The organism is Saccharibacillus endophyticus, assembly GCF_013185185.1.
Lineage (GTDB): Bacteria > Bacillota > Bacilli > Paenibacillales > Paenibacillaceae > Saccharibacillus > Saccharibacillus endophyticus.
Genome location: NZ_JAAZWE010000002.1, coordinates 1,095,760 through 1,211,102, shown reverse-complemented (window position 1 = coordinate 1,211,102; position 115,343 = coordinate 1,095,760). Strand labels below are relative to the sequence as shown.

The 115,343-nt window shown below is 56.4% G+C and carries 90 protein-coding genes and 1 riboswitch (2 of these 91 only partly in view); of the genes, 59 read left to right on the top strand and 31 right to left on the bottom strand.

Translation table 11 applies throughout. The annotated features are described in order from the left end of the window. Positions 1-176: the final stretch of a GNAT family N-acetyltransferase gene (locus HRQ63_RS11155; RefSeq protein ID WP_172243267.1), read on the top strand. The gene continues 382 nt to the left of window position 1, outside the view; the window shows 176 of its 558 coding nt (coding positions 383-558); its start codon lies off the left edge, out of view; its stop codon occupies positions 174-176. A 58-nt stretch (positions 177-234) separates the two neighbouring features. Here the strand turns inward: HRQ63_RS11155 and HRQ63_RS11150 are convergent, their stop codons facing one another. Then, entirely contained in the window at positions 235-915 is a 681-nt protein-coding gene (locus HRQ63_RS11150) for a stalk domain-containing protein (protein ID WP_229714133.1), read from the bottom strand. Between the two features lie 365 nt (positions 916-1,280). Between HRQ63_RS11150 and HRQ63_RS11145 the strand changes: the two genes are divergently transcribed. The 3 genes from HRQ63_RS11145 to HRQ63_RS11135 all read left to right on the top strand — a co-directional run bounded on the left by HRQ63_RS11145 (position 1,281) and on the right by HRQ63_RS11135 (position 3,002). After that, positions 1,281-1,775 carry a hypothetical protein gene (locus tag HRQ63_RS11145; RefSeq protein WP_172243261.1) on the top strand — a complete coding sequence of 165 codons (495 nt, stop codon included), beginning with the start codon at positions 1,281-1,283 and terminating at the stop codon, positions 1,773-1,775. Positions 1,776-1,845: 70 nt separating this feature from the next. After that, complete coding sequence (locus tag HRQ63_RS11140) at positions 1,846-2,430, top strand: SLOG family protein (protein WP_172243258.1); 585 nt, start codon at positions 1,846-1,848, stop codon at positions 2,428-2,430. Positions 2,431-2,474: 44 nt separating this feature from the next. Next, entirely contained in the window at positions 2,475-3,002 is a 528-nt protein-coding gene (locus HRQ63_RS11135) for a hypothetical protein (RefSeq protein ID WP_172243255.1), read from the top strand. 134 nt (positions 3,003-3,136) lie between these two features. Here HRQ63_RS11135 and HRQ63_RS11130 read toward each other — a convergent pair whose 3' ends face one another. The 3 genes from HRQ63_RS11130 to HRQ63_RS11120 form a co-directional block, all read right to left on the bottom strand. Next, positions 3,137-3,631 (bottom strand): hypothetical protein, encoded by a 495-nt coding sequence (locus tag HRQ63_RS11130; protein WP_172243252.1) that lies wholly within the window; start codon positions 3,629-3,631, stop codon positions 3,137-3,139. A gap of 497 nt (positions 3,632-4,128) precedes the next feature. Further along, positions 4,129-4,908 (bottom strand): Cof-type HAD-IIB family hydrolase, encoded by a 780-nt coding sequence (locus HRQ63_RS11125; RefSeq protein WP_172243249.1) that lies wholly within the window; start codon positions 4,906-4,908, stop codon positions 4,129-4,131. A 38-nt stretch (positions 4,909-4,946) separates the two neighbouring features. Beyond that, positions 4,947-5,723: a Cof-type HAD-IIB family hydrolase gene (locus HRQ63_RS11120; protein ID WP_172243246.1), complete on the bottom strand. Its 777-nt coding sequence runs from the start codon at positions 5,721-5,723 to the stop codon at positions 4,947-4,949. A 331-nt stretch (positions 5,724-6,054) separates the two neighbouring features. Here HRQ63_RS11120 and HRQ63_RS11115 point away from each other — a divergent pair, with 331 nt between their 5' ends. The 10 genes from HRQ63_RS11115 (at position 6,055) to HRQ63_RS11070 (ending at position 15,101) form a co-directional block, all read left to right on the top strand. Then, on the top strand, positions 6,055-7,461 hold the full coding sequence (locus HRQ63_RS11115) for an NAD-dependent malic enzyme (RefSeq protein ID WP_172243243.1): 1,407 nt from the start codon (positions 6,055-6,057) through the stop codon (positions 7,459-7,461). A gap of 145 nt (positions 7,462-7,606) precedes the next feature. Further along, complete coding sequence (locus tag HRQ63_RS11110; RefSeq protein ID WP_172243240.1) at positions 7,607-8,341, top strand: copper homeostasis protein CutC; 735 nt, start codon at positions 7,607-7,609, stop codon at positions 8,339-8,341. Next, on the top strand, positions 8,338-9,285 hold the full coding sequence (locus HRQ63_RS11105; RefSeq protein WP_172243237.1) for a response regulator transcription factor: 948 nt from the start codon (positions 8,338-8,340) through the stop codon (positions 9,283-9,285). The genes HRQ63_RS11110 and HRQ63_RS11105 overlap by 4 nt, the downstream gene beginning before the upstream one ends. A gap of 201 nt (positions 9,286-9,486) precedes the next feature. Then, positions 9,487-10,338, top strand: a complete 852-nt coding sequence (locus HRQ63_RS11100; RefSeq protein WP_172243234.1) for an ABC transporter ATP-binding protein — start codon at positions 9,487-9,489, stop codon at positions 10,336-10,338. Further along, positions 10,335-11,033 carry an ABC transporter permease gene (locus HRQ63_RS11095; RefSeq protein WP_172243231.1) on the top strand — a complete coding sequence of 233 codons (699 nt, stop codon included), beginning with the start codon at positions 10,335-10,337 and terminating at the stop codon, positions 11,031-11,033. The genes HRQ63_RS11100 and HRQ63_RS11095 overlap by 4 nt, the downstream gene beginning before the upstream one ends. 47 nt (positions 11,034-11,080) lie before the next feature. Then, entirely contained in the window at positions 11,081-11,293 is a 213-nt protein-coding gene (locus HRQ63_RS11090) for a DUF6440 family protein (protein WP_172243228.1), read from the top strand. A 352-nt stretch (positions 11,294-11,645) separates the two neighbouring features. Further along, positions 11,646-12,446 (top strand): ABC transporter permease, encoded by an 801-nt coding sequence (locus HRQ63_RS11085; protein ID WP_172243225.1) that lies wholly within the window; start codon positions 11,646-11,648, stop codon positions 12,444-12,446. Beyond that, positions 12,443-13,273, top strand: coding sequence for an ABC transporter permease (locus HRQ63_RS11080; protein ID WP_172243222.1), 831 nt, complete (start codon positions 12,443-12,445; stop codon positions 13,271-13,273). The genes HRQ63_RS11085 and HRQ63_RS11080 overlap by 4 nt, the downstream gene beginning before the upstream one ends. A gap of 13 nt (positions 13,274-13,286) precedes the next feature. Continuing rightward, positions 13,287-14,339 carry an ABC transporter ATP-binding protein gene (locus HRQ63_RS11075; protein WP_172243219.1) on the top strand — a complete coding sequence of 351 codons (1,053 nt, stop codon included), beginning with the start codon at positions 13,287-13,289 and terminating at the stop codon, positions 14,337-14,339. 99 nt (positions 14,340-14,438) lie between these two features. Then, positions 14,439-15,101, top strand: a complete 663-nt coding sequence (locus HRQ63_RS11070) for a DUF998 domain-containing protein (RefSeq protein WP_172243199.1) — start codon at positions 14,439-14,441, stop codon at positions 15,099-15,101. A 110-nt stretch (positions 15,102-15,211) separates the two neighbouring features. On the opposite strand, the gene HRQ63_RS11065 is transcribed toward HRQ63_RS11070, so the two are convergent. The 7 genes from HRQ63_RS11065 to HRQ63_RS11035 form a co-directional block, all read right to left on the bottom strand. Further along, complete coding sequence (locus HRQ63_RS11065; RefSeq protein ID WP_172243197.1) at positions 15,212-15,673, bottom strand: HD domain-containing protein; 462 nt, start codon at positions 15,671-15,673, stop codon at positions 15,212-15,214. A 27-nt stretch (positions 15,674-15,700) separates the two neighbouring features. Next, positions 15,701-16,033: a PadR family transcriptional regulator gene (locus tag HRQ63_RS11060; protein ID WP_172243194.1), complete on the bottom strand. Its 333-nt coding sequence runs from the start codon at positions 16,031-16,033 to the stop codon at positions 15,701-15,703. A 171-nt stretch (positions 16,034-16,204) separates the two neighbouring features. Beyond that, positions 16,205-17,731, bottom strand: coding sequence for a glycine betaine uptake BCCT transporter (locus tag HRQ63_RS11055; RefSeq protein ID WP_172243191.1), 1,527 nt, complete (start codon positions 17,729-17,731; stop codon positions 16,205-16,207). Between the two features lie 344 nt (positions 17,732-18,075). Next, positions 18,076-18,906 (bottom strand): aldo/keto reductase, encoded by an 831-nt coding sequence (locus HRQ63_RS11050; protein ID WP_172243188.1) that lies wholly within the window; start codon positions 18,904-18,906, stop codon positions 18,076-18,078. A gap of 273 nt (positions 18,907-19,179) precedes the next feature. Then, on the bottom strand, positions 19,180-20,535 hold the full coding sequence (locus tag HRQ63_RS11045) for an MFS transporter (protein ID WP_172243185.1): 1,356 nt from the start codon (positions 20,533-20,535) through the stop codon (positions 19,180-19,182). A 124-nt stretch (positions 20,536-20,659) separates the two neighbouring features. Next, positions 20,660-21,604 carry an aldo/keto reductase gene (locus HRQ63_RS11040; RefSeq protein WP_172243182.1) on the bottom strand — a complete coding sequence of 315 codons (945 nt, stop codon included), beginning with the start codon at positions 21,602-21,604 and terminating at the stop codon, positions 20,660-20,662. 46 nt (positions 21,605-21,650) lie between these two features. Continuing rightward, complete coding sequence (locus HRQ63_RS11035) at positions 21,651-22,655, bottom strand: Gfo/Idh/MocA family protein (RefSeq protein WP_172243179.1); 1,005 nt, start codon at positions 22,653-22,655, stop codon at positions 21,651-21,653. A 126-nt stretch (positions 22,656-22,781) separates the two neighbouring features. On the opposite strand from HRQ63_RS11035, the gene HRQ63_RS11030 reads away from it, so the two are divergent. After that, on the top strand, positions 22,782-23,612 hold the full coding sequence (locus HRQ63_RS11030; RefSeq protein ID WP_172243176.1) for an AraC family transcriptional regulator: 831 nt from the start codon (positions 22,782-22,784) through the stop codon (positions 23,610-23,612). A 217-nt stretch (positions 23,613-23,829) separates the two neighbouring features. Continuing rightward, positions 23,830-24,057, top strand: a complete 228-nt coding sequence (locus HRQ63_RS11025) for a hypothetical protein (protein ID WP_172243173.1) — start codon at positions 23,830-23,832, stop codon at positions 24,055-24,057. A 129-nt stretch (positions 24,058-24,186) separates the two neighbouring features. On the opposite strand, the gene HRQ63_RS11020 is transcribed toward HRQ63_RS11025, so the two are convergent. Then, a complete protein-coding gene (locus tag HRQ63_RS11020) occupies positions 24,187-24,498 on the bottom strand; it encodes a hypothetical protein (protein WP_172243170.1) in 312 nt (103 codons plus the stop codon). Between the two features lie 163 nt (positions 24,499-24,661). Between HRQ63_RS11020 and HRQ63_RS11015 the strand changes: the two genes are divergently transcribed. Further along, positions 24,662-26,392 carry an alpha/beta hydrolase gene (locus HRQ63_RS11015; RefSeq protein WP_172243167.1) on the top strand — a complete coding sequence of 577 codons (1,731 nt, stop codon included), beginning with the start codon at positions 24,662-24,664 and terminating at the stop codon, positions 26,390-26,392. Between the two features lie 103 nt (positions 26,393-26,495). Here HRQ63_RS11015 and HRQ63_RS11010 read toward each other — a convergent pair whose 3' ends face one another. After that, on the bottom strand, positions 26,496-27,491 hold the full coding sequence (locus HRQ63_RS11010) for an FUSC family protein (RefSeq protein ID WP_172243165.1): 996 nt from the start codon (positions 27,489-27,491) through the stop codon (positions 26,496-26,498). A 572-nt stretch (positions 27,492-28,063) separates the two neighbouring features. On the opposite strand from HRQ63_RS11010, the gene HRQ63_RS11005 reads away from it, so the two are divergent. Further along, on the top strand, positions 28,064-28,723 hold the full coding sequence (locus tag HRQ63_RS11005) for an HAD family hydrolase (RefSeq protein WP_172243514.1): 660 nt from the start codon (positions 28,064-28,066) through the stop codon (positions 28,721-28,723). 134 nt (positions 28,724-28,857) lie between these two features. Here the strand turns inward: HRQ63_RS11005 and HRQ63_RS11000 are convergent, their stop codons facing one another. Continuing rightward, complete coding sequence (locus HRQ63_RS11000; protein WP_172243162.1) at positions 28,858-29,634, bottom strand: hypothetical protein; 777 nt, start codon at positions 29,632-29,634, stop codon at positions 28,858-28,860. Between the two features lie 65 nt (positions 29,635-29,699). Next, complete coding sequence (locus HRQ63_RS10995) at positions 29,700-31,199, bottom strand: methyl-accepting chemotaxis protein (RefSeq protein WP_229714132.1); 1,500 nt, start codon at positions 31,197-31,199, stop codon at positions 29,700-29,702. Positions 31,200-31,431: 232 nt separating this feature from the next. Here HRQ63_RS10995 and cypC point away from each other — a divergent pair, with 232 nt between their 5' ends. The 11 genes from cypC to HRQ63_RS10940 all read left to right on the top strand — a co-directional run bounded on the left by cypC (position 31,432) and on the right by HRQ63_RS10940 (position 51,952). Beyond that, positions 31,432-32,709: a CYP152 family fatty-acid peroxygenase CypC gene (cypC, locus tag HRQ63_RS10990; RefSeq protein WP_172243157.1), complete on the top strand. Its 1,278-nt coding sequence runs from the start codon at positions 31,432-31,434 to the stop codon at positions 32,707-32,709. A 237-nt stretch (positions 32,710-32,946) separates the two neighbouring features. Further along, positions 32,947-34,860 (top strand): DUF2961 domain-containing protein, encoded by a 1,914-nt coding sequence (locus tag HRQ63_RS10985; protein WP_216673886.1) that lies wholly within the window; start codon positions 32,947-32,949, stop codon positions 34,858-34,860. 69 nt (positions 34,861-34,929) lie between these two features. Continuing rightward, positions 34,930-36,414, top strand: coding sequence for a glycoside hydrolase family 140 protein (locus HRQ63_RS10980; protein ID WP_229714131.1), 1,485 nt, complete (start codon positions 34,930-34,932; stop codon positions 36,412-36,414). A 2-nt stretch (positions 36,415-36,416) separates the two neighbouring features. Beyond that, positions 36,417-38,036: a response regulator gene (locus HRQ63_RS10975; RefSeq protein WP_172243154.1), complete on the top strand. Its 1,620-nt coding sequence runs from the start codon at positions 36,417-36,419 to the stop codon at positions 38,034-38,036. Then, positions 38,033-39,877, top strand: a complete 1,845-nt coding sequence (locus HRQ63_RS10970; RefSeq protein WP_172243151.1) for a cache domain-containing sensor histidine kinase — start codon at positions 38,033-38,035, stop codon at positions 39,875-39,877. Before HRQ63_RS10975 ends, HRQ63_RS10970 begins: the two co-directional genes overlap by 4 nt. A gap of 302 nt (positions 39,878-40,179) precedes the next feature. Further along, positions 40,180-41,121 carry an ABC transporter permease gene (locus HRQ63_RS10965; RefSeq protein WP_172243148.1) on the top strand — a complete coding sequence of 314 codons (942 nt, stop codon included), beginning with the start codon at positions 40,180-40,182 and terminating at the stop codon, positions 41,119-41,121. A 21-nt stretch (positions 41,122-41,142) separates the two neighbouring features. Beyond that, positions 41,143-42,063 carry a carbohydrate ABC transporter permease gene (locus tag HRQ63_RS10960; protein ID WP_172243145.1) on the top strand — a complete coding sequence of 307 codons (921 nt, stop codon included), beginning with the start codon at positions 41,143-41,145 and terminating at the stop codon, positions 42,061-42,063. Positions 42,064-42,209: 146 nt separating this feature from the next. Further along, positions 42,210-43,952: an extracellular solute-binding protein gene (locus HRQ63_RS10955; protein ID WP_172243143.1), complete on the top strand. Its 1,743-nt coding sequence runs from the start codon at positions 42,210-42,212 to the stop codon at positions 43,950-43,952. A 95-nt stretch (positions 43,953-44,047) separates the two neighbouring features. Further along, a complete protein-coding gene (locus HRQ63_RS10950; protein ID WP_172243140.1) occupies positions 44,048-47,128 on the top strand; it encodes a glycoside hydrolase family 2 protein in 3,081 nt (1,026 codons plus the stop codon). A 2-nt stretch (positions 47,129-47,130) separates the two neighbouring features. Beyond that, the gene (locus tag HRQ63_RS10945; protein ID WP_172243137.1) at positions 47,131-50,157 is read left to right on the top strand and encodes an alpha-L-rhamnosidase; all 3,027 of its coding nucleotides are present in this window, start codon (positions 47,131-47,133) and stop codon (positions 50,155-50,157) included. Positions 50,158-50,161: 4 nt separating this feature from the next. Continuing rightward, a complete protein-coding gene (locus HRQ63_RS10940) occupies positions 50,162-51,952 on the top strand; it encodes an L-fucose isomerase (RefSeq protein WP_172243135.1) in 1,791 nt (596 codons plus the stop codon). A 381-nt stretch (positions 51,953-52,333) separates the two neighbouring features. Here HRQ63_RS10940 and HRQ63_RS10935 read toward each other — a convergent pair whose 3' ends face one another. After that, positions 52,334-53,539, bottom strand: coding sequence for a MalY/PatB family protein (locus HRQ63_RS10935; protein WP_172243133.1), 1,206 nt, complete (start codon positions 53,537-53,539; stop codon positions 52,334-52,336). A gap of 277 nt (positions 53,540-53,816) precedes the next feature. Here HRQ63_RS10935 and HRQ63_RS10930 point away from each other — a divergent pair, with 277 nt between their 5' ends. After that, positions 53,817-55,961 carry a 5'-nucleotidase C-terminal domain-containing protein gene (locus HRQ63_RS10930; protein ID WP_172243130.1) on the top strand — a complete coding sequence of 715 codons (2,145 nt, stop codon included), beginning with the start codon at positions 53,817-53,819 and terminating at the stop codon, positions 55,959-55,961. 229 nt (positions 55,962-56,190) lie between these two features. Then, positions 56,191-57,240: an S-layer homology domain-containing protein gene (locus HRQ63_RS10925; RefSeq protein ID WP_172243127.1), complete on the top strand. Its 1,050-nt coding sequence runs from the start codon at positions 56,191-56,193 to the stop codon at positions 57,238-57,240. A 171-nt stretch (positions 57,241-57,411) separates the two neighbouring features. Here HRQ63_RS10925 and HRQ63_RS10920 read toward each other — a convergent pair whose 3' ends face one another. Further along, complete coding sequence (locus tag HRQ63_RS10920) at positions 57,412-58,041, bottom strand: DsbA family protein (protein ID WP_172243124.1); 630 nt, start codon at positions 58,039-58,041, stop codon at positions 57,412-57,414. A 266-nt stretch (positions 58,042-58,307) separates the two neighbouring features. Here HRQ63_RS10920 and HRQ63_RS10915 point away from each other — a divergent pair, with 266 nt between their 5' ends. After that, positions 58,308-60,680 carry a glycoside hydrolase family 3 N-terminal domain-containing protein gene (locus tag HRQ63_RS10915; protein WP_172243121.1) on the top strand — a complete coding sequence of 791 codons (2,373 nt, stop codon included), beginning with the start codon at positions 58,308-58,310 and terminating at the stop codon, positions 60,678-60,680. A 94-nt stretch (positions 60,681-60,774) separates the two neighbouring features. Here the strand turns inward: HRQ63_RS10915 and HRQ63_RS10910 are convergent, their stop codons facing one another. After that, positions 60,775-61,575, bottom strand: coding sequence for an SDR family oxidoreductase (locus HRQ63_RS10910; RefSeq protein ID WP_172243118.1), 801 nt, complete (start codon positions 61,573-61,575; stop codon positions 60,775-60,777). Between the two features lie 341 nt (positions 61,576-61,916). Between HRQ63_RS10910 and HRQ63_RS10905 the strand changes: the two genes are divergently transcribed. The 3 genes from HRQ63_RS10905 (at position 61,917) to HRQ63_RS10895 (ending at position 66,070) form a co-directional block, all read left to right on the top strand. Continuing rightward, complete coding sequence (locus HRQ63_RS10905) at positions 61,917-63,713, top strand: ABC transporter ATP-binding protein (RefSeq protein ID WP_172243115.1); 1,797 nt, start codon at positions 61,917-61,919, stop codon at positions 63,711-63,713. Next, complete coding sequence (locus tag HRQ63_RS10900) at positions 63,706-65,559, top strand: ABC transporter ATP-binding protein (RefSeq protein WP_172243112.1); 1,854 nt, start codon at positions 63,706-63,708, stop codon at positions 65,557-65,559. The genes HRQ63_RS10905 and HRQ63_RS10900 overlap by 8 nt, the downstream gene beginning before the upstream one ends. A 250-nt stretch (positions 65,560-65,809) precedes the next feature. Further along, a complete protein-coding gene (locus tag HRQ63_RS10895; RefSeq protein WP_172243109.1) occupies positions 65,810-66,070 on the top strand; it encodes a hypothetical protein in 261 nt (86 codons plus the stop codon). 82 nt (positions 66,071-66,152) lie between these two features. Here HRQ63_RS10895 and HRQ63_RS25890 read toward each other — a convergent pair whose 3' ends face one another. From HRQ63_RS25890 to HRQ63_RS10875, 4 genes are read right to left on the bottom strand one after another with little or no spacing between them, the layout of a single operon-like run. Further along, a complete protein-coding gene (locus HRQ63_RS25890) occupies positions 66,153-67,373 on the bottom strand; it encodes a GNAT family N-acetyltransferase (protein WP_229714130.1) in 1,221 nt (406 codons plus the stop codon). Then, a complete protein-coding gene (locus tag HRQ63_RS10885; protein ID WP_172243106.1) occupies positions 67,370-67,840 on the bottom strand; it encodes a pyridoxamine 5'-phosphate oxidase family protein in 471 nt (156 codons plus the stop codon). The genes HRQ63_RS25890 and HRQ63_RS10885 overlap by 4 nt, the downstream gene beginning before the upstream one ends. Positions 67,841-67,873: 33 nt before the next feature. Continuing rightward, positions 67,874-68,347: a translation initiation factor IF-3 gene (gene infC / locus HRQ63_RS10880; RefSeq protein WP_172243103.1), complete on the bottom strand. Its 474-nt coding sequence runs from the start codon at positions 68,345-68,347 to the stop codon at positions 67,874-67,876. 50 nt (positions 68,348-68,397) lie between these two features. Continuing rightward, positions 68,398-69,453: a LacI family DNA-binding transcriptional regulator gene (locus HRQ63_RS10875; protein WP_172243101.1), complete on the bottom strand. Its 1,056-nt coding sequence runs from the start codon at positions 69,451-69,453 to the stop codon at positions 68,398-68,400. A gap of 555 nt (positions 69,454-70,008) precedes the next feature. On the opposite strand from HRQ63_RS10875, the gene HRQ63_RS10870 reads away from it, so the two are divergent. The 12 genes from HRQ63_RS10870 to HRQ63_RS10815 all read left to right on the top strand — a co-directional run bounded on the left by HRQ63_RS10870 (position 70,009) and on the right by HRQ63_RS10815 (position 87,366). Next, the gene (locus HRQ63_RS10870; RefSeq protein ID WP_229714154.1) at positions 70,009-70,860 is read left to right on the top strand and encodes an ABC transporter permease; all 852 of its coding nucleotides are present in this window, start codon (positions 70,009-70,011) and stop codon (positions 70,858-70,860) included. 24 nt (positions 70,861-70,884) lie between these two features. Beyond that, positions 70,885-71,766, top strand: coding sequence for a carbohydrate ABC transporter permease (locus tag HRQ63_RS10865; protein ID WP_172243097.1), 882 nt, complete (start codon positions 70,885-70,887; stop codon positions 71,764-71,766). A gap of 40 nt (positions 71,767-71,806) precedes the next feature. Next, positions 71,807-73,408: an extracellular solute-binding protein gene (locus HRQ63_RS10860; protein ID WP_172243095.1), complete on the top strand. Its 1,602-nt coding sequence runs from the start codon at positions 71,807-71,809 to the stop codon at positions 73,406-73,408. A 59-nt stretch (positions 73,409-73,467) separates the two neighbouring features. Further along, a complete protein-coding gene (locus HRQ63_RS10855) occupies positions 73,468-75,069 on the top strand; it encodes a glycoside hydrolase family 32 protein (protein WP_371873206.1) in 1,602 nt (533 codons plus the stop codon). Between the two features lie 3 nt (positions 75,070-75,072). Next, the gene (locus HRQ63_RS10850) at positions 75,073-76,008 is read left to right on the top strand and encodes an ROK family protein (protein ID WP_172243093.1); all 936 of its coding nucleotides are present in this window, start codon (positions 75,073-75,075) and stop codon (positions 76,006-76,008) included. 137 nt (positions 76,009-76,145) lie between these two features. Further along, entirely contained in the window at positions 76,146-79,382 is a 3,237-nt protein-coding gene (locus HRQ63_RS10845; RefSeq protein WP_172243091.1) for a GH32 C-terminal domain-containing protein, read from the top strand. 288 nt (positions 79,383-79,670) lie between these two features. Then, entirely contained in the window at positions 79,671-81,056 is a 1,386-nt protein-coding gene (locus tag HRQ63_RS10840; RefSeq protein WP_172243089.1) for a zinc ribbon domain-containing protein, read from the top strand. Positions 81,057-81,068: 12 nt separating this feature from the next. After that, the gene (locus HRQ63_RS10835) at positions 81,069-82,259 is read left to right on the top strand and encodes a S1C family serine protease (protein WP_172243087.1); all 1,191 of its coding nucleotides are present in this window, start codon (positions 81,069-81,071) and stop codon (positions 82,257-82,259) included. Between the two features lie 321 nt (positions 82,260-82,580). Then, positions 82,581-83,480: a phosphogluconate dehydrogenase (NAD(+)-dependent, decarboxylating) gene (gene gnd / locus HRQ63_RS10830; protein ID WP_172243084.1), complete on the top strand. Its 900-nt coding sequence runs from the start codon at positions 82,581-82,583 to the stop codon at positions 83,478-83,480. 103 nt (positions 83,481-83,583) lie between these two features. Continuing rightward, positions 83,584-84,255 (top strand): GntR family transcriptional regulator, encoded by a 672-nt coding sequence (locus tag HRQ63_RS10825; RefSeq protein WP_172243499.1) that lies wholly within the window; start codon positions 83,584-83,586, stop codon positions 84,253-84,255. 76 nt (positions 84,256-84,331) lie between these two features. Beyond that, positions 84,332-85,879, top strand: coding sequence for a gluconokinase (gntK, locus tag HRQ63_RS10820; RefSeq protein WP_172243081.1), 1,548 nt, complete (start codon positions 84,332-84,334; stop codon positions 85,877-85,879). 373 nt (positions 85,880-86,252) lie between these two features. Continuing rightward, a riboswitch (SAM riboswitch) is annotated at positions 86,253-86,390 on the bottom strand. Between the two features lie 187 nt (positions 86,391-86,577). Beyond that, positions 86,578-87,366, top strand: a complete 789-nt coding sequence (locus tag HRQ63_RS10815) for a carbon-nitrogen family hydrolase (protein ID WP_172243078.1) — start codon at positions 86,578-86,580, stop codon at positions 87,364-87,366. 118 nt (positions 87,367-87,484) lie between these two features. On the opposite strand, the gene HRQ63_RS10810 is transcribed toward HRQ63_RS10815, so the two are convergent. From HRQ63_RS10810 to HRQ63_RS10800, 3 genes are all read right to left on the bottom strand, one after another. Then, positions 87,485-88,033 (bottom strand): S-layer homology domain-containing protein, encoded by a 549-nt coding sequence (locus tag HRQ63_RS10810; protein ID WP_342355253.1) that lies wholly within the window; start codon positions 88,031-88,033, stop codon positions 87,485-87,487. Between the two features lie 410 nt (positions 88,034-88,443). Beyond that, entirely contained in the window at positions 88,444-89,280 is an 837-nt protein-coding gene (locus HRQ63_RS10805) for a 1,4-dihydroxy-6-naphtoate synthase (RefSeq protein ID WP_172243072.1), read from the bottom strand. Beyond that, on the bottom strand, positions 89,277-89,978 hold the full coding sequence (locus HRQ63_RS10800; protein ID WP_172243069.1) for a futalosine hydrolase: 702 nt from the start codon (positions 89,976-89,978) through the stop codon (positions 89,277-89,279). Before HRQ63_RS10800 ends, HRQ63_RS10805 begins: the two co-directional genes overlap by 4 nt. A 377-nt stretch (positions 89,979-90,355) precedes the next feature. On the opposite strand from HRQ63_RS10800, the gene HRQ63_RS10795 reads away from it, so the two are divergent. The 3 genes from HRQ63_RS10795 to HRQ63_RS10785 all read left to right on the top strand — a co-directional run bounded on the left by HRQ63_RS10795 (position 90,356) and on the right by HRQ63_RS10785 (position 94,947). Continuing rightward, complete coding sequence (locus tag HRQ63_RS10795) at positions 90,356-90,883, top strand: mismatch-specific DNA-glycosylase (protein ID WP_172243066.1); 528 nt, start codon at positions 90,356-90,358, stop codon at positions 90,881-90,883. Positions 90,884-91,139: 256 nt separating this feature from the next. Next, on the top strand, positions 91,140-93,638 hold the full coding sequence (locus tag HRQ63_RS10790) for an EAL domain-containing protein (protein WP_172243063.1): 2,499 nt from the start codon (positions 91,140-91,142) through the stop codon (positions 93,636-93,638). 418 nt (positions 93,639-94,056) lie between these two features. Next, positions 94,057-94,947 (top strand): aldo/keto reductase, encoded by an 891-nt coding sequence (locus HRQ63_RS10785; RefSeq protein ID WP_172243060.1) that lies wholly within the window; start codon positions 94,057-94,059, stop codon positions 94,945-94,947. A gap of 121 nt (positions 94,948-95,068) precedes the next feature. Here HRQ63_RS10785 and HRQ63_RS10780 read toward each other — a convergent pair whose 3' ends face one another. Further along, positions 95,069-95,374 carry a hypothetical protein gene (locus HRQ63_RS10780; protein ID WP_172243057.1) on the bottom strand — a complete coding sequence of 102 codons (306 nt, stop codon included), beginning with the start codon at positions 95,372-95,374 and terminating at the stop codon, positions 95,069-95,071. Positions 95,375-95,883: 509 nt separating this feature from the next. Between HRQ63_RS10780 and HRQ63_RS10775 the strand changes: the two genes are divergently transcribed. Together HRQ63_RS10775 and HRQ63_RS10770 are read left to right on the top strand one after the other, a co-directional pair. Next, positions 95,884-97,041 (top strand): polysaccharide deacetylase family protein, encoded by a 1,158-nt coding sequence (locus tag HRQ63_RS10775; RefSeq protein WP_229714128.1) that lies wholly within the window; start codon positions 95,884-95,886, stop codon positions 97,039-97,041. Between the two features lie 353 nt (positions 97,042-97,394). Next, positions 97,395-98,666: a methyl-accepting chemotaxis protein gene (locus tag HRQ63_RS10770; protein ID WP_172243054.1), complete on the top strand. Its 1,272-nt coding sequence runs from the start codon at positions 97,395-97,397 to the stop codon at positions 98,664-98,666. A gap of 311 nt (positions 98,667-98,977) precedes the next feature. On the opposite strand, the gene HRQ63_RS10765 is transcribed toward HRQ63_RS10770, so the two are convergent. Continuing rightward, a complete protein-coding gene (locus tag HRQ63_RS10765) occupies positions 98,978-99,898 on the bottom strand; it encodes an AEC family transporter (protein WP_172243051.1) in 921 nt (306 codons plus the stop codon). 291 nt (positions 99,899-100,189) lie between these two features. Here HRQ63_RS10765 and HRQ63_RS10760 point away from each other — a divergent pair, with 291 nt between their 5' ends. From HRQ63_RS10760 to HRQ63_RS10750, 3 genes are all read left to right on the top strand, one after another. Next, complete coding sequence (locus HRQ63_RS10760) at positions 100,190-100,660, top strand: hypothetical protein (RefSeq protein ID WP_188525542.1); 471 nt, start codon at positions 100,190-100,192, stop codon at positions 100,658-100,660. Positions 100,661-100,965: 305 nt separating this feature from the next. After that, on the top strand, positions 100,966-101,757 hold the full coding sequence (locus HRQ63_RS10755) for a DUF4261 domain-containing protein (protein WP_172243048.1): 792 nt from the start codon (positions 100,966-100,968) through the stop codon (positions 101,755-101,757). Between the two features lie 740 nt (positions 101,758-102,497). After that, positions 102,498-103,172: an SGNH/GDSL hydrolase family protein gene (locus HRQ63_RS10750; RefSeq protein WP_172243045.1), complete on the top strand. Its 675-nt coding sequence runs from the start codon at positions 102,498-102,500 to the stop codon at positions 103,170-103,172. A gap of 112 nt (positions 103,173-103,284) precedes the next feature. On the opposite strand, the gene HRQ63_RS10745 is transcribed toward HRQ63_RS10750, so the two are convergent. From HRQ63_RS10745 to HRQ63_RS10730, 4 genes are all read right to left on the bottom strand, one after another. Beyond that, positions 103,285-104,397 (bottom strand): MFS transporter, encoded by a 1,113-nt coding sequence (locus HRQ63_RS10745; protein WP_172243042.1) that lies wholly within the window; start codon positions 104,395-104,397, stop codon positions 103,285-103,287. 97 nt (positions 104,398-104,494) lie between these two features. Next, positions 104,495-105,049: a TetR/AcrR family transcriptional regulator gene (locus HRQ63_RS10740; protein ID WP_172243039.1), complete on the bottom strand. Its 555-nt coding sequence runs from the start codon at positions 105,047-105,049 to the stop codon at positions 104,495-104,497. 337 nt (positions 105,050-105,386) lie between these two features. Then, complete coding sequence (locus HRQ63_RS10735) at positions 105,387-107,153, bottom strand: carboxylesterase family protein (protein WP_172243037.1); 1,767 nt, start codon at positions 107,151-107,153, stop codon at positions 105,387-105,389. Positions 107,154-107,414: 261 nt separating this feature from the next. Continuing rightward, positions 107,415-108,440 carry a PocR ligand-binding domain-containing protein gene (locus HRQ63_RS10730; protein WP_172243034.1) on the bottom strand — a complete coding sequence of 342 codons (1,026 nt, stop codon included), beginning with the start codon at positions 108,438-108,440 and terminating at the stop codon, positions 107,415-107,417. Between the two features lie 249 nt (positions 108,441-108,689). Between HRQ63_RS10730 and HRQ63_RS10725 the strand changes: the two genes are divergently transcribed. From HRQ63_RS10725 to HRQ63_RS10710, 4 genes are all read left to right on the top strand, one after another. After that, on the top strand, positions 108,690-109,826 hold the full coding sequence (locus HRQ63_RS10725) for a glycerol dehydrogenase (protein ID WP_172243031.1): 1,137 nt from the start codon (positions 108,690-108,692) through the stop codon (positions 109,824-109,826). An 87-nt stretch (positions 109,827-109,913) separates the two neighbouring features. Then, positions 109,914-111,668, top strand: coding sequence for a dihydroxyacetone kinase subunit DhaK (gene dhaK / locus HRQ63_RS10720; RefSeq protein ID WP_172243028.1), 1,755 nt, complete (start codon positions 109,914-109,916; stop codon positions 111,666-111,668). A gap of 289 nt (positions 111,669-111,957) precedes the next feature. Then, positions 111,958-114,087 (top strand): alpha/beta hydrolase family protein, encoded by a 2,130-nt coding sequence (locus HRQ63_RS10715; RefSeq protein WP_172243025.1) that lies wholly within the window; start codon positions 111,958-111,960, stop codon positions 114,085-114,087. A gap of 238 nt (positions 114,088-114,325) precedes the next feature. Next, positions 114,326-115,343: the 5' portion of a sensor domain-containing diguanylate cyclase gene (locus tag HRQ63_RS10710; protein WP_229714127.1), read on the top strand. Its footprint extends 806 nt past the window's final position; the window shows 1,018 of its 1,824 coding nt (coding positions 1-1,018); its start codon is at positions 114,326-114,328; the stop codon falls past the right edge of the window.

Below are 115,343 nucleotides of genomic sequence, written 5' to 3'. Positions count from 1 at the left end.
TCGAGAAGGTGAATCTGTCGGTGCTGGCTGCCAACGAATCCGCGATTCGACTGTATGCCAAACATGGATTCGAAAAAGAAGGCGTATTGAAAAACGATCGGAAGCATGCGGACGGCCGCTACTACGATACGGTGTTGATGGGGCGATTTCATGCAAAAACAGCTTCGCTCTCCTGATCGGGAAAGCGAAGCTGTTTCTTTTTATGCGCCGCGGTTAACCGACCGAAGTCGATTATTATTTGCCGCTCCATACGATATCCACGACGTTTAATCCTTTGTTGCTGCCCGTGCCCGGTTTGGCATCGACCGTAACGGCGAACGATCCGCCCGCGTCTATGATAGAGATGGCCGATGCGCTGACTTCCTCGGATTTGCTGGTAGCGCCTTTTTTCGCGAAGTATTCTTTGTACTGGTTGCCGAGCGACAGCAGATCCTGCTTCGTCGTATACTTGAACGTCGCCGACGGCGTGCCCGTTCCGCCTGCTACGCCTTCAACCAGATCGTAGACTTTGGCGTCGGACGGAAGCGGGAAATCTGACGGGATCGTGGTCGGACGTTGAACGGAAGACGAACCTGTCGAAGGCGTCGCAGGCGTCGTCGTGTTTCCGCCGGTCGAACCCGAAGAGGTACCGCCGCCGATCACCACGCGGCTATTTTTTGCATCATAGGTTACGGAGGTGTTCAGCGCTTCGCCGATCGAACGTACAGGCAGGTAAGTGGTGCCTTTGTACGTGATCGGAGCGAGCGTTTTGCCGTTGCCGTCTTTCGGCGTATAGGCGCTGCCGTTCACGACGATGCCGAGACCGTTATTCAAGGAGGCGCGGATTTCCTGAAGATTGGCACCCGCATAGACGCCGGCCGAAGCCGTTAGAGTAAGTACCGCACCGAGTGCGACAGCAGTCAATTTTTTCTTCATCGTAAAATTCATCCTTCCGAAAATGTAATGACCGACCGGGTAAGCATGAACAAGCCTTATAACCTGTCGAAGTATGTAAGGTCGGCAGTAACCATTAACCCCCATCTGTTCCTGTTAAACGGTTTATGAAGTAATTGGGACGTTTGGCGTCCATATGGGATGCATAGGCCCGAAACGGGTAAAAAAAGCTTGGGCGCGCCGTACCCGGCAAGCAAAGTGTCAAGGGAAAGAAGACCAGCTTCGAACGCGAAGAACCGGACGGGGAGAGGGAAACGGAGATACGAAATCTTCGGGATTAAGCTTGGCGAGATCGGGCACAGCGCGACATGAAGCGAGCGGGTTAATATGGAAAAGGGGGAGCACATATGGAACTTTATTTTTCGGATAACTTTTTTAACGCGGGACAGACCGAGATTTTGAATCCATCCGGCGAAGCGGCGGGAAGGCTGGATCTGAGAAGCATGATCGGTTCGGCGCTGGACGTGTACGGACCCGGCGGCGAACTGCTGTATACGGGACGATTTCAAATGATGCTGCGCCGTTGGCGGGTGCTGGATGCGGGGGAGCGGGATATCGGCCTTCTGCGTCCGCGATTTACTTTGTTCACGAAAAAATTCGAATACGACGCGGGCGAGCGCGGCGTGTACGAGATCGAATCGCCGAACTTTTCCAAAGAATACGTGATCACCGAAAACGGGACCGAAGTCGCGCAGTTCGCCCGTACGAGCGGTTGGATTCGCAGCGGCGCTTATCGGCTTTCCAATCGCTCGCTGCTGTCCGATTACGAGATGGTCGCGGTCGTCATGGGCGTCAACGCGATCCGTAAGCGTCAGAGATCTTCAGCGAATTCCGGAGGGTGAGCGCGGACTCCTAATCGATCCGCCGCATATGGTACACTGAAAGGAAAGACGTCAGGGAGGCTGTACGAACGTGAAAAATTTGCTGGTCACCGGCTATCGCGCGAACGAGCTCGGAATCTTTAACCAAAAGCACCCCGGTATCCCGTTTATTCGCGAAGCGATCAAACGCCGGTTGATTCCGCTGATCGAGGAGGGGCTGGAGTGGGTGCTGACCCCCGGCCAATACGGCGTCGATCTGTGGGCGTGCGAAGCGGTGATCGAACTCAAACAAGATTATCCGCAGCTCAAGCTGTCGGTTCTTGCGGCTTTCGCGGGAATGGACGAGAAGTGGAGCGACGAGAAAAAAGAATATTGGCAGAACTTGCAGAAGCATATCGATTACTACCGACTGGTCAGCAAGGAGCCTTACAGCGGGCCGTGGCAGTTCAAAGCCCGGGACGGACTGCTGCTGCGCAAAAGCGACGGGATGCTGCTGGTCTACGACGACGAGGCATCGCCGGGCAGTCCGCGGTATTTCCGGGAAGCGGCGCTTCAGATGCGCGAGGAAGAAGGATATCCGCTGATCCAGATCACGCCGGAGGATATCCAATCGGTCGCCGAAGACATGCAGGCCGATCTGGCCGACGCGCATAGCGACGGAGGCGATTGGACTTAGATTCGAAAAACGGTGTCAGCATCGAACCGAAGGGGGAGGCAGGCATGGAACTTTATTTTTGCGGACAAAAAAGGCCGTTCGGCAAAGGCGTCATTCGTCAGATCGGCGGAAACCGGAAAGGCTCGATCGATTACAAAGGAGAAGGCGAAAACGGTCTGTACGTGCTGGACGGCGACGATTACGTGCTGTACCGCGGCTGTTTGGAACGGTCATCGCAGAAATGGGTAGTCCGGGATGAACGGGAAGAAGTCGTCGGGCGTCTGAGCCGGGAGAAAAACGGTCTTGAAACGTATTACGGATACGATGCGGGCCTGCGCGGCTATTATCGGATCGAGTCCGACGTCGGCGGATACCGCATTGAAGGAACGAACAAGGAAGCGGCGTTCGTCGATACGAAAAAGCATCGGTTGAAAGGCCATGAATACTGGCTGCAAACCGAGGATCAGATGGAAGGCAGCGTGAGCGAATACGAATGGGTGGCCGTGATTCAGGGCATCGAAGTGCTCCGCGGTCAGCGTTCTTTTTGGTCGCAAACGATCACCAACGCAATCAGCGGAATCGTTCCTTTATGATCGTATGGGAAGAGAAAGACAAAGATGCCGAAAAACCGCTTGAAGACACGTTTGAACGTGCTTCAAGCGGTTTTTTTCGCGCTTTCGGGGCGATTCGTTCGACAAGCGCGATCGCCGAGAGAACTTGCCCGATTTTACTTGCGGTTAAACGTAAAGCCTTCTTCCGTCAAGTACTCTTCCGTCTCCTCGCGCGTCTCGAACGCCATCTCCAGGCTGAATCCCGAATAGATAAAGAACGTCTCGTCCTCGAACTTGAGAATCAGTTCCTGCCCGTCGCCGTTTGTCCAGATCTCGTCCCCGGCCGACTGCGCCGAAGCGGCCGAAACAGGTTTCGACGGAGCGGCTCCGCCGACTGGCGACAGCGAACGGATCGAAGCGTCCACGATCTCGCGCAATTCGGATTCCGTAAAGTCGCGCACGTTCACGAAGCCTTTGTCGTCCGTATCGTAATCCCCGACCAGCCCCGCAAACACGAAGCCGTTGCCGTTCGGATGAAAGCGGTAGCCGACGATTTTTTTCTCGTGCGCGCTGCCTTCAAAATGATAATTGACCCGACCCATCGACACGTCGTTGCGCGTAAGCTCCGGAAAAGATTCCAAAATCGCGATTTTTTGTTCAAAAGTAAGCATAGATAAGGTGAACCTCCAAAGGTTTGATGAATGAATATCCGCCGAGCCGTTATAGGCCCCGTCCGTAATTCTTTTGTTAGTATAGCATGTTGTACTCTTCTACCGCTCAAAAAACACGATTCGATTGAACCATTCAAGGGCGGAGAGAGAAATTCGTTCAATACGCTGTCTCACTCGGAAAACCGGATTGGAATTTTAGAGGGTAGTTTTCCGAGTTCAAAGGCGTATTGAACTGAATTTCTCTCTCCGGCTTGAACTTAACTGTTTTAAAAATCTTTTCCCCTATACAAAAAAGGCGGCAAATACGCCGCCTTTTGCTTTGAGGTTTATGAGTCGGTAAACGGCAAGGGCAGAGGGGGAATTTCAGTGCAGGAGTGAAACGTTCGCCTTTGCAATCGGGAAGCTTCCATTTAAACCTCATCCTGCTTCCCGATTGCAACACGCGACCGAAACGAAATTCCCCCGGCGCCCCTAAGCCATTACCAACGAATAGGATCTTAAAGCAGTCCGGCCAATTTGAGGCCGTGCGCGATCCCGTCATCCTCGTTCGTCTTCGTGACCCACTTGGCGACCGCTTTGACTTCAGGCAGCCCGTTGCCCATCGCGACGCTGTTGGGAATGCCGCTCAGCATTTCCATGTCGTTCAGCGCATCGCCGAACGCATATTGGCGCTCGGGCGGAATGCCGAGCTTTTCCGTGATTTTGCGGATGCCTTCGAGCTTGCTTCCGCCCGCCGGCAGCACGTCCGCGGAGATCGGGCTCCAACGGATAAACGACAGGGCAGGGAAGACCGCGTCGTACAGCTTTTGATCTTCTTCGTTACAGAACAGCGAAGCCTGATATACAAAGCCCGTTTTATAAAAATCCGGGTCCGGCGTCGCCAGCGAAATGTAGTTGAACAGCATCCCGAAGCCCTGCGCGACGAATTCGTCGTTCGGCACGGTCGCTTTCATCTCTTCGTCGTCGATCAGAATGACCGGATGATTATGCTTCATGGCGATCTCCGTCATTTGCTTCAGCGAATCTTTATTGATCGGATTGGTGTAGATGACCTGCCCGTTCAGCACGACATACTGTCCGCTGTAACTCACATACGTATCGATGCCCAGCTCTTCGCGGATTTCTTTGAACATGAATTGCGGGCGTCCGGTCGCGATCGCGACGATATGCCCTTGCTTTTTCAATTCGGCGATCGCGTCCTTGGCCGATTGCGGCACGTTTTTTTGTTCGTCGACCAACGTGCCGTCAATATCGAAAAAGATAATGCTTTGCTCCATGGTTGTACCCCCGTTTCTTTTTGTCGTCGTGCTTGAATTTACAGCAATCCCGCCAGCTTCAGCCCGTGCGCGATGCCGTCTTCGTTGTTCGAAGTGGTGACCCACTTGGCGGCGTCTTTCGCTTCCTGCAGGCCGCTGCCCATCGCGACGCTGTTGGGAATGCCTTTTAACATCTGAAGATCGTTCAGCGCATCGCCGAACGCATATTGACGCTCCGGCGGAATGCCGAGTTTTTCCGTGATTTTGCCGATGCCTTTGAACTTGCTGCCTCCCGAAGGAAGAACGTCGACGGAAAAAGGATGCCAGCGGACGAAATCGAATGCGCTGACCAACGATTCGTACGGCTGTTCTTCGCCTTCCGCGCAGAACAGCAGCGATTGATAGATGAAACGGTCTTTGTAATACGTCGGATCGTGCGAAGGCAAAATGCCGACGTTCAGCGTGCCGATGCTTTCGTTCACGCGTTCGCTGTCCGGAACGTTGGCGCGCATGTCTTCATGATCCATGTAGACGATGGCGTGTTCGTTTTGCAAAGCGATGTCCGTCAGGTTCTGAAGCGCCTGGGCGTTCAGCGGGTTCGTGAACAAGACTTCGCCTTCGAGCACCACGTACGAGCCGTTATAGCTCACGTAGGTGTCGATGTCCAGTTCCTTGCGGATATGATCGAAAAAGAAAGGAGCGCGGCCCGTCGCGATCGCGACGATATGACCTTGCTCTTTCAATGCTGCGATTGCTTCGCGGGTCGATTCGTTAACTTGCTTTTCGTCGTTCAGGAGCGTGCCGTCAAGATCGAAAAAGATAATGCTTCTCTCCATGTGCGTTTCCCTCCGGATGCGTATGTCGCGACAAGTATTTCAATATGCCGCGCGTTCGCTATTTTTTCTGTATCCCTATTTATCTATTCGGATGCTCTCTCTGTCTCTCCCAGTATAACATGAGGAAGGCAAGTGAAACTTTCGTTAACAAACTTTACGCAATCCTTTATCGAATCGCGCACGACGAAGCGGAAGAAATTCGCGGGCAAAAGGTCCGGCAAGCGGAGACAAGATAGTTATGCTATAATAATGTCGATTTCCATGTAAGCGTTATCAGTTAGCGGGCGAGGTCTTGCGCTTCTCCCCATCCCGTATCCGCAGGAGGTAGACGATGGCTCTTGGAACAAGCATGATCATACGTTTGCAAATGGACAAAAGAGAAGTCACGTTCGGCGAAGTGGCGGGCGCGATCGGCGACGGCGGAGGCGACGTGGTGGCGATCGACGTGATCCACGCCAGCCCCGACCATACGATCCGCGATTTGACGGTCAACCTGCCCGAAAAAATGCGCGAATCGGTGCTCGAAGCGGTCGAAGCGCTGCCGGGCGTTACGATCGTCAACGTATCGGACCGGACGTTCCTGGCGCATTTGGGCGGCAAAATCGAGATCCAATCGAAGTCTCCGGTCAAAAACCGCGAGGATCTGTCCCACGTCTACACGCCGGGCGTAGCCAAAGTGTGCCGTGCGATCCATGAAGATCCGCAGAAAGCTTTTACCCTGACGATCAAACGAAACACGGTTGCCGTCGTATCCGACGGAACCGCCGTGCTGGGTCTCGGCGATATCGGCCCGCGGGCGGCGATGCCGGTCATGGAGGGCAAAGCGATGCTGTTCAAGCAGTTCGCGGGCGTCGACGCTTTCCCGATCTGTCTCGACACGAAGGACACCGAAGAAATCATCCGTACCGTCAAATTGATCGCTCCGGCATTCGGCGGCATCAATCTGGAAGACATCGGTTCGCCGCGCTGCTTCGAGATCGAGCGCAGGCTGACGGAAGAACTGGATATCCCCGTTTTCCACGACGATCAGCACGGAACGGCGGTCGTCGTGTTGGCGGGTTTGCTGAACGCGCTCAGCATCGTCGGCAAAAAGCTGGAAGACGCCAAAATCGTGCTGCTCGGCGTCGGCGCGGCCGGTTCGGCGTGCATCAAAATGATGCTGTCGGCCGGCGCCCGCAACGTGATTGCGGTCGACCACTGCGGCGCGCTGCATAAAGCCGATAAATACGATAATCCGATGTGGGAATGGATCGCGGACAACTGCAATCCGCACGGAGAGACCGGACAGCTGGAACAGGTCATCGCGGGAGCCGACGTCTTCATCGGCGTATCCCGTCCTAACCTGTTGACGCTTGATCATATCAAGTCGATGGCTGCCGATCCGATCGTGTTCGCGATGGCCAACCCCGATCCCGAGATCGATCCCGAATTGGCGGAGCCGCATGTACGCGTGCTCGCGACAGGCCGCAGCGATTTCCCGAACCAGATCAACAATGTCCTGTGCTTCCCGGGCATGTTCCGCGGCGCTCTCGACTGCCGCGCCAGCGTGATCAACGAAGCGATGAAAGTCGCCGCCGCCCAAGCCATCGCATCCGTCGTCGAAGACGACGAGCTGAACGAGCAGTACATCATCCCGAGCGTATTCAACGACAAAGTCGTCGACCGCATCCGCGACGCCGTCGTCAAAGCCGCGATGAAAACCGGCGTAGCACGAAGAGTACCTCCGGAATTCCGTTAAGCGCAAGCCGGGGATGCATCGAAAGACGTTTCGAAATCCAGACTGCCGGAAACGTCCGGCAGTCTTTTTGAGGTACAATGAACCCGATGAAGAAATACAGACCACACGAGAATCGGATTCCGATCATTGAAAAGGAGGAATTTCCATGCTGCTTGAAGTGATTGCCTGCACGCCGGAAGAAGCCGCGGCAGCGGAAAGGGGAGGCGCGGACCGGATCGAGTGGATCGCCGATCCGCAGGTCGGCGGCGTGACGCCGGACCTGTCTTTGGCGGCGGAGATGCGCCGCGCCGTTCAAGTGCCGATCCGCGTCATGGTCAGGCCGCGGGGAGGCGGGTTCGTCTACGCCGAAGACGAACTGGAGCTGATGCGGCGGGATATTCGCCGCATCGCCGCCGCAGGCGGACTGGACGTCGTGACCGGCGCGTTGACGCCGGAGGGGACGGTGGATCAGTCCGCGCTGGAGGGACTGATGGACGCGGGGCCCGGCCTCGCGTTCACGTTTCATCGCGCGTTCGACGAGGCGGAAGACCTCGGAGAAGCGCTGAAAGCCTTGTCCGTCTACCCGCAGGTGACGGATATTCTGACTTCGGGCGGAGCGCCGAGCGCGCCCGAAGGAGCCGAACGGCTCGCGGAGCTGCTGCGCGGCTCGAAGGCGGGCAAGCCGCCCGAGATTTTGGCGGGCGCGGGCCTGACGGCGGAGAATTTGCCTTCTTTTCTCAAGGCAACCGGCGCGGCGCGGATACATATCGGTTCCGCGGCCCGCTTCGACGGCAAAGCCTCGGCACTCATCGATCCCCGGCGGATTCGCGCGATCCGAACGATTTTGGAGCGTCATGTTACGGGTATGCGCACCTGCGGAAAAGGCGAGATTTCCCGATGACCCATGTGAATATGGATTTTGGAGGCGGGGAAGAAGAAGGGCTGCCGAGCTTCTCTTTGGAGCTTCGAACCGCCCAAGCCTCGGCGGTCTACAGCGACATGGACATGCAGGCATTGTTGGTGCAGGGGCTTCATCGGCGACAAATTCCGGTTTTCGACTTCGAAGACGGCCTGTACGAACGTCTGACGGTAGAAGACAATATCGCTTTTTACCGCAAATGGTTCGGGTTCGAAGTCACCGTGCCCGAGCTTTTGGTTTTGTTCGAGCTGCAAGGCTGCGCGGAGCGTCCGCTGCGCAAATGTTCCGAATCCGAGCTTCGCCGCGTCCATTACGCGAAAGCTTATATCCGCAGCTCCGGCTTGATAGTGTTCCGCGAGCCGGTGCAAGGCGTGGACGTGCTGACGATCCGGGTGTTTTTGCGCATGCTCGGCAGGATCAAAGAACGTCCGGCAGCCGCTTTGGTCCTTCTCTCGAATCTGGAGCACGCGCTGCTGCTCGGTGACTTATCGTACAAGCTTCAGCCGAGCGGTTTGCGGCCGATCGAGACGGACGAAGAGGAGGCGGCGCTGTCCGACGCAGGCAAAACGGACGTCCCGGCGAGTGCGAGATTATTCCGGATTCCGGCTAAAGTGGACGACAAAATGATTTTGTTCGATCCGCCGGAGATCGACTACATCGAGAGCCAGGACGGCAAAGCGGCGATCATCGTAGACGGGGAGACGTATATGATGGACTGCACGCTGGCGGAAATCGAGAAGAAGTTGGAGCTGTACGGGTTTTACCGCTGCCACCGTTCGTATATCGTGAATCTTCAAAAGGTGCGGGAGATCATTACCTGGTCCAAAAATGCCTATTCGCTCCGAATCGATAACAAGCAGCAGTCCACGATCCCGCTTTCGCGTTCCAAAATTCAGGATATCCAGGAGCGGTTCAGTCTGGAGTAAGCCTCGGCAGTCGTTCGAAGCGCAGGCGTCGTTTCGGTCGAAAACGGTACGATTCCGCTTTTCGCGGCTGCAATCTGTATGCTTTTCGGCCGTTCTCCGGTACATTTCGTCTTCTCCAAGGTACGTCTGACCGCGATATGACTGCGTTTCCGGCATTTTCCCTTTACGATGGAGGCAGTTCAGCGAAAGGGAGGATTCACCATGGAACAAGCGATCGAAGTCAAAGGGCTGAGCAAAGTGTTCGGCGAAAGCACCGCGATTAAAGGCATCGGATTCGGCGTGAAAAAAGGAGAGATTTTCGGACTGCTCGGTCCGAGCGGATCGGGAAAAACAACCACGATCAAGATCTTGACGGGGGAGCTTGAAGCGAGCGGCGGACAAGTGCAAGTGCTGGGCAAGCATCCCGCGGAATTCGGAAGTTCGGATTTTAAATCGCGGATCGGTCTGTTGTCGGACAACAGCGCGTTGTATGAGCGCTTGACCGTATACGATAATCTGAAACTGTTTTGCCGTCTGTACGATGTCCCCCTTCAGCGGATCGACGAGATTTTGCAGGAGGTCAACTTGGGGGAAGCTCGCAAACAAACCGTGTCCAAATTGTCCAAAGGCATGAAGCAGCGCGTGCTGCTGGCGAAGGCGTTGATTCACAAGCCCGACCTGGTATTTTTGGATGAGCCGACGTCGGCGCTCGACCCGCAAAACGCGGCGCATATTCATCTGGGTCTGCAAAAGCTTAACGACGCGGGCACGACCATTTTTCTGACGACCCACAATATGGAGGAAGCGGCTTTGCTGTGCGACCGGGTAGCCTTTTTGCATCTCGGCGAATTTCAGGAATTGGACAGTCCCGAGGCGCTGCGCTACAAGTACTCGACGCATGCTTTTCACGTGGAGACGTTCTCGGGCGAACGGCTGGCGATCGATAACGGACCGGCAAGCGCGGATCGGATTCGGGAGCTTGTGGCCGCCGGGGAAGTCAAAGCGATGCACACGGACAATCCGACATTGGGGCAAATCTTTTTGAAAGTCACGGGAAAGGAGCTGGAACAATGAGCGTTCGACGCATAAGCGCCATTTTCGAAAAAGACCTGAAGGATCTGTTGAAAAATCCGATGCTGCTCATTCCGATCTTGATTCCGATCATTATCGCCGTGACGTTCGACCGCGTGACCCGGCAGGCCGAGTTTCCGTTGACGGCTGCTTACATGATTATCGGAGGGATGTTTGCCGTCGTCACTTCGGGCACGATTCTGTCCATGATGTCGGAGGAGAACGAGAAGAAGACGCTGCGCGGGTTGATCCAATCGCCCGCGTCGCTGCTCGATATCGTGGTCGGCAAAAGCATGGTGACCGGAATCGCGACGCTGGTTTCGTTGGTCGTTTCGATTCTGATTATAGGCATCGACGCTTTTTTGAACGTGAAAATGCTGGCGGCGTTGGCGTTATTGTTCGTGTTTTTCCTGCTGCTCGGCGTCTCGATGGCGTTGTTTTCGAAATCGACCGCGGCCACGACGGGGCTGCTGATGCCGTTCTCGTTCCTGTTCGGTTTCACGCCGATGATCGGAGCGTTGAATATCGTCCCGGAAAACGGAATCGCGGGACGAGCATTGGAGCAATTCCCGGTGATGCAGGCGCTTGAGCTGCATCAGGGCGGTTCATGGACGTCGCTCGCGGTTATGGCCTTATGGACGGCAGCCGCCGCGTGCATCGCTTTCCTATGCTTCCGCAAAGCGATGAAGGATCATTGAGCGGCTCGGAAAACGAGTATCCGATTACGGAAAGGAGGAACTTGCGCATGCTGTTTCGCAAACAAAAAGAAAACCGGTTTTACGAGAAATCGACCGATTACCTGCCGGAACTCGGAACGACCAAAATCACTATTTTGGTGGATAGAGAGACCGGGGTGAATTACGTGTATACCTGGAGCGTGCCGAATTCGAGCGGAGGCCTCACGCCGCTGCTCGACCGGAACGGGAACGTCGTCGTGGACGAAATCGGGGAAGCTTGAACCGCCTGAAGGCCGGAAGCGGGCGCACGCGCGGGTGCTTGCTTACGGAATGCCGTCCGCTCGAATCATTCCCCGCGCAAGCGAACGGCGTTTAAGCCGCGGAAGCCGGATCGCGGTTTCCGTCGGTTTTTTCGCGTGCGGAAAAACATCATCCCCACGCGGGAAAATGCTTCTCTCCTTCCGCCGGACTTTGCCTAACACTGTCTCCGCGCCGCCGTTCGTTTTTCCTTTTCCCTGAAAAATAACGCTTGCATTCCCTGATCTCTTCTTGATATAGTAGTGACCTTCTCTTTTTTTCACCTTGTCTGAAGTGGACGTTTACCGTCAACGCAAAGCTTATCGGAGGTGTACGATGATTTCTTTCAGGAGCAATACCCGGCTTTACCAGACGTTGGCCGCCAAGGCTTACGCGCGCAACATCCAGTACAGAGGCTCGCATCTGCTGCATAATTTCGCGAGCGCCGCTTTCGGTTATCTGTACGCCTGCATCTGGATCGGACTCGGCCGCGACCACTCGCTCGGCGATTACGGGACGATCGGAATGCTGCACTATATCACCTTCACTCAGACCTCCCTATGGGTCGCGAGCTTCACAACCATGGGACTCGGGATTCCGCAGTCGGTCCGCACCGGACAGATTGCGCTCGATTTGATGCGTCCGGTGCACCTGTTCGCGCATCTGATGGCGAAAGAATGGGGGCAGATCGCGTATCAGTTCCTGTACAAGTCGATCCCCATCTACATCGTCATGCAGCTTGCGCTCGGCCTGACCCCGATCGACGGCGGACGCACGCTGCCCTTGGCGCTAACGGCTCTCGCGGGCGCGGCGTACATGGCGATCTGCATGAATTACATGATGGGGATCAGCGCGTTATGGACGACGGAATCTTCCTGGCTGTATTGGGGCAATCAGGCGCTGATGAATCTGCTTGCCGGGTTCTTTATTCCGCTCGAATGGCTGCCCGGCTGGCTGCAAACCGTGGCGTGGGCGTCTCCGTACCCGTTCATGCTGTATGCGCCGACGCAGTTTTATTTGGGAAAAGGCGATCCCGTGCTGCTGCTCGGAACGCTGGCGTGGTGCGCCGCGTTGACTTTGCTGTGCATGCTGTCCACCAAAGCGCTGCGGCATAAGGTGGAGGTGCAGGGCGGATGAATGAGCGAAGGGCAACAGATCGACAGGCCTCGCTGCGGAATTACATAAAGTTGTATCTCATCCTGATTCGCACCAGCGTTCGGAGCCGGATGCAGTATCGGTTTAATTTTGCGTTCGGAACGGTATTGGCCGCGATTATTCAACTGTCCGAGTTTCTGATGATCGCGATCGTGCTGGCGAAGTTCGGCGCGGTGCGCGGTTGGACGATGCACGAGGTCGGATATTTATTTGCCGTGATGACGCTCGCCAAGACGCTGTACCGCACGTTCGGCAATGAAGTGCACAATCTGGAACGTTATCTGGTGGAAGGCGAGTTGGACCAACTGCTGACCAAGCCGCTTCCGGTGCTGCTGTCCTTGCTGCCGCGCGGATTTCGGATCATGTTCGGCGAAGTGATCCAGGGCGGTGCGATTTTGGCATGGTCGCTGGGGCAGATGCTGCATAGCGGACAGATCTCGTGGTGGGCGATTCCGCAGACGATTTTTGCCATCGTGACCGGCGGAGTGGTGCTGTTCGCGATCGGAATGGCGACGGCGACGTGCGGATTTTGGACGACGCGAATCTCTATGCTGCAAAATATGACCGAAGACGCGGCGCAGACGGCGGCGCGTTACCCGCTAACGTTGTATCCGGGTTGGATGTCGGGATTGCTGCTCACGGCGATCCCTGTCGGGCTGGTCGGATACTTGCCTGCGCTGTACATTTTGCGGGGCGAGCTGGGACTGTGGGTGTTTCCGGTGCTTGCCGCTGCTTCGTGTCTGGTCGTCCTGCTGGCGCTGCGTTTTTGGAAATTCGGGATCAGCAAATATCAGAGCACGGGAAGCTGAGAGGAGGACGAGCATGGAAACGATAAGTAGCAGGGCTGTGCCGACCGTTCAAGCTGAACGCGAAGCGGCAATCGAAGCGGTCGGACTGTGCAAAAGCTTTAAAACGCCAGTCGTGGCACAGGGGCGGTTCTCGGGGATTCGTTCGTTGTTCTCGCGGGAGTATACGACCAAGGAAGCGGTGCGGGATATCGGGTTTACGGTGGAAAAAGGAGACTTCGTCGGTTACATCGGTCCCAACGGGGCGGGGAAATCGACGACGATAAAAATGTTGACCGGCATCCTGCATCCTTCTTCCGGAAGTGTAAGGTTGGCCGGCATTGATCCGCATCGTGACCGGTTGCGCTGCGCTTCGAGACTCGGCGTGGTATTCGGCCAGCGCAGTCAGTTGTGGTGGGATCTTCCGGTGAAAGACTCGTACGATATTTTGGCGCATATGTACGGGGTGTGCGATGCGGATAAAGCCAAGCGGCTCGGCGAATTCGCGGAGCTGCTGGATTTGGATGAGTTCTGGGACACGCCCGTGCGCAAGCTGTCGCTCGGTCAGCGGATGCGCGCGGATATCGCGGCAGCGATGCTGCATGATCCCGAGCTGCTGTTTCTGGACGAGCCGACGATCGGGTTGGACGTGAATGCCAAGCGCAATATCCGGGGCTTTTTAAAAGTATTGAACGAGGAATTCGGCAAAACGATCCTGCTCACCACTCATGACATGGACGATATCGAGCAGCTTTGCCGCCGCGTAATGGTGATCGGCGGCGGTCGGCTGACCTATGACGGCACAGTGGAAGGATTGCGCCGGGAGATCGGGCTGCCGACGGAGATCAAGGTGACGTACCGGGCTGGATATGTGCTGCCAAGGCAAGGCGACGACCTGATCATCGCGGCCGACAGCAGCTTCGCGATGCGCATCGTGTCCCGAACCGAGTCTACGTTGACCGTCGAGGTCAATCGGCAGGACGTTCGGACGATGGACGTACTGCGTGAACTGGGGCAGCGGGGCGAGATCGAGGACGTGGAGATGCGGGAGCCGGACTTCGAAGAAATCATTCGGCGGGTGTACGGATGACGGATGCTTTATAATGAATGAGATCGCTGTGATCGGCATTCGAGGATGTCGGTATGCTTGATCGCAGCGCCGTATTCGAAGTTGACGGAGGAACCCGATATGTCAGTGGAACTACAGCTGGAAAAGAAAGTTGCTCGCAGGGTCGCGTTCGGTTCGATATCCTTCATGCTCGGCGCCGTGATCTATGTGCTGACGGAAGCGATCTCGGCCTATGCCTGGCAGGAGCCGACTTACCGCTACGCCTATAATTACATCAGCGACCTGGGCGTTGCCGGACCGCTGACGATCGACGGGCGGGAGGTGTTGTCGCCGCTGGCCTGGGTCATGAATGCCGGATTTATGGCGCATGGGCTGTTATTCGCGTTGGGGTACTGGCTCCTGCTCCCGCTGCTCGAAGGAAAAGCAAAGTTCCTCGCGCTTGCGGCGGCCGTGATCCACGGCATCGGAAACGTCATGATCGGCTATTTTCCCGGCGTCTCTTATGACGGCCTAAGTCCGCACCTGATCGGCGCGGGTCTGGCGATCATCGGCGGGAATCTGGCGGTGATGCTGGGAGGCGCGTCGATTCGGCGGTCGCATCCCGGCTTAGGTCGGAGCGGTGTCGGGTTGGGAGCATTCGGACTTTTGGCGCTAGGAATCATGGTCTCGGGCATATTCGGTCATCCCGCCGTGTTCGAACGGCTCTCGGTTTACTCGATGACGGCATGGGACCTGATTTTCGGCTTTACTATGCTGCCGGCTTTCAGGCCGGGACGAAAATAAAGCATGCGAAGAACCTTCGACTCCGCTTTTGTGGCGGGGCGAAGGTTCTTTTCGTTTCGGTATCCCGAAAACCGAGGCTCTGTTCCGAGTCTTCCTTATGGATCGAGGGATTAGGCATCGGGCGTCTGACCGTCCGCTTCTTGCGCCTCGTCATGGGAAAGCAGCGTATCCAAAGCCCGACTGTATTTCAGCAGGCGTTTTTGATCTTTTTCCGACGGTTTTTTGATGCGGGTCAGATCCATATTGTCTTGCAGATCGAGAATTTTGACCCGCGCGGCGAGCCGATTTTCCTTGATCCGTAAAATGAACTCGTGATAAGTCTCCTCTTCGCGACGGGATAGCCGGTCGATCGCTTCCACGATTTCGTCGGAAAAGCCTTCTTTGCGCAGATCGTCCAAAGTCAGGTCGGTATCCTCGATCGTGTCGTGCAGCACGGCGGCGATCTGTTCCTCCTCGGTGAGCGCTTTGAGCATCAGGCGAAGCGGGTGGAAGACATAGGGACGGCCGCCTTTATCGGTCTGGCCTTCATGGTATTGAGCGGCAAGAGCGATTGCGCGAGCTAGCGTAGACATCGAAATTCCTCCTTTTGCCTTCTAAAATTAAGCTTGTTCAAGCGGCAGCAGTTCTGCGACGTTCCGGTAGAGTTCCGAAATGCGAAGAGCTTCTTCCCGCAAAATGACCTTTCCGGATTCGGTGGCGAGGTAAAATTTCTTGCGTTCGATCTCGGCAGTTTGAATAATCAGGCCGTCGCCTTCCAGCTTCGCCAGACTTTGATAAAGGGTGCCGGCTCCCAGCGCAATCCGGCCGGACGTCAGAGATTGCACATGCTGCATAATACCGTAGCCGTGGCGTTCCTCCCTGAGCGAAAACAAAATATAGAACATCGTTTCGCTCATCGGGAGAAATCGTTTACGGACTTTGTCGAGGTCCATGCGTGCTCCTTTCTCGTATATCGCGTCGTGATGTAGTGAATGTGTTCAATATACCTCGCATCTCCGCGTCTTGCAACGCGAAACGAGCAGATCTCTGCAGGCCGACCCTATCGCTGCGCATGAAAAAGCGAGCTTGCCGAAATTCGACAGGCTCGCTCAGTGGCATGGGAATCAAACTTGAGTTTCCGCTTTTTTCGGCGGCTTGCGTTTGCTCGGTCCCATTTCGTGCGAATCTTTGTTCAAGACTTTGATCAGGCTGACCGCCATCGCGATGATGACGAAAGAGAACGGGAAGGCCGAAATAATCATCATATTTTGCAAAGCTTGAAGACCGCCCGAATACAGCAGAACCAATGCCATAGCCGTAAGCATGATACCCCAAGTCGCTTTAAGGACGTTATTCGGATTTTGAGCGCCGCCTGTCGTCATCATGCCGAGCACGAACGTGCCGGAATCGGCCGAAGTGACGAAGAAAATCGCGATCAAGCCGATCGCAAGAATCGAAATCGCCATGCCCCAAGGATAGGTTGCAAGCATACCGAACAATGTTTCTTGGGGAACGAGTTGGGACAGCATGGCTTTGCCGCTGCGTTCAAGCGAGATCGCCGATCCGCCGAACACCGAGAACCAGATAAATCCGATCAGCGAAGGGGCCAGCAGTACATAAGCGACGAATTCGCGGATGGTGCGGCCTTTCGAGACTCGGGCAATGAAAATCCCGACGAACGGCGACCACGAGATCCACCAAGCCCAATAAAAGATCGTCCAAGTATTGATCCATTCCCGGTTCTCCGGATTAAGAGGCGCGATACGGAAGCTCATGGTGATGAAGTTCTGCAAATAGCGTCCCAAGGAGTCGGTGAACAGATTAAGCGTGAACAACGAAGCGCCGAACGCGAATACCACTACGCACAATGCCGCCGCCAAAATCATGTTCACGTTGCTGAGAATCCGGATGCCCTTATCCAACCCGCTCAGCGCGGACGCCATGAACATAACCGTCACGACCAGAATGATGATGAACTGGGTGAGGATGTTTGACGGAATGCCGAACAGGTAAGAAAGTCCGCCGTTGATTTGAACCGCGCCGAAGCCGAGCGAAGTCGCGACCCCGATGACGGTGGCCAGCACGGCTACGACGTCGATCGTTTTGCCGATCGGACCTTGCGTATGCCGTCCGAGTACAGGCGTCAGCGTCGAACTGATTAGCGCAGGCTGTCCTTTGCGGAACATGAAATAAGCCAGGGACATCGCGACCAGACCGTATACGGCCCATGCGTGAACGCCCCAATGGAAAAAGGTGAACTGCATCGCTTCGCGCACGGATGTTTCCGTGCCGACTTCCCCGGTAGGTGAACTGACCGCATAATGATTGAGCGGTTCGTAGGCGCCGTAGAACACGAGACCGATACCGACGCCCGCGCTGAACAGCATCGCCAGCCACGTAGGGCGCGAATAGTCGGGCGTATCGTCCTGTTTGCCCAGCTTGATCCGGCCGAGCGGGCTGACGAGCAGATAGATGCAGACGCCGACGAAGGCGGTCACCGCAATCAGGTAATACCAGCCGAAAGTATCCGTCATCACGGATTGAACATAGTTTGTACCTTGTTCGAGCGCATCGGGAGCGATAACGCCGATCGCGACGAGCACGACGAGAATTGCCGCCGATATGTAAAACACGCTGGTTGCTTGCTTCATTTTTTCACTTCCGTTTCGAAGGAGTTTGCACATTTGTCGAATTTGGTTGACTGCTTATTACATACACCGAACTTTGCGTAACGACGCAACGCAATCTTGCCCCGAATCATCGAAACCGTTATCAGTTCAAGAACGGCAAGCGATCGAGAGAGCAAAAAAATAATAAGAAGCGTCGCTTCGGATGCGGATTCCACCCAAGCGGCGGATCTGCCGCACGAAGCGCCGCCCGTCGAACGAAACGTGCCGGGAGGACTGAATCGAGCAGCGCTCCGAAAATGAAAAATCCGCTTTCCGGCATCGGAAAGCGGATAAAGTAAAGGAAAATCGGACGTATGCGAACAGGATCAGAAATTGAAGTTGTCCGGGTCCGGGCCGGTACGCTCGTTTTTGTTCAAAGCTTCGAGCGCGGTCACGTCTTCCGGCGTCAAAGTGAAGTCGAACAGGTCGGCGTTTTCGACGATGCGGCTTTCTTTGACGGAGCGGGTCAGCACGACCACGCCTTTGTCCAACACCCAGCGAAGCAGGATCTGCGCCGGGGATTTGCCGTATTTGTCGCCGAGGCCCGTCACGACTTCGTTATCGAACAGCAGGCCGCGCGCAAGCGGCGACCAGGCTTCGACCTGAATGCCTTTTTTCGCGCAGTAGTCCAGCAGCTCGTTTTGGGTCAGCAGCGGATGGAATTCCACCTGATTGACCGCCGGCACGACTTCCGCGTCCTCGAGCAGGTCGTCGAGGTGGTGCGGCTGGAAGTTGCTGACGCCGATCGCGCGGATGCGGCCGTCTTTGTACAGCTTTTCCATCGCGCGCCAAGTGTCTTTGTATTTGCCTTTGACCGGCCAGTGGATCAGGTAGAGGTCGAGCACGTCGAGCCCCAGCTTTTCCATCGTCGCGTCGAAAGCGGCCAGCGTTTCTTCGTAGCCTTGATCGCCGTTCCATACTTTCGAGGTGATGAACAGACCGTCGCGGTTCGCGCCCGATTCGCGGATCGCTTCGCCCACGCTTTTTTCGTTTTTATAAGCGGCGGCCGTATCGATTCCGATATAACCGGCTTTGATCGCCGCGTTCACGGAATTTTTCGCTTCGTCGCCGTCTTCTACCTGCCATACGCCAAGACCGAACCAAGGCATCTCCACGCCGTTGTTCAACTTTACTTTCGCGTTCAAACTCGTCGTCATCGAAAAATCCTCCTTGTCGTCCACAAATTGGGCAAACGTCCCGACACCGCATTGCTGCCTTATATCGGGGTATTGCCATACAGTTACTAATTATAACAAAGTTCTTTCGCATAACAAACCCATCTATAACATACCCTTCGTGTCCGCGTTCAATCCGTTTTGAAAAAAGAACCGCAAAAAATTCGAGCCCGACCGCATGCACGGGCGGGCTCGAATTCGTTTTGGCGCAAAAGACGGCATTCGCGATCGGCGGCGAAACGGCGATCGTAACGATCAAGCTTCCGCCTGCTCGATCGGCTTCGCATAAGGCACGCGCAGCAGCACGACCAGCCCGATCGCGGCCATCACGACGAGGGACAGCAGCGCCGCGCGGCTGGCCAGCGTTCCGTATCCCGCCAGCGCCCAAGTCACGCTGCCGTACACGAGCGGACCGAGCACGGACGACAGTTTGCCGGAGAACGCGAAAAGTCCGAAGAACTGCCCCCTTTTTTCCGGCGGCGAGAGTTCGACGATCATGGTGCGCGAAGTGACCCACAGCGAGCCCATCGCCACGCCGTACAGACATGCCGCAGCCCAGAACACGGCAGCGGAGAATGCGGCGGCAGCCAGAACGAGCGCGGCAATGAGCACGATCGCGACGAGGCCGGACGAGACTTTCCCCCCGACTCTGCGCGTAATATGGCCGAAGACGAACGAGCCGATGATCGCGAACACCGTTGCCACCAGATACAGCAGAATGAATTGTCCGGCGCTGAAGCCCATGACGGCGGTCGCATAGACGCTCATCATGGCAATCGCGGTCGCGACGGCGTCATTGAAGAAGAAATAAGCGATCATGAACGTGAACACGGCCCGATGCTTCTTCGCTTCTTTGAACGTGTCGTAAATATCCCGGTAACCGCTGAAAAAGGATTTTCGCGTTCCGCTTGCGGGAGCGACGGGAGGCGTATGCTTTTCTTTGTACAACAGAATGATCGGCAGCGAGAAAAGCAGGAACAACGCGGCGGTCAGGATAAAGGCAAGCGGATAATCGCTGCTGCCCACGATGCCGTAGACGACCAGACCCATCAACGTACCGATATAACCGACCGCGACGCCGAATCCTGACACGAGAGGGACTTGAGGACCGGTCGCGATATCGGGCAGCATATTGTCGTAGAACAGCTGACTGGAATTATAGAAGAACTTGGCCGCGGTAAAAAAGATCAGCACCGTCACGATCGAAAGCGGCAGGCCGAGCAAGGATGAGGGGCTGTTCGTGTACGCGGCCAAGCCCATCAGGAACGTAAAGACAATGGCGGCCAGCGCAAAAGGAACGAGGAAAGCCTTTTTGCGTCCCGTTCGGTCCATCCAGACTCCCAGCAGCGGCGTGAAAACGACGAGCAGCAGACCCGAAGCGGCGTTGGCGTAACTGATAAACGTGCTGGCGATCTGATCCATTCGCGCGTCTCCGCCCAGCACCTGCTGCAGATACAGCGGGAAAAAGATCGTAACGATGTTGGAGGAAAAAATCGTGTTCGCGAAGTCGTACAGCGCCCACGATAGCACCGGCAACGACAGGAACAGCCCCGCGCTCGACCCGCTTTTGCGAGTTCGGCGGGGCGGTTTGGAAGCGGCAAGCTGAGACATGGCAATCCCCTTTTCGATAAGTTTCCGGCAAAAGCCTTCCTATCCCAGATCATACCATCAGATTGCGGCTAGCTAGCGTGAAAGCAGGCAAGATTTACGGTGCGCGAACAATTTTGACATGGGGTTAACGCAGCGGATTCGCCGCACTCAGATCCAGCCAGTTCAGCTCGTCTTGCGTCAGCGTAATCTTAGCGCCCTGCTCGCAGGACAGCAGTTCGTCGCGGTTTTGAGCGCCGATCAGGGCACAGGTCGGGAACGGCTGATTCAAGACATAGGCGAGTGCGATCTGGATCGTCGACGTGTTTTTCTCGGCGGCCAGTTGCTTGGCTCGTTCCAGGCGCTCCCAGTTATCGTCACTATAAAACACGCGGACCAGATCCGCGTTATCCCGCACTTCCTTGGTAAAACGTCCCGTGAAGAAACCGCGTGCTTGGGACGACCAGGAGAGCAAAGGAAGCCGACTCTCCGCATGCCAATCCAGCGTCTGCCGATCCGCCGACACGCAGCCTGCCCAGAACGGCTCGTTGGCTTTGGCGAGGCTCAGATTGGGACTGCTGAACGCGAAGCCGACGAGTCCGCTGGAAGCCGCGTAGTCGTTCGCCTCCTTCAGCCGCTGCCAGGTCCAATTGGATGCGCCGATCGCTCCGATATGACCGGCTTTGATATGTTCATTCAGCGCGTCTACAATCACGGCGACGGGTATGGCTTCGTCGTCGCGGTGAAGGGCGTACAGCTCGATAAAATTTGTTTTCAACCGCTCCAAACTGGTGTTCAAATCGCTGCGAATCGCTTCGGCGTTCACGCGCGGCCCGTTCTGATCATGGTGCGCGCCTTTGGTCAGAATGACGATCGAATCCCGGTTGCCGTGTTCCTGCATGTATCGGCCGAGCACTTCCTCGCTTTGTCCGCCGCAGTAAATATGTGCCGTATCGACCGTGTTGCCGCCGATCTCCAAAAATGCGTTCATATTGGCGGCGGCTTTTTCATACGTCTCGTGAGTAAAATAATCCGTGCCTTTGATCAGCGCAGAAATCGGCTTGCCTGCACCCTTGATTTCGATATGTTTCATAAGAAGTCGACATCCTTTCGGGAGTGGGAGTTTGAAATATCCGATGTTACAGGGTCACGCGTCGGCGCTGCCCGGCGGACTTTAGACACGCATCCAGCACGCGCATGTTGCGTACCGCATCTTCGGCATCGTATACGGGCTTTTCGCCGTTCAACACCGTGCGTGCAAAAGCATCGGCTTGCGCCGCATATTGATTCAACGGGGCAACCTGCACCTCGCGACGTTGATCGCCAACGGTTACGAAGAAGTTGGAGCGTTCGTCGCCGGGGCTTACATAAGCGGAAGGCACTTCAATGGTGCCCTGAGTCCCCAACACTTCGAGCGTATTGCGGAAAGCCGCCCACATGCCGCTATCGAACGTAACGCCGATCTCACCGTCGAACTCGAGCAGACCGCTCGCCATCATATCGACGCCGTCATGCTGCGGAGAAAACATGGCGATTACCGTTGCGGCAGTCGGTTCCTTGCCGAGCAGCATCCGGGCCGCGCTGATCGAGTAGCAGCCGATATCGTACAGCGAGCCGCCGCCCCAGTCTTTACGGAAACGCACATTGCCGTCCGCAGCGCTGTTGTTGAACGTGAACGTGCTATGAATCCCGCGCACGTCGCCGATCTCGCCGCTGGCGATCACGTCGCGAATTTGGTCATAACGCGGATGGTGGCGGTACATGAAGGCTTCGGCGAGATGAACCCCGGCTTTGGAAGCAGCGGCGGCCATCTCTTCGGCTTGAGCGGCGTTCAGCGCAAGCGGCTTCTCGCATAAAATATGTTTGCCCGCTTCGGCGGCGCGCAGCGTCCATTCGTAGTGCAGATGATTGGGAAGCGGAATGTACACGGCATCGATCTCGTCATCGGCAAGCAGCTGCTCATAGCTGTCATAGGTCTTGGCAATGCCCAGCCCGGCGGCGGCTTGCTCCGCCTTTTCCAAGGTGCGGCTTGCCAAAGCCGTCACTTCGTTCAGCTCGGATTGCTGCAAGCCCGGAATAACGGAACGAACCGCAATGTTAGCGCTGCCGAGAATGCCCCAGCGCAGCTTGTTTGATGGATGCATGAATGATATTCCTCCTATGCCTACTACAATATTGTTCGATGATGCGATTATAATGAATAAAGAAGAGCTTGAAAATAATAATATATTGAATCAAATTAGCACGATATTGCGGTTAAGGAGATAAGTATGCATAGACAAAGCGTTCTGCTTACGTTGCAGCGGCAAGCTTACTTTTGCCTGCCGGAATCCGTGGGTCATTACAGCGATCAGCCGGAGCACAACGTCCTGCGCGAAGAAGGAGCCTTGAACAATTTTAATATCCATTACGTGGCGTCCGGAAAAGGGTATGTAGAGATCGAGGGGACGGTGCATGAATTGCGAAGCGGGCAGGCGGTGCTTTATTTCCCGCTTCAGCGCCAGCATTATTACAGCAGCGAAGATGATCCGTGGGACGTGCGATGGGTGCATTTTTACGGAGAGAGACTGCATGATTACATGATCGAGCGCGGGTTCCATAGGCATCCGATCTGGATGCTGCGGCAGCGCTCCGATTGGGAGCAAGCCCATCTGAATCTGCTGGAAGAGGCAGAGCAGAATCGGATGTTGCGTCAATCCCGTTTATCGACACTGACTTATGCGGTCTTGGCGGAGTTCGTTCATCAAGCGGTGCCTTTAAAAAAGAATCGTGCAGGCAAAGCGGAGAATCGGGTATTGAGCCTTCTTCCGGATATGCAGCAGGAGGCATGCCGGCCGTTTTTACTGCGGGAATGGTCGGAGCGCGCGGGAGTGAGCGAATATTACTTTTGCAAACTGTTCAAGACCTTGACGGAGATGACGCCGATGGAATTTATTACGCGCTCTCGCCTGCAAATGGCCAAGCAATGGTTGTTGGAGCATCCGGATCGGAATATCGGTCGGATCGCCGAAGAGGCCGGGTATCCGAGCGTGAGTTATTTCAATCGGCAATTCATGGCACGCGAGAATATGACGCCGACCGAGTATCGCAAACTATATTGAACACGACAAAAAGACCCTTGGGAGATCTGGGTCGTATCGGCAATATTCCTATCCGGCTACTTTAGGTATTACGTATTTCTTGCCTTTTCCCTACGCTGATAAAACTCTTTGATGCGAGGTTCCGTGCGAGTTTCCAAGCCTGGTTCCGGGTATATATGAAGGTATTCCGTCTGACTGGGTTTAAGTCTTCAACAACCAATTTGAGGAGGAATAAACAATGGAAAAGATGGCGATGGAAATGATGATGACGATGTGCATGGATGAAATGATGTGCAAAATGAACACCATGAAGATGTGCATGGAGAAAATGTCGGGGATGGACGGCATGAGCATGAAAGACATGAACATGGATATGGACATGATGATGAAGAAAATGCAGGAGTGCGACGAAATGATGACTTCTTGCATGTCCATGATGCGCAAAGAAATGGAAATGTCGAAGTAAAACGTACACAGGCTTTCGAGGTTCGCCAGGCACATATACGAATATCGGGCATGCGGTTCGGGCGTGGTTTATCCGCGTCTGCCGCTTGCCTTTTTTATTGGGAAAACGGCTGCCGGGCGTAAATGAATCTTACACCCCTACATGCCGGAAACGGATATTTTGCGAAACGACGATGCGTTCCAATTTGAGTTCCCATACGCGCTCTTCCCAACGGCCCGAGTAGGCGGAATCGGAATGCGTGCGCATTTTCAGGAACAAATCTTTTAACTCTTCGTTGATCTGATCGAATCGTTCCCATAGGGCCGCGAGCTTTGCTTCCTCGGCGGAAGGTGCGGGTGAGGCGAGTTGTTCGGCCAGCAATGCGGTAAGCGAAGCCTGCCATTCGGCGTCGCCGATGGACTTGGCATAGTTATACAGGTCAAGATAATCATCTACGAACATTACAAAAGTCAGCTCCTTCAAATTCTATTACCGAGTATTATACTCGGTTTTATATAATTTGCAATACGGTTTCGGAGAGAAGTTCTGAGTCGATCAGGTTCGACAAATCCGTTCGAAGATAATAGGATACAAAAGAGGTTGAGGAATGGAAGGAGAGAGTGCAATGGGATACACGGGCGGTTACGGATTTTCGGCTTCCGCGGGCGGTCGCGGAAGCTCTCGGTTTCGAAATTTCGGCATTATCGCGTTACTATCGGGCAACCTGTTGTCGTTGGCGCTTGGCCTGACCTATTTGCTCGTCGATGCAACAGGCGGCTGGTGGAATATGTACGGCTTGTTGCTTTTGCTGACGCTGCTCGGCAATTTGCATTTGACGATGGGAAGAGGCGTACATAAAACTTGGGAATATGGCTACCTGGCGCTGCATGCGTTGGGCTTGACGGCGGTTCCGATTCTCAACACGTTGGCTTCGGCAGCCGTTCGCGATTACGATTCCCGCAGCATCGGGACGATGGTCATCATGCTGGCCTTGTTTGCGTTGGGCGCATGGGTTGCTTTTTTGCGGCTTCAAGACGGAACGGAAGAGCGGGAGGAGCGGCGGAGAGACCGGGGATATTCACCGTATTCTTCACGGGGAGGACGTTCCGGCGGAAGTCGGCTCGGAGCCGTACTCAAGCTGCTGCTTACGCTGTGGTTCCTGTTCAATCTGCTGCTCGGCTTATACTTCTCGGCGATTCTTTTGGGGGCGGTCGATGCGGGGCTGATGGAGACGGTGCTGCCTGAATACGCATTGTTCTTCGGTCTGATGTTTTTGGGAGCGGCAGCTCTATTGGTGAAAATGTACGGGCATAAAAGCGGCTTCTTTATCTCGGTATTTCGGGGCGTCATTCGCGTATGCGGCTTGCTGATCTTGGTGATTTGCGCGTTACCGCTGGCGTCTGCGCCAAAGATCGTCAGCGAAGCCCGGGATGCTTATCAGCAGGCGTTCGGGAAAGATCCCATGACCGTGGAAGGCGACGGATTCATGCGCACGGCCTTTTCGCTGCCGGACTATTTTTACGGGGCGCCGAACGGCGATTACCGCGTGAAGACGGACATCGTTTACTACGAAGGGCAAGAAAGCACCGGCGATGCCGGCTTGAAGTTGGCTTTCGACGCTTACATGCCGCCTGAAGATTCGAACGATCTACCGGGAAAAGGTTCGGTATTGATTCGGATTCACGGCGGCGGCTGGACGATCGGGGACAAAGGCGCGCAGAATTTTGCTCAAATGAACAAGTATTTCGCTTCGCGCGGTTATGTGGTATTCGACGTGCAGTACGGACTCAGCAACGCCGAAAAGTTCGTGGAGTCGGCCGTAGTGCCGCCGGAAGTGGTGGGCAATTACGGCATCGACGACATGGTTCGGCATATCGGCTTGTTCACGGTTTATCTGGAGGAGCATGCGCAAGAGTACGGAGCGAACCCGACATCCGTGTTTATCGCGGGCGGATCGGCAGGGGGGCAACTGGCTGCCGCTGCCGGACTTGCGCCGACGACCGAGGACTACGCGAACATGTTGGCGCCCGGGATAACGGTCAAAGGCATCATTCCTTATTATCCGGCCAATGGCTTGGCGAACGAAGTCGGCGTCGACGGCGGAGCTTTGGGCGATCCTTCGGTGCTCGTGAACGCGGATAGCCCTCCGGCGCTGATTTACCAAGGCGAAAAGGACAGCATCGTGAGTTCGGAAACGGCACAGGCTTTTGCGCGGGCGTACCGCGAAGCTGGCAATGAACAAGTAGCGCTGATCGAAATGCCGTTCGGCACGCATGGCAGCGACATGTATTTTTCAAGCTATTACAATGAACCGTTCACGTATATGGCAGAGCGGTTCATGAACCAATATCAGTAAGACGGTCAGACGCAAGCCAATGAAAATAGAAATAGAAAAGAAACAGGCCGTCCGAAATAGGGCGGCCTGTTTGCATACGAAACATTATCGCGGTCTAAGAGCGTTAGACAACCGGCGAGCGGTCGTTTTCACGGATTTTTTCGGAGTTTGTTTGTTGTCTCGTCTCGCTTGCATGAAATGTACCGGACTGCGCGAGGTCCTCCAGCGGATAGGCGATATCGGTCGGCACGATCAACCCCAGCGTCTGAAGCTCTCCCAGGATGCATGCAACGTGGTACCGGTAGATAATGGCCTGGGATTCGGGAGCGAGCGCGCTTTCCGCTTTCTGATTGGAGGCTTGGAGCAGGCTGGTACCGAGACTTGCCACGCCTTGCGGATCGGGATCGGTGAGCAGGCGGATCATGCGCATATGGGAGTACGTATTCCGGTAAACGTCCAGTTCCTGCTCGATGCGCGATACCAGATCATGGCTTTTGTTTTTGGCCGGATCGAATTCTTCTTTATACGTATCGCAAGCTTTTTGCAGGAAGGCCAAGTCTTTTTTGAGCGGGCTGATATGAATCCCTCCGCCCTGACGCAGCAGCTGCCGGGCGAGCGAAGACAGATGCCGGCGAACGGTCAAACGGGCTTTTTCCAGGTTGCGGTCATGCTTGGGCGGGATCAGGAAGTAATTGACGAGCACGGCAACGCCGATCCCGAGCAGCGTGTCCAGCACCCGGTGCAGCGCGTAAGCAAAAGCCGGCTCGCCGTCGCGCAGATTGAGCATGATCGCGAGAAAAACGATGCAGGCGATCGAGACGGATTTGTTCCATTTCAGCAGATTGCAGACCGCGATGACGCAAACGATCCCGAGCGCGGACAGATACGCATTATGCGGTTCGATAAACGCGAACAGGCCCCCGAACGCGGCGCCGACCAATGTTCCCATCGTCCGGTTTTTCCCCGCGGCGTAAGAGCTGGTGATCGAACTTTCCATGGCGATAACGGTGGCGATAGCGGCATAAAACGGATATTCGAGCTTCAAGGCAAACGAGATCAGCACGCAGAGCAGCACGGCAACCGCCGTCTTGATATTCCGCATCCCGATAGAAAATCTCATGACGATTCAAGTCCTTTCGGATCGGATTTCAAATTTGAATAACGTAATTTTGGAATATACCCTATGTGAAATATTATACTTAGTCAGGCCGATAAGAGCAATTGTCCAATCCATGACAATATTCGTCCGTTCGCTCGGGCTATGGTTGCCCTTTTTTTCGGTCCATCACCCATCGTGCGGATGAAAAAAGGCAGGCTGCCAAAGCGTTTTAAGGTCAGCTTTCATCGTAAGCTTTCTCGAACCGAGAGAAGTTCCTATTCGCTTGGGAAGCTTGGCGGCTGCGGGGGAAATTCGTTTCGGTCGCGTGTTGACTTGGGAAAGCTAGATTGAATGTATACAAGGAGGCTTTCCCAAGTCAAAGGCGAACACTCCGTTCCTTCACTGAATTTCCCCCTTCGCCTGGTGCTTCTTCGGAATCAGAACTTTTCTGAAACCGAAAGCTTTATCTTCAAGCTTTTATTTTGTAGTAGGAGGTGCAAGTACAGGAAAGAGAGTCTCTTCAAAGTTGCATAACACCCTTTACCCAAGTTAAGGTGAAGGAAATAATGAAAGACAGAGAGGGGCTGTACACGATGATCGAAGCTTTTATTTTCGACATGGACGGGGTTATTATCGACAGCGAGCCGATGCATTTCGACGTGGATATTCGGGTGATGGAGTATTACGGGCATCCGATTACGCAGGAGAAGTTGGAGGATTACGTGGGGATGACGAATCCGGAGCTGTGGAAATCGATCCGCGAGGAATTCGGGATGAGCCAGACGGTGGAGGAGATTATCGAATACCAGCTCGGGCATAAGATCGAAGTGCTGCGCGCGGCGGAGATGGAGCCGATCGAAGGGATTCGGGAATTGCTTGCGGAGTTGAAAAAAGGCGGGATTCCGCGGGCGATCGCGTCTTCTTCGCCGCCCGTGTTCATCGAGGCCGTATTGGAGAAGTTCGGACTGCGGGGCGAGTTTCAGGTCGTGGTCAGCGGGGAGCAGGTGCCCAAGGGCAAGCCTGCGCCCGACGTGTACTTGCGCGCGGCCGAGCTGTTGGGGGTAAATCCTGCGCGCTGCGCGGTATTGGAAGACGCCCGCCACGGCGTCGCCGCCGCCAAAGCGGCAGGCATGCACTGCATCGGCTTCGTCAATCCGAACTCCGGCAACCAGGACTTGAGCCAAGCCGACCTGATTGTGAATAAAGTCGGCGATATCCGTTTGGAAGATTTGCGGAAAGTCGAAGAGAAGTGAGTTTCGGTGCGGGTGTTCTGATTTTATTTGATGGATAGAACATGTCAAAAAGCTGCGGAACGCATGATGCGTTCCGCAGCTTTTTTTGATACGGATTTGTCGCGAAACGGAAGTTTTCGACAAACTTCTCCGCGTTACGGCTCCTTTTGCACGATCTCCAACATCCGCTCCGTCCCGTAAGCCCCTTCCATGATCGCGTTGGCTTTCGGCCAATATCCGAGTCGGATATTCGTTCCGTCTTTCAAGTCGACCCGCAGCGAGATGCGGTATTCCGGCGGATTGTCCTTATCGATCGCATCGAAGCCCACGTACTCCAACGACAGCAGATCCGAGATAAAAGCTTCGGTATCCTCCGGGCTGAACTCTCGCATCACGCTTCCGTCGTTGCCGCTCACGCGGTTCACTTTCGATACTTTGCCCTCGATATCGTACAAATCGCCGATCGTTTTCGCATGCGGATTATCGCCGACTTCGAAGATTCGTCCTTCCGCGACGACTCGGAAATCAGGGTCGTAATCTTTCATTTCATGAATAGGCGTTCCGGCCGGAACGAAAGTCGCGTCGCCGCTTCGCATGACAAAATCGGTACAGGCATCGTCGGACATCGTGTAGGCAACCTCGGCAATTTCGTCGCCGATCAGCTCTGGAGACAGGGGCAGGCTTCGTTCGTCGTAGCTTTGGCGATTGTAATAACGGATGTCGTTCAGCATAAGCGCGTCGACGTAATCGATGGTCGGCATGCATTCCTTCCGATTTTTGTTTTCGGCGTTTTTGGAAATCGTAAGCTCGCGCGCAGCCGTGCCTTGCCCCGAATCGTTTCCCGAATGAGCCGATATGCAGCCGGACAACAAAGCCGCCATCCAAACCGCCGATAGCGCGAAGATCGTTCGCGCTGACTGCTTGTTCTTCACCGTCATTCCCCCTTTACTTCTCAGACGCGGAGGAATAGGGGGAAGTTGTCGCTTTTTTCAAAAAATCAAGCGGTGCGTTCCGTGTCGGGCGCTTCGCCGCCTTCCGTTTCCGTTCGCTCCGTCAATCCGCGCAGCGCGTCGATCATGGCTTCAAGCCGTGTCACGCTGTCGGAAATCCCACGGATCGAATCGCGCTGGCGGTAGACGCCGCTCACGGCCAGCTCCACGGATGCCGACGTCTGCTGGCTGGCGGCCGAGAAGTCTCCGACCTGGACCGCGATGCCTCCGTTGAACTCTTGCAGTTTGCCGATGTTTTGCCGGATTTCCGACGATTTGTCCAGCACGTGGTTCGCGTCCTGCGTGATCTGTTCGAACAGGTCGCCCGTCTCGTAGGTGCGGCGCTCCAATCCTTCGAGCGCGGACTGGTTGCCGCGCACGGCGTCCGACACGATTCCGGTCTGGCTGCGGATCTGCTGAAGCAGTCCGGCGATATCCTGCGCGGAAGACTGCACGTTGCCGGACAGGCTGCGGATTTCGCCGGCGACGACCGCGAAGCCCCGTCCGTGTTCGCCGGCGCGCGCCGCTTCGATGCTGGCGTTCAGCGACAGCAGGTTCGTCTGGTTGGCGATCTCCGAAATAGCGGTCAAAATGGCCTGCGCTTCTTCCGCGTACCGGTTCAGCAGCTGCACCTGGGAAGCCGTCTCGCTCATGCTGCCGCGCACGAGCGACATGTCGCCGCGCAGTTCTTCGGCTTTGCGGCCGCCTTCTTCGGTAAGCCGGGTCGTGCTGAGGGACAGCTCGTTCATTTGCTCCGTTTCGCGGCCGATCAATTCGATCCCGTCGCCGGAACGGATCATCGCTTCGTTGATTTCCTGAATGCTTTGCGCCTGCACTTCGATGCCTTTGGAGATTTCTTCGAAGCTTGCGGCCGTGTCTTCCGCGATGCGGGACGTCTCGCCCGTGCCCGCGGCGACGGACTCGCCGAACGTTTTCAGTTCGGTCGCGGAGCGTTCGACTTCGCCGAGAAGCTCCTCGATCCTGCCTTTTTGCCGGGCCGATTCCTCGAGCATGTTCCGCCCGACCGTGCAGACCGCGTAGTTGGCAACGCCGACCATGACGATGACGACGTACATGACCACGTAATCGAACGCGCCGTAAGCGGGCACGTACGGATTCAAGAACAACTGCACGGTCAGCGAGACCGCGCCCGCGATGCCTCCCGTCACGACGACGGAGCGGGACAGGTAGATCAGCGACAGCGTCATGTAGATGAAGACCGCGACCCAGATCAACGTGCTCGGGATGAACAGGAACAAAATATCGCCGGCGGCGAAGCAGCCCAGCACGAGGGCGTATTTGCCCCAGCTTTTGTCCGACGAAAATTTATAAAGCGCGTAATAACCGCCGATCAGCAGCACGTTGATGCCCAGAACGGCGAGCGTGTTCGACAAGGGCACGATGCCGATCAGCCAAAGCAGGGCGAACAGCGGATACAGCGAAATCAGCAGCGATTCCAGCGTGTAAAAGATCAAGGTCGAAGATTTCTTTTCGAATGCGGTCGGCATGGCCGAATGTCCCTTCTTTCTTGTTGGTGTGTGCATGACTGCGGGAGATCGAATCGCCGAAATTGCGGCTAACTATGTTATCGTACGCCGAGCCTTCGCGGTTCACCTTTCGGAACCTATTTTACGCAATATTTTATTTTGGGTTCGCCTTCCCCGCGGAAGAGGTAATAGAACAAGAGATCTTTCGGTCGCGCAAACCAGGCCGGCCGGGAAAGAAGGAGGGCTTTCGATCATGACGCAAAACGAACAAACCCCGCAGGAGCACACGTTGGACAACAGTCTCGCCCTGCTCAAAGACGGCTACGATTTCATTTTCAAGCGGCGCAGGGAAATGGATACGGAAATCTTCCGTACGCGGCTGCTCGGGCAGCCCGCGATCTGCATGGGCGGCAAAGACGCGGCGGAGCTGTTTTACGACACGACGAAGTTTAAGCGCTCGGGCGCGATCCCGAAACGGATCCAAAAATCGCTGTTCGGCGTGGACGCGATCCAGACGCTGGACGGCGACGCGCACCGCCACCGCAAAATGCTGTTCATGTCCCTGATGTCGCGCGAGCGTCTGGACGCGTTCGCGGAGCTGCTGCGCGAAGAATGGGAAGCGGCGGCGCGGCGGTGGGAAAAGCTCGACGAGATCGAATTGTTCGGCGAGTCGCAGGAGCTGCTGCATCGCGCGGCCTGCCGCTGGTCCGGCGTGCCGATCGACGAAAAGACGGTGCGGCAAAAAGCCGACGATATGGGCGACATGGTCGAAGCGTTCGGCGCGGTCGGTCCCCGTCACGCGGCGGGCCGAAGAGCGCGCCGGCGGACGGAGGAATGGCTGGAAGGCTTTATCCTCGACCTGCGGGCCGGCGAGTTCAAAGTGCCCGAAGACACGGCGGCTTACGCGATGGCGTTCCACCGGGATCTGCAAAACCGCGAACTCGACGCGCGGATGGCGGCGATCGAGCTGATCAATATCGTCCGCCCGATCGTGGCGATCGGACGGTACGTGGTATTCGGCGCGATCGCGCTGCACGAACATCCGCAGTACCGCGAAAAGCTGGCTGCCGACGAAGGCAAGTACCGCCAATGGTTCGTGCAGGAGACGCGCCGTTTTTACCCGTTCACTCCGTTCCTCGGCGCTTCGGTCATTCACGATTTTCAATGGAAAGGGCATGAATTCGAGGAAGGCACGATGGTGCTGCTCGATATCTACGGCACGACGCACGATCCGAAGCTGTGGGAGAATCCGGACGTTTTCCGGCCGGAGCGGTTCGAGCATTGGGACGGCGGACCGTTCGACCTGATTCCGCAGGGCGGAGGCGGATACGACGGACACCGCTGCGCCGGCGAATGGCTGACCATCGACGCGATGCGCGTCGGCCTGGAATTCCTGGCGAAGCGGCTGGATTACGAAGTGCCGGAGCAGGATTTGGGCTTGAGCCTGTCGCGGATGCCCGCGCTGCCGGAAAGCCGGTTCAAGATGAGAAATATCGGATTGAAAAACGAAGCCGTGTCGGCCGATCTGTAAAGGTTCCGACGAAGCCGAGGCGGTCACGCCCCGGCGTCGGTCCGGGTTCCGTATCGCAAGCCCCGAATGCCTTCCTAGCGGAGCATTCGGGGCTTTTTCGACTTGAACATTTATTTTCAAGTGCGCAAACGCCGTTTTTTGTAGATAATGATAACGCTTTCCTGTAAAATCGTAGCCGTAAAGTCAGCCATTATCGAAACGATTCGCCTAACTTCGACCAAGCGGGAGGACTACCAGATGACAGCATCGGCCGGACCCAAAGGACTTACGAGCATGGAACGCTTCGACCTGCTGCCGCGGCTTCGGCGCGGCGTCCGCGTGCAGTACGAAGGCAGCATCGACAAAAAAGGATTCAACGCCGATTGGGATTGGTGGTTGTACAAAGAGCGGGACGAATGGGTCATTTTCGACGTCGACGGTCCGGGCTGCATTTACAACTTCGTGCAGCACCGTTACCCGGACAGCGAGGAGCCCACGTTCCGGTTTTACTTCGACGGGGAAAAAGAACCGAGGTTCGAGATCCGTCACTCCGAATTCGGCAGCAAAGCGCCTTTCGTCTCGCCGCTGGCGGACGCTTATCTCGGTCCCGAAGACGGAGGGCGCGGACCGATCCGGGTCGTGCGCAGCTTCGTGCCGATGCCGTACGCGCGCTCATGCCGAATCACCAGCGATATCCGGTTGAAAGCGGCGGCCAAAGGCGACGGCGGTTGGGGGCATGTCATGTATCACGCTTACGCCGGGCTTGAAGCGGACGGCGAGCCCGATTTCCGCACGTTTACCGGGGAGGAAGAGTACGGGCGGCTGCTGGAGATGTGGAGCGGCGTCGGTTACGACCCGAAGCTTGCTCAAGCGAACGAGCAAAAGGCGGAGCATAAAAGCCTGAAGTTGGCTCCCGGCGGCGGCATGCGCGTGTTCGAAGCGCAGGGCGCGGGAAGCGTATCGGCGATCGAAGCCGTTCCGGTCGAAGGCAGCGACGATTGGCTGTCCGACGTCTGGATTCGCGCCGTATGGGACGGTCATGAACGACCGGACGCCTACTGTCCGCTCGGCGTTTTTTTCGCCAACGAATTGGGCTTGAACCATGTCGGCGTGCTGTCCCACGGCATACGGGCGGACGGAACGTGCTACTGCTATTTCCCGATGCCGTATTGGGACGGGGCATCGATCGAACTGGTCAACCGGGGCGATAAGGAAGCGGTATTCGAAGTTTGGGAAACGAGATTCCTGGCCGGCGAAGACTCCCGTTACCCGCAAAAGGAGACGGGATACTTCCGAACTTCGGACTATTACGGAGCCCAAGCTTCGCCGGGCCGCGACAGTGTGATCGGGAAGATCGAAGGAACGGGGCATCTGGTCGCGGGGCACGTCACGGCGTTCACCCGCCGTCCGGGCATTATCAGCTGCGAAGGCGACGTGCGCGTGCATATCGACGGGAATTGGACGCCGCAGGTCGAAAGCGACGGTTCGGAAAGCTGGGTCTGCTACGGCTGGGGATTTCCGACGCCGCCGGAGCAGAACCCGTCCAGCGCTTACGACGGGCAGCCGGACAATCCGTGGTCGATGGTGCGGTTGTGCGCGGGCGACGTCTACCCGTTCCGGCAGGAATTGGTCTTCGGCATCGAATCGGGCGAATTCAATAATCAGTATATCCGCCACTCCGGCATTTTGTTTTACTACGGCGTCGACGAACCCGGCATGGAGCTGACGGACGAGCTGAACGTCGGCGATCCGGCTTCGGAAGGCATCCACGAGTATCGGGCGACCGGCGATCTCGGCACGTATAGGCTGGAATCGGCTTACGAGGACGGGACCAACCGCGCTTTGAAAGACATCGGCCGCGAGATCGAAGGACGGAGTTCATTCGTCGTATCGGTCCGGCCGGACAATGCGGGCGTGCGGCTGCGGCGAAGATCCGATCAGATTACGGGACGGCAGCGGGCGAACGTGTACGTCGACGGCGAACAGGTCGCGGAGCGGAGCTGGTACTTCGCGGACCGCAATCCGTACCGCAGATGGCTGGAAGACGAATTCGACATTCCCGCCTCGTACACCGCGGGCAAAAGCGATTTGCGAATCGAGCTGGAATACGTGCAGGACGGGGAAACGCGAAGCTGGAACGAATTTTATTACTGGGTCTACTCGATCCTGTAATTGCTGCGGCGATCGGCCGCGTCGACAGCCGTCGGCGGCCGAACGACGAAGACGAAAGGAGGACATGCCGTGCGGCGAACACATGAACAGCATGAAGAAACGGCAGGCGGTTCGGCTTTCGAAGCTTCGGAAGCGGGCGGCAAAATCGGTTCGCGTCCGGAAACGAAAACATCGGCGGACGAAAAATCCGTCGACGGCTCGACGAGCGTCCGGCCGGAGGGAGCCGGCGTTTTGCCTGCCCTGCGGGTCTCGGAGAACCGCAGGTATCTGGAGACGGAAAACGGCGAGCCGTTTTTCTGGCTCGGCGACACGGCTTGGGAATTGTTCCATCGGCTGAGCCTCGAAGACGCGGCTTACTACTTGCGCACGCGCGCGGAGCAGGGGTTCACCGTCGTGCAGGTGGTGCTGCTCGCCGAATTGGGCGGCGTGACTGTGCCGAACGCCGGAGGGCGGCTGCCGCTGAAGATCGGCGCGGGCGGACTGCCGGACCCGGCGCGGCCCGATACGGACGGAAGCGATTCGTACTGGCATCATGTCGACGCCGTGTTGGACGAAGCGTCGCGCCTCGGATTGTACGTCGCGCTCCTGCCGACCTGGGGCGACAAATTCAATCGCATGCACGGCGCGGGACCGGAGATTTTCACGGCGGACAACGCGCGTGGGTACGGACGGTGGTTGGGACAGCGTTACGGCGATCGACCCGGTCTGGTCTGGGTGCTCGGCGGCGACCGCCCGCTGTCGACCGCGGCGCATTTCGCGGTCGTGAATGCCATGGCGCGAGGTCTGAAAACCGGCGGCGCGCGGCAGCTCATGACGTTCCATCCCAAAGGAGCGGAGTCGTCTTCGCATCATATGCACGAGGAAGACTGGCTGGATTTCAACATGATCCAGTCGGGGCACGGCGAACGGGATATTACCAACGACAAGCGGGTTGCGGCCGATTACGGACGAACGCCGGTCAAGCCGACGCTCGACGCGGAACCCTGCTACGAAGATATCCCGATCGGCTTCCGGCCGGAAAACGGCTATTTCGACGAAGCCGACGTGCGCCGCGCCGCTTACTACGCGGTACTGTCCGGCGCTTTCGGCCATACGTACGGGCATCACTCAATCTGGCCGATGGTGCCGGAACCGGGATTGTACGCTTCGACCGATTTTCGCGACCCCGGCGCCTTTTTCCTGATGTCCTGGCAGCAAGCGCTGCGTCGTCCCGGCGCCAAGCAGATGATTCATCTGCGGACGCTGATCGAGCCGCATCTGGGTCCGTTGTTCCGTCCGGCGCCGGAACTGCCCGCTTTCGTTTTTTCCGGCGATAACCGCCTCGTCGCGGCGCGCGGCGAAAAAGCGGCTTGGATCTACATTCCGAACGGGCTGTACGTCGAGCTCGATCCGAAGCGGGTCGGAATCGAAGCTTGGCGCGCAAACTGGTTTTGCCCGCGAACCGGAGCTCGCAGCAAAGCATCCGGCACGGACGCGGGCGGCGGCATCGTCCGTTACGCCGCTCCGACGAGCGGACGCGGCTGCGATTGGATACTGACGATCGAGGAGGAATGAACATGCACAAAGTCATGATCGTCGAAGACGAAATGCTGGTCCGGATCGGCTTGAAAAATTCGGTCGACTGGAGCAAGTTCGATATGGAAGTGGCGGCCGATTTTCCCGACGGGCAGGCCGCCTGGGCGTATTACGAACGGGAAAAGCCCGACGTCGTCATCACCGACCTGTCCATGCCCAAAATGGACGGCATGACGCTGATCTCCCATATCCGCGGAGCCGACCGCGATACCCGCATCGTCGTGCTGTCCTGCCTGGAAGAATTCGAGCTGGCGCGCAAAGCGCTGTCGCTCGGCGTCACCGGGTACATCCTGAAGCTGACCATGACGGAGCAGGAGATCGAAGACGTGCTCGGCGCCGTGCGGCGCGAACTGGAAAGCCGTCCCGACCGCCAGCCTCCGGCGCAGCGCGAAGCCTCGTCGTCCGACCGCGAACTGCTCAAAGAAAAAATGTTCAAAGACTTCCTGTTCTACAAAATCTTTTCGGCGGACGAGCTGGGCCGCTTTATCGAGCGGAGCGGGCTGCGGTTGTCTCCGGTCAGGCTTCGCGTATGCGTGGCCGAGGTCGACCGCTACGCGCGGCTCAAAGAAAAATTCCGCGACGAGCACGGGCATCTGATCAAGATGACGCTGCTCAATCTGTTCGAGGAAGTGCTGTCGGCGCATAAGCGCGGCGAGGCGGTGCAGGTGAGCGAGACGCGCTATGCGCTGATTCTGCATTTCGACGACCTGGTATCGGAGCAGGCGATCGCGCGCGAAACGGAAGACATTCTCGGACGCGTGCAGGAGGTTATCCGGCTGTACTTCAACGGTTCCGTCTCGTTCGGGATCGGCGGCACGGCGAGCGGTTACGACAGCCTGCACCCGCTCTACGCCGAAGCGCAGCGGGCGCTGGAACGCAAATTCGCGTCCGGCCCCGGACGGCGGCACCGCGAATCCGACTCCGCGGACCTGTCCGGCGTACGCGAGCGCATCGGACGCATCCGCCGCTTCGAAGGCATTCGTTCACTGCTGATGCCGGCCAAACAGCGGGAATACGACGGCATGCTGGATTATTTCGAGCGCGAAGCGGGCGGCGACCGCCGTTCGCTGGAGATCATGCTGCTGCGTTTCGTCCAATGGCTCGGCACGAACGCGTACGACAGCGGCCAAAACGAAAAAACGCTGCTGCTCAGCATCACGGAAAACCTGGAGCAGTGCGACAATCTGCCGGACATGCTGGATCAGGCGGCCGATTATATCGAAGACCTGGCCCGGCAGGAAAACGGACGGATGCATATGAGCGACGAGATCAAGCGCGCGCTCGATTACATCAAGCAGCATTACGCGGACAATATCGGCCTGCAAACGGTCGCGGAACACGTGGGCTTAAGCCCCGGTTACCTCAGCAACTTGTTCAAAAAAGAGCTGCAAACCCCGTTCGTCGATTACTTGAACCGGTACCGGATCGAGCGGGCGAAAGAACTGCTGATCGAAGGCCGCCACAAGCCGTCCGATATTCCGGTCGAAGTCGGTTTTTCCCCGGAGTACACGTATTTCAGCAAAGTATTCAAAAAAGTGACCGGGCTCAACCCCAACGAATACCGCAAGCAGATGCTGACGGGCTCCGGTGAGCGGTCATGAGACCGCTGAGGGGGTTCCGCAAACTGGGCTCGCAGCTGCTGCTTTACGTGATGCTGATCAGTCTGGCCGTGCTGGCCGGATTTTCGTATTTTATCTATTCTTTTATGCAGAACATGGTCCGGGAACAAAACGAAAGCCTGCTGCTTCAGCAGTTCCAACAGCTCGACCACAATATCGACGGCCTGGTGAGCGAAGTGGACCGGCTGTCGATGCTGTTTTTGCGGGACGACCGGATCCAGAACCTGCTGTACGGCATCGCGGACAAAACGGAAGTCGAATTCTTGGAATCGAAAAACGACGTGCAAAACGTGATCGCCGATTTTATCGACAACTACGGCTATATCGATTCCATTTACATCACGTCGGACAATCTGGGCGCGGTCGGCGGCAGCGAAGACCGGACGCTCGTCTACGATAAAGAAGAATGGAAAAAAAGCTTTTTCACGTCGGAACCTTTTCAGCGGACGATCCAGAGGTATCCCGAATTGGTTCTGGAGCCGCGCATCCGCAAATCGTTTTATAACCCGTACATGACGGGCGACGCCGACGGTTATCTGGTCAGCCTGATGCGGGGCACGCGCGCCATTTACGATCCGAACACGAGCGCCACGCTCATTTTCAATATCGACGAACGGTATTTGGCTTCCTTGTACGCCGCTTCGCTCAAGCCGGACGAAGGAGACATGTATATCGTCGACGGAAGCGGCATGGTGCTGTCCTCGAGCCGTCCCGAGCAGGTGGGCACGCGCGCGCCGTTCGTCCCGGCTTCTTCCGATCCCGGCGGGTACGGCAGCTTCGACGAACGCTCGGGCGGCCGCGACGTGCAGATCGTGTATTACCGGATGGACGCGACCGACTGGTACCTGACCAAAGAAATCCCCCTCGCCCGTTATTCCGAGCAGATCTTCGCCGTGCAGCGCCTGGTCGCGATCGTGTTCCTGCTCAGCGTGCTGGCGATCTTCGTCGCTTCGTACTTCTGGCTGCGGCGGATGATCCGGCCCCTGCGGCTGCTGGCGGAGAAAATGCAGGACATGAGCCGCGGCGAACTCGGGGTTACCATGCGCCATATCCCGAACAACGAGCTGGGCACGCTGATCCGGCGGTTCAACGAAATGTCGCTCAGCATAGTGGAACTGGTGGACAAAAACAACGAAATTCAGGAGAAAAAGCGGGAGCTTGAGCTGGAGGCGCTGCAGTACCAGATCAATCCTCATTTTCTGTACAACACGCTGAACATGATCCGCTGGATGGCGGCGATCGTCAAAGCGGACAATATCGTGGGCACGATCGTGGCGCTCGGCAACCTGCTGCGTCCCGTTTTTTCCAAAAAAGACCCGATGTGCGCGCTGCGCGACGAGTTGGAATACCTGCAAAACTATCTGACGATCGCCGGCATGCGCTTCGGCGACGATATCCGGTTCGAGCAGGACGTGCCGGAGGAGCTGAAAGACTGCCGGGTGCCGCGCTTCATTTTGCAGCCGCTGGTCGAAAATTCGATCGCCGCCGGGCGGCAGGAAGAAACGCCGGGCATCACGATCGAGATCGGAGCGTTCGAAGAAGACGGCGTGCTGACGCTGAGCGTGACCGATTCGGGAGCCGGACTGACGCCCGAAGAAGTGGAAGGGCTGAACGCCGGGCTGGAGCGGGGCGACGCGCAGCGTCCGGGAGAAAGCGTCAGCGGCGTGGGGCTGAACAACGTCAACAAACGCATCCGGCTGTATTTCGGGGACGATTACGGCGTGCGTTTCGTTCCGCGGGAAAAAGGGGCGGAAGCGGTCGTCACGCTGCCGGCGCTGCAAAGCGAAGACGGATTCGGCGGGAATGCGCGGGCCGAAGCTTAAAGGACGGACGTCCGTTTTTCGCGCCGTGCGGGGAAAGCTCCCGGCTGCCGCTTCTTGACCGAAGCGCGGCCGGGAGCTTTTCGTTTGTCGTTTGTCGGGAAAACGCCGGAAAAGGTTTTGCCTGCTTGTCCGCTATTCGTTCAACGCGATCGTCAAATCGTTCAAGTTCCCGTAAAGGGCCATCATTTTTTTTCAACCTTTCCGGTAGAAGTTTCAGGTCGGGCAGTCCGAGTAAGCGCTATCATTGAGTCAAGAGCAAAGCCGATACAGATTCAAAAATCGCTTATCGAAGGAGAGTCGCCATGGCATTCACCTACGCCGCCAAAAAGCAGGCCGCAACCCGAAAAACGAAGCTGTTCCGCAAAGACGGAATCAAGCTTCTGCTGATGGCGCTGCCTTTCGTGATCTTCACGATCGCTTTCAGCTACGTGCCGTTATTCGGCTGGATCTACGCTTTCTTCGATTACCGGCCGGGCATCCCGCTCGACCAGACGCCGTTTATCGGACTGGAGAATTTCCGCAACATGCTCTCGGACACGCGTATGGGCCCGGTGCTGATCAACACGCTGGCGCTCAGCCTGCTGTCCATTCTGACCGCCCCGATCCCGCTGCTGTTCGCGATCATGCTGTCCGAGGTGAAGACCGAATGGTTCAAGCGCCTCGTGCAGACCGTGTCCACGCTTCCGAACTACATCAGCTGGATCATCGTGTTCTCGCTGGCGTTCAGCATGTTCAGCACGGAAGGCGCGGTCAACTCGATCATGACGAAGATGGGCATCCCGGGAGCTCCGGTCGACGTGCTCGGCAATTTTGACCGGGTATGGACGGTTCAGACGCTGCTCCTGCTGTGGAAATCGGTCGGCTGGAGCGCGATCATCTACCTGGCCGCGATCGTCGGCATCGACGCCGAACAGTACGACGCGGCCAAGGTCGACGGAGCCGGAAGGTTCCGGATGATCTGGCATATCACGCTTCCTAGCATCATGCCGACGTTCATCGTGCTGCTGCTGCTGTCGGTCAGCAACCTGCTCTCGGCGGGCTTCGAACAGTATCTCGTGTTCAGCAACGTGATGATCGCCGACCGCATCGAAGTGCTCGACCTCTACGTGTACCGGCTGGGCCTCGTGACCGGCGACTACTCGTATTCCACCGCCGTCGGCATTTTCAAGACTTTGATCAGCGTTCTGCTTCTGTTCACCGTCAACGCCCTGTCCAAAAAAGTACGCGGCCAGAGCATCATCTGAGTTTTCGGAAAGGAGACCGTTATGACCACATCCGCCAACCTAAAACCGGAGCGAACCCGCAGGCATACCGATTGGAAAGACGTCGCGTTCAGCATCTTCAACTACACGTTCCTCAGCCTGCTCGTCATCGTGACCATCTATCCGTTCTACTATATCTTTATCTACTCGATCAGCGATTCGATCGAAGCGCAGAAAGGCGTCTATCTCTGGCCGGCCGGTTTCTCGCTCGAAGCGTACAAAACGACGGTGCAGCTTCCCGGCATCGCCGACGCCGCGATCGTCACGCTGGGAAGGACCATTCTCGGCACAATCATCACGGTACTCAGCTGCTCCTTCTTCGCCTATCTGATCACTAAAAACGAGCTTCCGTTCCGGCGCTTCATCTACCGGTTCGTACTGATCACGATGTATTTCAACGCCGGTTTCATTCCGTGGTACCTGACGATGAAAACGTACGGCCTGCAGAACAATTTCCTGCTGTATATTCTGCCTACCGCGATCTCGGGCTTCAATATTATCCTGATCAAGACGTTCATCGAGCAGCTTCCGCCTTCGCTCGAAGAATCGGCGAAGATCGACGGCGCGGGGTATTTCCGGGTATTCACGAGCATCATCTTCCCGCTGTCCATGCCGATCGTCGCGACCATCGCCATCTTCTCGGCCGTGGGGCAGTGGAACACCTGGTTCGATAACTTCTTCCTGGTAGAGAATCCGAAGCTTCAAACGCTGCAGCTGGTCCTCTATAATTTCCTCAACCAGTCAAGCAGCCTGTCGAATATGAGCACGGAGCAGCTGACGCGGGGCGACATGGTCCGAACGCTGACGCCGCAGTCGATCCGCATGACGATCACCATGCTGGTCACGCTGCCGATCGTGCTCGTCTACCCGCTGCTGCAGCGCTACTTCGTCAAAGGCATCATGATCGGCGCGGTCAAAGGCTGATTCCGGCCGGTCGACCGGCCCGAATTCGAAAGCCGACGGTCCGCGCGAACGCTCGAACGATGCCCGTTTTTCGTACTTAAGGATTGTCCGGCCGATCGGGCCGATAGTCATAGCGAGAAGATTCATATCCAGAGGAGGGTCAACGTATGAGAAAAAAAGTCGGATTTCGTTTCGCCGTTCCGATGCTGCTGACGGCTTTGCTGGCTACCGCCTGTTCGGGCGGAGCGACGACCAACACCGCGGCGACGGACACGGGAAGCGCGGAAACGGGCAGCGAGAGCGGCGAGCTGACCACGCTGCGCGTGCTGGTCATGGAGCCGGGCACCACATGGAACTCGCATCAAGACAGCGACGTAATGAAAGAAATCGCGGCGAAAGTCGGCGTCAAAGTGGAATACGTCGAAGCGGACGAAAACAAATTCAACGTGCTGCTCGCGGGCGGCGACCTGCCTGACATCGTGCGCGCCGACCCGATCAAATATCAAAAGCAGCTGATCGAAGGCGGCTTGATCGTCCCGATGGACGATATGCTGGCCGAGCACGGCAAAGATATTTCCGCGAATATTCCGACCGTCGTGGACTACAGCAAAAAGAATTGGAGCAACGGCACCGATTCGCTTTACTTCCTGCCTCCTCAAGTTCAACCGAAGCCGGGTTCCACGGTTCAGCCGATCACGATCGGGCCGACGATCCGTTGGGATTGGTACAAAGAAATCGGCGCGCCGGAGCTGAACACCATGGACGACCTGCTGGACGCGGTCGAGCAGATCGTCGCCAAGCATCCGACCACCGACGACGGCAAGCCGGTATACGGCGTCTCGATGTGGCAGGACTGGGGCATCTGGCCGTACCTGATCCCGCCGATCACGTTCACCGAGATTGCGGGCACCACAAGCGATTTGACGGCCGCCAGCGTGGGCACGAGCGACTTTATCAGCGTGCTGACCGACGAATCGTCGAACTTCTGGACCGCGATGGACTTCTATAACGCCGCGTATCGCCGCGGCCTGCTCGATCCCGATTCCCTGACGATGAAAAACAACGACTATATGGCCAAAGCGACGTCCGGCCAGATCGTCGTCGGACCGGCGACTTGGGCGATGGGCGACTTCAACGCGCAGCATACCGAAGACGGCACCGGCTACATCGTCGTGCCGGCAGGCAAATTGGCCTGGACCGGACAAGTCAACCCGATCGGCTGGTCGGACAAATCGTACAGCATCTCCAAAAGCTCGAAAAATCCGGAAAAAGCGATGGAGTTCCTGAACTACATCTACTCCTACGAAGGCGCGCGCACCATGTACAACGGCATCGAAGGCACGCACTGGACGATGGAGGACGGCGTGCCGAAGCTGACGGCCGAGACCCTCGCGCTCAAAGCGAAAGGCGGCGCGGAATACGAAGCTTCGGGCCTGTCGCTCGACCGCAACATCATCGGCTTGGGCGGCGACTTCGTCGATCCGAACGACGGCCAACCGATCAACCTGTTCACGTCCGAAGAAGCGCTGGAGCAATCGGCGACCGTGCTGGAAAAAGACTTCGCCGAGCATTACGGAGCCAAGTACTCCGGCCAAGTGTTCCAAAAAATGGTCGACGAAGGCAAACTGGACACGTACACCACCTGGATGGAAGGACTGTCGGACGAAGAAATTCTGAAAAGCTCCACCGTGCCGGGCGTCGTCCTGCCGGAAGACCGCAAAAAGCAGGAAGCGTCGCTCAAAGAGCTGGCCGCCCGCGAAGCCGCGAAGATCATCTTGTCGAAAGACGACGCGTCGTTCGAAAAAGCCAAGCAAACCGCGCTGGAATCGTTCAAAAAAGCCGGAGCGGAAGACTTTACGGAGTTCTATAACAGCGAAGTGCAGCGCCTGAGAAGCGAGCACGGATTGTAAGTTCCGACATTCATAGCGCAAGACCGAGGACGGAGCCGCAGAACCGCATTGCGGCTCCGTCGTTGTGTACGGAAAGCGAAAGGAGAATCCTGCCCATGAACAATCGATTGGATCCGAAACATGCCGTTTTTTCCGAGATCGATACCGGGAAAGCTTCCGTACGCTATCTCGACGAGATCGAAGACGAAGCTTACCTTCGCTCGTCGCTGCACGGCGATGCGCGGATCGAAGCCGACTGCGCGCTGCCGGTTCGAACGGCGATTGCGAAGCGCATGACGGAGCCTGGACGTGTCGACGCTTACTCCCGCTCCGACTCTGGAAAAAGCTCGCAAATGTTGTCGTTATCCGGCATCTGGCGCATGAAAAGCTGCGAACCTGCCGATCCCGGCGACCCGGCTCCCTTCACCGGATGGTTCGGACGAAAAGCAACAGAAAGTCCGGGCATGGCGGAACGGTGGTATGCGCACGGCTTCGATCGCGGCGATTGGGACGAAGTACGGATTCCTTCGACCGTGCAAAAATTGTTGGTCGATCTCGGCAAGCTGCCCGATCCGCACTGGAACACGAACACGATCGACGAGCTGGAGGAATACGGCGAACCGAAAGAGTTTTCCGCCTGGTTCCGGCGTACGAGAACCGAACGTCAAGACTGGTGGTTCGCCAAAAGCTTCGAACTGCCCGAAGCGTGGAGCGGCCGCCGTCTGACGCTGCGGTTCGGCGGTCTGGATTATTCCGGCACGGTCTTTTTGAACGGACAGTCGCTCGGGCATCACGCGGGCATGTTCGGCGGTCCGGACCTGGATATTTCCGGACTTGCCCGCTTCGGCGGCGAAGAAGCCAACGAACTGGTCGTGCGTATCGATCAAGCGCCGCAATCGTGGAACGGCAAACTCAAAGGCAGTCCCGGATTCGGCTGGCATTACGGGCATTTGATCTCGCTCGGCATCTGGCAGGACGTGACCGTGACGGCGGAACCGGACGTGTCGGTACGGCATCCTTATGTGATCACGCAGTCGATCGACGCGGCAAGCGCCCGGCTGCGGATCGAATACGAGCTGGACAGCTTGCTGCCGGAACGAACGGCGGTATGGGTAGAGCTGGGTGTCCGGCGAAAAGCAGGCTTTGCGGATCAAACGTCTATCCCGGCGGACTCGGAGCCCGAACGCCAAGGAGGAGTTTTGTCCGACCGAAAGGCGAAGACGGAAGAACGGTCGGAAGACGTTGATTTCGACAGCTCGCAAGAATTGAGGTTCCGCACCGAAGCCCGGATCGAATACGGCTTGAGCCGATTTGCCGCCGAAGTATCGCTGCCCGATCCTGCTTTGTGGTGGCCTGTCGGATACGGCGAGCCCAACCTGTATATGCTCTCTTTAAGCGTTTACGCCGACGAAGAAAACGGGAACCGACAAGAACGCCGCGCGCTTCATCGTACGCAGATTCCTTTCGGCATACGCACGCTCGAGATGACTCCGGCACCCGAAGCCAAGCCCGACGAACATTACCGCTGGCAGTTCGTCGTCAACGGCATCCCGATGTTCGTCAAAGGCGCGAATTGGTGCTGGCCCGAACCGATGCTGGAGCAAAGCGAAGAACGGTACGAAAGGCTGCTGGAACTGGCGCGGCGCGGCGGCGTCCAAATGCTGCGCGCTTGGGGCGGCGGGTTGGTCGAATCGGATTCTTTTTATGATCTTTGCGACGAAAAAGGAATCATGGTGTATCAGGAGTTTCCTCTATGCTGGGGGCCGCCGGACTCGCCTTACACCGATCTGGGCGTGTTGGATCGGCAGGTGTCGCGCTCGGTGAAACGGCTGCGCAGCCGTCCGTCGCTGGTCATGTGGGGCGGGGGCAACGAAAACGGACGCCACGGCGGCGCGGACGAAGGATTGTTCCTGGTCGGACGCCGCTGCCGGGGACTCGATCCGTCAAGGCCGTTTCACCGGACCGATCCGTGGGGAGGCAGCGTGCATAACTGGGACGTGTACCACGGCGGCGAGCCGCTGGAGGAATCGACGCTGGGCATGCCGTCCGTTTTTTACGGCGAATACGGCATTCCGAGCCAGCCCGACCGCTCCAGCTGCCTGCGTTACATGCCTGCGGAAGAACTCGAAAAGTTTCCGCCGACGGAAAAAAGCCGGGGCTGGAAAGCGCATTTTCACCAATTCGGACTCAAAGACATCATTAAGGTCATGCGTTACGGCGCTTACGGACCGATCCGGAACTGGGACGATTATATCCTGTACTCGCAAAGCGCGCAGGGAAATTCGATCGCTTTTACGGGCGACGCGCAGCGGGCGGGATCGGGTTCGGGCAAAACGGGTTTCTGGTACTACAAATTCAGCGAACTGTTCCCTGGCCATTCGTGGGGGGTCGTCGATTTCTACGGCGCGCCGAAGCTGTCTTATTATCGGGCGCGGCAGACCTGTTTGCCCCGGAGCGCTTTCGCGGTCTGCGGGCGGATCGAAGGTTGGGCGGCGGGCGAAACGTTCGCGTTCTCGCTGCATGCCGCCAACGACACGCGGGAAGAGTTGGCGAACGCCAGCGTGACCGCCGTGCTGTACGGTACTTCCTTGAAAGAGATGCGGACGCGGACGTTCGAGCAGGTCGGGCTGGCTGCGGGCGAAACGGCGGCGCTGTCGCATGAAGCATTTCACCTGCCGGAAGACGCGGTCGAATCGTCGCCGTTCCTGCTGGCCGTATCGCTGCGCGACGCAAGCGGAGCGCTGCTGTCGGACCGTTGGTACGCGTTCAACGGGCAACCGAAAACGGAAGAGCTGCTGGCGTTCGAAAAAGAGCGCCGTCACGCGGACAACGAGTATCCGGGGGAAGAAGCGGAGCGCGCGTTCGAACTGTACGGCAGTCTTCCGGACGCGCCGCTGCGGCGCCTGCCGCGAACCGAACTGGAATGGACGGTCGAGCCGGGCGGGCGCGGCGGCGCGATCGTCGTGCGCAACATCGGCGACCGTCCGGCTTACCGGGTGATCGTCGAAGGCTTCCCGGCGGATTGGGATTGCTTTTTGGAGGATAACGATTTCGGGCTGTATCCGGGCGAAGAACGCCGCGTATCGTTCGAAGCGAAGGCTTCGGATATACGGGACGGCGTACGGATCGGAGCCTGGAACGCGCCGGCGGTGAAGATGAGCGGCGGCAAGCAAAAGCAAACGGATCGGGGGAAATAAAAGTGACGAAAGAAACGGAAAAGCGAAGCGGTCTTGCATCGGCGGAAAACGAATTCGGGGCGAATGCCCGGCCTTCGGAAGATGTCGACGCGTGGATCGCGCAGTGGATCGCCCGTCCGGTGAAAGACTATCGGAGTTGGGACGTGCATACGTTGGAAGTGCGCGCAAGCCTGGAAGAAGGAGGCATAGCGGAAATTCGGTTGGCCGTGCAGGGGACGGAGCACTGCCGCGCGCTGGAATTGAACGCCGCGGACGGCAGCGTCGCGCTGCATGACGTGCGCGGCGGCGAACGCAGGGAAGCGGCGCGAGGGAACGCGCCGGAGCTTGGCAAGCCGGAACCGGACAGCGGAGAAGACGGAATGCCGGAGCTGCGGCAGGCCGGGCCGAACGAAGCGGAAGCGGTCGACCGCAAACTTCGCGAAGTCGCGGTGCGCGTCGTGCAGGAGCAGGAACGTATGCATGTGTATTTGAACGGCCGCGAAGCGTTGGCGGCCGATATGCCGGTTTCGAACGCGGCTGAATTCGATAGGCAGGCAGGGGTTGTCGAGCGTTCGGGAAGCGTCGGCTTTCGCTCCGGCGATGCCGCGAGTGCCGTGTTCCGCGAGCTGCGCTTGTACGACGCCGAAGGCCGGGCGCTTTATGTCAATCGCTTTTACGATCCTTCGACGCTGCATTTCTCCGCGGGCGGTATCGATCCGTCCGGCAGCGGGCTTCGTCTTTCGCCCGGAGAGACGGCGTTGTGCGAAAATCCGCTGCCTGTGGACAGCCCGTTGTTCCGCCGCGCATTTTCTTTGCCGTCGCCTCCGGTGGGAGCGAGGCTTCGCGCGTACGCGCTCGGCTGGTACGAACTGACCTTGAACGGGAAGCGGATCGGCGATCGCGTGCTGGCTCCGGCGAACACGCCGTACGGGGAGCGGATGCTGTTCGACGTGTACGAAGCCGATGAACTGCTTGAACTGCTTCAAGCAGGCGATAACGTGCTGGGTGCCATGCTGGGCAACGGTTATAACTTCAATTACTCGCGTTGGGGCTGGAAATGGAAACGGGATAAAGCGCTGATTCTTCAGCTTGATCTGACGTTCGCGGACGGCGGCATGATGACGATCGGCACGGACGAATCTTGGACTTCTGCGCCCGGACCGCTGCTGATGCAGGATATTTACGACGGCGAGACCTGCGATGCCCGCCGAAAGCCGGAAAACTGGGATGTGCCGGAGCATTCGGCGGTTTCGGGTGCGAAGACGGTCGCGGCCGAAGACTGGACGCCGGTCGTGATCGCCCCGGCGCCGGAAGGAGCGTTGAAGCCGAACGGCCAGCCGCCGATCCGCGCGCATCGACCGCTCGATGCGTTATGCGCGTATCAGCCGGAGCCGGGACTCACGGTGTACGATTTCGGTCAAAATATCGCAGGTTGGGCGCGGATTCAGGTACGGGGGAAATCCGGGGATGAGGTCGAGCTGCTTTACAGCGAATTGATCGACGAACGCGGTGCGCTCGACCCGTGGACCAATCGCAATGCCAACGCCCGAGACCTGTACATACTGAGCGGTCAGGAGACGGAGACGTACGAGCCTGCTTTTACCTACCACGGATTCCGTTACGTTCAGGTGCGAACCACCGCCAATTTGTCGCGCGTTCAGGCCGTTCCCGTACATGCCGATGTCAAGGAAAGCGGAAGCTTCCGCTCTTCCGATCCGCTGCTGGAACAGATTCAAGCCAATATTCGGCGCTCGATCCTGAACAACCTGGTCAGCATTCCGACCGACTGCTGCCAGCGCGACGAACGGACGCCCTGCCTGATGGATTCGGCCGTCGTGGAAGAAGCGGCCATGCGTAATTTCGATATGAAAACCTATTACCGAAAATGGATGCACGATATCGCCGGCAGCGACAGCAACCCCGATTGGAGCGGCGACCGCGTGACGCTGCCGTGGCATCTCTATCGGCATTACGGCGATCCGGATCTGCTGCGCGAAGGTTATCCGTCGATGAAAGCTTATCTTCATTATCTGGCCGAACGTTGGCCGGAACATATCGTGACCGAAGGCTTCGGCGATTGGTGCCCGCCCAACGACGACGGTTGGGAGAATTACTTCGGCGCGCCGGAGCTGGTCAACACGGCGCTGTACGCCATGCATGCGGGAGTCGCCGCCCGAGCGGCGGAAGCGCTGGGTCATGCGGAAGACGCCGTGCGTTTCCGGACATTGGCCGAAAAATCCGGAGCTGCTTTCCATCGGCATTTTCACCGGGGAGAAGGCGTGTACGGTAGCGGTTCGCAGACCTCGCAGCTTCTGCCGCTCGCTTTCGGATTGGTGCCCGCCGACTACGTCGAAGGCGCGGTGCGCCGTCTGGTCGCCGCGATCGAAGAAGCCGGACGCCGTCTGGACACGGGCATTTACGGCACGCGGTATCTGCTCGACGTTTTGGCCGATCACGGGCGCGTCGATCTGGCCTACGAAATGCTGACCGCCAGGGAATATCCGAGTTTCGGCTGGCAGATTGCGCAGGGCGCGACGACGTTATGGGAGCAGTGGAGCTTCAAAGGCGGAATGCATTCGCACGATCACGCGATGTTCGGCGGAATCGGCGCTTCGTTCTATACGCGCCTGGCAGGCATCGAACCGCTGGAGCCGGGTTATGCCAAGATCGGAATCCGGCCGCATGCTCCCGCCGGTCTGGAATGGGCGGAAGCGGAGCTGGATACGCCGGCAGGCCGAATATTCTCGGGCTGGCGAAGAGAAGAAGGGCGGTTGGTGCTGAAACTGGATATTCCGGAAGGCGCGTCGGCGAACGTTACGCTGCCCGTCGATACCGGCGGATTGCGGGCAAGCGCTGCGGAGCCGGGATCGCTTGCCGAAGCTTCGCGTCCCGCTTCCGGCCGATCCCTATCCGAAAAAAGAACGGTCGAGATCGGTCCGGGCCGGCACGAATTCAATTTTCCGGTCGGCGCGGCGAGCACCCTGCCTCTTTTAACGAAAACGTCCGGTTCAGCTGATTACGCAAATTTCGCAAACGAAGCAGGAGGATGATCCCATGACGCAACCCAACCCCCGTTACGCGGGCGGATTTCCGAAAATCGGCATCCGGCCGATCGTCGACCGAAGGAAACTCGTCAAAGCCGCGATCGGCGAGATGACTATGGAGCTGGCACAAGCTGCCGCCGATTTGATCACCGGGCAAATCCGCAATCCCGACGGCACGCCGGCCGAAGTGATCGTGTTCGATACGTGCATCTCCGGCATGCCGGAAGCTTCGCGCTGCGCGAACGAATTCCGCCGGGAAGGCGTGGGCGTGATACTCACCGTCGCCGCGGGCTGGTGCTACCCGCTGGAAACGATGGAGACCGATTCGACGCTGCCGCATGCCGTATGGGGCTTCAACGGTACGGAGCGGCCGGGCGCCGTCTATCTGGCCGCTTTGCACGCCGCGCATAACCAGAAAGGTATTCCGGCGTTCAAAATTTACGGACGCCATATTCAGGAACCGGACGAGCGCGGCATTCCCGGCGACGTGCGCGAGAAGCTGCTGCGCTTCGCCCGCGCCGGATTCGCCGCGGCGCTGCTGCGCGGCAAATCGTACCTGTCGATCGGCACGGTATCGATGGGCATCGCCGGCTGCATCGTCGACGAAAGCTTTTACCGCCGTTATCTGGGCATGAAAAACGCGTACGTCGATATGACCGAAGTGACGCGGCGTATCGAAGACGGCATTTACGATCCCGAAGAATTCGGGCGGGCGTTGGAATGGACGACGGAATACTGCCGGGAAGGACCCGATCCCAACGACGAACGGGAGCGGATCGCGCCGGAGCGCAAAAAGGAGAACTGGGCCGATTCGGTTCAAATGGCCTTGATCGCGCGCGACCTGATGATCGGCAATCCGAAACTGGCGGAGCTTGGCTTCGAAGAGGAGGCGTACGGTTACAACGCGATCGCTTCCGGCTTCCAGGGACAGCGCGAATGGACGGACCATAATCCGAGCGCCGATTTTCTCGAAGCGATCCTTTGCAGCTCGTTCGATTGGAACGGGGTCCGCGAACCGTACATGGTCGCGACGGAAAACGACAATTTGAACGCGATCTCGATGCTGCTTAACCACTACTTGTCGCATACGGCGCAGATTTTCGCCGACGTCCGCGCCTTTTGGAGTCCCGAAGCGGTCGAACGGGTCACGGGCCGGAGGCCGGAAGGCATCGCGAAGCAAGGTTTCCTGCATCTGATCAATTCCGGTCCCGCGGCGCTCGACGGCACGGGCGAGCAAACGCGGGGCGGACAACCGGTCATGAAGCCGCATTGGGAAATCGACGCACGAGAAGTCGAAGCCTGCCTGGCGGCGACGTCCTGGCGTCCGACTTATATGGACCAGTTCGCGGGCGGCGGATATTCGACCGATTTCACGACGCGGGGCGGCATGCCTGTCACGATGTCGCGCCTCAATCTGGTCGACGGACTCGGCCCGGTGCTGCAATTGGCCGAAGGCTGGACCGTCGAACTGCCGCCGGACATGCACGACGCGCTCGATCTTCGCACCACGCCGACCTGGCCGACTACTTGGTTCGTGCCGAATTTGATCCCCGGCGATCCGGTGTTCGACGACGTGTACGGCGTGATGGGAAACTGGGGCTCGAACCATTGCGCGATCAGTTATGGCCATATTGGAGCAGATCTTATCACGCTGGCTTCCGTGCTGCGCATTCCGGTCAATATGCATAACGTGGATCAGGAAAGCATTTTCCGCCCGAGCGCCTGGAGCGCATTCGGAACGAAAGATCCGGAAGACGCGGATTACCGGGCCTGCGCCGCTTACGGGCCGCTTTATAAGTGATCGGCCGAGTCCGGGAACATGCCAGCTGCAATAGAAACTTGACCAACTTTATTTTTAACTGCGTCAAGCTTCCAGCCTGTCGCGGAACGAAAAAGAAGCCTTCCATAAGGGAGGCTTCTCAACGTGTCGAGAAAGTCGAACGTAGCTGGAAGCGAGAAAATGGAGAGAGAAATTCAGTGCAGAAATGAAATGTTCGCCTTTGAAATCGAGAAAATTCTTCTAAAAATTTAATCTTTTTCTCGATTTCAACACGCGATCGGAACGAATTTCTCTCGGAGTTTTCTCGCTTCCCGCGTCAATGTGATTTTCTCGACAGCTAATAAGAAGCGTCCCAATTTAGGGAGGCTTCTTTTTTTCGCTTACTGCCGCAAACGGATCGGCTTACGCTTTCGCGCCGCGGAGTTCCGCTACCGCCGTCTTCAACTGCTCCATCGCCTGCTCGATCACGATACGAGAGCAAGCCACGTTCATGCGCATGAAGCCTGCCGCTTCCGCGCCGAACATCGTGCCGTCATTGAGCGCGATGCCCGCTTTGTGCAGCAGGAATTGCATCAATTCCTTGGCATCCAAATTCAGCCCGCGGAAGTCGATCCACAGCAGGTACGTCGCTTCCGGCAGTTTCACGGACAGCTCAGGCAGATGTTCCGCGATCTGGGTCTGCACGTATTCCATGTTGCCGCGAACGTAACCCAGCAGCTCGTCGAGCCATTCGCCGCCGTGGCGGTAAGCCGCTTCGGTCGCGGTCGCTCCCATCGTGCTGATCGAGCCCAAACCGTGCATTTTGGCTACGGTGCGTTCGTACGTCGCGCGCAGCTTGCGGCTCGGGATGACGATGTTCGATACCGACAGTCCCGCCAGATTGAACGTTTTGCTCGGCGCTGTACAGACGATGCAGTTGTCGCGTGCCGCTTCGGACACGGAAGCGAACGGGATATGCGTTTTCGGCTCGAAGATCAGGTCGGCGTGGATCTCGTCCGCTACGACCAGCACGTCATGCTTCAGGCAGATTTCGGCCAGCTTCTCCAGGTCTTCGCGCGCCCAAATTTTGCCGACCGGATTATGCGGGCTGCACAGGATGAGCATTTTCACTTCGTCGGCCAGTTTGCGCTCCAGATCCTCGAAGTCCATCGCGTAGTCGCCTTCGTCCGATACGCTCAGCGGATTCGTGACCAACTGGCGTCCGTTTTCGCGCACGATGTTATAGAAAGGCGGATAGACCGGCGTCTGAATCGCGATCTTGTCGCCCGGCTTGGTAAATGCTTCTACGGCAAAAGCCAGCGCGGGCACGACGCCCGGCGTGAACGTGATCCACTCGGACTGAATCTCCCAATCATGGTGCTCCTTCATCCAATTCATGACAGCTTCGAAATACGCCGGCGTACGGAACGTGTAGCCGAAAATGCCGTGATCCACGCGCTTATGCAAAGCGTCGAGGACTTCTTGCGGTGCGGCAAAGTCCATATCGGCAACCCAGAGCGGAAGAGCATTGGGCGCGCCGAAAATTTTCTCGCGTCCGTCCCATTTTTCGGAAGCACTCTCCAAACGGTCGATTTGCGTATGGAAGTCAAAACGGCTTTTTAATGTCATTTGAAAATTCCCCCTTGATTCGGTAAGTCTGTATCTGGTCTATTATGGGACACAAATCGTCTGAAATCAATGTATACCACCAATATGCGGATAGACGGTTTTGTTCGGGTTTTGTAAAAAAAGAACCGCGAAAAAGCGTTTTATGTAAAAGCTATTTACTTTTGCTTGCTTGTTTATATATGATTACGGAGGATAACAAGCAGTTTTGTTCGGGTTTTGTCAAGAAAGACATAGAATGAAAACAATCACAACTTTTCCTCAAGGGGGCAAAAGATTCATGAAAAGATTCAAAGCGAAGAAAAACGTCCGCGTCGCACTGGCAGCAGCGGTACTCGTAACCGGCTTGTCGCCGGCCCTGGGCGGCCAATCCGTTCAAGCTGCCGCAACAACGCCGGCAAGCGGATTTGATCTGCGCGTTTTACATACGAACGATACGCACGCTCACCTGGACAACATCGACCGCCGCGTGACGGCAATCAATGCGGAGCGCAACGACCACACGCTGCTGCTGGACGCGGGTGACGTATTCTCGGGTACGCTTTACTTCAACCAATACGGCGGCTTGGCTGACCTGTATTTCATGAACCAATTGAAATATGACGCGATGGTGTTCGGCAACCATGAGTTCGACAAAGGACCTGCAGGTCTGGTTCCGTTCGTAAAAGACGCGAAGTTCCCGTTCGTAAGCTCGAACATCGACTTCTCGGCGGATAAAGATCTGGGCAGCTACGCAAGCACGACCATCGGCGAACCGGGAGCGGAAGGCAAAATCTATCCGGCGATCATCAAAGAAGTCAAAGGCGAAAAAGTCGGCATCATCGGCCTGACGACAAGCGACACCATCGCGCTGGCTTCCCCGGGCGAAAACGTGAAGTTCAAAGACGACGTCGAAAGCGCGCAAAAAGCAGTCGACGAACTGACGGCAAAAGGCGTAAACAAAATTATCGCGCTGTCGCACTTGGGTTACCCGGAAGATCAGGTCGTAGCGAAAGAAGTTGACGGGATCGACATCATCGTCGGCGGTCACTCGCATACGAAGCTGGACAAGCCTACTGTATATGAAGGCGGAGAAGCTCCGGTCGTGATCGTACAAACGGGCGAGTACGGCGTAAACCTGGGCAAGCTGGACGCGACGTTCGACGACAAAGGCGTCCTGACCAAATGGGAAGGCCGACTGATCAACGTGGACGCGAAGAACGAAGACGAGTCCTACGTGATCAAAGGCGACGAGGCTTCCGCAGCCAAGCTGAAAGAATACGCAGCCAAGTTGGAAGAACTCAAAACGACTGTCATCGGCAAGTCCGACGTGACGCTGGACGGCGAGCGCACCAGCGTGCGGAAAAAGGAAACGAACCTGGGCGATTTCATGGCGGACGGCATGAGAGCGAAAGTCGAAAGCATTGTAGAGCTTGACGATGCCAAAGGCTACGTCACGATCCAAAATGCAGGCGGTATCCGTGCAACGATTCCTTCCGGCGACGTTACGCTGGGCGCACTGCTGACTACGATGCCTTTCGGCAACAACCTGAGCGCATTGAAAATGACGGGCACGGAAATCAAAGCAGCGCTGGAAAACGGCGTCAGCGGCGTGGAAACGGGCGAAGGCCGCTTCCCGCAAGTATCCGGCATGAAGTTCACGTATGATTCCGAGCAGCCGGGCGAGAAGATTGATTCGGTAACGGGCGAAGTGACGCAGGAAGGTTCGCGTATTACCGATATTCAGATTCTGGGCGAAAACGGCCAGTACGCGCCGATCGAGCCGAATTCGTACTACATCGTAGCCACGAACTCGTACATCGCGGGCGGCGGCGACTTCTACCGTTCGATGGCGGCAGCCAAAGAAGACGGACGTTACTACGAACTGAACCTGGTCGATTATGAAGTATTCCGCGAATACCTCGATAGCGCGGGTACGGTGAAGCAAGCGACGGAAGGCCGCATCACCGACGCTCCGGGAACGGCTTCCGAAGCTCCGTCGACCGAGACTCCGGTATCCGCATTCTCCGATATCGCAAATGACGCGAATGCGGCTTCGATCGAAGCGCTGCACGCCGCAGGCTTCGTCAACGGTTATGCGGACGGCACGTTCCGTCCGGCGGCGAACGTGACGCGCGCCGAATTCGTTACGATGCTGGGCCGTGCGCTCGGCGTGCAAGGCGATACCGCGAATCCGTTCTACATCAATACGATTCCGGCATGGGCGGCACCGTACGTGACGGGACTGGAAGAGAAAGGGCTGCTCGGCAGCTACGAGGACGAAGTATTCCGCGATAAATATATCGTGACGAACGCCGAAGCCGCAGAATTGATCGCATTGGCTGCGAATGTTCAGCCGTCGACGATCGAAGCAGGCGCTGCCGATGCAAAAGTAACACGCGGTCAATTGGTAGGCCTGATCGCCAAGTACCTCGTAAAAGGTTAATAGGTAAATACGCCGATTTCGGATCGGCACAAATGCCGGATAAGAAGCGGACCGTCTCCATCTAAGGAGTACGGTCCGCTTTTTTGTTACAAGCAGAGTTTTAAGATCCAAGAATATACTAGCTAAGTAACTTGGATAAAGGAGGGTTTTTAACTCTCTTTTGCATCAAAAGAAGATTTTTTGTAAGGTAGTAGAGGGAATGATGGCTTTTAAGGAGGAGAAATGAATCATGCACAAATCGACTACTCGTAACACGCGCAAAAAAATTCTGATTTTGGCTGCGGCATCTCTGCTTGCGGCACCGTCGTTTAGTCTGCCTGCCGTACATGCGGAGCAAACGTCTGTCTCTGCAACTGGCAGTGCTGCCGAGCCTGCTGCTGGTACATCGACCGCGGCGCCTGCGCCAAGCGTGACGCCTTCGGCTTCGACGCCGACCGAACCGGAAGCACAGGGCGCAGCCGTGCCTTCGACGTCCGAAGCGACGGACGGAGTATCCGGGGTTTCGGAACCTGCGGCAGAATCGGCAGCCGAAGAAGCGCCCGGCGTATCGCCGTCTTCCGGAGAAGCGGATGCCGACGCGGCGGGACAGGCGACAGCGCCGGCCGATTCGCCGACCAAACCTGCGGTCTCGCCGACCAAGCCCGCTGCTTCGCCTGCGACGAAGCCAGCCGCGGGTAAGCCGGCCGCAACGCCGGCAGCGCCGGAGCCTTTTTACGACATCGCCAAAGACCCGAATCGCGAAGCGATCATGACCCTCTATAATGAAGGAATCGTCAAAGCGGCGAAAGATCGCAAGTTCCGTCCCAAAGCCGAAATCGGCCGCGCCGACTTTACGGTAATCTTGGGACGCGCGATGAAAGCGAACGGCAGCATTTTCGATGTGTATTTCACCGACCCGATTCCGGACTGGGCGATTCGCTACGTGGGCGGATTGTCTGCTGCGGGCGTATATGAAGGGTATCTGGAAAAAGGAGACAAGTTCGGTCCCAAGCTTCCCGTAACGCGCGCCGAAGCGGCAGCCATGGTCGCGCGCGCCGCTCATCTGGAATCGCAGCCGCTTCCGGAAGGACTCGGCGGCGTAGGCAATATTCCGATCTGGGCTTTGGATGACGTAGGTGCAGCTTACGCGGCGGGTCTGATCGAAGTTACCGGTACCGGCACGTTGAATCCGAACAAAAAGGTCACTCGCAGCGAAATGGCCGCTATGATTGCTCCTCTGCTCGAAGAGGACGCATTCATGACGCCGATCAAGATCGAAGAGGATATCACGCTGCCTTAACGATTTAGTCGACGACCCCTATACGCGCGAAAATATTGCGTAAATCCAACATTTGTAGGCAGGTCATAAGTCAAAACGTAAAAATGTTGCAATCGTCCATCATGTTTGAGATTTCCGCTCGCGAAAGCGGAAATTCATTCAAGATGAGGGATGGTCGCAACATTTTTTTAGTTAACCGAGCACGCCGGCCAACCGCTCTTCCAATGCGTCAAGCGTCGTCGAACCGCCGCCGAGCTGATACAACGAATCGCCTTTGCGAAGCAGAAGGGTCGGATAGCCTTGTACGCCGAGCCGCGATACGCGGATAAACTCGTTGCGGACGGAGGCAGCCGTTCCCGGCGCATTCATGAACGTTACGGCGGTTTCCGCGTCAAGACCGAATTGTGCGGCAATCTCGCGGTACGTATCCGGCTCGCTCAAACTTTTTCCGTCTTGGTAAAAAGCGCGCTGCATCGCCGAAGCCAGTTCCGCGGAACGCTCCGGCGCCTGGGCGCGAAGCGCCGCGAATCCTGCCGCTGCCGCTTCCGAGTCCATCACGGCGTCGCCTTTTTCGAGCAGTTCGTCGTACGCGGCACCGAATTCCGCGCCCGTCAGTTCGCCGATCCGTGCGTTAGCCGCCGCTATATGCGGAAAAGCGCCGATCGGCTGCGCGTTTTCGCCCGTGAACAAACCGCCGGACCAGACGGACAGCGGCAGCTCGGGATGGTTGGCATGCAGCTTGCCCAGCGTGGAGGAAAAGCCGTAGCACCAACCGCAATAGGCATCCCATATATAAATCAATTCGTTGTTTTCCCGTGTCATGAATAACGCTCCTTAGAAGTTTGAAATGGAAAGTGAATCGTTCGAAACCAATTGTAACTTATTTAGTTACAATTATCAATACAAGCATGCGAATAATCGTTAACGAATCGAAATAGCAGCCGAATTTTTTAAACTGCGAAATTCAGACAGCCTAAAGGAAATGGCGGTAGCTTTCTCCGAAAAGGTTTTATATAATAAGTTTGTTGAAATAAAGCGGTTACATATCTAGGTTTTTCTCGTTACACACTCAAAGGGGGCTATCCGATATGACGTACAAAGACGCATCTCGACCGACGCAAGAACGCGTGAACGATCTGCTGACGCAGATGACGTTGGAAGAAAAAGTCGCTCAACTGACCTCGGCACGAACAGGAAGCATGATTTCCGACGTGCAAAATTTCGTGTTCTCGGCGGAACTGACGCGCGAGAAAGTTCCGCACGGCTGCGGCTACATCAGCCGGATCGGCGGGGCGACGGATTTGCTCCCGGCGGAAATGGCGCGCGCGATGAACACGATCCAGAAGCATTTCGTGGAAGAGACGCGTCTCGGCATCCCGGTGCTGTTCATGACCGAAGCGACATCCGGGGTACTCAGCCGTAACCATACCCTTTTCCCGCAAAATATCGGCGCGGGCGCCATGTTCGACGAGGAACCGATTCGCCGCATGGCCGACGCCATGCGGCGCGAGATGATCGCGACCGGCGAACGTTGGGCGCTCGGTCCCGTCGTCGACGTCATCCGCGATCACCGCTACGGCCGTTACGAAGAATCGTTCGGCGAAGACGCCTACTTGGTCAGCCAGTACGGAACCGCTTATGTGCGGGGGCTGCAATCCGACGATCTGACGCAGGGCATCATCGCGACGCTCAAGCATTTCGTGGCGCAGGGCATCAGCGACGGCGGACGCAACTGCGGGCCGGTGCACGTGACGGACCGCGAGCTGCTCGACGAGTACGCGGTACCGTTCGAAGCGGCGATTCGCGACGCGGGCGCGCTGTCGGTCATGGCGGCTTACCACGAGATCGACCATGTTCCGGTTCATGCGTCTTCGTATGTTCTGCGGCATTTGCTGCAAGAGCGACTGGGCTTCGAAGGGCTGACCGTCTCCGACGGCAACGGCATCCAACTGATCCAGTCGTTCCAGGAATATTGCGAGACGCAGGAAGAAGCCGTGAAGCTGGCGCTGGAAGCGGGCATCGAATGCGAGTTGGACTTCATGTTCGAGAAATACTTGCAAGGATTGGTGGAAAAAGGCGAAGTCGCGCTTGAGCTGGTCGACTCCGCCGTGCGCAAAGTGCTGGATCTCAAATTCCGCCTCGGACTGTTCGACAATCCGTACGTGGACGAAGCCGCTACCGAATCTTCGGTCTGCACGCCGGATATGGTGGAGCTGTCCAAAGAAATGGCGCTGCGCACCATGACGCTGCTCAAAAACGATAACGGCATCCTGCCGCTCGATCCGTCTTTGAAAAAGGTCGCCGTGATCGGCCCATTAGCTCATGTGAAGGAATTCGGCTACAGCGATTATTCTTATCCTGCGCATATCGAAGACATGTACTACCATTCCGAAGGGTTGACCGAAGAAGAAGTATTGGCGCGGACGCTCTTTTTCAAAAAGAAAGATACGCGGTACGAAGATCTGTACCATCAGGATATGCCGACCGTCTACGAAGCTTTGAAAAGCGCGCTGCCGAATGCCGACGTCGTCTACAAAGCAGGCATCAAGGACACGACCGATTACAACGGCGAAGCGGACTTTTACCAGATCGAAGAAGCGGTCGAAGCGGCCAAGGATGCGGACGTCATTATCGCGGTTTGCGGCGATACAAGCGGCATGGGACGCGAGAACGACAGCGGCGAATCGACGGACCGGGTGGAAATCTGTCTGTCGCACGAACAGAAAAAGCTGCTGCGCGCGCTGCATGCAACCGGCCGTCCGGTCGTGCTGGTGCTGTGCAACGCCCGTCCGCTGGAGCTGCTGGAGGAGAGTCAATCGATGGACGCGATCCTCGAAGCGTGGAAGCCGGGCATGCGCGGAGCCGACGCGATCGCGGAAACGCTGACTGGAGCCTACAACCCGGGCGGCAAGCTGTCCGTCACGCTGCCGAAAGCGCTGGGCCAACTGCCGGTGCATTATTCGCAGCTCGCAACCGGACACAAGCAGTTCTGGCGCGGCAAATACCTGGAGATGGATCTGGCGCCGCTGTATCCGTTCGGCTACGGCTTGAGCTACACGACGTTCGAAGCGGAAAACGTCAGCTTCGAGCAGACGGAAGACGGGATCAAGGTGACGGCCGACGTGGTAAACGCGGGCGAGCGCGAAGGCGATCAAGTGGTGCAGGTGTACGTGCGGAAAAAGTACGCCAGCGTGCTGCAGCCGGAACGCGAACTCAAAGCGTACAAGCGCATTAGCATTCCGGCGGGCGGCCGCGTGTCGCTGTCGTTCGATATCGCATTCGATTCGATCGGCTACCACGACCGCGACCTGAAGCTGGTGCTGGAAAACGTCCAACTCGACGTCATGCTCGGTTTCTCTTCGCAAGACATTAAAGCGGAGGAGACGTTCCGCTTGGCGTTCGAAGGCGGGAAGTGGGAGATCGGGCGGAGGGTGTTCGGGAATTCCGTTTCGGCGAAGTAAAAGATGCAAGTTCGGCGCAAGCGAAAAAGCCGCTTATCTTCGGATAGGCGGCTTCATGCGCTTTATTTGTCGATTGTTTTCGAAACGGCGTCCGTTATCCCACGAACAACGACTCCGCCCCGTCGATATGCACGACCGCGCCGCTCACGTGATCCGCTTCGTCCGACAGCAGGAACAGCACCAGATTCGCGACTTGCTCCGGTTTGCCGCTGCCTTCGGGCAGGGGAACGGTGCCTTCCGGAAATTCGACGGGCTTCGTGTTCATGTTCTCGACTTCCGGTTCTTGCTCGCCGGTGTCCGAAATATTCGTTTCGATCGTGCCCGGCGCGACGATGTTGACCCGGATATTGAACGGCGCCAGCTCGAACGCGGCCATCTGGCCGAACGCGGCGATCGACGCTTTGGACGTGCTGTAAGCGGAGAACCCTTTTTGCGAAAAGACGCGCGTGCCGCTGAGGGAGCTGGTGAGCACGATGCTGCCTTTGCCGTTTTCTTTCAGGTAAGGAATAGCGTACTTGACGCTGGTGAACGTGCCTTTGACGTTGTTCGTCAGCGTTTTGTCCCAATCGTCGTCTTCGATCGATTCGATCGGGCCGACGACGCCCAGAATGCCAGCGTTGGCGAACAGCGTATCGATTTTTCCGTATTCGGACGCGACCTTTTGCAACGCTTCGCGATACTGCGCCGGCTCGGAGATATCGACGGTCAGCGCCAGCGCTTGTCCGCCCGCCGCTTGGATCTCGCCGCGGACTTTCTCTACCGTTTCCGCGTGCAGGTCGATCAGGGCGACTTTCGATCCTTCTTCGGCCAGACGCAGCGCGGCGGCGCGGCCGATACCGGAACCGGCTCCGGTGACGACCGAGACTTTGCCGTTCATTCGTGGGGAATTGGACATGGGATACACTCCTTCGAATAAGTAGGTTTGGGGGCGGCGCCTACGTGCGGAACATCGCGCCGCCTTCGCTCGTTGGTATAGTTACCCAATCGATGCTCCGCCAATCACGCATAAATATACGAAATTTTATCTTTCTCTGCGCAAACCAAGTTATTCCGTTGAAGGGAAGGGTAAATAATTTTTAACATATCATGTCGGTAAGAAGAAACGCAGCAATTTGTAAAAAGGTTAACGATTTATGGCTTACTGTCAGGCTCATGTCAGGAAGAATCCGGTATACTGGAAATATCGTCTGTTTGCAAGGTTATGAAAATACGGTCGTAGGGTTCGGAGGAATGATTATGTCGCTTGTCTTTTCCTTTTTAAAGAAGTACCGCACCGCATCCCTGCTCGCGCTGCTGATGATGGTGATCGAGCTGACGGTCGAACTGGCGCAGCCGTACCTGATCTCGAAGATCATCGACGACGGGATCGCCAATTCGGACCTGAGCGTCGTTTGGATGTGGGGCGGCGTTCTGCTGATCGGAACGTTGTTCGCGTTCGGGGCCGGCATTGCCAGTTCGTTTTTCGCCTCGTACGCCAGTCAGGGCTTCGCCAGCGACTTGCGCGAGACGTTGTACGATAAAGTGCAATCGTTTTCGTATTCGGTGTTCAGCAAGTTTGCCACATCGTCGCTGATCACGCGCATGACGGGCGATATCACGATGCTGCAGGATACCATTTTCATGAGCCTGCGCTTCATGACGCGCGTGCCACTCGTCGTGATCGGCAGCGTCGCCATGGCGATGATCGTCAACTTCAAGCTGGGATTGCTGCTCGCGCTCACCGTGCCTCTGCTGCTCGTATTCGTGCTGTGGATCATGCGCCGCGCGGGCGCGATGTTCAAAAACGTGCAGAAGCGCCTGGACAAGGTCAACGGCGTCATTCAGGAAAACTTGACCGGCATCCGCCTGATCCGCGTATTCGTCCGCATGAAGCACGAGAACGGACGCTTCGCCGCTTCCAGCGGCAAGCTGATGAAAAACACCGTATCCGCGCTTCGGTTGACCGAAACGACGATGCCGTTCATCATGCTCGTCATGAACGCTTCGATCATCGCCGTATTGTGGTTCGGCCGCGCGGATATCGCGTCCGGCAGCGCCACCGTCGGCGAAGTGGTCGCGGTCGCCAACTATGCGCTGCGCACCATCGGCGCGCTGTCCGCCTTTTCCTGGATTGCCGTAACGTTCTCGCGTGCCGGGGCTTCTTCCCAGCGCGTGAAGGAAGTACTGGATACGCAGGACGGCGAATTCAAGCAAACGAACGCGTACGGATATCAAAGCGGCGCGTCTGCCGCCGCATTCGAACAATCGCGCACGGACGAGACAAACGCGCATTACGGAGGTGCGGCAATCGAAGGAGCGGTCGAATTCCGCGGCGTTTCCTTCAAATATCCGACCAGCGACATCAAAGTGCTGGAAGATATTTCGTTCGAGATCGGCGCGGGCAAGCGGGTAGCGATCATGGGCGCCACCGGCTCGGGCAAGTCGTCGCTCGTGCAGCTTATCCCGCATCTGTATGACCGCGACAAAGGCGAGATCACCATTGACGGTCGCGGCATCGACGAGTGGGACACCGAGCATCTGCGCCGCAGCATCGGTTACGTGCCGCAGGAAGTGCTGCTGTTCACCGGCTCGATCCGCGAAAATATCGCTTGGGGACGCGAGGATGCCACGTTCGAAGAGATCGAAGAAGCCGCGAAGATCGCCCAGATCCACGAAACGGTGGAAAAGCTGCCGAACGGCTACGATACGCAGCTCGGTCAGCGCGGCGTCAATCTGTCCGGCGGGCAGAAGCAGCGGCTGTCGATCGCTCGCGCGCTGGTGCGCAAGCCGTCCATTTTGATCCTGGACGACAGCACGAGCGCGCTCGATCTGGCGACCGAAAGCCGGCTGCTCGGCGCGCTGGAGGATATCTCGTGCACCACGTTCCTGATTACGCAAAAAATCAGTTCCACGCAGGCGGCCGATCTGATCCTGCTGCTCGACGAAGGACGGCTGATCGCGGGCGGCACGCATCAGGAATTGATGCGCATGTCGGAATTGTACCGCCATATTTACGAATCCCAATTCGAACAGGGGGAAGCGCTGCATGCCTAATGGATGGACCGAAGCTTTCCGCCAGCCGCGGCCTCCGGTCATCGCGGATCCGTCGAAAGCAAGCGGAGAATACAAGAAGAAAAAACGGGCCAAAAACGTCTCGGGCACGCTGGGCCGCATTTGGAAGTACCTGGCGCAGCGCAAGCTCAAACTAGGACTGGTGTTGTTCATGGTGCTGCTCAGCTCGGCGCTGTCGCTGCTCGGCCCTTACATGATCGGGGTCGCGGTCGACGACTACTTAAGCGGCGAAGGATCGTTCTGGGGACTGGGTTGGGTCTGGTTCCTGGTCGTGCTGGGCGTCGTGTATCTGCTCGGGCCGATCACCATGTTTCTGCAAAGCATCTGGATGATCGAGATCGCGCAGGAAACGGTCTACCGGATGCGGGTCGACCTGTTTTCCCATCTGCACAAACTGCCGATCCCGTTCTTCGGCAAACGCCAACAGGGCGAGCTGATGAGCCGGGTGACGAACGATATCGAAAACGTCAGCGCCACGCTGAACAGTTCGGCGATTCAGATTTTTTCCAGCATCTTGATCTTGTTCGGGACATTGGGCGTCATGCTCAGTCTCAGCCCGCTGCTGACGCTGCTCACGTTCATCGTGGTGCCGCTGATGGCAGTCGGGATGCGCTGGATCACCCGCCGCACCGGCCCGCTGTTCAAAGAACGCCAAAGCAATCTGGGCGACCTGAACGGCTACATCGAAGAAACGTTGTCCGGTCAACGCATCATCAAAGCCTTTTCCCAGGAAGATCGGGTCAAAAAAGAATTTGCGGTCCGCAACGAGCGCATTCGCTTGTCCGGCTTCTGGGCGCAGACCATTTCCGGCATGATTCCGAAACTGATGAACAGCCTGAACAACCTCAGCTTCGCGCTCGTCGCCGGGATCGGCGGCATTCTCGCGATCAACGGTCAAGTGACGATCGGCGTCATTATCGTGTTCGTCGAATACGCGCGCCAGTTTACCCGTCCGCTGAACGATCTGGCGAACCAGTGGAACACGCTGCTGTCGGCGATCGCCGGCGCGGAGCGCGTGTTCGAGATCATGGACGAAGAAGTAGAGAACAAAGACGAAGGCAAAGCGGCCAAGCTCGACAAGATCGAAGGCTCGGTCAAGTTCGACAATGTTTCGTTCGGTTACGACGAAGGCCGCAATACGCTGTCGGACATCTCGTTCGAAGCGAAGCCCGGCGAGACGATCGCGCTGGTCGGTCCGACAGGGGCGGGCAAAACGACGCTGATTCAGCTCCTGTCCCGTTTCTACGATGCCAGCGGCGGGAAAATCACGATCGACGGCCGCGAGATCGGCAGCATTCAGCGGGAAAATCTGCGTTCGCATATGGCGTTCGTGCTTCAGGAGACGTTCTTGTTCGAAGGCACGATCCGCGAGAATATCCGGTACGGACGGCTGGACGCGACGGACGAAGAGATCGAGGAAGCGGCGAAGCTCGCGAACGCGCACTCGTTTATCGCTCGGCTGCAGGACGGTTACGACAAGATGCTGAACAACGGAGGAAGCGGGATCAGCCAGGGACAAAAGCAGCTGCTCGCGATCGCTCGCGCGATGCTGGCCGATCCCGCGATCCTCGTGCTCGACGAAGCGACCAGCAGCATCGACACGGTGACGGAGATCAAGATTCAGCAGGGCCTTCAACGCCTGATGAAAGGCCGCACCAGCTTCGTGATCGCCCATCGCCTGAATACGATTCGTCAAGCCGATCAGATCCTGGTCTTGAAAGACGGCGGCCTGCTGGAACACGGTTCGCATGACGAATTGCTGAAGCAGGGCGGATTCTACAGCGGACTGTATCACGGTCAAGGAGTCGAAGGGGAAGCCGGAGATTGAGTGTCGCGTCACGACTGAAAGCCTTGCCTTCGGGCAGGCTTTTTTGTTTGGGGAAATCATATGTTTCGCCCCGGTTCGCGTATGCTTGTCGAATCTTTTTTCCCGGCGTACATTGGTGACGAGAACGAAGCTGTTGGCGGCACGGATCGAGCGGTTGGCAGCGGGGTAGCCGATCAGGGAGCAGATCGCCCGTCTCCGTCAGATCGACTATAATGAGGAGAGAAAAGACAAACGGAGGAGGAATATCGATTTGCTCGTGTATATCATGTTGGCCTTGATGATCATTTCGGCGGGAATCATTACGTTCCGCCTCGTTCGCCACGGTGCGGAGTATCACCTGGTGGAAAATGCGGCTATGGCGATTATCGTCAGCGTTGCGGCTTCGATCCTTGCCGAGCCGGGGCACTGGTTCAGCTGGGTACGGTACGCCTATATCGTGCTGGGCGCAGCGTACATCGCATACGGGGCCTACGGGAAATATAAAGGCGGTACGGACGGGTATGGGCAGTAAGGAGCAGCGGGTTAGAAGGGTAGAAGAAAAAGAAAGCCGGGCACTCTCGTTTACGCGAGAGGTCCGGCTTTTTGACGATAGGTCATTCTGTTTCGTTTATTCTATCGGTTCGAGCTTCCCATAATATCGCTTCCTGCATCATCGTTTGGATGAAAGGCGATTTGAGGCGGGTATACGCAGCCCGATCGTCCGGATGAAGCGCAGCCAGCTCCCGTTTCAATGTCGCATATCGATCGCGGGCTTCCGGATGAGCGCGCAAATAATCGCGGAAGCGCAAATGGGCAAGCCAAGCTTCGCCGTTCCATTCATAAACGTGCAGATGATGCGTGCCTTTGCGCCATTCGCCCCGTCGGAAAAAATGCCGATTCGGAACTTCGTTCTTGGGAATGTATTCGTACCCGATCGCGGCAAGCGGAGCAATCCAATCGTCGCAGCCTTCCAGTCGATCGATGCCTGCGGCGATATCGAGAATCGGTTTGGCCGGCAGACCGGGAACGGCCGTGCTGCCGATATGTTCGAGTCCGAGCAGAGGAGCGAATCCCGACAAAGCTTGTTCGATCCGGGCCTTTTCCTTCAGAAAGCGATTCGGCCATTCGCTGCGGGATTCGACGAGCTGCACTTCATAAGCCGGTGCCGTCAAAGCTCCTGACGGACGCGGCAGCGAATCGAAATCGCTTTTGAGCAAGGCGTATGCCGCCAGATCCACGTAACGCCCTTTCTCGAATTCATGCTGGCGCAGCAGTCCTTCCCGAACGAAACCGAGCTTGTCCATCAAGCGGATCGAGGCGGCATTATCCGGGTCGACGCGGGCTTCGATCTTGTTCGCCGCGAGCGGGCCGAAGCCGAAATCCAGCGCGGCGCGCACGGCTTCGGGCATCAGGCCTTTGCCCCAATGCTGACGTGCCAGATCGTAACCGATCTCCATCCGGCTATGCTGCCGTTCGATGCCGAGAAAACCGCATGTACCGACGAAAGCGCCGGTCGCGCGTTCCTCGATCATCCAACGGATACCGGTTTGCTCGCGGAAAATACGGGCGTGCCAACTCATTTCGTCATCCGCTTCCTCTACCGATTCGAACGGATCGAGCGGCATGTAACGCATCACTTCTTCGTCCGCATACAAGGCGAATAATCCGGTCCGATCGCTCGGTACCGCTTTGCGCAGGATCAGGCGAGGCGTGTCCAAGCTAGGGAATTCCTTCCAGTCGAATACGGGGCTTAGGGAATCTTCGGGATTCGCTGAACGAACGTTCGTCGACGCGGCCGTATCGTTCGAAAGATGCTCGTTTTCGAGTGATGTCATCGTTTCAATTCCTCCAATGTTTCTTCCCATCTGGCGACTACCGCCTGCGGGTCGTTCAGTTCAATAGTGATGCCGCTCGTCAATGTGGCGTATTTGGCGAGGTCGGCGCGAATATCCAGCACCTTCGCCGCGAATCGCGCGCGAGGATGCCGAACGTCGTCCAGTTCCGGCAGCGACTGGGCTTGCAGGCGAACGGTATGCGAGATGCCGCCGTGCACGACGCCGAGCAGCGCTTTGCCGTCGCGCAGCAGATTGCTTGTCGTATTCGTGCCGAGCCATAGCGAGATACGCAGCGTGCCGCGGGATTCCGCGATCACTTCGCCCGCGCTGACCATCGCCTGATGCGGGTAGCCTGCCTCATCGACCGTATGCAGCGTCATGGCGATCTGCGTTTTTTCGTGCAGGCGCGTGCCGTCAAGCAGTGCGTACAGCGTATCGTCGAGAACCGGATGTTGATCAGCATTCATTGTCATCACTCCTTCGTTTCCGTCAGGCTGTGCTCATAGCGGATCGACCTGCACGTTAACCTGCTTTCCGCTGACTTGAATCCCCGTTTTTTTCGTGCCGACTTCTTTCAAATCCCGCAGCAACTCCTCGAGCAGTTCTTTGCCTTTCGCGCCTTCTTTGCCGGATATCTTGACCACGAACTGAACGGAATCGCCGCTTTCGAGAATGCGCTGCGCCTGGTTCTTTTTCGTGTCGTAATCATGTTCTTCGATACTTGCCGTCAGCCGGATTTCTTTGATCTTGGCCGGACGCGCCGCTTTTTTCTCCTGCTGCTTCGCTTCTTTCGCTTTGCCGGAAGAGATCAGCGTGCACGGCGGAGGACTGGAGTAGAGGGAGGTGCAGACGAGATCCACGCCCAGCTCCTTTGCCAGCTTAAGCGCTTCGCTTGTCGGCATGACGCCGAGCGCCTCGCCGTTCACTCCGGTCACGTCGACTTCGGCGGCTTTGATTTTTTCGTTTTTGATCATGAATATTCGCTCCGTTTCTGTTCACAGTTTTCATTACATCCGAATTCTTGTCAAACCTGATTGCCGATCCGTTCACCCTGCGTCGATGCCCGGGAAATCGGCTTCGTGTACACGTGCGCGACCTGATGCGGCTGCCTTGGATTGCGGATGCGCGACAGAAGCATTTCGCCGGCTTTGACGCCCATATCGCTGCTGTAAATATGCACCGTCGTCAGATGCGGGTCCACGATCCGCGACTCGGACGAATCGTCGAAGCCGCAGACGCGCACGTCGCCGGGGACGGACGCGCCGATTTTTTTGAGCGCTTTCATCAGGCGCACGGCGATAAAATCGTTGGCGCATACGAAAGCCTGCGGCAGCCGCCCGATCGTTTCGAGTTTGCGTTCCATCCAATCGGTCTCGAACAGGAAAAAGCGGTCTTCCTCCAGGATCGACTGTTCGCGCGGAATGTCCAGGCCGGCATCGGCCAAAGCTCGGCCGTAGCCGATCCAACGTTCGCGGAAGCTTTTGCAATGGTTATAGTCGCCGGCGAATCCGATTTCGGTCAAGCCGTCGGCAAGCAGCTCGCGCGTCAGGGCGTAAGTGCTGTGCTCGTTTTCCATCAATAAAACGTCGGCGCCGAAATCCGGATAGAACGCGTCGGCCGCGCAGTCTATAAAAATTACGGGAATATCGAGCTCCGTCAACAATCGGCTGTACGCCGGGTCGAACAGTTCGATGCAGACGATGCCGTCTACGCCGGCGGCATCGAAGTTGACGGGAAGCGCCCGTTCGCCGCGCTCGTCGTCGCGCACGATATGGATCGAGAGGTTATAGCCTTCCATGCTGATCTTCTGTTCGAGTCCGCTGATGACCGGAGAGCCGAAATGCGACGTATTGGGCATATTGGTGGTCAGCAGCGCGATATTGCCCGTCTTTTTGGGAAGCAGGCCGTCGGTTTCCATATAGGCGAATTGTTTGTATTTCAGCTCGATCGCCTTTTTGATCACGCGGGCACGGGTTTCTTCAGGAATGCCCCCGGTATCGTTCAACGCTTTGGACGCCGTATTGCGGGAGATGCCCAGCGCGTCGGCGATATGTTGAATCGTGACTTTCTCTTTGGCCATGGGATGTTTTCCACCTTTATCGGTTCGATTGAATACGGGGATTTCGGCCGGAAAACGGCGCGAAGACAAGGCTTGCCTTTCAGGAACGAATCGAAACCTTCACGCTTTATGAAGGTTTTACCGCGTCGAACGCTAGATTCGATACGCTTAACGTATTAGTCAAATGTATCGTAAAAAGTGTTGAATAGCAATCTGATTGTTACATTTGTAAAGCCGATCAAAAGTCTTTATATGCGTCTGGATAAACAAATGTAAAAATTATTTTTACAAAATTAATTGACATATGAATATTTATTCTGGTAAATTGTAAACGCGGAATAGGTCAAATGTGAAATGTAAGCCCTTACTGATTCCGCCGACAAATTAATCGGGCCTATACGCGGCGCCGAAGATGAACTTCGAAAGTTTCGCGTATGCACCTTAGCAGGAAATGGAGGAAGGGGAATGCAAAATTCGGCACAAACCGGGAAAAGCGGCCCGCTGATCAAACAAAAACAAAAGGCAAGCCGCGGACGGGGAACATTCAAAAAGAACGGTTTTTTGTATCTGCTGCTGATGCCGGCGCTTTTATTGACCCTGATTTTCAAGTACGTCCCGATGTACGGGGCGGTGATCGCGTTCAAGGAGTTCAGCCCGATCCGGGGCATCCTGAACAGCGAATGGGCGGGATTCAAGTATTTCGAAAAATTCCTGCTCTCGCCCAACTTCGAAGTCATTTTCATGAACACGCTCAAATTGAGCTTTTACGGGCTGCTGTTCGGGTTCCCGATCCCGATCCTGCTCGCGCTGATGCTCAATCAGGTACGCAAAGCCGGAGCGAAAAAGAACATCCAACTGTTTCTGTACGCGCCCAACTTCGTATCGGTCGTCGTCATTGCGGGGATGCTGTTCATCTTCCTGTCGCCGACCGGACCGATCAACGCCATCGCGACTTGGATCTTCGGCCAGCCGCTCATGTTCATGACCGATCCCGCTTACTTCCGCTGGGTGTACATCCTGTCGGATATCTGGGCGACGGCAGGCTGGGCTTCGATCATCTACGTGGCGGCGCTGGCGGGCGTCGATCCCGAGCTGCATAACGCGGCCAGCCTCGACGGGGCGAGCCTGATGCGGCGGATCTGGCATATCGACCTGCCGACGATCAAGCCGATCATGGCGATCGTGTTCATCCTGGCGGCGGGAGGCATCATGTCGATCGGCTTCGAAAAAGCGTATCTGCTGCAAACGTCGATGAACCTTCCGTCTTCGGAAATCATCGCCACCTACGTCTACAAAGTCGGTTTGCAATCGGGCGATTATTCGTACTCGGCGGCGGTGGGACTGTTCAATTCGGTCATCAACGTCATCCTGCTGCTTACCGTGAATTTCGTGGTCAAAAAGCTCAACGACAATCAGGGACTTTATTAAAAGAAGCGGAAAGGAGAACATCCGATGACTGTCAAAAATACGCCGTTCGACCGCTTCCTGCTGGTGCTGAACGGATTGTTCCTGACGCTGGCCGTACTGGTCGTGGTCGTTCCGTTCGTGTATATCATCGTCGCGTCGTTCATGGACCCGACCGTGCTGCTCAACCGGGGGTTGTCGCTTAATCCGTCCGACTGGAGCCTGGAGGGATATCGGAAAATATTGAGCAACGACGCCATGATCCGCGGATTTTTCAACTCGCTGCTGTATGCCGGGGCGTTCACGGTGTTCACGGTGCTGGTATCGATCTGCGCGGGCTACGCGCTCGCCGACGATACGCTGGCAGGACGCAAGCTGGTCATGACGCTGTTCCTCATCACGATGTTTTTCGGCGGCGGCTTGATTCCGACTTACCTGTTGATCCGCCAGCTCGGCATGCTTGATACGCCGTGGGCGTTGATCATTCCGGGCGCCGTGAACGTATGGAACATCATTTTGGCCCGAACTTTTTTCAAAAGCATTCCCAAAGAACTCAAAGAAGCCGCGAACGTCGACGGCGCGTCCGAATTCAAAATCTTCATGCGCATCGTCATTCCGCTGTCCAAGCCCATCATGTTCGTGCTGGCGCTGTACGCGTTCGTCGGGCAGTGGAATTCGTACTTCGACGCCATGATCTATCTCGAAAATTCCAAACTGTTCCCGCTTCAACTCGTTCTGCGTTCGATCTTGATCCAGAATCAGGCGGCGCCGGGCATGATCGGCGATCAGCAGGCGATGGCGGAACTGAAACGATTGTCGGAAATGATCAAATACTCGTCGATCGTCATCTCCAGCTTGCCGCTGATCATCATGTATCCGTTTTTCCAAAAGTATTTCGAAAAAGGCGTCATGGTCGGCTCGCTGAAATAAGGCCGCTCGCGCATCCATCATCCGAAGGAGGAATTTGGTTATGAAAAAGCTTCGCCTGCCCCACTGGAAAAAAGCGCTCGCCGCATCCGCGTTGTCGACCGTGCTGCTGGTCACCGCCTGCGGAGGCGGATCGTCCGAACCGCAGCAGACCGCCGACGGCAAACCGATCCTGCGCCTGCTGACCTCCAGCTCGCCGCTTGCTCCTGCCGACCCGAACGAGAAGCTGATCGTCAAGCGTCTTGAAGAAAAAACGGGCGTGCATATCGACTGGACCAGCTACACGAGCGACGTATTCGTGGAAAAACGCAATCTGGCAATGGCCAGCGGCGATCTGCCGGATGCCGTCTTCGCGGCGGAATACAGCGACTACGATCTGCTGAAGCTGGCTAAAGACGGAGCGATCGTGCCGTTGGAAGAATTGATCGACGGGCAAATGCCGAACCTCAAAAAGGTGCTGGACGAAAATCCCGAATACCGGGCGATGATTACGGCGCCGGACGGTCATATCTACGCGTTTCCGTGGATCGAAGAACTCGGAGCGGACAAAGAACGCATCCAAGCGGTCGACAATATGCCGTGGATCAACGTCGAATGGCTGGACAAGCTGGGACTTGAGATGCCGACGACCACGGAAGAACTCAAAGAAACGCTGATCGCGTTCAAAACGCAGGACCCGAACGGAAACGGCGAAGCCGACGAAATTCCGCTGTCATTTATCGACAAGCCGGGCGGCGAAAACCTGACGTTCCTGTTCGCGGCGTTCGGCCTGGGCGAAAATCCGGACCACCTGGTCGTGAGCGATGACGGCAAAGTGATCTTCACCGGCACTGAACCGGGCTACAAAGACGCGGTCAATTACGTGTACGACCTGTACGACAACGGACTGATCGACATCGAGTCGTTCCAGCAGGATTGGAATACGTACGTCGCCAAAGGCAAAGACGACCGTTACGGATTGTACTTCACTTGGGACAAAGCGAACATTACGGGCATGAACGACAAATACGATCTGATGCCGCCGGTCGCGGGACCCGGAGGAGAAGTCAACGTGACGCGCAACAACGGCATGGGCTTCATGCGGGGTTCGATGGTCGTCACCAGTACCAACCAACAGCTGGAAACGACGGCCAAATGGGTAGACGCGCTCTACGATCCGCTTCAATCCGTTCAGGACAACTGGGGCACGTACGGCGACGAGAGCCAGCAGAACATTTTCGAATTCGACGAAAGCAAGCAAATGCTCAAGCATTTGCCGCTCGAAGGCTCGGCTCCGGTCGAAGTGCGCCAAAAGACGAGCATCGGCGGACCGCTGGCGATCCTCGACGAATATTTCGGCACGTACACGACGATGCCGGACGACGCCAAATGGCGGATGGATCTGATGAAAAAAGTGCTCGTGCCGCATATGACCGCCGAAAACACGTATCCGAACGTCTTTTTCAGCATCGACGAACTGGACCGGCTGTCCACGATCGAAGCCGACCTGTTCCCGTACATGCTGCGCAAACGCACGGAATGGTACCAGAACGGCAAAGCCGACAGCGAATGGAACGAGTACCTGCAGGAGTTGGATCGTCTGGGACTGCAGGAATGGCTCAAGATCCGTCAGGAAGGTTATGACCGGAGCGTCGCCCAGCCGTAAAAATTCGGCGGCGAGCCCGCAGTGAAATACGAAGACAAGAAAGCACGGGAGGCTTATCAATGATGACGATACAAGCGACAACGCCCGATTATCGGGGCATTTATCACTTTTCGCCGGCAAAGCACTGGATGAACGATCCGAACGGCATGGTGTTTTTCGACGGGGAGTACCATTTGTTTTTCCAACATCATCCGTTCGGCACGACATGGGGACCCATGCACTGGGGACATGCGGTGACGCGCAATCTGATCGATTGGGAAGAGCTGCCGGTCGCGATCGAACCGGACGAACACGGCACGATTTTTTCGGGCAGCGCGGTAGTGGATACGAACAATACGACAGGATTTTTCCCGGACGGACCGGGGTTGGTCGCGATTTTCACCCATCATCTCGAGCGTCCGGGAATGCCGACCGTGCAAACGCAGAGTCTGGCTTACAGCCGGGACAAAGGACGTACTTGGAATAAATATGAAGGCAATCCCGTGCTGAAACGCGAAGGCTGGCCGGATTTCCGCGACCCGAAGGTGTTTTGGCACGAAAAAACGCGGCAGTGGATCATGGTGCTCGCCTGCGGGCAAATCGTTTCGTTCTATCGGTCGCCGGATTTGAAAAATTGGACGTTCGGCAGCGACTTCGGCGACGGGATCGGCTCGCACGACGGCGTATGGGAATGCCCGGATTTGTTCGAGCTGCCCGTCGACGGCGATCCGTCGAACAGCCGCTGGGTGCTGCTGGTCAGCATCGGCGACAACGGATCAGGCAAAGAAGGGTCGAGGACGCAGTATTTCACGGGCGATTTCGACGGCGAGACGTTCATGCCGGATGAAGCGTCGCGCGAAGTCCGCTGGCTTGATCACGGACGCGACAATTATGCAGGCGTGAGTTGGTCGGACATGCCGGCCGAAGACGGCAGACGGCTGTACGTGGGCTGGATGAGCAATTGGCGCTACGCGAATTCGACGCCGAGCGACGGTTGGCGCGGCGCGATGACGCTGCCGAGAGAATTGACGCTGGAGACGGTATGCGGCGTCGAAACGTTGATGCAGCGTCCGGCCCGGGAAGTCGAAGCGGCGCGTGTACCGGTATTGGAATCGGAAAACGTATCGTTGAGCGAGCTGCGCGAAGCGCTGAAGCCGCTGCGGCTGGATGCGTTCGAATTGGAGGTACAAGCGCAGGCGGGACGATCGTTCGGATTCCGTGTGCGCGAAGGAAAGCGCTGCGGTACCTCGGTAGGGTTCGATGCCGACGAGCTGTATATCGACCGCAGCGAAGCGGGCGAGAGCGGTTTTTACGAGCATTTCGCGGACCGTCATTCCGCTTCGACCGCCGCATTCGCGACGTCGGCGCAAAAGACGCGTCCGGAGTCGGAAGCTTCAGAAGCATCCGGTCAGGCAGACGCAGCGGTCGCATTCGATACGCGTCTAAGGATCTTCGTCGACCGTTCTTCGGTGGAAGCGTTCGAAGGCGACGGACGTCTCGCAATGACCGACCTGATCTTCCCGGAACCCGAAGCGGATCGCTTATCGGTATTCGGCGACGAGGACGGCATGGTCTTCCGCACGGTCGCGATCCGGAAAATTCAAAGCTCGGCCGGATTCGGTCCGGAAAACGGTGCCGATTCCGGAACGGTCAACGGCAAGCCGGCTTCGAAGGAGGTTTGACCCGTGACGGATCGAGATTCGAACAAGACGGAGCGCCCGACAGACGCTTCCGCGGTCATCGGCGCGATCGAAGCGGGAGGAACGAAGTTCGTCTGCGGAATCGGAACCCCGGACGGCGATATTACGGACCGGATAAGTTTTCCTACCGCGCAGCCGGAAGAAACGCTGCGCCGGGTCGTCGATTATTTCGCGGACAAAAACGTACAGGCGATCGGCATCGGCTCGTTCGGCCCGATCGACTTGCGTTCCGGCAGCGAGACGTACGGTTTCGTGACCACGACGCCCAAGCCGGGTTGGAGCGGCTTCGACTTTTTGGGAACGCTGCGGCGTTCGTTCGACGTGCCTTGCGGTTGGGATACCGACGTGAACGCCGCCGCTTACGGAGAAGCGATATGGGGAGCCGCGCAAGGTTTGGAAGATTGCGTATATTACACGGTCGGAACGGGCGTCGGCGTGGGCGTGTATGCGGGAGGGCGATTGCTGCACGGCCTTCTGCATCCCGAAGGCGGCCATGTGCCGGTTCGCCGCCATCCGAACGACGGCTTCGCGGGCCGGTGCCCCTACCACGGCGACTGTCTGGAAGGCATGGCTTCGGGTCCGGCGATCCAAGATCGCTGGGGCGTCCCGGGGCACGAGCTTGCGCCGGATCATCCGGCTTGGGAGATCGAAGCGCATTATATCGCCGAGTCCGTCGCGACGACGATCCTGCTGCTCTCGCCGCGCAAAATCATTCTGGGCGGCGGAGTGATGCAGCAGAAGCATTTGCTGCCGCTGATCCGCCGCCGCGTCGCCGAGCTAGTGAACGGCTACGTCGCCGCGCCGGAGCTTGCCGAAGGGCTGGACGACTACCTCGTCGCTCCGGGACTGGGTACGGAATCCGGATTGAAAGGCGCGTTGGCGCTGGGGATTCGGGCGCTGGAACCTCGATCGGAATATTGAAAATTAGTGCGGGTATCCATTTTTTCGCCAAAGCGAGAACCACAGCTTGACCGGGCATCAGCCTGCCGACTTTCATAGAAAGGTCGGCGGGCTTTTCGGGTTCCGGATTTTGATCGAAAACAAAGGAGGCCTATCCGATGAAAAAACTTAAAGCCATATTGACGTTGATGTGCACGGTGCTGCTGCTGGGCATCTGGCCCGCGGCGAAGCCGCAGGCTGCGGAACCGGAGCAACCGATTTGGAATTCCAATCTTGAGAACGTTATCATTTCGAACGGAGCTTGGACGGCGGACGAACACGGCGTTCGGGGAGAGGCGGATAGCGGTACTTCGGCGCTGCGTATGCACGGCGCTCCGCAAACGGAAGCGTTCGTATGGATCGGCGATATTTCGCCAGGCACGCCGGATGCTTCCGCGGGACTGATGCTTCTCGGCGACGCCGACGGAAAAGGCGGTTATGCCGTTCTGCTGGAGCGGGAGAAGGGTCGCGTGATCGCTCGGCTGATCGGGCCGGACGGCACGGAGATCGCGCGGTCCTCCGCGACGTACTCGAGCGAGGAGGGCGTCAAGCACCGGTTGGAAATATCGGCGGACGGAAAAGGCGGCGTGCGCGTATTCGTCGACGGCTATGCGGACGCCGCGATACAAGCGGACGGGCTGCCGACCGGCGGATTGTCGGCCGGCTTGATTGTGCAGCGCGACACGGCCGTGTTCCAAGATACGTATCTGACGCCGGAATCCGATTATTACGGCGAAGCGTATCGTCCGGCGTATCATTATTCGCCGCCGCGCGGTTCCGCCAGTGATCCGAACGGCATGATCTTTTATCAAGGAGAGTACCATCTGTTCCATCAGGACGGAGGGCGCTGGGCACATGCGGTCAGTACGGACATGCTGCATTGGAAAAGCTTGCCGCTGGCGCTCGAATGGAATTCGCTCGGCCATATCTGGTCCGGTTCGGCGGTCGCCGATCCCGACAACGTCTCCCGTTTGTTCGACGCGGCTCCCGACGGCGGCGGATTGATCGCCTATTATACGTCGTACGATCCGAACGCGGCCAACGGCAATCAGCGGATCGGTATCGCTTACAGTTCCGATCGCGGCCGTACGTGGCATTACCCGCAGGATCGGCCGATCGTAATCGAAAATCCGGGCCGAAGCGGCGACGATCCCGGAGATTGGGATTTCCGCGATCCCAAAGTGGTGCGCGACGAAGCCCGCGACCGCTGGATCATGGTGGTGTCCGGCGGGGATCATATTCGCTTTTTCGTATCGAAGAATCTGACCGACTGGACATTGACCGACAATTTCGGTTACGGCGATTATGTGCGGGGCGGCGTTTGGGAATGTCCCGATTTGTTTCCGTTGACCATAGACGGCACGGGCCAACGCAAGTGGGTACTGATGATCAGCACCGGAGCGAATCCGACGACCGAAGGTTCGGACGCGGAATATTTCGTCGGCGAACTGACGGACGACGGCAAGTTCATTAACGACAATGCTGCCGGAGAAGTACTCAAGACCGATCGGGGCAAAGAATTTTACGCGTCTTCTTCATTCACCGACGCGCCGGACGGCCGCCGTATCGCAATGGCTTGGATGACCAACTGGGATTATCCGTTCGCGTTCCCGACGGAAAGCTGGAAAGGCGTGCTCAGCCTGCCGCGCGAATTGTCGCTGGCGCAAACGCCCGACGGCTTGCGTCTGACGCAGCGTCCGGTTGCCGAATTGGAAGGACTGCGCAGCGAACTTTTTCGAACGAAGGATCAAGTCGTTAACAGGCAAACGCCCAATTTGTTGGACGGATTGTCGGCGGGCGCTTACGAGATCGCGGCCGAGCTGGAGCTGCCTTCGGACGGCGCGGCGCAAAGATTCGGTTTCCGCGTTCGCGAAGGCGGCGGAAAACATACGGAGATCGGGTATTCGGTCGCCGAACAGAAACTTGCGCTCGACCGTTCGGCTTCGGGCATTACCGACTTTTCGCCGCTGTTCGGACTGCGCCAGGAAGCAGAGTTTGCACCGGAAAACGGCGTCGTCAAACTGCGCGTTTTCGTGGACGAATCAACGGTGGAAGTATTCGCGAATAACGGCCGAACGGTCTTTTCCGACGTCGTGTTCCCCGATCCGCCGCAGCGAAGCATGAGCTTTTACGCGGCAGGTGGCGAAGTGAAGATCCGTTCGCTGGAGGTGCATGCGCTGGATTCGGTCTGGAAAACGCAATCGCGTGCCGAACTGGTGCTGAGCGCGGAAGAGATCGAGTTGGGGCCGAACGATTCCCGAACGCTGACGGCTGCTCCGCGTACTTCTGCGTCCTCGTCTTTGCCGAGCTGGACCAGTTCCGATCCGTCGATCGTGTCAGTCGAAGCGGGTGCGAACGGCCGGGCGAAGCTTACCGCCGTGTCTCCCGGTAAGGCGATGGTAACGGCTTCGGACGCGAACGGCGTGTCTGCCGCCGCGCGCGTGACCGTGCACGGAGGAACGTTCCGCTCGGATCTCGGCAAGCTGGATACCGCGCCGTCTTCCGCTACCTGGATCGTGACCGAACACGGCCTGCGCGGCGGCGCGTCCGGCGACACGGCCGCTATGTCCGGACGTTCCGCGGGCGATTTCGTGTACGAAGCGACCGTGAAACTCGGCGAATCCGGCGGAGCGGCTTCCTTGCTGTTTCGCGCCGATCCGACCGGCAGCAGCGGGTACTATCTCAATCTCGACCCCAACATGGACGATATCCGGCTGTTTTATAAAATGAACGGAAGCTTCGCGGAACGTCAGGTTATCGCTTCGTCGCCCGCGTCTATCGTGTCCGGCGGCACGTCCGTTTTGCGCGTGCAAGCGAACGGGCCGCATATCCGGGCATGGCTGAACGGCAAAAAGGTGATCGACGTACGGGACGGAACGTTCGCGGAAGGCGTTTTCGGCCTGCATGCTTTCGGCGGACAAGCTTCGTTTCAGCAAGTTCGCGTCAAACAGGACTCTCCCGCGAAGCCGAACGCTTACGCGCTCGTCAACCTCGAATCCGGTCTGTCGCTTGCGGCAGCCGGAAGCGAGCGCGGTTCGGCGGTAGGGCTGAAGTTTCTCGCCGCGTCCGAACGTCCGAGCTGGACGCTCGTCCCGACCGGAAGCGGCGACGGATCGTTCTCGCTGCGAACGCCGCAAGGACAAACGCTCGATCTGGACACCGGACGCGGCACGCTTCAGCTTTACGATTATCTCGGTTACGACAACCAGCGTTGGCTGCTGCGCAAGCAGGGCAGCCGGACGTTTGTGCTGAACGTCGCCAACGGCATGGCTTTGACGTCGGACAGCGAAGAAGGTTTGAAGCTGGCTCCTTACGATTCGGCGAACGCGGCGCAGTCCTGGAAACTTTACCGTTGATAAGAGGCTAGCTTGAAGTTTGCAACGAGAAATGGCAAATATCAAAGACCGGCTTTGCAAGTGAAAGGCTCATTTCCAAAAGTTCTTTCTCCCGTCGTTTACGGCGGGCGGACAGAACTTTTTTGTCTTTGGGCAAAGGTTAAAACCTTTTTGATACACAAGGGAAATCGTCCTAAAAAATCATGAATTATGCTACATTAGAATCAGACGAACAAGCAAAGAGACTGTAACGCATCGAAGCGCTGTTCCTGAATAAAACGAATCGTCTATTTGCGGGAGGGGTCCTGAATGTATTGCAATCATTGCGGAGCGAGGCAGCCGGAGAACGCGTCGTTCTGCGGAGAATGCGGAGCGCGGCTGCGTCCGATCGAGACAGCGCCGACGCCCGATCAACCGGAAGGCGCCAATCGGGCAGGGTCACAGCCGGAGGGAGATAGAGAGGAATCCACTCCCGAATCGGCAGCTCGACCGGAGAGTCAAGCTGTTCCGTTATCCACACTACTGTCCAAAGCACCAGGGGAGTCGCCGTACGCAGCGCCGACAGACGAAATGATCCCGTCGACCTATTCTTCTTTACAGAGGAGGCCGGATGAACCATATGCCGGAGATCCGCCTAAAAAGCTAAAGAGTGCTACGCGTCACTTTATGTGGATTGTCCCTGCGTTGTTGCTGGGGGTAGGCGCTGGCGGAGTGTACATGCTGCATGACCGGGAGAGTCAAATCAATGAACAAGCCTCGGCGCTGCATAACGAAGCCGGGGAATTGGCATTGGCGGGCAGTTATGACGAAGCGTTGGCCAAGCTCGACCAAGCTTCGGCGTTGCGTCCGGAGTTTGCGGCAATCACGACTGACCGTACATTAGTTGAGACGGCGCAGCGGATTCGTGAGAAGTTGGACAACGTCTCCGTCCAACTGAAGAAAAACGAGCTGGATGCGGCCGAGAAATCGTTGGGCGTTCTTGAAGCTTCGTTGGTAAAGCGGACAGAGCCTTTGTTCGAACAGGAAAAGGAAACGGTATCCGATAACCGGGATCGTTTATCGGTGCTTCGCGTTAAGCAGGAAGTGGACGGTTTGGATAACGTGGATGCGCTTGCGTACAAATTGCGCGAAGTGGAAAAGCTGGATACCGAAGAAGCGGATGAGGTGAATAAGCTGATCGTGAGTCGGATCGTGGCGATCAGCATGAAAGATGCCGAAGATTTGCTCAAAGATAAAAGTTTCGGAGCGGCAGTCGAAGAAGTGAAGCAAGGACTGCGATATGCGGAGAAGGACGAAAGTCTGCTGGCGCTTCAGGATCGTATCGAGTCGGAGCAAGCGGCATTCGAAGCGGCAGAGCAGGCGCGAATCGAGCGAGCGGCGCAGCAGGCGGAGGCGGACGATCTGAACAATCGAACAGCTGCAGTCTCCGTCGGCAATATGGAAGTTACCGTTTCGGAGTATGGAGACATCACGACGACCGGAACGGTAACGAATACGGCGACGCGCCCGATCTACGGCGTGGAAATCTCTTATTCGGCGTATGATGCGGACGGATCGTATCTGTTCTCTTCGTCAACCTTCACCTCCCCGTACTATATGGCGCCGGGCGAGAGCGGGACATTCACGGCCTATGATTACGGTTGGTATGACTATGTGGAGATCCGGATGGACAATGCCACTTGGTATCTGGAATAGAGGAGGACTCGTATGAGAAAAGGTTGGATATTCAGCGGTCTGGCCTCCCTGCTAATCGTAGCCGGAACAGGCGGAGCCGCTTGGTATGTGTTGGATGCCGTTCCGCAAGAGCTGAGCGGCGCACCGATCCTTGCCGCAACAGCAGCAGCGAAAACGACAGCGACGCCAACAACCAAAGTGCCGACGACGGACGTTAAAAAAGCAACAGAGTCGGAGGAGCCCAAGACACTCACGCTCAAAGAAATCATTGCCGAGACGCAGAAAAAGGTCGTCATGATCGAACTTGCGGACGGTTCGCTCGGCTCAGGTTTTCTGTATAACGAGCAAGGCGACGTGATCACGAATGCCCATGTGGTGGCAGGCGCCCGCGAAGTCAAAATCCGAACAGCAGATGCTCGCATCCTGGACGGAGAAGTCATCGGCGCAGGAACGGATACGGATATTGCGGTGGTCCGCGTTCCGGATCTGGCGGGAGAGAAGCCTTTGCAATTAGCCAAAAAGACAGCGGAGCTTGGAGATGAAGTACTGGCATTAGGCAGCCCGTTGGGGCTGCAAAATACGGTCACGACCGGAATCATCAGCGGCACCGGCCGCGATTTGACGATTGATCCGTACGTGTATCGCAATCTGTATCAAATCTCCGCGCCGATTGCGCCGGGCAACAGCGGAGGCCCGCTTGTCGATGCGACGACCGGAGCGGTGCTGGGAATCAACTCGGCGAAGATGACAGAGGAGAATTCGATCGGATTCAGCATTCCGGTCGTCGATATTCGGGATACCGTGGAAAAATGGTCCAAAAACCCGGGAAGCGATCTGCCCGAGCTTGTATCGAACGATTCGGAATCGATCGGTGATTCCGAGTGGGACATAACGGATGAAGCCGAATATCTGGTCGCGTTGTATTACGAAAGTCTTTCGGCAAAAGATTACGTCGCGGCTTATGCCTTGCTCGGCAGCAGTTGGCAGTCCGGCACCGACTACAACGGCTTCCGCGACGGTTACATCAACACCGGAGACATCTGGGTCGACTCCATCTCTTCAAAGCGCAACGATGACGGCGATGTCACGGTGACTCTGAACATCACCGCGGAAGAACGCCAAGATTCCGGCACGGTCTATACCGGCTATAGACTGAAATATCAGGTAGGCTACGAGAACGGCACCATGAAAATCTTTAGTGGTAAAGGCGAAAAATTGTCTTAGAAAAAATCGATTTTTATAATGATAATCATAAAAATCGTATTCTAGTAGCTTGACCAACCTTAATCAGAAGTTTACGCACACCTGAAATGCACACGCTTTAAGCGGAGAGGGAAATTCAGTGAAAGACGCCTTTGAACTCGGAAAGATTCCTGCTTCAAATCCAATTCGACTTTCCGAGCGAGACAGCGTTTTGAACGAATTTCTCTCGCAGCTTTCAAGCTTCACTGAACGCTTTACAGCTATCCAACAAGAGAGTATGATAAACAGGAAAGTTGTATACAGGTATACAAACTATACAAACGAAAGAGGGAGTGGACTTTTATGAACATCGGCATGATCGGACTCGGCAAAATGGGCTACAACCTCGTGTTGAACCTTTTGGAGAACGGACACGGAGTGGTCGTGAACGACGTCAATCCGGAGCCTGGACGCGAACTGGCGCAGAAAGGCGCGGTAGCAGCAGAATCCGTAGCGGAACTCGTTGCGCAATTGCCGAAACCGCGCGTGGTCTGGGTCATGGTTCCCGCCGGACCTATCGTCGACGGCGTGCTGGACGGCCTGTCCTCGTTGCTTGAAGAAGGAGATATCATTATCGACGGCGGCAACTCGCAGTACAAAGATTCGATCCGCCGTTCGGAAACGCTGGGACGCAAAGGCATCTTCTTTTTCGACGCCGGTACGAGCGGCGGCATGTCGGGTGCGCAAAACGGCGGCTGTTTCATGATCGGCGGCGACAAAGACGCGTTCGCGGTCATCGAGCCGTTGTTCAAAGACCTGGCGGTCGAGAACGGCTACCTGTATACCGGACCGAGCGGAAGCGGGCATTATTTGAAAATGGTGCACAACGGCATCGAGTACGGCATGATGCAAGCGATCGGCGAAGGCTTTGAAGTGTTGGAAAAAAGCGCGTTCGACTATGACCACGAAGCCGTGGCCCGCGTTTGGTCGAACGGTTCGGTGATCCGCAGCTGGCTGATGGAACTGACGCAAAATGCTTTTTCCAAAGACCCCAACCTGGACGAAATCCGCGGCGTGATGCAAAGCTCCGGCGAAGGCAAATGGACCGTGCAGGAAGCGCTCGACCTCGAAGTCAGCACTCCGGTTATCGCGCTGTCGCTGTTGATGCGTTACCGTTCGTTGGAAAACGATACGTTCCACGGCAAAGTCGTGGCGGCGCTGCGCAACGAATTCGGCGGCCATGCGGTAGTCAAAGAAGACTGATCCGCACCGGGCACCAAGCGGGAACAACCGAAAAACGGAATCCGGCGTCGATGGCTGCACATCGCGCGCCGGATTGATTCCGTTCACAAGGAGTCGTTTAATGATGCAATATCCTTCGGCTTGGCTTCAGGGAGCTTCGCTCGGCGAATCGATCGCGAGTCGGCTGCGACTGCAAATTATCAACGAAGAGATCCGGCCTGGAGAAGTTATTTCGGAAAACAAAGTAGCGGAACTGTTCGGCGCCAGCCGTTCGCCTGTTCGGGAAGCGCTTAAAATGCTGTCGGGCGAGGGCTTGATCCGTTTGGAACGCATGGGCGCGGTCGTGATCGGCTTGGACCTTGCGGCGATCAAGGAACTTTACGACGTGCGTTATCTGATCGAAAGCTTTGCGCAGCAGCGGTTGGCCGAACGGGATAACAAAACGTTGATCATGCGTCTGGAGCAGGGTATCGATCGGATGAAACTGGCGATCAAGCACGGCGACCGCGTGGAATTTGCTTATCAGGATTTTTCGTTTCATGAACGCATCGTGCAGGAAGCGGGTCATACCCGAATTTTGCATCTATGGAACAATATCCGTCCGATCGTCATGACGGTGATTTTGCTGACGACGGATAATGGTTTTAAGCAGGGAAACGAACGAATGGAGTGGATCGCGGACAAGCACCGGACCGTGATCGAAGGACTGCGTTCGGGCGACGAAGAGCAAATCGGGCAGATCGTTCGCGCTTATTTCGACGATTCGGACGAAACATTGGGTCGTAGCTTGTCTTGAGAAAAAGGCATGTTGCGGCTTTTTGCATACCTCAAAAAAGCGGTCCTGCCGCATAGGAAAGGATGAAGACTGAAGCATGAGCGAACAATGGATGATCGGCGTGGATATCGGAACGACAAGCACGAAGGCGGTACTTTTCAAGGAAAACGGGGAGGTCATTGCGCAGGAAACGGTCGGTTATCCGCTGCATACGCCGTCGCCCTCGGTTGCCGAACAAGATCCGGACGAAATTTATCGCGCGGTCGTGCAAGCGGTTGCGGGAGCGGTACGCGGCGCGAAAGCCAAACCTGACCAAATATTGCTCGTTTCTTTCAGCTCGGCGATGCACAGTCTGATCGGCGTCGATGAGACGGGCAATCCGCTAACGGCATGCATCACTTGGGCGGACAATCGGAGCGCGGCTTGGACGAAAAAACTGAAGTCGGAGCTGAACGGACATGAGATTTATTTGCGCACAGGCACGCCGATTCACCCGATGTCTCCTCTGGCGAAACTGCTTTGGCTGCGGCATGATCGTACGGAACTGTTTGAGCAGTGCGATAAGTTCATTTCGATTAAAGAGTACGTCTTTTTCCGTTTGTTCGGCGAATATGTGGTTGATCATTCCATCGCATCGGCGACGGGACTGTTCAATCTGGAAAAACTGGATTGGGACGAGGAAGCCATTGCGCTTGCAGGCGTGACGCCGGAGCGGTTGTCGAAACCCGTGCCGACGACGCACGCGGTCAGCGGCCTGCAGCCGGCGGTCGCGAGCGAGCTGGGTTTGGGCGTGGAGACGCCGTTCGTCGTGGGCGCAAGCGACGGCGTGCTGTCGAACCTCGGCGTAGGCGCAATCCGTCCCGGCGTGATTGCTGCCACGATCGGCACGAGCGGCGCGATCCGAACCGTGGTCGACCGTCCGGTAACCGATCCGAAAGGGCGCTTTTTCTGTTACGCCTTGGCTCCGGGACTCTGGGTCATCGGCGGCCCGGTCAATAACGGAGGGATGCTGTTCCGTTGGGTGCGGGACGAGTTCGCGGCTTCGGAAGTGGAAACGGCCAAACGGCTCGGTATTGATCCTTATGATGTGCTAACTCGTATTGCCGAGCAGGTTCGTCCGGGATCGGAAGGGTTGTTGTTCCATCCGTATCTGACAGGCGAGAGAGCGCCGTTATGGAATCCGGATGCGAGAGGGTCGTTTTTCGGGCTGACGATGAATCATAAGAAGGAGCATATGATCCGTTCCGTGCTCGAAGGCGTCATTTTCAACCTGTATACGGTCATGTTGGCCATGGAAGAACAGATCGGACGTCCGCAAAAGATTCATGCGACCGGAGGGTTTGCCCGATCGCCGCTGTGGCGTCAGATGATGGCCGACATTTTCGATCAGGAAGTCATGGTGCCGGAAAGCTTCGAAAGCTCGTGTTTGGGCGCGGCGGTGCTGGGCCTGTATGCGCTTGGCCGCGTGCCGTCGCTCGATGTGGTCGAGTCGATGATCGGCGGCACGCATCGGCATGAGCCGGTCGACGAGCATGCGAGGGTATATAAGCATCTGCTGCCGATCTTCATTTCCGTTTCGCGCAGCCTGGAGAACGAATACGAAGCCATTGCCAAGTTCCAGCGGGAGATGGCGGGGGAAGTTTAAACGGAAAAAGGCCTGCCTTGGAACGAGCCGGGAAAGCTCGTATTCAGGGCAGGCCTCTATTCCGAAAGCACCGACGGTCCGGATGATTGCATTTGAGGATGGAATCAGTCGTTTTTTGCAGCCGGGATCGGAGCGACCGATCCGGATGCGCGTCGGTGAAGGGACGGAGTGACATTTCGGCAAGCTGGACGCATTCGGCATAAGCCGAACGCGTTCGCGGAGAAAAGTCTGCGGCAGGGACCGCGTGCTTTTCCCGATATAAGAACCGGCAATGCCGGGCTTACGCGGATTGCAGAGGCTTGACCCTTTGAAAAAAAGACATCAAAAAGCCTCTTCTTATCATCAAGAAGAGGCTCGAATGGGCGAAGGTCTCTTCTTATCTCTCCGTTCATTCGTCCGCGCAAAAAACAAGCAGGATTCGAATGAACGAGCAAGAATTAGCACCGTGCCCCATAAAGGGTCGGTTGCCGGGCTTCATCGGGCTTTTCCCTCCGCCTGCTCTTGATAAGATGTTCTATTCATCACGTATAAGTAAAGCATATGACTGAATTATGCCATGCTTGACCTGCAGCTGTCAACGGCCCGGTCAACGTCGGAACAAGTCCAATCGGCCGATCCGACGCAGGGCTTCAAGCAGCCCCAGATCATATAGGCTGCAGCCGTAAAAGTAAAGCCTGATGCGAAACGGAGGAAACGTCATGAATAAATGGAAAGTCACCTGTATTCAACATGATGTCATATTCGGAAATCCGGAAGCCAATTATGCGAAAATGGAAAAATTGCTGGAACGCGCGATGAAGGATACGCCGGACGTGATCGTGCTCCCCGAATTATGGACGATCGGTTATGACCTTACGCGGCTGGACGAGATCGCGGAGGAAGGAGCCGGGCGTACCAAAGCATTTTTGTCAGAGGCGGCTAGGCGCTACGGCGTATATCTGGTGGGAGGTTCTACCGCCAAGCGCACAAGAGACGGCGTGTATAACACCTTGCTCGTTTACGACCGCGAAGGACAGCCAATCAGCGAATACGACAAAGCCCATTTGTTCAAGCTGATGGACGAACATCTCTATTTGCGTTCCGGCAGCGGAAAAGGGTTGTTCGAGTTGGGCAGTATCCGAAGCGCAGGCGTGGTTTGTTACGATATCCGTTTTCCCGAATGGATACGGACGCATATATCGTCGGGAGCGGAAACGTTGTTCGTGGTCGCCCAGTGGCCGCTGGCGCGTCTGGAACATTGGCGCGCGCTGCTGATCGCCAGAGCGATCGAGAACCAATGCTGGGTGATCGCTTGCAACCGGAGCGGCAGCGATCCTTCGAATGTTTTCGCGGGACATTCCATGGTGGTCGGGCCTTGGGGAGAGGTCATTGCGGAAGCCGGCGAGAGCGATGAATTCCTCACCGCGGATATCGATATGGCGGAAGTGATCAAAGCGCGGGGAAGAATTCCGGTGTTTGAAGATCGCAGGCCCGAATTGTATGAGTAAACGGAAATACTTTTTAAAAAGGTATATCAAAAGCCGATCTCTTACGGGATCGGCTTGAGTGGAGCTGTTTCAAATAACGACATGATTTTTGTATCGAACGTTAGGCATGGGCACTGATTCATTCGGCTGACAGATGGTCGATCGAAGCAGCCATGATCTCTCCGTAATCCGGCGTGGATACCGGGACGTCGCTCCAGGTCATCGGTAACTGCGGATCGGCCGGACGCTGCGTCAAACGGTTGAAAAGTTTAGCGGTCTCAACGCGGGAGATCGGCTGATCCGGACGAAACGAACCGTCCTCATAGCCGAGAAGCACACCTTGTGCGGCCGCTGCGCCGATAGCTTTTTCGGCCCAGTGACCGCTGACGTCATCGAAAGTTTTCGTTGAAGCAGATGTCCAATCGTAAACATTCATCAAAATCTGAGCCATCTCTGCTCGCGTAACCTCTTGGTCGGGAGAAAAAGTCGAACGACTCGTTCCTTCCATCCAGCCGTTCGAAACGACTAAAGCAATATCTTTGAATGCCCAATTCGTAGCGGGTACGTCGTTAAATCGTATGTCATCGGCTGCGGTCGGGCTGATAAGAGTACGGTGCAAGATGGATGCGATTTCGGATCGCATGAGTCCTTTTTCCGGTCGAAACATACCGTCGGGATAACCTTGCATGTACGCAACGTAAGTTTTCGAACCGCTCGCTTGTTGCTCAGCGGGAGCTGAGTCGGCTGCTTGAACGGAAGATAAGGGGAATCCGACAGAGACTAGCGAAAAAAGCGCGCAAAAGCTAATGAATCGTATTTGTTTTCGCCGATTTCGGATGATAGGGACAGGAATGATAAACGCCTCCGTTTCTTGGTAAAGTTGAACGACATCCGTCTTGGATCAAGTGTCGATTGACTTCGAAACGATCGTGATTGAGGCGTTGCCTCCTTTCGCACCCCGCGGGATTCGATAAAAATGGATCTACTTATAAATAAACGCTGCTTGATTTACTCAACCCTTAAAATTCCTTTTATTGAAAAAAGACCTACGCAATCTCCTAGGGAGAGCGTATGTCTTTTCATTTGAACTTGTAATAATCAAACGAAATCCAGCAACTTTTCGTCAAATTCCGGTACCAGGCCTTCGCGAGCGGCGCGCGTCAGCAGCGAGCGAATCGCGGCATAACCGTCTTCGCCGAGATCGGCCGTGAACTCGTTGACATATAACGCGATATGGGAATCGGCAACGGCCGAATCCATTTCCTGCGCATGTTCGAGCACATAATCGCGCGAAGCCTCCGGATTCGCCCACGCATACTCGACGGAAGCGCGAACCCATTGCGCGACGGGTTTCGGATCGACCGCGCCGCGTTTGGCGATAATCGCGCCGAGCGGAATCGGAAGTCCCGTATCGGATTCCCACCAGTCGCCCATGTCGGCAAGCTTATGCAATCCGTAATTTTGGTAAGTAAAACGAGCTTCGTGGATCACGAGACCCGCGTCGATTTCGCCGTTTTGCACGGCAGGCATGATCTTGTCGAACGGCATGACGACGACTTCGCCGATGCCGCCCGGAATACTTTGCGCTGCCCAGAGACGGAAAAGCAGATAAGCCGTTGAACGTTCGCTCGGGACCGCGATGCGTTTGCCGGACAGTTCGCTCGGAGCTGCGGCTTCTTTCGTCAGCACCAGCGGACCGCAGCCGCGACCCAGTGCGCCGCCGCAAGGAATCAATGCGTAATCGTTCAGCACCCAAGGCAGAGCGGCGTAGGAAATCTTCATGACTTCCGGACCTTCGCCGGCCGCCGCCCAGTTGTTGGTAACGTCGATGTCGGCGTAGGTGACTTCAAGTTCCGGGGCACCGTCGATAAGACCATGAGCAAGAGCGTGGAACACGAATGTATCATTGGGACAAGGGGAAAATGCAATCTTCAAGCGAAAAACACCTCCGGTAAAATTGAGCTTGCCTGACGAAGCGCACCGAGCGCTTCGCCGATCTTCCAGGCACCGCGATCGCGCGGGCCGACCGCGTTCGAGATCGCCCGCAGTTCCAGTGCGGGCAGACCGAACTGCCGGGCGGCTTCCGCCACGCCGAAGCCTTCCATGCCTTCCGCCGCCGCGCCGGGCACGCGCGCGGCAAGAGCTTGCGCGCCTGCAAGCGTTCCGGTCGTCGTGGACACCGTCACGATCGGGGCCAGGCACGCTTGAAGCCCCGCGCGCTCCAGCGCGCCTGCAAGAGAGGCCGAGACCGTGTCCTCGGCCGGAATGATCGACGAGCCGAATCCCAGCTCGTCTACGGAAATAAAGCCTTCCGGGCTATCCGAGCCCAGATCGGCCGCAACCATTCGGCTCGCGACGACGAGCGAGCCGACCGCGGCGAGGCCCGCGAAGCCGCCGGCTATGCCTGCGCTGATCACGCGGCTGTAAACGCCGTTCATGAGCGCGCGCGCCGTCCCGGCAGCGACTGCCGCCGGACCTACGCCGCCCGCGACGACAACGAAGCGTTCATCGCCTCCCAGGCCTGCCAATACAGCGTCCCGTTCCGCCTCGACGGCGGTTACGATAAGAACTTTTGCCAAAGAGGCATCGCCTTCAACGGAAAAGTCGTGAAGCGGTTGATCCGGCTGGTGCATTCGATCGACTCCTTGTATGATAGGTAGGTTCATTTATTTGAAGCCATTCATTCTTTAACGGTAACTCTAAAAATAACGAAAGTAAAGTGAACCGCAGAGCCCCGTGCCGCGTTATACGAAATAGAAGGCTTGCAAAGCATGCCCGAGAAAGTCCGACGCAGCCAGAAGCCTTTCAACTCTTAATCAGAGGATTACGTTTGGCTGAAACCCACACGCTTTAGGTGGATTTCAGACGGGCGTAACCTTGCTTTTAGCGTTGACAAGGTACCAGAAGCTTTCCGGCCTCTCCCGCATACGTGACTTTCCGAATCGCATGAAGGCCGTTGCGGCCGAATATTTTTGACCCACTTTTAACGACGAAAGGGCGTATGGCTGCCATGCCGGAAATCGAAGATCATTTGGATTACGGATTGTCCGTATTGTTCATTGGTTTCAATCCAAGCTTGCGTTCGGGTGAAACCGGACATCATTATGCGAACCCGCGCAACAACTTCTGGCGTATCCTCGAAGACTCCAAGCTGACCTCGCGCCGCTACTCGCCGACCGAGGATCGCGATCTATTGAAACTCGGATTCGGCTTTACCAATATCGTATCCCGTCCGACACGCGGCGTCGAGGATATCGACCGCGAGGAATATCGGGAAGGCCGCAAAATTTTGCGTGCCAAGCTGACTGAGTATCTACCCAAAGTAGCCTGCTATGTGGGCAAAGGCGTCTATACGGAGTTTACGGGACGCAAACAAGCGAACTGGGGATTTCAACCGGAATCCGCAGTCGACGGCGTTATCGATTTCGTCGCACCGTCTTCCAGCGGATTGGTTCGCATGCCGATGCGGGAGATCATCGGCATCTACACGGAACTTCGCTTCTATCTGGAGGATGAGCTGGTACCTTGTCAACACTAAAAGTAAGGTTACGCTCCCCTGAATCGCACTTGAAGCGTGTGCGTTTCAGGGAAACGTAATCCTCTGATTAAGAGTTGAAAGGATACTAGCTGGCTGAATACCCGCGCCTTTTTCCCGTTCGCCCGAATCAACATCCTTAAAGTGGGATTTATTGGTTATGTGCTGTAGAAAAAGTCTTGAGCTACCGATATATTGGATAGCTTCATATTGTTCAAAATAAACGCTTTTAAAACGAAAGGCATGAAAGGAGGAGAACATGGAAACCGTACAAGGCACATATAATATCGGGCTTGTCATCGTCTCCTGCATCATCTCGGTACTCGCTTCATACTCGGCGCTCAATTTGGCGGGCAGGATTCATTTGGCGAACGGCAGATTACGGGTCTTCTGGCTGGCCGGCGGTGCGGTTTCGATGGGAATCGGGATTTGGTCGATGCACTTTGTCGGCATGTTGGCGCTTCAACTGCCGATGCAAATGACCTATAACATCCCGCTCGTCATTCTCTCCATGGTCGTGCCGATTTTTGTTTCGTTTATCGCGCTTTGGACCGTAACCCGGAAAAGTTTGACGCGGCGCGCATTGCTGACCGGCGGACTCCTGCTTGCTTCGGGCGTAATTGATATGCACTATACCGGCATGGCCGCGATGGCGATGAAGATCAGTTATAATCCTTGGCTGGTTACGTTATCGATCATCATTGCCATTACCGCTTCGATAGCGGCGCTCGCGCTGATGCGCGAGCTTCGGCAGGAGGGCAGCCGCATCCTTTACAAATGGGCGAGCGCGCTGATCATGGGGGCGGCAATCGCGGGTATGCATTACACCGGCATGGCGGCGGCCCGTTTCCATACTCACGAGCACAGCGCAAGTTCCATGGGCGGCGATCAGGTCGATATGGAGAGCCTGGCTTTGATCATCGCGCTCAGCAGCATTCTGCTGATCGGCTTCACGATCTACGGCGCGTTCATCAACGGTCGCTTGAATCTGAAGGATCAAATGATTCGCGAGCAGGAAAAATGGTACCGGGCGCTTTACGAAAACAACGTGGACGGCATCGTGTCGATCGACACGAAAGGCAAAATCGTCGACATGAACCCGGCCCTGCTGGATTTGACCGATTCATGCCGCGAAGATTTCATCGGCCGCCCGGTCACGGCGCTGCAGCGGTTTTTCGATCCCGATGCTTATCGCGCGGCCCGCTCGCGGCATGACGAAGCGTTCATGACAAGCGCGGTCGCTTACGAGACGCAGATCCTCCATCCGAACGGCCAAACCATACACCTGGGCGTGGTCAGCGTGCCGATCAGCCTCGACGGCAAACCGACCGGAACGCATATTATCGTGCGCGACATCACCCAGCAGAAAAAAACGCAGGCCACCGTGGAACATTTGGCTTATCATGACGAACTGACCAGCTTGCCGAACCGAAGACAATTCAATTCGCTCGTAGAAGAACGGATCGAACGTGCCGAAGGCAATGAACGCATAGCCGTCATGGTACTCGACATCGACCGTTTCAAGATGATTAACGACTCCTTGGGCCACGCGTACGGAGATGCCTTTTTGCAAAAAGTAGGCCAGCGGATCTGCGAAGTCATCGATCCGGAAAAAGTCGTCCTTTCGCGCATGGGCGGGGACGAGTTCGCATTGATGTACCATTCCTTTGCGTCGGACGACGAGGTGTCGCGCTTGGCGCAGCGAATCGTATCCGTGATTCAGGTACCTTATACGCTTAAGGATAATGATTTTTACGTGACGGCCAGTATCGGCATCGCCATGTATCCGGAGCACGGCGAAGATCGCGAAGAATTGATCAAGAATGCCGACTCCGCCATGTATGAGGTCAAGCGCGAAGGGAAAAACGGATACCGGTTCTATTCCCCGGATCTGGACGAAGAATTGCTGTTCAAGATCGAGATCGAAGCGGATTTGCGCAAAGCCATCGAGCGGGGCGAACTGGAGGTCTACTACCAACCCCAGTATCGGATGCCGGATCGCGAACTGATCGGCATGGAAGCTCTGCTGCGCTGGAAACATCCGGTGCGCGGCATGATTCCGCCGGACCGTTTCATTCCGATTGCGGAAGAAACCGGGCTCATTATGGAAATCGGACGTTGGGTGCTGGAACAAGCTTGTCGTCAAACGAAGTCCTGGCACGAAGAGGGACAGCCGAAAGTACCGGTTTCCGTCAACCTCTCGACCCAGCAATTCCACCAGCCGGACCTCGAATTCGAGATCGAACGAATCCTCGTCGAAACCGGACTCGAGCCGCAATACTTGGAACTGGAGATTACCGAAAGCATGATGATGGACGCGACGTTGTCGATCGCCATCATGAACCGTTTGAAGCGTCTGGGCATCCGTCTGAGTCTGGACGACTTCGGAACCGGCTATAGCTCCCTGAGCTACCTGAGCATGCTGCCGATCAGCCGTCTGAAGATCGATCGTTCCTTCGTCATGCGCCTTGAAGAAAGCGGCAACGAACGCGCGATCGTCACCACGATCATCGCCATGGCTTACAGCCTCGGCATGGACGTTATCGCCGAAGGCATCGAAACCGAAGGCCAGCTCGAAATTCTGACCGGCCAGCGCTGCTTGGAGTTCCAAGGCTACTACTTCAGCCGACCGGTTCCTCCGGGCGATTTGTTTCTGAACGCTGCGGATACGTCTCAAGGCATGACGGCGGAACCGCCGACAGCCGCTTCGACAGCGGCAGCGGACTCGACGGAAGAAATGACCGAACGAGGAGCCTAAAGCGTGGGGGCGCTGCAGGAAAAAGTGCCGGCATACGCTTTTCTTTATTCGTTATTAAGGGGTTGTCCCGAGCCGCGATTGTGGCTCGAGACAACCTTTTTGTTTATAAGGAATTAGGTTGCGCTGCCTTATAATGATCGACTCCCTTACAACTCAACTTTGCTTCAAATCGGATTTGGGTTCCCTATCCATGCACCGAAATCCTTTTTCGATTGATCGCCTCTGCTCTGCTATAATCTCAGCACTTCTACTAAAATTAGAAGCATTTTATCAAAAGTCCCGCCGCTTTAAACTCTTTTAAAAAAAGCGAAGCCCAAGCGAATTTATCCCGCAGCGCCTAACTTCGCCCTTTTAACGCAGCAGGATTTTGGGTTTTATAGTAGTAGAAGAAGAGAAGCAGAAAGGCGGAGAATCCTCTATGAACAATTATTCAGTCGAACAAATTCATCAAGGTTTACAGCAGCGCACTATTGAGCTCGTCGACGGCACCAAGCTTCCCGCGATCGGCCAAGGCACCTGGTACATGGGCGAAATAGCTTCCGAAGCTGCTCGCGAAGCCGATGCGCTTCGCCTCGGCTTGGACCTTGGAATGAGCGTCATCGATACGGCGGAAATGTACGGGAACGGAGGCGCCGAGCAGGTCGTCGCGCGCGCGATCAAGGGACGCCGCGACGATGCTTTTCTCGTGAGCAAAGCGCTGCCGAATCATGCGGGCCGGACTGCCATCGTCCAAGCCTGCGAAGACAGCCTGCGTCGCCTCGAGACGGACGTGCTTGACCTGTATTTGCTGCATTGGCGCGGCCGCGTTCCGCTTGCCGAGACGGCCGAGGCGATGGAGAAACTGAAGCGGGACGGGAAAATCAAACGATGGGGCGTGTCCAATCTGGATCGGGGAGACATGGAGGAACTGCTGGCAGCGCCGAACGGCCGGGGCTGCGAGACCAACCAAGTGCTGTACCATTTGGGCTCGCGGGGCATCGAATACGATCTTCTGCCTTGGCAGCAGCAGGCTCGCATGCCGATCATGGCTTATTGCCCTCTTGCGCAGGGAGGTTCGCTGCGCAGGGAACTCATGAACGATTCCGCAGTGCGCGACATCGCGGAACGACTTTCGGCCACGCCTGCGCAGGTGCTGCTGGCCTGGGCGATTCGCGGCGGCGACGTCATGGCCATTCCGAAGGCGGCAAGCCCGGAACATGTTACCGAAAACGCGGCGGCCGCATTGCTCCGGTTGACCGAAGAAGACGAAGCGCGCCTGAATGAAGCATTTCCCGCACCGGGACGCAAAGTCCCATTGGAGATGGTGTAGAGCGGAAACGAAATTGCGAAAATCTTAAATTTTTGACATATAAAAAGACCCGGCTTCCAAGTCATCTCGGAGGTCAGGTCTTTTTGTTCGACAAGCGTCGGGGGTCAGTTTTCATGGGCAATTAACCTTTAATGCCGTCTTTATAGTTTTTGCTCCAGTTCTTGTCGCCTGTGTGCAGGGCGTCTTGAACCGTCTTTTCCAATGTTTGCAGCAGATCGGCTTTGATTTGGGAGATCGTATCGAAATAAACACGCTCTTCGTTTCCGTTGATTCGTTCACCGTAAATGGCGAGAGCAGCGTTATCGCAGCGATGTTTTTCGACGAGTTGATCGATGGATTGGAGAGCATGCTCAACATAGGACGAAATACCCTTGTGTTCTGTAGGAAGCATATCTCTGAGTTCTTGTACACGGTTTTGCATTGGCATGTGAAGTCACCTCTTCGTTGAATGTAAATTTACAATATCACATTTTCACAAAAAGTTCATTAATTTTTCCTTAAATCTATATTTACATATGAAATTTAAAAGAGAAATCAATGAAATCAAGGAAAACGCGACTTTTAAAAATCTTTTTTCGAACCGACAGCAATCATTTTTGGTGTTTGGAAAGTGTCTAACTTGTGTCTAATAGATATTTCGGTTGTTCGTTTTCATTTATGTATAGCATTTAACCTTAGGCTCCAAAAATATTTTCGGGACTATTGAACTAAGAAAAACCCTAGTGCGAAAAAATGCGGATTTTCAAACAATTTGTAACTTTTTTTAACCGAAGTGTAAAGACATTGCGCGGTTGCATTCTCTATACTGGGACGCAGGAGTTGGAGCCGGGCATACGCAATGCAGCACCCGCATGAAAATTCCGTAGCATCCGGGCAGACGGCATCCGAAGAAAATCGGAGTGGAACGATCCCCCGGAAAACAACGGAGGTAGCGAAATGAAAAGGATTGATTGGCAGCGTACATGGAAAAGGGGCGGTTTGCTGACGTTGATGGCGATTATGCTGTTGGCGGCGGTGCCGCAAATGACGAAAGCGGCGACGGTTCGCGAGCTTCCGCTCGGATACAATGACGAACTGACCGGAATCAAGGCGGAAATGAACGCGGGTACTTTATACGTGCCGCTTCGCGAAATTTCGCAGCAGCTGCATCTCAAAGTCAGCGGAACAACCGAAAAGATCGTACTGGCCGGAAGCAAGCACAGCGTGGTCATCGTCCCGTCCGAGCAAACCGCGTTGAACGGGAAAAAGTCGATGCCTCTCAAGACTTACGTCAGCGCAGGCCGCACCATGATCCCGGTTTCGCTGCTCAAAGGAACATTCAACTTCGGAATTGCTTACGACGCGACTGTTCCTGTCGTTCGGATTACCAGCGGCAAGCAAAAACTGAGTCTTCAAAGTTTCGTCGATCAGAGCCGCGCGGCTTTGAATAACGATCGCGGCAAAACGGAAGAAAAGCCGCAGACGGAAAAACCGGCCTCGTCCAAACCGATCTATCTGACCTTCGACGACGGCCCGACCGCGCATACGAACGAGCTGCTGGACATTTTGGATCAATATGACGCCAAAGCAACCTTCTTCATGTTAGGCACTGGCATTGCATCTTATCCGAAGGCCGTACAACGTCTGGTGAAGTCGGGCAATGCGGCGGGCCTGCACGGCATGACGCATGTAAAAAACAAGTTTTACGCTTCTCCGGCATCGGCATTGGAAGAGATGAAGCAAGACAATGAAGCGCTGTACAAAGCTGCTGGGGTCAAGACGGCGCTCATTCGCACGCCTTACGGCAGCAAGCCTTATTTTACCCAAAGCTACCGCGATAAAGTGTTGTCCGCGGGCTTCCGTCTGTGGGACTGGAACGTCGATTCGGAGGACTGGAAGTACAAAACGGATCATCAGAAAGTTATTCGCAGCGTTCTGGACCAGATCGAAACGATCGAGAAACAAGGAACCGTTCCGGTCGTGCTGATGCACGATCAAAAAGCGACGCTTCAAGTCCTGCCTGAGGTGTTAAAAACGCTGAGTGCGGAAGGATTTACGTTCGAAGTGATTGAACAAGGCGCGACGCCGGTTAATTTTTGGCATGATAAACGCTGATTGCATCCATATTGGAGGGGCTTTCCGGGAGGAAGTCCCTTTTTTCTTTTGGCAAAGGGGTTCAAACTACCCTGATGATGTGGGATAATCGTCTCAGGTTACAGCAAGAGAGCTTGCTTGAACAAGTAGAGGCACGCAAGGGGCGTGCAGGGAAGGGGGTTCATTAAAAAAAGAAAGAATTTTATCTTTTTATTCATTGAAGCGGTTACAAAATCGATAAAGAGGGAATAGGGAAGCGTTCCGCGTGCCGAAGGTCGCCGTTCCGGGGGGATCGGCGGAATGGACATGCCGCACATGGCTGCGGCGGCCGGAGACGACAGACCTGCAATCGAAGAGTTGGGGGAAAAGCGCAGATGAAACTGAATTTAGGAACGAAAATGGTGGCCGGGTTCGTATTGATTTCCGGCGTCACGTATGCGACAAGCGCCTTTTGCATTTTCTTTTTGAAGTCGTACGTTGCCGCTTCCATGGCGGATTGGCTGTACACGACGATGATCTTGCTGATGGGCGTTTTTTGGAGCGGCGTGTTGGGTTGGTTGGTTTCCAAACTCTTAACGAAGCCGATCGTGCAGCTGGCCAAGGCCGCGCAAGAAGTATCGGCAGGGAATCTGGCTGTTGAAGTTCCTCGGCGCAGTGCGCAGGATGAAATCACGGTACTTAACGATGCCTTCCGCCAAATGGTAGACAATCTTCGCGACATGGTCGAAGACATCGCGTCCGGAGCAGGCGTCACGTCCGAGAACGTACAGATGATGAGCGAAGCGATCTCCGAAGCCGCACAGCAGATCGAAGAAATATCGGGCGGCGTGGACCGTATTCACGAAGGCGTGGAACACCAACAACATTCGACCGAAAATTCGAGACGCAATGCCGATGAGATGTTGGATGCGTTCCATGGGATGAAGAGCAGTTCGCGGGAAATGATCGATTTATCGGGCGGCATGGAGGAATCCGTGCGCACCACGCGCGATATTTTCTTGGCGCTGCGCGAAGGTATGGGCGAATTATCCGAATCCAGCGTACGCTCGCAAGAGATGGTGGGACGCCTGGAACGCGAAGCCGCGGATATCGAAGTCATTAACCGCTCGATCCGCGATATCGCCGAGCAGACGCACCTTCTGGCTTTGAACGCTTCGATCGAAGCCGCGCGCGCAGGCGAGCATGGTTCAGGATTTGCCGTCGTGGCTCACGAGATTCGCAAGCTGTCCGAACAAAGCGCGGATTCGGTCGGTCAGATCGGCGATCGGATCCGTCGTATTCAAGATCAGGTGCGCGATACCGTGCTTCTCATTCAGCAGCAAAGCGAGCGCGTAAGACGCGAAGAGCAGCACACCGGGGCTGTTGAAGCGAAGTTGGAGCGTCTTGACGCCGCCGTAGACGGAATGGTCGCCTCGGTTCGCAGCATCGAGACCATGATTTCCGAGCAGACGGGCCGAGTGGACCTCGCGCATCGCCATGCCGGCGAAATCAGCGAGCGGGCTATTTTATTCGCGGAAGAGGCCAAGCGCATCGCAAGTTCCATCCACGAGGAATCGGCAATTATGGAGGAGCTGTCCACTTCTTCGGAAGAGTTGAATCGGATGACCGGACGACTGCTCGACAAAACGACGGCGTTCCGGATGTAAGCATAAGCTTTTAGACAGGAAAATAACGAAGCCGCAGCGAATGATTCGGGTCATTCGCTGCGGCTTTTTTCTGTTCGTAGCGGACTTTCTTATTGTAGGGCGTGTACGCAAACTCCGACGGAAGCAGATTTTGTTGAATTTTCGTTCTCGGCAAGGAACTTTTCCGAAGGCGTGCCGGGGCACGTCGAGGGAAAGTGACGCAGCAGAGGGCGAAAAGGCAGCAAAAGATGCACGTCGTCGAGTTTGTGTACACGCCCTAGTATTCGGAAGAAAAGCAAGTCTGTGAGCGATGTCTCAATTTGAATTTGTTTTTACAAATGGCCCGAGATCGTAATCAACACGGTCACGGTCACAATATTCAGAATCGTGGATACCAGTACCGTCTGTGCAGCAAAGTCCGGTTCATTGCGATATTCTTCGGCCAAAATAGCGGAATTGACCCCGGTCGGCATACCGGAGGCGATCAAAAGGGCTTGCGCAGGGATACCTTTAAGACCCAGTACGAGAATAAGCAGATAACCGATAACGGGAGCCGCAATCAGGCGCAAGATCATGCTGAAGTAAATCGCCGGACGTCCGAGTCGCAGCGGATACTTCACGATCTGTGCCCCGAGCGTCAACAGGGCCACGGCGACCATCGAATTTTGAATATAGCCGAGCGGCTGCGTGACGAAATTCGGCAGCGGCACGGCAAAGGCATGACATAGAAAACCGAGCACCAACGCATAAGGCACCGGTATTTTCAAAAAGCCGATAATCACGCTCCGATAATTGCCGCTGAGTCGTGCCCCTTGAATCGAGATGACGCCGTAGGTGAAGGTCAGCAGACTTTGAAAAGACATGAGCAAAGCCTGGATGGATGCGGCGAGCGGCGAACCCGCGAATACCAACTGATTGATCGGAAGTCCGTAATTGCCCGAGTTGTCCAGCAGTACGCTGTTGGTGAAGGCGGCCTTCATGCTGCTCGGATACTTCAGCGAGCGGGTGAGAATGAAGCAGAAAATATACAACACCCCGATGTACAGTCCATAGAAAAGGGCGACGCTGCCCAGCAACTCAAGCGAGATATTGGACTGGTACAAGCTCATGAACACGACCGCGGGCGTTATGTAATAAAAGTTGATTTTGGACAGCGTATAGAGATCAAGTTGGAACAATCGCTGCATCAACGAACCGGCAATGATCAATACGAATACGGGCAGTACGACGTTTAGCAGGATCTCGACGATCATCAGGGCTTCAGCTTCTTTCGGTCGGGTTTTCGCACGGTAGACGAATTGGGTTTCATTATAACACCAAAAACGAAGGCGACGCGCAATAACCTGCTTTGAACAACGCCAGAAGTTGGCAAGTTTTACCCTATACAAGCAGGATCGCCGTGCGGTAAAGTGAAAAGAGAAACGTGCTGCTTGGCAATCGTTCCCCTAACGTTTGATCTTAATTCCATCTAAGACGATAGGCAGAATGTGAATTAAAGGTTCAGCAGGAGACTCATGCAGCACAGTAACGAGAGGAGAAAGAAAATGAGCGAAACTATGCAAACTACGCAAACTACGGAACGGGTCAAATTGTCCCAATGGGATGCTATCGTATTGGAGAGCGTTCGCGCGCTTGGTTTAGACGGCGAAGAACTGTTACGCCGCGTAGCGCGGGGAGATTTGCCTCCGGCCGACGGTTCGATAATCACGGACTTCGCTCCGCTGCTTACGCTGCATCAAGAGCAACCGGAAATCTTGGAGCAAGCCGTGAAGCAAGGATACCGGATTAAATATAATACGTTGGGCGGCATCAATACCTGGATTCGGATCGTATTCGGGCTTGAATCGGAGGTGGAGCGCGAAGAGGGGATCGAGGGCGTTGCCGTAGAATTGACTGCAACCGAGCGCGATCTGCTGTTCCCGGTGCTCTCGATCGGATGGACCATCGAAGCGCAAAGCGGCGAGGCCGCGCGTACGGAAGCGACTCCGTACCGTGTCGTGCCGGTTCGCGGCTAAGGATCTATTCATCATTCAAATCGCCAAAAGTCGAAGGCCGCCGGACATCCGTCTTGCGGCCTTCGACTTTTGGCGATTAACCAGCATGCTTTACCGCGTTCCTGTGACGCGAAAACTGATTCTTCATACCTGTAAAGGGTTCCCATTTCCCGGTTCAAAGGGGCTTTTTTTGAGTCTTAGGCAGGAGTTATGTAAATCAGGGCTAAATGTTGCCGAGTATAGGGTAAGTAAATGTTCGAATGTACATATAGTACTTTTTATTGAGAGTCGATAAGGCAACAGCCGATAAAAAAGGAGGCGCGGAGATGGAACTGTTCGAACGACCTGGAGAAGAACGGATACGTAGGGAGCGACAGCGACGTTCTGCCGAGGCAGGCCAGACGCTTATTGGATTTGTATTGCTGCGCGAACCGGAATGCGATTTTCCGCGTTTTATCCGTAATTTGAAAAACGATTGGGATATCGAGGCGGATGCCCTTCCGGAGCGCGGGAACTTGATATTCGAAACCGATGGCCTGCGCGTGACTTGCTCGCTCGTACGCGCTCCCCTTCCCGGCAGTACGGTGGAAGAATGCTGCGGCGTAAATCCGCTCTGGCCGGAAGCCGAGCAGTCGATCGAAGGCTATCAGGCACACGTTATCGTGTCCGTTTCCGGCGCGTCGGACTTGCTGGGCGGACATGTATTGTTCACGCAGGTATTGTGCAGCATGTTGAAGCAGGAGCAGGCCCTTGCGATGTATATGTCCCCCATGGTGATGTCGGCGGAGGCGTACGTCCAGAATGCGATGCTGCTCAAGGAAGGCGAACTTCCGGTTCAATTGTGGGTATTCGTCGGGCTATACGAAGAGGAACAGGGCATTTCATCGTATACCGTAGGGCTGCGCCGTTTCGGCCATGACGAGATTGAAGTGCTGCGCTCTAACCGCGACCTCGTCGATGTGTTCGAGCTTACCTTCCATATCGCGGGCTATGTCGTGGACTGCGATGCCAAATTGCAGGACGGGGAGACGATCGGGTTTTCTGCGGAGCAGCAGCTGCCTCTCGAGTTGTCGGAAGGGATTGCGGTTGAAGGACAATCGATCAAGATCGGTTATTAGGTTAGGAAAAGACGAATCGAGGCCATGAGGCGAGCTGTCGTACTTTCGGTCATGGAAGCGAATAAGCCCTGTATTCCCTTGACGGGGAACACAGGGCTTTTAAGCGTGGCGGAAGTTTGAATACCTTTACAGTGAATTTTGCCGCTGTATAAAATAACGTGCCGAGCGAAGGCGAGATTCGAGGCTTGCTGCGCGCCGCAGGCGGACTCGCCAGCCGGGTTGAACCGGGCATCGACGACGAGTTGTTCATGCGCAGCTGAAGGTATTGAACGAAGCGAAGTAAGCAGGATAGAAGCAAGATGGAAAAAGGAACAACGAGGCGATGGAATTTCTTTGAGGAATATTATATGGTGCATGCCTCTCTGATCCGTGACATCATCTTGCACAACATACAACATTTTTCGCATAAAAGTCCTGGATTTGAACCGAAGTTGCAGCAAATACAAGATTTCGGATTAAGAAAGGTCTTTTTGAGTACTATTTAGCGAATATTATTGCAAATCCTACAACTTGGATCAGCAAAATAGATGTTTATTGGCCTTAATGTTGTATTCAGTGCAACTTGGCGATTCGATACGGAATAAGTTTGCTGATTAGGTGTTTTGTCTATTGCTCACCATTTGTCTGCAGGCTTTTTGTGCAGCCGATGACCGATCGCAAAGCGTGCAGGAGAAACGCCAAGAAACAGCGAATACTTGTTGGGTTTACAATTGAAACGTTTTCGAAGAGGAGAGAGCAGCATGAACGAAGGTTCGGAACAACAATACGCGCAACGCAGGATTTTATTTCAAGGGGACTCCATCACGGACGGCAATCGCGGACGCGATACGGACCCTAATCATATTTTGGGGCACGGCTACGCCTTCTGGATCGCCGCGGAACTGGGGCTGAAACTCGCAGCCAAACAGCCCGGGTTCATCAATCGCGGCATCAGCGGCAACCGCGTGAGCGATCTCGAAGCGCGATGGCAGGAAGACGCCGTCGAACTTGCGCCGGACACCATCAGCATCCTGGTCGGCGTGAACGATATTCTGATGTCGATCGCGGAACCCGGCGGCTTCGATCCGACCGGATACGAACAAGGCTATCGTCGTTTGCTGGAACGTACGCATAGCGACCTGCCTGAAGCCAAACTCGTCTTATGCGAACCGTTCATCCTTCCGGGCGGTCACACCGACTCCGATTGGCAAGCCTGGAGAGCGGCAGCAGATGCTTGCTCCGAAGCCGTCCGACGTCTCGCGCAACAATTCGGCGCCACATTTGTGCCGCTGCAAGACGCATTTGACCAAGCCTGTCAAACCGCCCCCGCCTCATATTGGATCTGGGACGGCGTGCATCCGACGACGGCAGGACACGGTCTGCTGGCAAAACGCTGGCTGGAGGTCGTTCAAGCGAGCAAAGCCGCGATCCTCTAAACGAACGGAGTCATGCAGAGGCCGCTATCCATCATTGAAGCGGAAGAGTAACCGGACAAACAAAAGATATCGATGATCGTTCGGTCCGAGATGACTCCGTCGGCCAAAAGGATTACCGTTCGTCGGCCGATCGGGGCAGCGCCGTCAAAGCGGCCGAAGCGATCAGGGCGAAAATCAGGAAAGCGGCATCGTAGCCTGCGAATTCGATCAAGCTGCCGCTCAGGAAAGAACCGGCGAACTGGCCGATCCCGAGCGCCAAAAAAGCCAGACTGATCTGCGCGGCGCCGGCCGGCGAGCGGCGGGTGGCCCAGATAATGAACAATCCGGTCACGAAGATATAAGAAGCTCCGAACAGCGTCGCGGACAAAATCGAAGAAACGGGAAACGGCAAAGGAACGGCCGCGATCGAAGCGGCCAGGCAGAGGACGCCGACGACATAAGCGCGTCGCAGCCCGAATGCCCGCGAGGCGAGCGAGCTGCATCCGCCCGCGATTCCGGCCGCGCCAATCACGATCCAGTACAAAGCCGCCGCCGCGTCGGATACGCCTTGTTCCGTTTGCAGACGGCTCATGAAGTAGGTCCAATATACGGCGGATCCGGCGCCCGTCAGCAGCGCCGCCGGGATCAGTCCGCCCGATTTGCGGATTTCGCCCCGAAGATCGGTTTTGCCCGGATGTTCGTCCGAATCGGCCGGTACGGTTTTCCAAAGGATCAAAGCGACAAGCAGGGCGATCGCCGCGAACGAGGCATAGGCACCGCGCCAATTTTGGGCCAACAGCCAAGCCGCAGGCGCGGAAAACACGAGTCCCAGGCTGGTTCCGCTGTTGATCCGGGCATTGATGGCGTCTTTGCGCTCGTTTGGAACGGTCCTGCCGACCAGATGCCCGAGAGCGGGCGACACCCAGCCGGTGCCGATTCCCGCCGCGAACAAAGCCGCCGCCAATCCGTACGAGCCGGGAGAGAGTGCCAGCCCGGCAAGTCCCGCGGCGGTCAGCAGAGCCGTCGATAGCAGCGTCCGGCGGAGGCCCGCACGTCGCAGCATGAACGAAGACGAAAGCAGGCCGGTCGCGTAAGCGGCATAGCTGACGGATTGAACGACTCCCGACGAAACGCCGTCGAGTCCGAATTCTTCCGAAATCGAAGGCAGGAACAGGCCGAAAGCGAAACGGGCAAAAGCATAACAAACCGCAATCAAAGCCATACCGGGCAGAAGTATCGATTTCATGAAAGTTCCTCTTTTCTTATAGCGATTTTAGATAGAACGTTCACTATATTTAAATAAGAAAGAAAAGCAGGACTCGAAAACGGCTCCTGCGTTCGGCTCAGGCAAACAAAATCTCGGCCATAACGATCATTTCGCGGGCGACAAGCGGCCCTTCTTCGCTCTCGGCGAGCGCCGTCGCGCCTTCCATCAGCAGACACAGCCGAAGCGCTTCTTCGGCGGAGCGCGCAGGGTCGGAGGCTTGAACGAATTCGCGCAGCAGCCGCTTGTGACCGTCCGCCAGCGTGACGACCGGATGATCGTGTTGCGCTCCGTATTCTTCTTTGGCACGCAGGAAAAGGCAGCCTTTCGCCGAATGGTCGGTCAACCAGCGGGCATGAGCGGAGGCGATGCGAACGAATGCGGAATCGCGTTCGGAACCTTCGCCGTGATCCTTGAGATACGTAGCGAAAAAAGCCAGATGTTCCATGTACCGTTCTTCGCGCCGTTTCAACACTTCGATCACGAGTTCGTCTTTCGAAGCGAAATGGTTGTACAACGTCATCATTGCGATATTGGACTCGTTCACGATTTTTTTCAGGCCGATCGAATGAAAGCCGTGATCGTAAAAAAGGATTTCCGCCATATGAAGCAGGTCTTCTTTTTTGGTACTCAATACGTAACCTCCTTTATAGATAGAACGATCATTATATTATAACCTAAAACAAGATTACTAAACGAAAAAGAATAATGAGCTATTCTCCCGCTGCATATTTTAGACGGGAAATAGGCAAAAGGCTGTCGAAATCTCGACAGCCTTTTGCCGCGGCAAGCTGTATACGAAGCATTTCACCGATTGTTTTTTTGCTTCAATCGATGGGTCCTGCTAAATCACTTCATCAAAATGTTCGATTCACTCTTTTGTCGGACCGCTCCTGCGAATCGCTTTATTCAACTGCTTTTTCGAACCGATCTCTCGAATTGCTTCGGCGGCGTGTAAGTCCTTGAGGAGTTTAACGCTGTACCCACATCGAAGCATTGCCGAAGCTTTGGTCCAGCTTGCCGCTGAACCAGCGGCCGTTCAGCACCTTGGAGATCAGCTCGGCTTTGTCGGCTTCAGAGACGGTGCGATCGGCGCGCATGGCGGCGAGCACTTGGTCGTACGTGAATTCCGGCGAAGACGCGTAAGCGATCGCTTTGCGGCGATTGGCGTCCAGGATCAGCGTGGACTCGCCGTTCAACGAAGCTTGCGGCGTCCACGTTTTCCATTCGGCCAGGCCGCTTCCGTTCGGATCTCCGTTATGCACGAAGTTCGAGATATACTTGCGGAACGTTTTGCCCAAATCGACCGCGCCCGGCAGATCATACGCGCTGCCGATCACCGAGTCGTAGTTGGCGTTGTCCGGCGACAGCAGCGGTACGAATACGCCGTGGAACGCGCCCAGCGGACTCATCGCGCTGCCGGCTACATAGGCGTCGCTGCCGAAGTCGATTCGCATGCCGTAAATGTCCGCGCCGTAGCTGCCGTACATTTTTTGCGCGGAATCTTCCACGTTGAACAGGCTGTACAGCTCGCCGCCGTATTTGTTGATGAAGTTGTACTTGGCGATGACGTTCGCGTCCGTGTTGATCGAACCGTCCGCGATGTTCTTCGCGAAGTAGGAATCGAAGCGTCCGAACAGGGAAAACTCGTCGGCGCCCGTCAGCATCAGCAGGGGCACGTCGTTGTAATTTTTCGTGTCGAAGCCGTCCGACGGCAGAACCGTTCCGTCCGCGTACAGATGCGGGAACACGCTCATGCGGATACCGGCGTTGCCCATCAGCTTGGACAGCTTGTCGGCCGGGATCGAGTAGAGGTAGTCGCGCACGTCGGAGCCGGTTGTCAGCAGCCAGTCGTACGCTTCTTTTTCCGTCGCTTTTTTGCCGTCGGCAACCGCGAGCGGAGCAATCGCTTTGGCGAACGTCGCGGCGCTGGCCTCTTCGTCGGACACCGTCATGCCGCCGCTGAACGAGATCGCTTTGTCGAATTTGCCTTCGAAGATCGGGGAGATCAACATCGCCATCACGTCGCGTCCGCCTGCGGAGAAGCCGGCTACGGTCACGTTATCGGCGTCGCCGCCGAACTGTCCGATATTGGCTTTGATCCAATCCAGCGATTTGGCGATGTCGAGCAGGGCGTAATTGCCGGAGTTCTCTTCGTCGGTTCCGGTCTTCAGCGCCGGAAGCGGATTGAAGCCGAGCGGTCCGAGACGGTAGTTGACGGAAACGAAGATCGCGTTCGTGTCGTTGACCATCGAGCTGCCCGTGATCTCGGTCGATTTGCCGGTCTGGTTGTTGCCCCCGTGTATGTAGACGATGACCGGAAGCTTGTCTTTCGCGTTGTCCGGACGGTAGATATCCAGGTTTAACGCATTTTCGGTACCGACGATATCGGCCCCGGAAGCCTGGATCGCGATGTCGCCCGGTTTGGTCGCATCCAATACGCCGCTCCACGGCTGCGGATCGGAAGGCGCTTTCCAGCGCTGCTCGCCTGCCGTCGACGCCGCGTAAGGAACCCCTTGCCAGATCAGCGCGCGGTTGGTTTCGTCATGGTAGCCTTGCACCTGGCCGAATTGCGTCGTTTGGAGCGTTTGCGGGGAGAAAGCCCCGGCCTGTACGGTCTGCGTTGCAGGATTAGAAGTTGTAGCAGCAAACGACGTCTGCGGTACACCGTAAACGCTTAACACTCCGGCCGCAAGCGTGGACGCAAGCAGCAAAGATCCCCATTTTTTCGGTTTCATCAAGAACCCCTCCTTGAGATCGTTTTGCGTATGGCGGAAGGCGCGCAACCCCCTTGAGGCATAAAAAAAACCTAAACCGATGCACAAGGCATCAGCTTAGGTTACGCCCGAAAAAAGGTCACGTTCCTGTTCGCAGTCGTAGTCTAACACAGATTTGTAAGCGTTTCAAAACTTTTTTTGCGAAATCGCTTTAGAGAGGTAAAGAGTGGTAAAGAAGGGGGTTAATTGCGCTGTTCCATGCGAACGGTTTCCTTTTTCAACCTATGATTTGTAGTATTTCCGGTAAACGGCCGGCGTAAGTTCTTCGTGTTTTTTGAACGTTTTGATAAAGTAGCCCGGCTCGTTGAAGCCCAATTCGCCGCTGATTACCGCGATCGGCATATCCGTGTTCTCGAGCAGGCGCTTGGCCCATTCGATCTTCAGCCGCGCCGTGTAGCCCGAATAGCTTTCCCCGGTTTCTTTGGCGAACAGGCGGCTGAAATAGCTTGGGCTGATATGGCACAGCTCGGCCATTTTTTTGAGCGGGACGGACTCGCTTTTGTGCGCGTGCAGATAGTCGAACGCGGGCTTGAGCACGGGATTGTCGCAGCGCTCGGCTTCGTCCGCATCCGTATGGGCGCCGGCGAGGATATGCGTCATTTCTTTGCGGGCGATCTCCAGGTTCTGCATGGCGTAGCCCGGCAAAATGTCGGACAAACGCGGAGTCGAGCCCGATGCGGACGCTTTTTCGAACATTTCGGCGATCAAGTTTTTGTTGAGCGCTTCTTCCACGATATAACTGCACAGCAGCGACAGCATATCGGAGATTTTGACGATTTCCTGATACGACATGACGGGCAGGTCGGCGTAATGGTCTTTGAGCTTTTCCCATTTTTCGCTGTACAGCTTTTTGTTTTTCGAGGTCAGGATTTGCTCCAGTTCGGCCGCTCCGGAAGGATCGGACAGACGCACCTGCCCCGCCATGACGGCGCCCACGTACTTGTCGTCGATAATGACCGGCACGGCGATATCGATAATGTTGTAATGGCAAAGGTAAATGTACGGCTTGTTCGAGCGGACCGCTTCCAACCCGCCGCGCGAGTCGCATTTTTGGCAGTAGGGCAGCAGGTCTTCGTCCTGTCTCACCGCCCGGCAAAACGATTGGCAGCCGCTATGGCCGGTCACCGCGTTTCCTTTGTAATCGACGGTCAGGATCGCGAGTTTGGTGACGGAGGCCAGGGAGTCTTGAAGACGTTCCCATTTTTGCAGGTCGAATATATTCTGGATGCCGAGATGTTCGCCGATCACGAGCATTCCTTCTTTCGGAAATAGGATAGGAGTTGCTTGCCGAATCGTAAAAAATGGATGTAAGCGATGACAAAAAGATACCATTCGTTCGCGGGAGGACATCAAATTACGATTGCAAATTATAATATATTGCTTAAAAAGTCCAATGTAAACTTAAAATTTGTAGCTTATGATGGAAGAAAGCGCCGCCAAGACGGTTAATGACACTTTGATCGCATCATCCATTTCCTATATACGGAGGTCTTTCTTATGAGAAAAGCTTTTATCAGCCCATCGAAATACGTGCAAGGCGAAAACGAACTGCTCAACCTCGGTTACTTCGTCGCTTCTTTCGGCAAATCGGCCCTGCTGATCGCCCATCCGGACGACGCGGCACGCGTCAAAGCCAAGCTCGATGCCACTTCCGAAAAATTCGGAGTCACTTTCGTTGAAAGCGGTTTTATGGGCGAATGTTCCCGTCAGGAAGTCGCGCGCCTCGAGCAGATCGCGGCGGACAACAACTGCGACTGCATCGTGGGCCTCGGCGGAGGCAAAGCGATCGACGCGGCCAAATGCGTGGCGAAAGGCGAAGCTTTGATCATCTGCCCGACGATCGCCGCGACCGACGCGCCGACCAGCCACTCGGCGGTATTGTACACGCCGGAAGGCGCGTTCGACGATTACGCTTACTTCAAGCAAAGCCCTAGCGTGGTGCTGGTCGACACGACCGTCATCGCCAACGCGCCGACGAGATTCCTCGTGTCCGGCATGGGCGACGCGCTGTCCACGTACTTCGAAGCGCGCGCCACGTCCCGTTCTTATTCCCGCGTCAACGCAGGACTGCCGAGCGGCGTCCGCGAAGGATTGACGGCTCCGGCATTCGGCACGAACGCGGCGATGGCGCTCGCGACGCTGTGTTACGAGATGCTTCTGCGCGACGGCGTCAAAGCGAAAGCGGCTTGCGACGCGAACGTCGTGACCCAAGCGCTGGAAAACATCGTCGAAACGAATATCCTGCTGTCGGGACTCGGATTCGAAAGCGGCGGTCTGGCGGCTGCCCACGCGATCCATGACGGATTGACGGCGCTGGAAGGCACGCACCACTACTTCCACGGCGAAAAAGTGGCGTTCGGCACGATCGCGCAGTTGGTGCTCGAAAACGCGCCGACCGAAGAATTGAACCAAGTGATGGACTTCTGCCTCGCCGTGGGACTTCCTGTCTGCTTGGCGGATATCGGCGTAGAGTCGATGACGGCCGAAGAACTGCAAGAAGTCGCGGAAAAAGCCTGCATCCCGGAAGAGTCGATTCACTCCATGCCTTTCCCGGTTACGGTAGAAGAGGTGGCGGCGGCCGTTCAGGCAGCCGACCGCATCGGCAGCGCGTACAAAGCGTCCAAAGGGCTGTAAGACAGTACGTTGACCAAAGTTAATCAGAGGTAATCTTACTTTGATCTTGGTCAACGTACGACGAAACCGACAGGGAGGGATCATGTTTTGAAAAAAATCATCAACAAACCGGAAGATCTGGTCATGGAAATGTGCAGCGGACTCGTGCTTGCGCATCCGGAGCTGGAATTCGTGCAAAAGTATAAAGTGGTCAAAAAGAAAGAATTGAACGCAAGCAAAGTCACGCTGATCAGCGGCGGAGGCAGCGGCCATGAGCCGGCCCACGCCGGCTTTATCGGTAAAGGCATGCTGGACGCCGCCGTTTGCGGCGACGTGTTCGCTTCGCCTTCGCAGATTCAGGTGTACCAAGCGATCAAATCGACGGCGGGCGAAAAAGGCACGCTGCTGATCATCAAAAATTACAGCGGCGACATGATGAACTTCAAAAACGCCGCGCATCTGGCAAGCGAAGACGGCATCGAGGTCGATTACGTCCGCGTCGACGACGACATCGCGGTCGAAGACAGCTTGTACACCGTCGGACGCCGCGGCGTGGCGGGCACGGTGCTCGTGCACAAAATCGCGGGCGCCGCTGCCGAAGAAGGCCGCAGCCTCGCTGACGTGAAAGCGGCGGCGGAGAAAGCCGCGGCGAACGTGCGCAGCATCGGCTTTGCGCTGACGTCCTGCACGGTGCCGGCCAAAGGCACGCCGACGTTCAAGCTCGGCGAAGACGAGATCGAATACGGCGTGGGCATCCACGGCGAGCCGGGCATCCGCCGCGAGAAGATGGTCACGGCCGACGAACTGGCTTCGCATACCGTTTCCGACCTGATCCGCGACATGAAGCTTGAAGGCGGCGAAGAGATCGCGCTGCTCATCAACGGCTTCGGCGCGACGCCGCTTCAAGAGCTGTATCTGTTCAACCACGCGGTCACGCGCGAGCTGACGGAGAAAAACGTCAAAATCAACCGCACGTTCGTCGGCAACTACATGACGAGCATCGACATGGCCGGCATCTCGGTCACGTTCATGAAGCTCGACGACGAGCTCAAAACGCTGCTGTCGAGCGAAAGCGACACGCCGGCGTTCAAAGTATCCGGTCCGGTCGTGCAGCCGGCTTACGAGGAGCTGCGCAGCTCCGACCCGGAAGAGGTTCCGGCTTCGTTCAAAGTCGAAACGCCGGCCGAATACGCCCGGGTTTCGGCCGACAAGATCACGCGCGACAATATGGTCTATCTGATCGACAAAATGAGCGAGGTCGTGATCGACAACGAAGTTCCATTCTGCGAGCTGGATTCGCATGCGGGCGACGGCGACTTCGGCATGAGCATCGCCAAAGGCTTCAAGCAGCTCAAGCGCGAATGGAAAGAAATCTTGTCGCATGACGACAAGTCGATCGGCGGCTTCCTGCACGAGTGCTCGCTCGTCATCATGGAATACTGCGGCGGCGCTTCGGGCCCGATCTGGGGTTCCGCGTTCCGCGCGGCCGGACGTTCGGCAGGCGACAAGACGGAACTGAACGTATCGGAATTCGCGGAACTGATGCAGGCCGCGGTAGAAGGCATCCAATCGACCGGCGAGCGGTCTTTCGGCCGCGGGGCGGTCGTCGGCGACAAGACGCTGATCGACGCGCTGGTTCCGTGCGCGGATTCCTGGACGGCGAGCTCCGCTGCCGGCGATGACGTGAAAACGGCCTTCGCCAAAGGCGCGGAAGCGGCCGTGGCGGGAGCGAAAAAGACGGAGGAGATCGTGGCGCGCATGGGACGCGCGGGCACGGTGGGCGAACGCAGCATCGGCTATCCGGACGCGGGCGCGCACGGCCTCGGCGTAATCTTCACGGCGCTGTCGGACAGCTTGAAGTAGGACGGGGCGAAGACCCGAAACTCGTAAAAGAACGGCTTTCAGCCGCCGAATGCCGCATGCAAGATCGGCGTTCGGCGGCCGAACGGCCCCGGCGGCAAAAAGCGATGCTTGAAAAAATCGGCAGACGGATGACCCGGCTCGCCGCTTTTTTCGCCTGCGTCCGAAGGCGTTCGATCAACTGTTTCGAAACGGTTTTCCCGTACGGCGAAGACAGAGCCTATAGTTCAAATTTTAACTATTCAACTTTGATTTTACACTGATGCGACAACGGTCGCGGGGAGACGCAAGCGTGAAAAACTTATCCAATTTGTTCAAAAAACCGACGGGCCTGTTGGCTTTGTCCCTGGTCTTGATCCTTCTGGGCAGCTGGCTCGCCGGCATGTTCAACACGTCGTTTTACAAGGTCGACGTTAAAGAGATCTCGTTCAAAGCCGATCACGGCACGCTGAACGGCCTGCTGTACATGCCCAAAGGCGCCGGGCCCGACGATCCCCGTCCGGTCATCGTGACCACCCACGGTTATCTGAACACCAAAGAAATGCAGGACGCGCCGGCGATCGAGATGTCCAGACGCGGCTACATCGTCTTGGCGCTCGATATGTACGACCACGGCGATTCCCGTTGGGACGGCGACATCAAGGTCGGCGAGCAGTTCTCGACCTTCTGGATCTACTCGCAGTTCGACGCCGCCAAATACATGTACGACCAGCCGTATACGAAAAAAGATGCAGACGGCAACGCGTACCTCGCGGTCAGCGGACACTCCATGGGCGGCTTCTCCACGCTGCTTGCCATGTACATGGACGAAATGAATTCGCTGCAAGCCGGCCACCGCATGATTTACACGGGCATCTCGGTCGGCTCCGACTATTCGTACGCCGCCGCGGTCGCTCCGCAGGATCAACTGACGGCCGCTTACGGCAGCCGCACGGTCGGCATGATCGCGGGCCATTACGACGAATTCTTTTTCAACAAATCGGACGAGGAAAAGTCGGCCGAAGAAAAAGCGGTCGCAGGCACCGTCATGCGCAAAGACTTCGTCAAAACGCTGTCGGGACGCGCCTTCCTGGGTCTCGGCGCGGATAATCCGGAACAGGCGCAGCAGGGTCAATATTACAGCGTCGACGCCGGCGACCTGAAGGTCGAAGACCAAGTCGTGCGTCCGTCTCAGACCGGCGAGCGTATCATCTACACGCCGAACCAAACGCACCCGTGGAACCACTTCTCCCCGGAAACGACCGGTTATCTGATCGACTTCTACGCCCACGCGTTCGAAGGCGTCACTTCGCCGAGCCAGACCGATGCCGGTTTGTCGTCCGGCAATCAGATCTGGTGGCTCAAAGAAGCATTCAACTTCGTGGCCATGATCGGGTTCTTCCTGCTGATCGTGCCGATGTCGGCGCTGCTGCTTCGCCTGCCTTTCCTGAAGCAGGCCGTGACGAACGTCACCGCGCCGCTCGCCAAGCCGCTCGGCGGCGGGCAAAAAGCCGCCTATTGGATCGCGGTCGTATTCAGCGCCCTGATCCCGGCCATTCTGTTCCCGACGCTCATGGACAAACAGCCGGGCGGCCTGCATACGCTGACGATCATCGCGATCGTGCTGCTGGCACTGTCCGTCGCGGCTGCGGTGATCGGCTTCGCCCGCTCCGGCAGTTCCCCGGCCATGCGCCACGTGGGCATCGGCGGGTTGGTTCTTGCGGTCGTATCCGCAGTCATGTGGGTCCTGTTCGCCAAAGCCGACGGCATCGCGCCGCTCAGCCCGTTCTTCAACGAACCGACGACCAACCAGATCGTGTATTGGGCGCTGGTGTCCGCTTCGATCACGGCGTTCGTCACGTTCGCTTTCTATTACTTCAACAAAAAGCGCTCCGGCGCGAGCTTCGCGGATTACGGCATCAGCCTGAAACCCGCGGCGATCGTCGCGAGCCTGTGCACGGCAGTTCTTGCCGTCGCGATCGGTTACCTGCTGCTGTTCGCCGTGCAGGCCATCTTCGGCACGGACTTCCGGATCTGGACGTTCGCGGTACGCACGTTCACGTTCGAGCATTTCGTGACGGCGCTGCGCTACATGCCGCTGTTCCTGATCTACTACTTCGTCAGCGCGATCGCGCTCAACGCCGATACCCGTTCGCGCAAAGGCGGTTACTGGCTCGCGATCTTCCTGAACGTAGGCGGCCTGATCCTGTGGCTGATCGCACAGTACGGCTTCGACTTCGCCCGCGGCGTCGCGCTCTACCCGGAGCAAAACCTGAACGGCATCCTGCTGTTCGCCCTCGTTCCGGTTCTGATCGTGGCCGCGATCTATGCGCGCAAACTGTTCGAGAAAACGAACAACGTTTGGCTGCCCGCCTTCGTGAACACCATCCTGTTCACGATGGTGACGGTCGCCAACACGGTCATGTTCTGGAATCTGGTCTGATCCGCTTTACCGATCCGCTGCATTCCTGATTCGCCAAGCCGCCGGAACTTTCGTTTCCGGCGGCTTTTTGCCGCGCGCCGAAGTTTGGTGCACGCCCTAATCAAAAGCCCTCGAAACGCAGATAATAATAAGGAGGGTCGTCAATGAAGAACCGCCGCCGGGGAGGATGCTTTCCGATATCGGACATCACGGAAATATCGGGCATCCGTCGATCCGGCCGGGCTTAAGGAGATTTGGAATGAACCGAATGATCAAGGATCTTTTTCAGGGCAAAAAATTCGTCGGGTCGGGATTGGTCAAGGTCAGCCTCGGCTTCATGGTCGTGTTCGTATTGATCGTAGGGCTGGGCTTCGCCTATATCGTCCGTTCGCTTTTCGCCAATTACGAAGGCGTTCGGCAGACTGCGGATCTGCGCACGCAGTTGCTGAAGCTGGAGAACGCGATGATCGACCAGGAAACGGGCCAACGGGGCTATCTGCTCAGCCGCCGCGAAGAGTTCCTGGAACCGTTCGACCGAGGGGAAATGAACTACCATGCCGCGTCGGAAGCGCTGCTGCTACAGGTTCGGAGCATGGACGTCGAAGCTTCGTTCGAGGTAGCGGTGTTGGATTTGACGACGACGGGAACGGCATGGAAAACGGAATTCGGCGACGCGCAGATCCGTAAAGCGATGGCCGGACAGGAAGTGACGGAGCAGGAGCTGTCGGATGCCAAGCGGCGTTTCGACCTTTTCCGTTCGAAGGAAGCCGCGCTGCTCGACCAGGTCGAAATCCTGCGCGCGGAGCGCCGGACCTCCATGCTGAATCGTTTATACGCGCTGTTCGCGGCCATGGGCACGCTGTTCGTCGTCGTCCAAATCCTGATGCTTAACTATTTGCAAAAAGGATTGATCCGTCTTACGCGCCCGATCATCCAACTGGACCGCGCCGTGTCTTCATACGAGGGCGGCAACATCCAGGAGAGGCTGCCGGATTACCGCGAAGACGACGAGATCGGGCGCCTGGTCCTGAATTTCAAGCGCATGCACGAAGAGATGGAAAAAGAAAAGCAGGCGCTGGAGAATACGTACCGCATGATCAACACGCTGCATCAGTCGCGCAATCTGGAGGATGCTTACCGCAATATTTTGAAATCGATCGGGGCGCTGACGTCGTGCGGACGCATGTCCGTCATCACGCAGAACCCCGACGGCCTGTACACGATCAAAGCGGTCTGCGCCGACGGCGTCGTTTCGCTGGACGAGCTTCCGCTGCCCG

What these genes read in the sequence shown, in the direction of transcription:
- HRQ63_RS10855 (WP_371873206.1), top strand. Translation starts at nt 73,468, where the DNA reads ATGATGACGATACAAGCGACAACGCCCGATTATCGGGGCATTTATCAC.
- HRQ63_RS10785 (WP_172243060.1), top strand. Translation starts at nt 94,057, where the DNA reads ATGAACAATTATTCAGTCGAACAAATTCATCAAGGTTTACAGCAGCGC.
- HRQ63_RS10750 (WP_172243045.1), top strand. Translation starts at nt 102,498, where the DNA reads ATGAACGAAGGTTCGGAACAACAATACGCGCAACGCAGGATTTTATTT.
- HRQ63_RS10815 (WP_172243078.1), top strand. Translation starts at nt 86,578, where the DNA reads ATGAATAAATGGAAAGTCACCTGTATTCAACATGATGTCATATTCGGA.
- HRQ63_RS10925 (WP_172243127.1), top strand. Translation starts at nt 56,191, where the DNA reads ATGCACAAATCGACTACTCGTAACACGCGCAAAAAAATTCTGATTTTG.
- HRQ63_RS10775 (WP_229714128.1), top strand. Translation starts at nt 95,884, where the DNA reads ATGAAAAGGATTGATTGGCAGCGTACATGGAAAAGGGGCGGTTTGCTG.
- HRQ63_RS11125 (WP_172243249.1), bottom strand. Translation starts at nt 4,908, where the DNA reads ATGGAGCAAAGCATTATCTTTTTCGATATTGACGGCACGTTGGTCGAC.
- HRQ63_RS11030 (WP_172243176.1), top strand. Translation starts at nt 22,782, where the DNA reads ATGCATAGACAAAGCGTTCTGCTTACGTTGCAGCGGCAAGCTTACTTT.
- HRQ63_RS11025 (WP_172243173.1), top strand. Translation starts at nt 23,830, where the DNA reads ATGGAAAAGATGGCGATGGAAATGATGATGACGATGTGCATGGATGAA.
- cypC (WP_172243157.1), top strand. Translation starts at nt 31,432, where the DNA reads ATGACGCAAAACGAACAAACCCCGCAGGAGCACACGTTGGACAACAGT.
- HRQ63_RS10735 (WP_172243037.1), bottom strand. Translation starts at nt 107,153, where the DNA reads ATGAAACCGAAAAAATGGGGATCTTTGCTGCTTGCGTCCACGCTTGCG.
- infC (WP_172243103.1), bottom strand. Translation starts at nt 68,347, where the DNA reads ATGATCAAAAACGAAAAAATCAAAGCCGCCGAAGTCGACGTGACCGGA.
- HRQ63_RS11005 (WP_172243514.1), top strand. Translation starts at nt 28,064, where the DNA reads ATGATCGAAGCTTTTATTTTCGACATGGACGGGGTTATTATCGACAGC.
- HRQ63_RS10960 (WP_172243145.1), top strand. Translation starts at nt 41,143, where the DNA reads ATGACCACATCCGCCAACCTAAAACCGGAGCGAACCCGCAGGCATACC.
- HRQ63_RS10995 (WP_229714132.1), bottom strand. Translation starts at nt 31,199, where the DNA reads ATGCCGACCGCATTCGAAAAGAAATCTTCGACCTTGATCTTTTACACG.
- HRQ63_RS11035 (WP_172243179.1), bottom strand. Translation starts at nt 22,655, where the DNA reads ATGCATCCATCAAACAAGCTGCGCTGGGGCATTCTCGGCAGCGCTAAC.
- HRQ63_RS10780 (WP_172243057.1), bottom strand. Translation starts at nt 95,374, where the DNA reads ATGCCAATGCAAAACCGTGTACAAGAACTCAGAGATATGCTTCCTACA.
- HRQ63_RS11145 (WP_172243261.1), top strand. Translation starts at nt 1,281, where the DNA reads ATGGAACTTTATTTTTCGGATAACTTTTTTAACGCGGGACAGACCGAG.
- HRQ63_RS10975 (WP_172243154.1), top strand. Translation starts at nt 36,417, where the DNA reads ATGCACAAAGTCATGATCGTCGAAGACGAAATGCTGGTCCGGATCGGC.
- HRQ63_RS10755 (WP_172243048.1), top strand. Translation starts at nt 100,966, where the DNA reads ATGGAACTGTTCGAACGACCTGGAGAAGAACGGATACGTAGGGAGCGA.
- HRQ63_RS10845 (WP_172243091.1), top strand. Translation starts at nt 76,146, where the DNA reads ATGAAAAAACTTAAAGCCATATTGACGTTGATGTGCACGGTGCTGCTG.
- HRQ63_RS11060 (WP_172243194.1), bottom strand. Translation starts at nt 16,033, where the DNA reads ATGGACCTCGACAAAGTCCGTAAACGATTTCTCCCGATGAGCGAAACG.
- HRQ63_RS11020 (WP_172243170.1), bottom strand. Translation starts at nt 24,498, where the DNA reads ATGTTCGTAGATGATTATCTTGACCTGTATAACTATGCCAAGTCCATC.
- HRQ63_RS10725 (WP_172243031.1), top strand. Translation starts at nt 108,690, where the DNA reads ATGAGAAAAGCTTTTATCAGCCCATCGAAATACGTGCAAGGCGAAAAC.
- HRQ63_RS11015 (WP_172243167.1), top strand. Translation starts at nt 24,662, where the DNA reads ATGGGATACACGGGCGGTTACGGATTTTCGGCTTCCGCGGGCGGTCGC.
- HRQ63_RS11010 (WP_172243165.1), bottom strand. Translation starts at nt 27,491, where the DNA reads ATGAGATTTTCTATCGGGATGCGGAATATCAAGACGGCGGTTGCCGTG.
- HRQ63_RS11110 (WP_172243240.1), top strand. Translation starts at nt 7,607, where the DNA reads ATGCTGCTTGAAGTGATTGCCTGCACGCCGGAAGAAGCCGCGGCAGCG.
- HRQ63_RS11130 (WP_172243252.1), bottom strand. Translation starts at nt 3,631, where the DNA reads ATGCTTACTTTTGAACAAAAAATCGCGATTTTGGAATCTTTTCCGGAG.
- HRQ63_RS11090 (WP_172243228.1), top strand. Translation starts at nt 11,081, where the DNA reads ATGCTGTTTCGCAAACAAAAAGAAAACCGGTTTTACGAGAAATCGACC.
- HRQ63_RS10765 (WP_172243051.1), bottom strand. Translation starts at nt 99,898, where the DNA reads ATGATCGTCGAGATCCTGCTAAACGTCGTACTGCCCGTATTCGTATTG.
- HRQ63_RS10965 (WP_172243148.1), top strand. Translation starts at nt 40,180, where the DNA reads ATGGCATTCACCTACGCCGCCAAAAAGCAGGCCGCAACCCGAAAAACG.
- HRQ63_RS10835 (WP_172243087.1), top strand. Translation starts at nt 81,069, where the DNA reads ATGAGAAAAGGTTGGATATTCAGCGGTCTGGCCTCCCTGCTAATCGTA.
- HRQ63_RS11040 (WP_172243182.1), bottom strand. Translation starts at nt 21,604, where the DNA reads ATGAAACATATCGAAATCAAGGGTGCAGGCAAGCCGATTTCTGCGCTG.
- HRQ63_RS10870 (WP_229714154.1), top strand. Translation starts at nt 70,009, where the DNA reads ATGCCGGCGCTTTTATTGACCCTGATTTTCAAGTACGTCCCGATGTAC.
- HRQ63_RS10940 (WP_172243135.1), top strand. Translation starts at nt 50,162, where the DNA reads ATGACGCAACCCAACCCCCGTTACGCGGGCGGATTTCCGAAAATCGGC.
- HRQ63_RS25890 (WP_229714130.1), bottom strand. Translation starts at nt 67,373, where the DNA reads ATGACATCACTCGAAAACGAGCATCTTTCGAACGATACGGCCGCGTCG.
- HRQ63_RS11120 (WP_172243246.1), bottom strand. Translation starts at nt 5,723, where the DNA reads ATGGAGAGAAGCATTATCTTTTTCGATCTTGACGGCACGCTCCTGAAC.
- HRQ63_RS11070 (WP_172243199.1), top strand. Translation starts at nt 14,439, where the DNA reads ATGTCAGTGGAACTACAGCTGGAAAAGAAAGTTGCTCGCAGGGTCGCG.
- HRQ63_RS11085 (WP_172243225.1), top strand. Translation starts at nt 11,646, where the DNA reads ATGATTTCTTTCAGGAGCAATACCCGGCTTTACCAGACGTTGGCCGCC.
- HRQ63_RS10790 (WP_172243063.1), top strand. Translation starts at nt 91,140, where the DNA reads ATGGAAACCGTACAAGGCACATATAATATCGGGCTTGTCATCGTCTCC.
- HRQ63_RS10935 (WP_172243133.1), bottom strand. Translation starts at nt 53,539, where the DNA reads ATGACATTAAAAAGCCGTTTTGACTTCCATACGCAAATCGACCGTTTG.
- HRQ63_RS11150 (WP_229714133.1), bottom strand. Translation starts at nt 915, where the DNA reads ATGAAGAAAAAATTGACTGCTGTCGCACTCGGTGCGGTACTTACTCTA.
- HRQ63_RS11065 (WP_172243197.1), bottom strand. Translation starts at nt 15,673, where the DNA reads ATGTCTACGCTAGCTCGCGCAATCGCTCTTGCCGCTCAATACCATGAA.
- HRQ63_RS11115 (WP_172243243.1), top strand. Translation starts at nt 6,055, where the DNA reads ATGGCTCTTGGAACAAGCATGATCATACGTTTGCAAATGGACAAAAGA.
- HRQ63_RS10795 (WP_172243066.1), top strand. Translation starts at nt 90,356, where the DNA reads ATGCCGGAAATCGAAGATCATTTGGATTACGGATTGTCCGTATTGTTC.
- HRQ63_RS10875 (WP_172243101.1), bottom strand. Translation starts at nt 69,453, where the DNA reads ATGGCCAAAGAGAAAGTCACGATTCAACATATCGCCGACGCGCTGGGC.
- HRQ63_RS11050 (WP_172243188.1), bottom strand. Translation starts at nt 18,906, where the DNA reads ATGACGACGAGTTTGAACGCGAAAGTAAAGTTGAACAACGGCGTGGAG.
- HRQ63_RS10840 (WP_172243089.1), top strand. Translation starts at nt 79,671, where the DNA reads ATGTATTGCAATCATTGCGGAGCGAGGCAGCCGGAGAACGCGTCGTTC.
- HRQ63_RS10800 (WP_172243069.1), bottom strand. Translation starts at nt 89,978, where the DNA reads ATGCACCAGCCGGATCAACCGCTTCACGACTTTTCCGTTGAAGGCGAT.
- HRQ63_RS11075 (WP_172243219.1), top strand. Translation starts at nt 13,287, where the DNA reads ATGGAAACGATAAGTAGCAGGGCTGTGCCGACCGTTCAAGCTGAACGC.
- HRQ63_RS10825 (WP_172243499.1), top strand. Translation starts at nt 83,584, where the DNA reads ATGCAATATCCTTCGGCTTGGCTTCAGGGAGCTTCGCTCGGCGAATCG.
- HRQ63_RS11105 (WP_172243237.1), top strand. Translation starts at nt 8,338, where the DNA reads ATGACCCATGTGAATATGGATTTTGGAGGCGGGGAAGAAGAAGGGCTG.
- HRQ63_RS10900 (WP_172243112.1), top strand. Translation starts at nt 63,706, where the DNA reads ATGCCTAATGGATGGACCGAAGCTTTCCGCCAGCCGCGGCCTCCGGTC.
- HRQ63_RS10950 (WP_172243140.1), top strand. Translation starts at nt 44,048, where the DNA reads ATGAACAATCGATTGGATCCGAAACATGCCGTTTTTTCCGAGATCGAT.
- HRQ63_RS10770 (WP_172243054.1), top strand. Translation starts at nt 97,395, where the DNA reads ATGAAACTGAATTTAGGAACGAAAATGGTGGCCGGGTTCGTATTGATT.
- HRQ63_RS10920 (WP_172243124.1), bottom strand. Translation starts at nt 58,041, where the DNA reads ATGACACGGGAAAACAACGAATTGATTTATATATGGGATGCCTATTGC.
- gntK (WP_172243081.1), top strand. Translation starts at nt 84,332, where the DNA reads ATGAGCGAACAATGGATGATCGGCGTGGATATCGGAACGACAAGCACG.
- HRQ63_RS11095 (WP_172243231.1), top strand. Translation starts at nt 10,335, where the DNA reads ATGAGCGTTCGACGCATAAGCGCCATTTTCGAAAAAGACCTGAAGGAT.
- HRQ63_RS10910 (WP_172243118.1), bottom strand. Translation starts at nt 61,575, where the DNA reads ATGTCCAATTCCCCACGAATGAACGGCAAAGTCTCGGTCGTCACCGGA.
- HRQ63_RS10930 (WP_172243130.1), top strand. Translation starts at nt 53,817, where the DNA reads ATGAAAAGATTCAAAGCGAAGAAAAACGTCCGCGTCGCACTGGCAGCA.
- HRQ63_RS10885 (WP_172243106.1), bottom strand. Translation starts at nt 67,840, where the DNA reads ATGAATGCTGATCAACATCCGGTTCTCGACGATACGCTGTACGCACTG.
- HRQ63_RS11080 (WP_172243222.1), top strand. Translation starts at nt 12,443, where the DNA reads ATGAATGAGCGAAGGGCAACAGATCGACAGGCCTCGCTGCGGAATTAC.
- HRQ63_RS10905 (WP_172243115.1), top strand. Translation starts at nt 61,917, where the DNA reads ATGTCGCTTGTCTTTTCCTTTTTAAAGAAGTACCGCACCGCATCCCTG.
- HRQ63_RS10810 (WP_342355253.1), bottom strand. Translation starts at nt 88,033, where the DNA reads ATGCAAGGTTATCCCGACGGTATGTTTCGACCGGAAAAAGGACTCATG.
- HRQ63_RS10745 (WP_172243042.1), bottom strand. Translation starts at nt 104,397, where the DNA reads ATGAAATCGATACTTCTGCCCGGTATGGCTTTGATTGCGGTTTGTTAT.
- HRQ63_RS10865 (WP_172243097.1), top strand. Translation starts at nt 70,885, where the DNA reads ATGACTGTCAAAAATACGCCGTTCGACCGCTTCCTGCTGGTGCTGAAC.
- HRQ63_RS10860 (WP_172243095.1), top strand. Translation starts at nt 71,807, where the DNA reads ATGAAAAAGCTTCGCCTGCCCCACTGGAAAAAAGCGCTCGCCGCATCC.
- HRQ63_RS10915 (WP_172243121.1), top strand. Translation starts at nt 58,308, where the DNA reads ATGACGTACAAAGACGCATCTCGACCGACGCAAGAACGCGTGAACGAT.
- HRQ63_RS10955 (WP_172243143.1), top strand. Translation starts at nt 42,210, where the DNA reads ATGAGAAAAAAAGTCGGATTTCGTTTCGCCGTTCCGATGCTGCTGACG.
- HRQ63_RS11135 (WP_172243255.1), top strand. Translation starts at nt 2,475, where the DNA reads ATGGAACTTTATTTTTGCGGACAAAAAAGGCCGTTCGGCAAAGGCGTC.
- HRQ63_RS10970 (WP_172243151.1), top strand. Translation starts at nt 38,033, where the DNA reads ATGAGACCGCTGAGGGGGTTCCGCAAACTGGGCTCGCAGCTGCTGCTT.
- HRQ63_RS10760 (WP_188525542.1), top strand. Translation starts at nt 100,190, where the DNA reads ATGAGCGAAACTATGCAAACTACGCAAACTACGGAACGGGTCAAATTG.
- gnd (WP_172243084.1), top strand. Translation starts at nt 82,581, where the DNA reads ATGAACATCGGCATGATCGGACTCGGCAAAATGGGCTACAACCTCGTG.
- HRQ63_RS11100 (WP_172243234.1), top strand. Translation starts at nt 9,487, where the DNA reads ATGGAACAAGCGATCGAAGTCAAAGGGCTGAGCAAAGTGTTCGGCGAA.
- HRQ63_RS11045 (WP_172243185.1), bottom strand. Translation starts at nt 20,535, where the DNA reads ATGTCTCAGCTTGCCGCTTCCAAACCGCCCCGCCGAACTCGCAAAAGC.
- HRQ63_RS11055 (WP_172243191.1), bottom strand. Translation starts at nt 17,731, where the DNA reads ATGAAGCAAGCAACCAGCGTGTTTTACATATCGGCGGCAATTCTCGTC.
- HRQ63_RS10985 (WP_216673886.1), top strand. Translation starts at nt 32,947, where the DNA reads ATGACAGCATCGGCCGGACCCAAAGGACTTACGAGCATGGAACGCTTC.